97 protein-coding genes, 12 pseudogenes and 1 riboswitch are annotated in these 115,343 nt (G+C 59.9%); of the genes and pseudogenes, 71 read left to right on the forward strand and 38 right to left on the reverse strand.

Annotation, left to right across the window (positions count from 1 at the left end):
* Positions 1–307: 307 nt before the first annotated feature.
* Entirely contained in the window at positions 308–2,443 is a 2,136-nt protein-coding gene (locus CK230_RS26580) for a DPP IV N-terminal domain-containing protein (RefSeq protein WP_176480225.1), read from the forward strand.
* A 187-nt stretch (positions 2,444–2,630) separates the two neighbouring features.
* Here CK230_RS26580 and CK230_RS33255 read toward each other — a convergent pair whose 3' ends face one another.
* Both CK230_RS33255 and CK230_RS26590 read right to left on the reverse strand, forming a co-directional pair.
* Complete coding sequence (locus CK230_RS33255; RefSeq protein ID WP_176480226.1) at positions 2,631–2,999, reverse strand: hypothetical protein; 369 nt, start codon at positions 2,997–2,999, stop codon at positions 2,631–2,633.
* A gap of 264 nt (positions 3,000–3,263) precedes the next feature.
* The gene (locus CK230_RS26590) at positions 3,264–4,280 is read right to left on the reverse strand and encodes an ATP-grasp domain-containing protein (protein WP_095795989.1); all 1,017 of its coding nucleotides are present in this window, start codon (positions 4,278–4,280) and stop codon (positions 3,264–3,266) included.
* Positions 4,281–5,001: 721 nt separating this feature from the next.
* Between CK230_RS26590 and CK230_RS32720 the strand changes: the two genes are divergently transcribed.
* Positions 5,002–5,184: a hypothetical protein gene (locus tag CK230_RS32720; protein ID WP_141246105.1), complete on the forward strand. Its 183-nt coding sequence runs from the start codon at positions 5,002–5,004 to the stop codon at positions 5,182–5,184.
* A gap of 103 nt (positions 5,185–5,287) precedes the next feature.
* Entirely contained in the window at positions 5,288–5,446 is a 159-nt protein-coding gene (locus CK230_RS33260; protein WP_176480227.1) for a hypothetical protein, read from the forward strand.
* Between the two features lie 227 nt (positions 5,447–5,673).
* Here the strand turns inward: CK230_RS33260 and CK230_RS26595 are convergent, their stop codons facing one another.
* The 3 genes and pseudogenes from CK230_RS26595 to CK230_RS33760 all read right to left on the reverse strand — a co-directional run.
* A complete protein-coding gene (locus CK230_RS26595; protein ID WP_280952410.1) occupies positions 5,674–6,009 on the reverse strand; it encodes an ATP-binding protein in 336 nt (111 codons plus the stop codon).
* A 229-nt stretch (positions 6,010–6,238) separates the two neighbouring features.
* On the reverse strand, positions 6,239–6,496 hold the full coding sequence (locus CK230_RS33265; protein ID WP_176480228.1) for a hypothetical protein: 258 nt from the start codon (positions 6,494–6,496) through the stop codon (positions 6,239–6,241).
* Between the two features lie 578 nt (positions 6,497–7,074).
* Positions 7,075–7,754 (reverse strand): annotated as a pseudogene (locus CK230_RS33760) (transposase); the annotation flags it as partial.
* Positions 7,755–8,011: 257 nt separating this feature from the next.
* Here CK230_RS33760 and CK230_RS32725 point away from each other — a divergent pair.
* The 19 genes and pseudogenes from CK230_RS32725 (at position 8,012) to CK230_RS26690 (ending at position 26,708) form a co-directional block, all read left to right on the forward strand.
* The gene (locus CK230_RS32725; RefSeq protein WP_141246106.1) at positions 8,012–8,239 is read left to right on the forward strand and encodes a hypothetical protein; all 228 of its coding nucleotides are present in this window, start codon (positions 8,012–8,014) and stop codon (positions 8,237–8,239) included.
* Positions 8,236–8,992 (forward strand): annotated as a pseudogene (locus tag CK230_RS26610) (IS5 family transposase). The gene CK230_RS32725 and the pseudogene CK230_RS26610 overlap by 4 nt, the downstream one beginning before the upstream one ends.
* A gap of 64 nt (positions 8,993–9,056) precedes the next feature.
* Positions 9,057–10,145, forward strand: a pseudogene (locus CK230_RS26615) (IS630 family transposase).
* Between the two features lie 268 nt (positions 10,146–10,413).
* A complete protein-coding gene (locus CK230_RS26620) occupies positions 10,414–11,667 on the forward strand; it encodes a methylaspartate ammonia-lyase (protein WP_095796008.1) in 1,254 nt (417 codons plus the stop codon).
* Between the two features lie 15 nt (positions 11,668–11,682).
* On the forward strand, positions 11,683–12,834 hold the full coding sequence (locus CK230_RS26625) for a CaiB/BaiF CoA-transferase family protein (RefSeq protein WP_095795988.1): 1,152 nt from the start codon (positions 11,683–11,685) through the stop codon (positions 12,832–12,834).
* A 128-nt stretch (positions 12,835–12,962) separates the two neighbouring features.
* Entirely contained in the window at positions 12,963–13,877 is a 915-nt protein-coding gene (locus CK230_RS26630; protein WP_245330169.1) for a CoA ester lyase, read from the forward strand.
* A gap of 155 nt (positions 13,878–14,032) precedes the next feature.
* The gene (locus CK230_RS26635) at positions 14,033–14,959 is read left to right on the forward strand and encodes a LysR family transcriptional regulator (RefSeq protein ID WP_095796006.1); all 927 of its coding nucleotides are present in this window, start codon (positions 14,033–14,035) and stop codon (positions 14,957–14,959) included.
* Between the two features lie 175 nt (positions 14,960–15,134).
* Positions 15,135–16,568 carry an aldehyde dehydrogenase family protein gene (locus CK230_RS26640; RefSeq protein ID WP_095795987.1) on the forward strand — a complete coding sequence of 478 codons (1,434 nt, stop codon included), beginning with the start codon at positions 15,135–15,137 and terminating at the stop codon, positions 16,566–16,568.
* A 6-nt stretch (positions 16,569–16,574) separates the two neighbouring features.
* Positions 16,575–18,119 carry a fumarate hydratase gene (locus CK230_RS26645; RefSeq protein ID WP_095795986.1) on the forward strand — a complete coding sequence of 515 codons (1,545 nt, stop codon included), beginning with the start codon at positions 16,575–16,577 and terminating at the stop codon, positions 18,117–18,119.
* Between the two features lie 74 nt (positions 18,120–18,193).
* Positions 18,194–18,691: an Lrp/AsnC family transcriptional regulator gene (locus CK230_RS26650; RefSeq protein ID WP_095795985.1), complete on the forward strand. Its 498-nt coding sequence runs from the start codon at positions 18,194–18,196 to the stop codon at positions 18,689–18,691.
* A gap of 198 nt (positions 18,692–18,889) precedes the next feature.
* Positions 18,890–19,135 carry a multiubiquitin domain-containing protein gene (locus CK230_RS26655; protein ID WP_176480230.1) on the forward strand — a complete coding sequence of 82 codons (246 nt, stop codon included), beginning with the start codon at positions 18,890–18,892 and terminating at the stop codon, positions 19,133–19,135.
* A complete protein-coding gene (locus CK230_RS26660; RefSeq protein ID WP_095795983.1) occupies positions 19,135–19,557 on the forward strand; it encodes an E2/UBC family protein in 423 nt (140 codons plus the stop codon). Before CK230_RS26655 ends, CK230_RS26660 begins: the two co-directional genes overlap by 1 nt.
* Positions 19,554–21,008, forward strand: a complete 1,455-nt coding sequence (locus CK230_RS26665) for a ThiF family adenylyltransferase (protein WP_095795982.1) — start codon at positions 19,554–19,556, stop codon at positions 21,006–21,008. Before CK230_RS26660 ends, CK230_RS26665 begins: the two co-directional genes overlap by 4 nt.
* 508 nt (positions 21,009–21,516) lie before the next feature.
* Positions 21,517–21,681: pseudogene (locus CK230_RS33765) on the forward strand (IS5/IS1182 family transposase); the annotation flags it as partial.
* Positions 21,682–22,561: 880 nt separating this feature from the next.
* On the forward strand, positions 22,562–23,968 hold the full coding sequence (locus CK230_RS26670) for an aminotransferase (RefSeq protein WP_095795981.1): 1,407 nt from the start codon (positions 22,562–22,564) through the stop codon (positions 23,966–23,968).
* 644 nt (positions 23,969–24,612) lie between these two features.
* Complete coding sequence (locus CK230_RS26675; RefSeq protein WP_095795980.1) at positions 24,613–25,338, forward strand: LuxR family transcriptional regulator; 726 nt, start codon at positions 24,613–24,615, stop codon at positions 25,336–25,338.
* A 52-nt stretch (positions 25,339–25,390) separates the two neighbouring features.
* Complete coding sequence (locus tag CK230_RS26680; protein ID WP_245330168.1) at positions 25,391–25,888, forward strand: acyl-homoserine-lactone synthase; 498 nt, start codon at positions 25,391–25,393, stop codon at positions 25,886–25,888.
* 18 nt (positions 25,889–25,906) lie between these two features.
* A complete protein-coding gene (locus CK230_RS26685; RefSeq protein WP_095795979.1) occupies positions 25,907–26,158 on the forward strand; it encodes a DUF6499 domain-containing protein in 252 nt (83 codons plus the stop codon).
* A gap of 64 nt (positions 26,159–26,222) precedes the next feature.
* Complete coding sequence (locus CK230_RS26690; RefSeq protein ID WP_245330167.1) at positions 26,223–26,708, forward strand: DUF2285 domain-containing protein; 486 nt, start codon at positions 26,223–26,225, stop codon at positions 26,706–26,708.
* A gap of 30 nt (positions 26,709–26,738) precedes the next feature.
* Here the strand turns inward: CK230_RS26690 and CK230_RS26695 are convergent, their stop codons facing one another.
* On the reverse strand, positions 26,739–26,990 hold the full coding sequence (locus CK230_RS26695) for a DUF2285 domain-containing protein (RefSeq protein WP_095796004.1): 252 nt from the start codon (positions 26,988–26,990) through the stop codon (positions 26,739–26,741).
* A gap of 126 nt (positions 26,991–27,116) precedes the next feature.
* Between CK230_RS26695 and CK230_RS26700 the strand changes: the two genes are divergently transcribed.
* Positions 27,117–27,326, forward strand: a complete 210-nt coding sequence (locus CK230_RS26700) for a helix-turn-helix transcriptional regulator (protein ID WP_010913773.1) — start codon at positions 27,117–27,119, stop codon at positions 27,324–27,326.
* Positions 27,327–27,695: 369 nt separating this feature from the next.
* On the opposite strand, the pseudogene CK230_RS32730 reads toward CK230_RS26700, so the two are convergent.
* Positions 27,696–27,949 (reverse strand): annotated as a pseudogene (locus CK230_RS32730) (transposase); the annotation flags it as partial.
* A gap of 679 nt (positions 27,950–28,628) precedes the next feature.
* Here CK230_RS32730 and glyA point away from each other — a divergent pair.
* The 3 genes from glyA to CK230_RS26725 all read left to right on the forward strand — a co-directional run bounded on the left by glyA (position 28,629) and on the right by CK230_RS26725 (position 32,290).
* Positions 28,629–29,966, forward strand: coding sequence for a serine hydroxymethyltransferase (glyA, locus tag CK230_RS26715; protein ID WP_095795976.1), 1,338 nt, complete (start codon positions 28,629–28,631; stop codon positions 29,964–29,966).
* A gap of 53 nt (positions 29,967–30,019) precedes the next feature.
* The gene (gene metK / locus CK230_RS26720) at positions 30,020–31,195 is read left to right on the forward strand and encodes a methionine adenosyltransferase (RefSeq protein WP_095795975.1); all 1,176 of its coding nucleotides are present in this window, start codon (positions 30,020–30,022) and stop codon (positions 31,193–31,195) included.
* Between the two features lie 102 nt (positions 31,196–31,297).
* The gene (locus CK230_RS26725; RefSeq protein ID WP_095795974.1) at positions 31,298–32,290 is read left to right on the forward strand and encodes an adenosine kinase; all 993 of its coding nucleotides are present in this window, start codon (positions 31,298–31,300) and stop codon (positions 32,288–32,290) included.
* Between the two features lie 1,217 nt (positions 32,291–33,507).
* On the opposite strand, the gene CK230_RS26735 is transcribed toward CK230_RS26725, so the two are convergent.
* Positions 33,508–33,972: a MucR family transcriptional regulator gene (locus CK230_RS26735; protein ID WP_095780962.1), complete on the reverse strand. Its 465-nt coding sequence runs from the start codon at positions 33,970–33,972 to the stop codon at positions 33,508–33,510.
* 246 nt (positions 33,973–34,218) lie between these two features.
* Between CK230_RS26735 and CK230_RS26740 the strand changes: the two genes are divergently transcribed.
* Both CK230_RS26740 and CK230_RS26750 read left to right on the forward strand, forming a co-directional pair.
* The gene (locus CK230_RS26740; RefSeq protein WP_095780963.1) at positions 34,219–34,521 is read left to right on the forward strand and encodes a DUF982 domain-containing protein; all 303 of its coding nucleotides are present in this window, start codon (positions 34,219–34,221) and stop codon (positions 34,519–34,521) included.
* Between the two features lie 272 nt (positions 34,522–34,793).
* On the forward strand, positions 34,794–35,042 hold the full coding sequence (locus CK230_RS26750) for a DUF982 domain-containing protein (protein ID WP_095780965.1): 249 nt from the start codon (positions 34,794–34,796) through the stop codon (positions 35,040–35,042).
* A 701-nt stretch (positions 35,043–35,743) separates the two neighbouring features.
* Here the strand turns inward: CK230_RS26750 and metE are convergent.
* From metE to CK230_RS26800, 10 genes and pseudogenes are all read right to left on the reverse strand, one after another.
* Positions 35,744–38,098: a 5-methyltetrahydropteroyltriglutamate--homocysteine S-methyltransferase gene (gene metE, locus CK230_RS26755; RefSeq protein WP_095795972.1), complete on the reverse strand. Its 2,355-nt coding sequence runs from the start codon at positions 38,096–38,098 to the stop codon at positions 35,744–35,746.
* Between the two features lie 89 nt (positions 38,099–38,187).
* Positions 38,188–38,388, reverse strand: a riboswitch (cobalamin riboswitch).
* 101 nt (positions 38,389–38,489) lie between these two features.
* Positions 38,490–38,683 (reverse strand): annotated as a pseudogene (locus CK230_RS26760) (hypothetical protein); the annotation flags it as partial.
* Between the two features lie 485 nt (positions 38,684–39,168).
* On the reverse strand, positions 39,169–39,942 hold the full coding sequence (locus tag CK230_RS26765; protein WP_095795971.1) for an HAD-IIA family hydrolase: 774 nt from the start codon (positions 39,940–39,942) through the stop codon (positions 39,169–39,171).
* Between the two features lie 504 nt (positions 39,943–40,446).
* A complete protein-coding gene (locus CK230_RS26770; RefSeq protein WP_095795970.1) occupies positions 40,447–41,922 on the reverse strand; it encodes an NAD-dependent succinate-semialdehyde dehydrogenase in 1,476 nt (491 codons plus the stop codon).
* A gap of 305 nt (positions 41,923–42,227) precedes the next feature.
* Positions 42,228–43,460 (reverse strand): cytochrome P450, encoded by a 1,233-nt coding sequence (locus CK230_RS26775; protein WP_095795969.1) that lies wholly within the window; start codon positions 43,458–43,460, stop codon positions 42,228–42,230.
* A 94-nt stretch (positions 43,461–43,554) separates the two neighbouring features.
* Complete coding sequence (locus CK230_RS26780; RefSeq protein ID WP_095795968.1) at positions 43,555–44,247, reverse strand: OmpW family protein; 693 nt, start codon at positions 44,245–44,247, stop codon at positions 43,555–43,557.
* A 1,356-nt stretch (positions 44,248–45,603) separates the two neighbouring features.
* Positions 45,604–46,560, reverse strand: a complete 957-nt coding sequence (locus CK230_RS26785) for an ImmA/IrrE family metallo-endopeptidase (protein WP_095795967.1) — start codon at positions 46,558–46,560, stop codon at positions 45,604–45,606.
* Positions 46,557–47,084, reverse strand: a complete 528-nt coding sequence (locus CK230_RS26790) for a helix-turn-helix transcriptional regulator (RefSeq protein WP_095776617.1) — start codon at positions 47,082–47,084, stop codon at positions 46,557–46,559. Before CK230_RS26790 ends, CK230_RS26785 begins: the two co-directional genes overlap by 4 nt.
* Before the next feature lie 15 nt (positions 47,085–47,099).
* A complete protein-coding gene (locus CK230_RS26795; RefSeq protein WP_095776616.1) occupies positions 47,100–47,747 on the reverse strand; it encodes a hypothetical protein in 648 nt (215 codons plus the stop codon).
* Positions 47,744–47,950 carry a ribbon-helix-helix protein, CopG family gene (locus CK230_RS26800; RefSeq protein ID WP_010913797.1) on the reverse strand — a complete coding sequence of 69 codons (207 nt, stop codon included), beginning with the start codon at positions 47,948–47,950 and terminating at the stop codon, positions 47,744–47,746. Before CK230_RS26800 ends, CK230_RS26795 begins: the two co-directional genes overlap by 4 nt.
* Positions 47,951–48,098: 148 nt before the next feature.
* Here CK230_RS26800 and CK230_RS26805 point away from each other — a divergent pair, with 148 nt between their 5' ends.
* The 8 genes and pseudogenes from CK230_RS26805 to CK230_RS26840 all read left to right on the forward strand — a co-directional run.
* On the forward strand, positions 48,099–48,755 hold the full coding sequence (locus CK230_RS26805) for a multiubiquitin domain-containing protein (RefSeq protein WP_245330166.1): 657 nt from the start codon (positions 48,099–48,101) through the stop codon (positions 48,753–48,755).
* Positions 48,730–49,917 carry a ThiF family adenylyltransferase gene (locus CK230_RS26810; protein ID WP_095795965.1) on the forward strand — a complete coding sequence of 396 codons (1,188 nt, stop codon included), beginning with the start codon at positions 48,730–48,732 and terminating at the stop codon, positions 49,915–49,917. Before CK230_RS26805 ends, CK230_RS26810 begins: the two co-directional genes overlap by 26 nt.
* Positions 49,917–50,318: a DUF6527 family protein gene (locus CK230_RS26815; RefSeq protein WP_245425734.1), complete on the forward strand. Its 402-nt coding sequence runs from the start codon at positions 49,917–49,919 to the stop codon at positions 50,316–50,318. Before CK230_RS26810 ends, CK230_RS26815 begins: the two co-directional genes overlap by 1 nt.
* A gap of 690 nt (positions 50,319–51,008) precedes the next feature.
* Positions 51,009–52,439, forward strand: a complete 1,431-nt coding sequence (locus tag CK230_RS26820) for a phosphomannomutase (RefSeq protein WP_095795964.1) — start codon at positions 51,009–51,011, stop codon at positions 52,437–52,439.
* Complete coding sequence (locus CK230_RS26825) at positions 52,439–53,854, forward strand: mannose-1-phosphate guanylyltransferase/mannose-6-phosphate isomerase (protein ID WP_095795963.1); 1,416 nt, start codon at positions 52,439–52,441, stop codon at positions 53,852–53,854. The genes CK230_RS26820 and CK230_RS26825 overlap by 1 nt, the downstream gene beginning before the upstream one ends.
* Positions 53,855–54,627: 773 nt before the next feature.
* Complete coding sequence (locus CK230_RS26830) at positions 54,628–55,602, forward strand: hypothetical protein (protein ID WP_095795962.1); 975 nt, start codon at positions 54,628–54,630, stop codon at positions 55,600–55,602.
* A gap of 419 nt (positions 55,603–56,021) precedes the next feature.
* On the forward strand, positions 56,022–57,203 hold the full coding sequence (ubiM, locus tag CK230_RS26835; protein WP_095795961.1) for a 5-demethoxyubiquinol-8 5-hydroxylase UbiM: 1,182 nt from the start codon (positions 56,022–56,024) through the stop codon (positions 57,201–57,203).
* A 447-nt stretch (positions 57,204–57,650) separates the two neighbouring features.
* A pseudogene (locus CK230_RS26840) lies at positions 57,651–57,794 on the forward strand (helix-turn-helix domain-containing protein); the annotation flags it as partial.
* Between the two features lie 366 nt (positions 57,795–58,160).
* On the opposite strand, the pseudogene CK230_RS33770 reads toward CK230_RS26840, so the two are convergent.
* Positions 58,161–58,437, reverse strand: a pseudogene (locus tag CK230_RS33770) (LysR family transcriptional regulator); the annotation flags it as partial.
* 391 nt (positions 58,438–58,828) lie between these two features.
* On the opposite strand from CK230_RS33770, the gene CK230_RS32735 reads away from it, so the two are divergent.
* From CK230_RS32735 to CK230_RS32745, 5 genes and pseudogenes are all read left to right on the forward strand, one after another.
* Positions 58,829–59,026: a hypothetical protein gene (locus CK230_RS32735; RefSeq protein ID WP_141246108.1), complete on the forward strand. Its 198-nt coding sequence runs from the start codon at positions 58,829–58,831 to the stop codon at positions 59,024–59,026.
* Positions 59,023–59,805, forward strand: a complete 783-nt coding sequence (locus CK230_RS26850) for a sulfotransferase (protein WP_095795960.1) — start codon at positions 59,023–59,025, stop codon at positions 59,803–59,805. Before CK230_RS32735 ends, CK230_RS26850 begins: the two co-directional genes overlap by 4 nt.
* A gap of 548 nt (positions 59,806–60,353) precedes the next feature.
* Positions 60,354–60,470: a transposase gene (locus CK230_RS33775; RefSeq protein WP_245330172.1), complete on the forward strand. Its 117-nt coding sequence runs from the start codon at positions 60,354–60,356 to the stop codon at positions 60,468–60,470.
* Positions 60,471–60,764: 294 nt separating this feature from the next.
* A complete protein-coding gene (locus tag CK230_RS26860) occupies positions 60,765–61,937 on the forward strand; it encodes an MFS transporter (RefSeq protein WP_095795959.1) in 1,173 nt (390 codons plus the stop codon).
* Positions 61,938–61,993: 56 nt separating this feature from the next.
* A pseudogene (locus CK230_RS32745) lies at positions 61,994–62,092 on the forward strand (transposase); the annotation flags it as partial.
* On the opposite strand, the pseudogene CK230_RS34115 reads toward CK230_RS32745, so the two are convergent.
* Both CK230_RS34115 and CK230_RS26870 read right to left on the reverse strand, forming a co-directional pair.
* Positions 62,092–62,220: pseudogene (locus CK230_RS34115) on the reverse strand (FAD-dependent hydroxylase); the annotation flags it as partial. The pseudogenes CK230_RS32745 and CK230_RS34115 overlap by 1 nt on opposite strands.
* Before the next feature lie 172 nt (positions 62,221–62,392).
* Positions 62,393–62,822, reverse strand: a pseudogene (locus CK230_RS26870) (transposase); the annotation flags it as partial.
* Between the two features lie 373 nt (positions 62,823–63,195).
* Between CK230_RS26870 and CK230_RS26880 the strand changes: the two are divergent.
* From CK230_RS26880 to CK230_RS26925, 9 genes are all read left to right on the forward strand, one after another.
* Entirely contained in the window at positions 63,196–63,789 is a 594-nt protein-coding gene (locus tag CK230_RS26880) for a NodA family N-acyltransferase (RefSeq protein WP_095795958.1), read from the forward strand.
* Between the two features lie 127 nt (positions 63,790–63,916).
* On the forward strand, positions 63,917–65,191 hold the full coding sequence (gene nodC, locus CK230_RS26885) for a chitooligosaccharide synthase NodC (protein ID WP_095795957.1): 1,275 nt from the start codon (positions 63,917–63,919) through the stop codon (positions 65,189–65,191).
* 4 nt (positions 65,192–65,195) lie between these two features.
* On the forward strand, positions 65,196–66,263 hold the full coding sequence (nodI, locus tag CK230_RS26890) for a nodulation factor ABC transporter ATP-binding protein NodI (RefSeq protein ID WP_176480231.1): 1,068 nt from the start codon (positions 65,196–65,198) through the stop codon (positions 66,261–66,263).
* Between the two features lie 3 nt (positions 66,264–66,266).
* Positions 66,267–67,055: an ABC transporter permease gene (locus CK230_RS26895; RefSeq protein WP_095795955.1), complete on the forward strand. Its 789-nt coding sequence runs from the start codon at positions 66,267–66,269 to the stop codon at positions 67,053–67,055.
* Between the two features lie 294 nt (positions 67,056–67,349).
* Entirely contained in the window at positions 67,350–69,365 is a 2,016-nt protein-coding gene (locus CK230_RS26900) for a carbamoyltransferase (protein ID WP_095796003.1), read from the forward strand.
* Between the two features lie 1,015 nt (positions 69,366–70,380).
* Positions 70,381–71,850: a PLP-dependent aminotransferase family protein gene (locus CK230_RS26905; protein WP_095796002.1), complete on the forward strand. Its 1,470-nt coding sequence runs from the start codon at positions 70,381–70,383 to the stop codon at positions 71,848–71,850.
* A gap of 1,043 nt (positions 71,851–72,893) precedes the next feature.
* Positions 72,894–73,553, forward strand: a complete 660-nt coding sequence (gene nodB / locus CK230_RS26915; protein WP_095795954.1) for a chitooligosaccharide deacetylase NodB — start codon at positions 72,894–72,896, stop codon at positions 73,551–73,553.
* Between the two features lie 589 nt (positions 73,554–74,142).
* Positions 74,143–74,793: a LysE family translocator gene (locus tag CK230_RS26920; RefSeq protein WP_095796001.1), complete on the forward strand. Its 651-nt coding sequence runs from the start codon at positions 74,143–74,145 to the stop codon at positions 74,791–74,793.
* 197 nt (positions 74,794–74,990) lie between these two features.
* Positions 74,991–75,803, forward strand: a complete 813-nt coding sequence (locus CK230_RS26925; RefSeq protein ID WP_245330165.1) for a TIM barrel protein — start codon at positions 74,991–74,993, stop codon at positions 75,801–75,803.
* Here CK230_RS26925 and CK230_RS26930 read toward each other — a convergent pair.
* Complete coding sequence (locus CK230_RS26930) at positions 75,780–76,763, reverse strand: LysR family transcriptional regulator (RefSeq protein WP_095795952.1); 984 nt, start codon at positions 76,761–76,763, stop codon at positions 75,780–75,782. The two genes, CK230_RS26925 and CK230_RS26930, sit on opposite strands and share 24 nt — an antisense overlap.
* A gap of 237 nt (positions 76,764–77,000) precedes the next feature.
* Between CK230_RS26930 and CK230_RS26935 the strand changes: the two genes are divergently transcribed.
* A complete protein-coding gene (locus tag CK230_RS26935; RefSeq protein ID WP_245330170.1) occupies positions 77,001–77,327 on the forward strand; it encodes a hypothetical protein in 327 nt (108 codons plus the stop codon).
* Positions 77,320–78,441: a nodulation factor fucose acetyltransferase NolL gene (gene nolL / locus CK230_RS26940; protein WP_095795950.1), complete on the forward strand. Its 1,122-nt coding sequence runs from the start codon at positions 77,320–77,322 to the stop codon at positions 78,439–78,441. The genes CK230_RS26935 and nolL overlap by 8 nt, the downstream gene beginning before the upstream one ends.
* An 18-nt stretch (positions 78,442–78,459) precedes the next feature.
* Here the strand turns inward: nolL and CK230_RS33780 are convergent, their stop codons facing one another.
* On the reverse strand, positions 78,460–78,639 hold the full coding sequence (locus tag CK230_RS33780) for a hypothetical protein (protein ID WP_348629172.1): 180 nt from the start codon (positions 78,637–78,639) through the stop codon (positions 78,460–78,462).
* Positions 78,640–78,657: 18 nt separating this feature from the next.
* On the opposite strand from CK230_RS33780, the gene CK230_RS26950 reads away from it, so the two are divergent.
* Complete coding sequence (locus CK230_RS26950; protein ID WP_095795948.1) at positions 78,658–79,563, forward strand: LysR family transcriptional regulator; 906 nt, start codon at positions 78,658–78,660, stop codon at positions 79,561–79,563.
* A 279-nt stretch (positions 79,564–79,842) separates the two neighbouring features.
* Here the strand turns inward: CK230_RS26950 and CK230_RS26955 are convergent, their stop codons facing one another.
* The gene (locus tag CK230_RS26955) at positions 79,843–81,069 is read right to left on the reverse strand and encodes an MFS transporter (protein ID WP_095796000.1); all 1,227 of its coding nucleotides are present in this window, start codon (positions 81,067–81,069) and stop codon (positions 79,843–79,845) included.
* On the reverse strand, positions 81,066–81,563 hold the full coding sequence (locus CK230_RS26960) for a hypothetical protein (protein WP_245330164.1): 498 nt from the start codon (positions 81,561–81,563) through the stop codon (positions 81,066–81,068). The genes CK230_RS26955 and CK230_RS26960 overlap by 4 nt, the downstream gene beginning before the upstream one ends.
* A gap of 641 nt (positions 81,564–82,204) precedes the next feature.
* On the opposite strand from CK230_RS26960, the gene CK230_RS32760 reads away from it, so the two are divergent.
* Positions 82,205–82,495, forward strand: a complete 291-nt coding sequence (locus CK230_RS32760) for a hypothetical protein (RefSeq protein WP_141246110.1) — start codon at positions 82,205–82,207, stop codon at positions 82,493–82,495.
* A 97-nt stretch (positions 82,496–82,592) separates the two neighbouring features.
* Here the strand turns inward: CK230_RS32760 and nodU are convergent, their stop codons facing one another.
* The gene (gene nodU, locus CK230_RS26965) at positions 82,593–84,260 is read right to left on the reverse strand and encodes a nodulation protein NodU (RefSeq protein WP_095795947.1); all 1,668 of its coding nucleotides are present in this window, start codon (positions 84,258–84,260) and stop codon (positions 82,593–82,595) included.
* A 670-nt stretch (positions 84,261–84,930) separates the two neighbouring features.
* A pseudogene (locus tag CK230_RS33785) lies at positions 84,931–85,032 on the reverse strand (IS110 family transposase); the annotation flags it as partial.
* A gap of 857 nt (positions 85,033–85,889) precedes the next feature.
* Between CK230_RS33785 and CK230_RS26980 the strand changes: the two are divergent.
* From CK230_RS26980 to CK230_RS27025, 10 genes are all read left to right on the forward strand, one after another.
* Positions 85,890–86,852, forward strand: coding sequence for a zincin-like metallopeptidase domain-containing protein (locus tag CK230_RS26980; protein ID WP_095795945.1), 963 nt, complete (start codon positions 85,890–85,892; stop codon positions 86,850–86,852).
* Between the two features lie 141 nt (positions 86,853–86,993).
* Positions 86,994–87,413, forward strand: coding sequence for a DUF2958 domain-containing protein (locus tag CK230_RS26985; protein WP_095819952.1), 420 nt, complete (start codon positions 86,994–86,996; stop codon positions 87,411–87,413).
* A 79-nt stretch (positions 87,414–87,492) separates the two neighbouring features.
* The gene (locus CK230_RS26990; protein ID WP_095795943.1) at positions 87,493–89,223 is read left to right on the forward strand and encodes a ParB/RepB/Spo0J family partition protein; all 1,731 of its coding nucleotides are present in this window, start codon (positions 87,493–87,495) and stop codon (positions 89,221–89,223) included.
* Between the two features lie 536 nt (positions 89,224–89,759).
* Positions 89,760–90,083, forward strand: a complete 324-nt coding sequence (locus CK230_RS26995) for a DUF736 domain-containing protein (protein WP_095795942.1) — start codon at positions 89,760–89,762, stop codon at positions 90,081–90,083.
* A gap of 152 nt (positions 90,084–90,235) precedes the next feature.
* Positions 90,236–90,496: a helix-turn-helix domain-containing protein gene (locus tag CK230_RS27000; RefSeq protein ID WP_066995517.1), complete on the forward strand. Its 261-nt coding sequence runs from the start codon at positions 90,236–90,238 to the stop codon at positions 90,494–90,496.
* Positions 90,493–91,041, forward strand: coding sequence for a S26 family signal peptidase (locus tag CK230_RS27005; RefSeq protein ID WP_095795941.1), 549 nt, complete (start codon positions 90,493–90,495; stop codon positions 91,039–91,041). Before CK230_RS27000 ends, CK230_RS27005 begins: the two co-directional genes overlap by 4 nt.
* Positions 91,029–91,712, forward strand: a complete 684-nt coding sequence (locus CK230_RS27010; RefSeq protein WP_095795940.1) for a lytic transglycosylase domain-containing protein — start codon at positions 91,029–91,031, stop codon at positions 91,710–91,712. Before CK230_RS27005 ends, CK230_RS27010 begins: the two co-directional genes overlap by 13 nt.
* Positions 91,713–91,891: 179 nt before the next feature.
* Positions 91,892–93,859, forward strand: a complete 1,968-nt coding sequence (gene rlxS, locus CK230_RS27015; RefSeq protein WP_095795939.1) for a relaxase/mobilization nuclease RlxS — start codon at positions 91,892–91,894, stop codon at positions 93,857–93,859.
* A gap of 204 nt (positions 93,860–94,063) precedes the next feature.
* Positions 94,064–95,017 carry a DUF1403 family protein gene (locus CK230_RS27020; protein WP_095795938.1) on the forward strand — a complete coding sequence of 318 codons (954 nt, stop codon included), beginning with the start codon at positions 94,064–94,066 and terminating at the stop codon, positions 95,015–95,017.
* 2 nt (positions 95,018–95,019) lie between these two features.
* Positions 95,020–95,712 carry an SMC-Scp complex subunit ScpB gene (locus tag CK230_RS27025; RefSeq protein WP_095795937.1) on the forward strand — a complete coding sequence of 231 codons (693 nt, stop codon included), beginning with the start codon at positions 95,020–95,022 and terminating at the stop codon, positions 95,710–95,712.
* Between the two features lie 271 nt (positions 95,713–95,983).
* Here CK230_RS27025 and CK230_RS32765 read toward each other — a convergent pair whose 3' ends face one another.
* Together CK230_RS32765 and CK230_RS27030 are read right to left on the reverse strand one after the other, a co-directional pair.
* Positions 95,984–96,262: a hypothetical protein gene (locus CK230_RS32765; protein WP_141246111.1), complete on the reverse strand. Its 279-nt coding sequence runs from the start codon at positions 96,260–96,262 to the stop codon at positions 95,984–95,986.
* A gap of 3 nt (positions 96,263–96,265) precedes the next feature.
* Positions 96,266–96,541 (reverse strand): helix-turn-helix domain-containing protein, encoded by a 276-nt coding sequence (locus tag CK230_RS27030; protein ID WP_095795936.1) that lies wholly within the window; start codon positions 96,539–96,541, stop codon positions 96,266–96,268.
* 508 nt (positions 96,542–97,049) lie between these two features.
* On the opposite strand from CK230_RS27030, the gene CK230_RS27035 reads away from it, so the two are divergent.
* Positions 97,050–97,589 (forward strand): hypothetical protein, encoded by a 540-nt coding sequence (locus CK230_RS27035; RefSeq protein WP_095795935.1) that lies wholly within the window; start codon positions 97,050–97,052, stop codon positions 97,587–97,589.
* 7 nt (positions 97,590–97,596) lie between these two features.
* Positions 97,597–98,841, forward strand: a complete 1,245-nt coding sequence (locus tag CK230_RS27040) for a DNA phosphorothioation-associated DGQHR protein 1 (protein WP_176480232.1) — start codon at positions 97,597–97,599, stop codon at positions 98,839–98,841.
* Positions 98,842–98,899: 58 nt separating this feature from the next.
* On the opposite strand, the gene CK230_RS27045 is transcribed toward CK230_RS27040, so the two are convergent.
* Complete coding sequence (locus tag CK230_RS27045) at positions 98,900–99,928, reverse strand: class I SAM-dependent methyltransferase (protein ID WP_095795934.1); 1,029 nt, start codon at positions 99,926–99,928, stop codon at positions 98,900–98,902.
* Positions 99,925–100,074, reverse strand: coding sequence for a hypothetical protein (locus CK230_RS33275; protein WP_176480233.1), 150 nt, complete (start codon positions 100,072–100,074; stop codon positions 99,925–99,927). The genes CK230_RS27045 and CK230_RS33275 overlap by 4 nt, the downstream gene beginning before the upstream one ends.
* Before the next feature lie 292 nt (positions 100,075–100,366).
* On the opposite strand from CK230_RS33275, the gene dndB reads away from it, so the two are divergent.
* From dndB to CK230_RS27070, 5 genes are read left to right on the forward strand one after another with little or no spacing between them, the layout of a single operon-like run.
* Entirely contained in the window at positions 100,367–101,476 is a 1,110-nt protein-coding gene (gene dndB, locus CK230_RS27050) for a DNA sulfur modification protein DndB (RefSeq protein WP_095795933.1), read from the forward strand.
* Entirely contained in the window at positions 101,476–102,963 is a 1,488-nt protein-coding gene (dndC, locus tag CK230_RS27055; protein ID WP_095795932.1) for a DNA phosphorothioation system sulfurtransferase DndC, read from the forward strand. The genes dndB and dndC overlap by 1 nt, the downstream gene beginning before the upstream one ends.
* A complete protein-coding gene (gene dndD / locus CK230_RS27060; protein WP_095795931.1) occupies positions 102,960–104,972 on the forward strand; it encodes a DNA sulfur modification protein DndD in 2,013 nt (670 codons plus the stop codon). Before dndC ends, dndD begins: the two co-directional genes overlap by 4 nt.
* Complete coding sequence (dndE, locus tag CK230_RS27065; protein WP_095795930.1) at positions 104,953–105,330, forward strand: DNA sulfur modification protein DndE; 378 nt, start codon at positions 104,953–104,955, stop codon at positions 105,328–105,330. Before dndD ends, dndE begins: the two co-directional genes overlap by 20 nt.
* Before the next feature lie 8 nt (positions 105,331–105,338).
* Positions 105,339–106,514: an aminotransferase class V-fold PLP-dependent enzyme gene (locus CK230_RS27070; RefSeq protein ID WP_095795929.1), complete on the forward strand. Its 1,176-nt coding sequence runs from the start codon at positions 105,339–105,341 to the stop codon at positions 106,512–106,514.
* On the opposite strand, the gene CK230_RS27075 is transcribed toward CK230_RS27070, so the two are convergent.
* The 7 genes from CK230_RS27075 to CK230_RS27105 all read right to left on the reverse strand — a co-directional run bounded on the left by CK230_RS27075 (position 106,511) and on the right by CK230_RS27105 (position 115,320).
* Entirely contained in the window at positions 106,511–106,993 is a 483-nt protein-coding gene (locus tag CK230_RS27075; protein WP_095795928.1) for a hypothetical protein, read from the reverse strand. The two genes, CK230_RS27070 and CK230_RS27075, sit on opposite strands and share 4 nt — an antisense overlap.
* Position 106,994: 1 nt before the next feature.
* Complete coding sequence (locus CK230_RS27080) at positions 106,995–108,974, reverse strand: hypothetical protein (protein ID WP_141246112.1); 1,980 nt, start codon at positions 108,972–108,974, stop codon at positions 106,995–106,997.
* A complete protein-coding gene (locus CK230_RS27085) occupies positions 108,964–109,167 on the reverse strand; it encodes a CxC ATPase DNA modification system associated small protein (protein WP_245430072.1) in 204 nt (67 codons plus the stop codon). The genes CK230_RS27080 and CK230_RS27085 overlap by 11 nt, the downstream gene beginning before the upstream one ends.
* The gene (locus CK230_RS27090; protein WP_348626540.1) at positions 109,151–110,872 is read right to left on the reverse strand and encodes a DEAD/DEAH box helicase family protein; all 1,722 of its coding nucleotides are present in this window, start codon (positions 110,870–110,872) and stop codon (positions 109,151–109,153) included. Before CK230_RS27090 ends, CK230_RS27085 begins: the two co-directional genes overlap by 17 nt.
* Before the next feature lie 267 nt (positions 110,873–111,139).
* Positions 111,140–113,683, reverse strand: coding sequence for a sigma factor-like helix-turn-helix DNA-binding protein (locus tag CK230_RS27095; protein ID WP_245330162.1), 2,544 nt, complete (start codon positions 113,681–113,683; stop codon positions 111,140–111,142).
* An 88-nt stretch (positions 113,684–113,771) separates the two neighbouring features.
* Positions 113,772–114,857: a RelA/SpoT domain-containing protein gene (locus tag CK230_RS27100; protein WP_095795926.1), complete on the reverse strand. Its 1,086-nt coding sequence runs from the start codon at positions 114,855–114,857 to the stop codon at positions 113,772–113,774.
* 208 nt (positions 114,858–115,065) lie between these two features.
* Complete coding sequence (locus tag CK230_RS27105) at positions 115,066–115,320, reverse strand: hypothetical protein (protein ID WP_095795925.1); 255 nt, start codon at positions 115,318–115,320, stop codon at positions 115,066–115,068.
* Positions 115,321–115,343 lie beyond the last annotated feature (23 nt).

Consider the following 115,343-nt stretch of genomic DNA (forward strand, 5'->3'; position numbering starts at 1 on the left):
ACGTCATGGTGACAGAGCGAGGCGCGGAAATACTCAGCCGGACGCCTCACACGCTGCATCGTGCAAGTTGAAGGGGCGGAGCTTTGCCCATACTTTTCCTTAGATTTTTTGGGGGGTGAGGCAAGCGTTGACACCGCGCGCAAGGCGCAAGACTGCGGTCGTGCCAGATTTTGATGACTGTCTGCCCCGCGGAGGATGACGTTTTGGCGCAAACTCGCCTCTCCCAGGTACTGTTAACGATAAAATGTCGCCGCCCGATCCGGCGGCGATAACCGCCCACCGTACAGCAGATGCAACGGAGGAAAAAATGAACAAAAGAGTGCGATCGGCTGAGCCGGTTACGTCCGCCGAGCTGTCGGCGCGCTACCAGCGAGCCGTCGAGCTCGCTTCTCCAGCGCGGTCGGTGGTCCCGGATGCATTCCCTAATTTTAGTTGGCTGGGATCGGATAGGCTTCTGGCGGCGTCGGGATCGGAGATCCTAGGCGTATTCACGGTGAGGGAAGGCAAAAGAATTGATCCCGGACAATGCGTTGAGTCGTGGGCGCTCAAAGCCAATTCGGAAGCGGATCCAGCCACGTCGCCAGACGGCGCTGTGCAGATTCTGCGAGATGGATACGACTTGACGATGCTCGAGACGGGTTCAGGCTCCCGTCATCGCCTGACGCAGGATGGCACCTGCGACATCGCCTATGGCGTGATTGCGGATCAGGGATCCGATCCGCTGACACGATCGCGAGACAACCAGATTCCGCCTGTTGTCGGCGTTTGGTCGCCTGACTCGTGCTACTTCGTCACGGTCCGCGTCGACCAGAAGGGGCTCCGGTCTCTACCATACGTAGTCGGGTCGGCTCCAGACGAATTGGGGCGTCGGATACCGGAATTACATTCGTTTCGCTATGCTCTTGCAGGCGACACGTATGTGCCGACCGCCAGCTTGGTCCTTGTAGATCGCCGGACGCGCGCAGTACGTGAGCTGCAAGTCCCCCCGGTGCTCCTGCCTCACGCCCACGGAGCGCCCGAAGATGGCGCGATAGTCTGGACGGACGACGGCCGCTCTCTGTTCGTCGGAGTGGAATCGCGAGACTTCAGAACACTAACAGTCTACCGGGTGGATCCTCGGACTGGTGATTCTTACACACTTCTAGTTGACCGCAGCGCCAAGCCGCGGCGGCCTTTCCGCCAATCTACGGCCAAAATGTTCGCGCCTATAGGCGACGCGCAACTCGTCTTGCTTTCGGAACGGGACGGTAGGCCTCATCTATATCTGTACGACATCGCGTCTGGAAAGCTCGTTCGGCAGTTGACGTCCGGTGCCTGGTCAGTCGTGGATTTAACAGCAGTCGAGGCACGCGAACGTGCAGTGTTCTTCTCCGCCATTGGTCGTGAGTCAGGACGTGATCCGTACTTTCGGCAATTCTATCGTGTTTCGCTCGACGGTGGCCAGCCCATTCTATTGACGCCTGAAGCCGCCGATCACGAAATCCACCTCTCGCCTGGGCTTGACACTTTCCTCGACGTCTACTCGACGTTGTCGGAGTCTCCTTCGGTAATCCTCAGGGAGAGGACAGGCGCCCTCGTATCGGAGCTTTGGCGAACCGACCCCAAACCCATAGTGGACCGCGGTTGGGTTGCGCCGGAGCGTTTCCGCGTCACGGCTGCCGACGGCAGGACGACTCTACACGGTACGCTTTACCTACCATCGGGCAAGAAGGGATGCGGCAAGCTCCCAATCATCGATTCGATTTACGGCGGGCCGCAAAGGTACAATGCGCCTGTCCGGTTCCCGGGCGAAGGCGCAAACGGCGCCATGGCTTTGGCGCAGCTCGGTTTTGCGGTTTTCGTGCTTGACGCCCGCGGAACGCCGATGCTCGACCGTGCTGCCCGGGACGCAACCTGGGGACCGAACTTTGGCTCAGCGGATGTTGTCGCGGCGGATCATGCTGCCGCCGTCAAGCAGCTCGCCGCGAAATACGATTTTCTCGATCCGGAACGGGTCGGGATATACGGGCACAGCTGGGGCGGTTACTATACGGTACGACTGATGGCCCAACGCCCTGACGTCTTCAAAGTGGGTGTCGCGTCCGCCCAGGCTAGCGACAATTACTCGTACTATTTCAACCACGAACGCTGGTTTGGGCATCCTTCTGAATTCCCCGAGTCATATCAACCGCAGTTAAATTATCCCCTTGCGGCTCAGATAGAGGGGCGCCTCCTGCTTGTGGCCGGCGATGCAGATGACGACTGTCACCCATTGCACACGATACTGATGGCAGGCGCTCTTGCGAAAGCAAATCGAAAATTTGATATGCTGATCCTCCCAGATTTGAACCATTCGACGACAGCGACCAATGGGTATGTGACCAAGCGCAGGTGGGATTATTTTGTGCAGCACCTATTGGGCGCCGAGCCGCCCCCGGATGTAAGGGTTCCGGACGGCTGCTAAAATTAACCTCCCGAGGAAGGTTCTGGGACAGCGTATAAGATAGGCCGTGGAGTCTTCGATGAAGCTGGCGTTCCAGTATCACACCGGTCGCGGAGAAAAGAGCCGGCGTCGTTTCTTTTCTCGCACGCTTGGGGAGCTTCCTATAGTTTCAAAGCGCGCTGAGACCCACGCAGGTGCCTTGGTGCCCTCATGCTCCTGTGTCCGGCCAAAAAATCACCTGCCGCTGGCTGGCGTGTCTGCAGAGAATGTTGCCGTACATTGCGCGGCCGAACTGGAGGATTCCCATTCGGGAGATCGGCCCCGAGAATGTCGCCGCCGTTGTCTTTGCCCAGTCGTAGGCGCCGCTGGCGGTGGCGCCCGCGCCACCAATGTACGCGGCCCGGGTCGCGTTAAATGCGATCGTCACGGTGTCGTCCTGATCGCAGACGAGATCATGTGCGGAAGCGGGCGCCGCAGCAGGATCATGGCCACACACTCGGCGTCTTGCTGCGAGAAAGGATTCGCCGACGCTGAACGTATCACGCTCTTCAATCGAAGAGGAGAAGGCGAGTGCCAAATTTCATGTCAGGAGCGCCTTGCACGATCTCCGCCGCAATCTCGATTCCGCACTTCATAACCGCGCCGGAACGGCCCTAACTCCGTAGGCAATGGTTGAGGACCTGGATCGTCGCTACCTTCTGCGCCACAGAGGCGTCCATTGGCGGTCAGGTCGTCTGCGCGTTCACGTTCGAGTGGGCAGGAAAGCGTCCAGTCCATTCGTCTGTACCTACCTCACCATACGGCAGAGTGACAGCCTCGCGGCCCTACCGGAGGCGCAAAGTCACGTTCGGCCCTTGGGGATAGCGGTTCCGAAATACCGCGTATAGGCGACATCCAGGATGCGATCGATCAAGCTCGAGTAGCTGTGTCCGGCCGTCTTCGCAGCCACGCAGTACGTTGAGCGCCTTGTGAGGCTCGGATTGGCGTTGATCTCTAGGACAAAAGGCTGGCCGGAGTGGTCGATCCGGACGTCCACGCGGGCATAGTCCCGGCACTGGCAAGCGCGGAATGTCGCAATCGAAATATCCCGTAGGACCGTCGCAAGCCTGCTGCCGACCGGTGCCGGGCAAATCTTCGACGCCGCCGCATCCGCCACGTACTTCGCTTCCCAAGTCAGAAGACGCGTTGCGCGGTCGCCGAAGTCCTGCTCCACAAGAGGAAATACCTCCAGTTCTCCGTTTCCAATCAGCGGAACGCTGATTTCCCGCCCGTCGATGTATTCTTCGACCAGCGCCTCCTGCGCATACTGCTCGACAATCAGATCCACGGCCCGCTCTAGCTCAGCAGATTCATGTACGAGCTGCAATCCAAGGCTGTCCCCTTCACGAGGCGGCTTCACTACCATTGGAAATCTCAGGTCGCCGGTATTATCAGAGCTCCGACGCATCACGCGAAAGTTCGGCGTCGGCACCCCGCGGTCGCGGATGAGTATCTTGGTGACGACCTTGTCGTTAGCAAGCTCATGTCCGAGCGGGCTCGATCCTATGTACGGAACGCCGGCCATCTCGAGCATGGCAGGAACGTGGGAGTAACGGGACTCGCCCTGAATTCCATAAGCCAAGTTGAAGACGAATCCCGAAGGGCGGGCTTGCGAATCGGGCGGCATGAACCGCTCAAGCGTAGCGAGCAGTCCTTTATCGCCCTCACACAGCAGCACCTCGTGGCCGCCGTCTTGCAGTGCCGTGACCACACTGTCGATGTCCCGCTCGGGCCAAGGCCCCGGCGGCTGCGGCCTACGCGGGCCGAACCGGTTAATCACGCCCGTAACGACTCTGTTGGTAACAACGGCTACTCGCATGAGCTACTCCTTTGATGTTGCTCGGTGTGACGGTCACTTGCTTGGATTTGCGCCGGAGCTCCCGGTCAGCAGCGCGAGCACTAGAGACCATCTATCAGAAGGCTGGACGAGAATGTCATCAGCATTGTGGGCACCGCGGACCGCTGCCGGTATAGTGCTGCGCAAGATGCCGCCTGTCGGCAGGCAGCTCCAACACCGCTGGTGCGTTCCACGGATGCGCAGCCACTATTGCGTGGGCGAGTGTCATGTGAACTCCTGGCTTGAAGATAGCGCGACGACCACCTCGGAACAGGTACCTAGCGACGCACTCGCAATTGGCATGCCACGAAAGGTGTTGCGGGCAGGGAGCACGAAATCAAGGAGTCACCCTTGGCCAGTTTAAATATTAGCGCCTAGGGATGTCTGGTTCTGAACACAGAACGTTGTCAACCGACTGTACAAAAGCAGTGACCCCGCTTTGTGATCCGGCTGACTCCAGTGTCCTCAGTTGAGAATTGCGCCTCTGCGCGGGTTGGGCAACGGACGATCGGCGGAGCTGGTCGGGGTTGCGCAGCCGTCGTCCGTTGCTTGTTAGCGTGAGCGCCGAATGTTTGCGCCGTCCGTGTATCCGGCGACCCATGTACGATTGCTTGGACTGAGGGTGCCCGTCATCGGATATGCAACTGAACGAGGATTAAACCGGCTGGCCGGAGCAGGGCCTCATACATAGGAGAGGGGCCATATGGAACAAATCAGATTGCTCGGTTTGGATATTCACAAGGAGCAGACTTCGATCGCGGTGGTAGAAAGCGGGCGCGGCCGGTCGGTGGGATATATCGGCGAGATTTGCCAACGGCCCCTGATGCCATTAACAAGCTATGCGATCGTCTGGGCGTTCCGGCAAGCCGCTGGTGTTTTGCTATAAGACCGGCACCTGCGGTTATGGCGTTTTATCCCAGCTCACAAGCCCGGGCCATCGGTGCGACGTGGTGGCACCATCGCTGATCCCGAGGAAGCTTGGCGATCGAGTGAAGGCAAACCGTCGCAACGCCAGCATCTGGGTGCCCGATGTCGATCACGAAGCCATGCGCGACCTGATCCGGCTGGCGTTGTGCGACAGGCGGTGGCGCGAGCGCGTCAACATCTTCAGGGAGTTCTGCTGCGTCACGGGCACAAGGCGAGCGTGAGACGGCCTGGGCGCAATGGTTTTGTAGCGCGGCGATTATGGAGACCGGTCGGCGGCGATTACGATGGCCTGTGAGGGGCGGCGCCGAGCGGTGTGATTTGGGTATCACCGGGGTGGGTTATCTGGCAACTGGCCAACGACAATTATCGGAGTTGTAATTGTCTCTGGGGCAGCGTGACGGGCGGGACGCGCCCGCGGATCTGCGGCGAGCAAATCCGTCAGCGGCAATTACGATGACCGGTTGGGCGGGTCGTCTGCTTCACCGTTGACGCTTTGCACGCCGGCTCCGCGGGCGACGGCGGCTCGCTTGCGATAGCTCTCACCGTTCATCTCGATGTAGTGGAGTGGTTGCACGAGACGGTCTATGGCCGCGACTGTCATGGCGGGACCTGGAAAAACGTCCGACCAGCCGGAGAAAGGCTCGGTAGCGTTGATGGCGATGGATTGTCGTTCGTATCGGTGAGCGATGAGCTCGAACAGGGCACTGGTCTCCACCTGGTCCTTTCGGACGTAAGACAGCTCATCGAGGACGATGAGGTCGTACTTGTCGAGTTTGTCGACCATCGAGGGGAGGCTGAGCTCGCGGCGAGCGGCCTGAAGCCTCTGCACCATATCGGTAGTTGTGGAGCGGCGACCGGCATCGATGAGGACGCGGCGATGGCGGCAATCACGTGCGTGTTGCCGGTGCCGCTCTGACCAAAAATGAGGATACGGCGGTGTCGTGAGATGCTTCAGTTGCCGCTGATGCTGGGCAGGCGCGGTGCCGACAGCAGGGTGAACGGCGGCGGCCTGATCATTGGTTGTACCCGGCGAAATGGGGCGGCGGGATGGTGACGTCGACACGGCTTCTGACCGTGGGCAGGAACTCGCTCTTCAGCTTGGCGACATTGGGGAGTTTGCCTCTATCGAGCGCGGCCTCGATACGCACGGCCAGAGCATTGACGCAGTTGCCGTTAGCGGCGATATCGAGGAGAGCGACATGTCGCGGGCAGGCATCGAGAGCGGCATCGAGCGCCTGCCATGGCCGTGTATAGGCATGGTTGGGGAACAAGGCATCGCGGTAGACCAGATAGCTTAGGGCCTAGGGCTTGCCGCTTCAGGTTGGCGATGAAGTGCCGGAAATCGATATTGTGTCCTCGTTCCGCACGTTTGACGCGGACCCGGTCGGCGGTCATCACCTGGTCCGGTCCGAGGAAGAACTCGGCCCGGTCGTCATAGAGATGGGCGTAGAGGCGGTAGCCCATGAGGCGCGAGGCGACCGAATAGGTGATACGGTCGACGCTGATGGTGCTGTTGCGGGTGACGTCTGCGCTGACCAGGGTAAAATCCCGTGTATGTTCGATAGGTGTTTCGATACCACCACTCCACGCGCCCCGATCAGATCCCCCTCGCAGGAGCTTCTGTCGCGCAACCGGCCATCACAATCGTCGCTGAACCGGCCACCGTAGTTGTCGCCGCGCAGGTTTACCGGCGACGGCTTTCGACATTGGCCTTCGAACATCCCGCTCAGCAGATCGCATTTTGTTCTAAGCCGACGCCGTCATAAATGTCGGACGGCGCATGCGCGCCGAGGAGCCGATCGAGCTCGGGCTCTCTATTGGGCGCCGGCGTGGGCGATTGACCGGCGATCGCGAGGGCTGCGGCCGCTTCAAGTCCCTTCAGCCGGCGATAGCCGACAATGCGGCGGACGACGGCGCCGTTCTTCTGCTCGATAAATCTCTGGTCATTCTTCCGATAAGGCCGGCAGCGGGTGAACTCGATGCCGCGTCCCGGCAATAATCGCGGATAGTCTCAATCAGGACACGCCGTCATTATCGGTGTCGACCCCCAGAATTTCTGATGGCAGGAGCCGCCGTAATTCTGTCAGACCTCCTCCGCAGCTTCTGCTCGCGGATAACCGGGGGGCGCCACTGTACGCCACCAAGTCGGCCTCGACAAATCCGGGCGGAGAATCTTGCCAGTCGGAGAAAGTACGGTCGGAATGCTCCGTCATAGCGCCCCGGATACCGCGTGCGGGCGTCATGCCCGTCCTCCCGCGTGTCTCGAGCCTCGTCACGAACACGGTCGATTGTCGCCGCGCTCATCGTCAGAAGCCGGGTGCGATTTTTGCGGTCGACGAAGATGTCCATAACGCTCCATCGCCTCGACCTTGAATAGGAACTAGCGCCTTCAGTCGTTTGCCACAGATCCAGTCCGACCTCTCGCAGACGACCAGCGCTTCACGAATAGCATCGTCATAAAATGCGGCGATCGGACCTCGGCCCTGAACACGACGGAGAGCGGCCCTTCCGCGACAGCCGCATTGCGTGCTAGGTCCTGAACTCATAAATGCGGCATCACCGAAAGGGGTGGGAATGAGTAAAGAGGTTGGCTTAGCCCTCCACGCCCCATTTTAGTTGGCTGGCATCGAACGTCTGATCCCATGTGCTCAACAAAATAGTCTCGTATCCTCTGGCGATGCCGATGCCATCTGGGAGACATTTGCTCACTCTCATTCTCATATTCAGCTAGAAATACCCATTCCGCGATTTGATCCGCTGTAACATCACCGGATTGAAGCGGTGACATGCATGAACTTGTCGCTGTGCATTCCTCCACAATAGCCATGACCAACACAGACCGCGCAGATGAGCGAGTCGAATCTATTCCTTGCTTTCATGAAAAATGCGCGATGATGAAGCTGGATGCCTACGCGCGTTGCGGCAACGTATCCTTCTTGGGCGTAGGTCCGCAATGGTCGTTTTCCGACCGAGACTTTCATGTTGAGGCGGAATCTGATTCAGGCTCAGCATGAGCCGATATCACCTGACCGATTTCGAATGGCGCGTGATCGAGCCCCTGTTGCCCAATAAGCCGCGAGGGATGTCTCGCGTAGATGACCGGCGGGTGCTGAACGGCATCTTCTGGCTGCGATCCGGTGCGCCATGGCGCGATCTGCCAGAGCGATACGGCCCACGCACCACGTGCTACAATCGCTTTGTCCGATGGCGCAAAGCAGGTGTGTGGGACCGTCTAATGGACGCAGCCAAAGCCCATGACGGCGAGGTGCAAATGATCGACACCTCTATCGTTCGGTCCATCAGCAGGGCGCGACGGCAAAAAGGGGGATCGAGATCATTGTCTCGGTCGTTCCCGAGGCCGGCTGATAACCAAAATCCACGCCCTTGTCGACGCCAAAGGCACGCCGATCAGGCTGGCGCTGACCGCAGGCCAGAACAGCGATATCGCATCTGCACCGCACTTGGTCGCCCATTTGCCCGAAGGCGCCATGCTGCTGGCCGACAAAGGCTACGATGCCAACGCGCTGCGTGCCGCCGTCACCGAGCGCAAGGCATGGGCCAATATTCTGCCAAAGGCCAACCGCAAGGACCCGATCTGCTACAGCCCTTTCCTCTACAAGCGCGCAACCTCGTCGAACGGTTCTTCAACAAGGCCAAGCAATGAGCCTTATTGCTACCCGTACGACAGGCCGGCTGAGAACTATCTCGTCGCTCTCAAACTTGTCTCAATCCGCATCTGGCTACGCGGTAATGAGTCTACGTCCTAGTCACCTGGAACTGAAGTAGGCTTCATTTTGTTAGGCTTCTGTCACCAGAGCAGGAGTTTGGATTATGGTTGGCAGGCAGGCAGACCTCGTCGTTCTGAGCGACGCGGATAGAAGTTTTCTCGAATCTCAGGTGCGCCGGCATAAAGCGCCACGCTCCTTGTCGGATCGATGCCGGATGATCCTTTTGTGCGCGCAGGGTTTGCAAAGCAAGGACGTTGCCGAACGCCTGGGTGTTCACGAGCACACGGTTGGCAAGTGGCGCCGCCGGTTCGTACACGATGGTATTGAGGGGCTGACAGATGAATATCGTGCGGGTCGACCGCGAACTGTCTCCGATACCCAGGTTGCCAGGTCGTCGAGCGTACGTTGAACACCACTCCTAAGGATGCCACGCACTGGTCCATCCGTTCGATGGCTGCCGACAGCGGCCTTTCGCATACCACCATCCGTCGGATCTGGACCGCGTTTGGCCTGCAGCCGCATCGTGCCGAGACATTCAAGCTCTCCTCTGATCCGCTCTTTGTCGACAAGGTGCAGGACATCGTCGGTCTTTACATGTCGCCTCCGGACCGGGCGGTCGTGCTTTGCGTGGATGAGAAGTCGCAAATCCAGGCCCTGGATCGCGAGCAGCCTGTGCTGCCCATGGCGCCGGGCGTCGCCGAACGGCGCACCCATACCTATGTCCGCAACGGCACGACATCGCTGTTTGCCGCGCTAGATGTTGCCACCGGGGCGGTGATCGGTCAGTGCTACAAGCGTCACCGGGCCACCGAATTCCTCGATTTCCTGAAGCGGATCGACGCCGAAATGCCCGGACGTGCATCTGGTGATGGACAACTATGCGACCCACAAGACGCCGAGGATCAAGGCCTGGCTTGCGCGCCGCCCACACTGGCATGTTCACTTCACGCCAACGTCGGCATCCTGGATCAATCAGGTCGAGCGGTGGTTTGCGGAGCTGACGCGAAAGCAGTTGCAGCGCGGCGTACATCGTTCCACCGCAGAACTGGAAGCCGACATCGACGCCTTCATCGAAACACACAACGAGAACCCCACCCCATACAAGTGGGTCAAATCAGCCGACCAAATTCTCGCGTCGGTCAAGCGCTTCTGCCAGAAGACAATGAGCCGAACTTCAGATTCAGGTGACTAGCGGCCCCCGCCACGTGGCACGCCGGCTCCTGCGCCATCGATCGCGATCCCGGCTCTGTCTTCCGTGTATATGCACAGAGCTGCTCAGGTGCCAAAGACTTCAACTGCCCGAAGCTTCCAGATAATAGGCTCCGGCCATCTGAAAACGCGATGGTACCGTCCGGGACTTTATATTGGCTAACTCGACGCTAACTGGCGCATAGTTGGGCAGGCAGCGGATCGAACTGCATCCGCCGGTCGACGCCGTCCGAAAAATCGAGCGAAGTGAAGTGCAGATCAAAGACGTCCTTCTGGCGCCTGGCAACGGCGCATTTTTCTATGACGACCAAGCCGCCATTCGGTCCGGCGCGACCCAGGACGGCTTCATCTATATCGGCAAACCGATAACGCCTGCGTTCACGTCGATTCGCATTCCGGCATCTTCGCTTAGTGTCGGGCTTGTCCTTGCTGACGACACCGTCGTTTGGGGCGACATGATGAGCGTCCAGTACTCTGGTGCTGGCGGGCGCGATGATTTGTTTGAAGCTCACCAAATCTCGGACTTGACGTCACGCGTCGTGGCACCACGGCTTGTCGATGTGGATGCTTCTCTCTACCTTGATGCCTGCGGGAAGGTTTTCGAGCCTATCGGACACAAGCGGTTACCTCTCGCGATTGAGTACGGGGTCAGCCAGGCCCTTCTACGCGCAGCCGCCCACCTTCAACGTACGACAATGGCAGAGATTGTATGCAGTGAATTTAACCTGCCACTGCCGACGCGTAGAATCCCAATTTACTGTCAGAGCGGGGATGCGCGCGAAATCAACGTGGACAAAATGATTTTGAAGGCCGTGGATGTGCTTCCCCACGGCCTGATTAACTCGCGACAGAAATTCGGCATTGACGGCCAGGCCTTCATGGAGTTCGTGAAGTGGGTTGCAGGCCGTACCCGCGAAATCGGCGGTCCGGGGTATCATCCTGTGCTGCATTTCGATGTGTATGGCTGGATCGGCCTTGAAATTGGCCTGGAGCCGCAACGGATTGCCGACTTTATCTGCAGGGTTGCCGAGAGCGTTCCAGGTTTCACGCTCAATGTCGAGGCCCCGGCGGATTTTGGCTCGACGCAAGGTCAAATTGAGAACTACGCCGAGATTGTATCGATTTTGGACAGCCGGGGTTCGAGCGCCCGCATTGTCGCGGATGAGAGATGCAACACGCTTGAGGATATTCGGCGCTTTGCCGAAGCGAGGGCCGCGCATCTGGTCCAAATCAAGACCCCCGATGTCGGCTCAATTGCCGATACGGCGCGCGCAGTTCTCATCTGCAAGGCGAGCAAAGTAGGGGCGTATGTCGGGGGAAGCTGTACCGAGACGGACCTCTCCGCCCAGGCTTCAGTCCACGTTTCGGTGGCGACCCAGGCCGACATGATGCTCGCAAAGCCCGGAATGGGCGTCGACGAGGCATTCTCAATTGTTGGGAACGAACAAAATCGGTTGCTGGCGACGCTGAACCGTCGTCGGACTCATAACGAAAACGGTGGATGAAAAGCACGGTGTCGCATGCAGAACTCTCTTGAGGAGATCACTGTCGTAGCCGTGGAGCAAGCTGTGGCCGCGCCTTATGCATCCTCTCGTCTTGCGGACGCCGGCGCACGTGTCATCAAGATCGAAAGACCCGAAGGGGACTTTGCCCGAAACTACGACAGGTTGGTCCGGGGACAGAGCGCTTACTTCGTTTGGCTCAACCGAGGTAAGGAGTCGGTCTGTCTGGACCTCAGATTGGAGGCGGATCACGTCGTTCTGGACACGCTTATTGCCAGTGCTGACGTCTTTATCCAGAATCTGAAGCCGGGCAGTGTCGATAAACTGGGTTTCGCGTCTGCGGATCTCCGTCGACGTTTCCCGCGGCTGATCACCTGCGACATCTCCGGTTTCGGGGAGAAAGGGCCGTATTCCCATTTGAAGGCTTATGATCTCATCGTCCAGGCCGAAACAGGCCTATGCGCGATCACCGGCACCCAAGAAGGGCCTACGCGTGTAGGGGTTTCGGTTTGCGACATCTCGGCGGGCATGGCAGCGCATAGTGCCATTCTTCAGGCGCTGTATCACCGCGAGGTCACCGGCGAAGGGACAAGCATCCAGGTTTCGTTGTTCGACGCCATCGCCGACTGGATGAACGTGCCGGTTCTGCAAAACGACTACAGCGGATATCACACGGTACGCGCCGGCGTGAAACACCCGTCGCTGGCGCCGTATGGCGCCTATCGTTGTGCCGACGGCAAAGACGTCATCTTTTCAGTTCAGAATGACCGTGAATGGGTGAATTTTTGCGAGAAGTTCCTGAAGCAACCCAAGCTTACACGCACACCTGGTTTTGCTGATAATATGGAGCGCCTTGGTCACCGTGCGCAACTTGATGAGATCATTGAACGGCGGTTTTCTGAACTATCCTGCCACGAAGCAATGGAGGAGCTTGAGGCGGCCGGTTTGGCATATGGCCGACTGAACGAAGTTGCGGATGTTTCAAGGCATCCACACACTCGCAGAGTCGAGATTGGGACGCCTGAAGGAAGCGTCGAGACGATCGCGCCGGCGGCAATTTTCAATTATGAGCAGCCCTCGCTCCGCCCAGTTCCGGCTCTTGGCGCTCATACTGAGGCTGTCCGCGAGGAGGTTCTGGGGCTTTTGCGCGACAGAGCCGCGTCAGCGTGAGCGCTGAGTATGGGGAGTGCACTCTCGGTTTGCGAAAAGCCTGTGTACCTCCGATCATCTCAGCGTGTCGGCCATCCAGCAATCCCACCGCCGTCACGTTCGCTAACATTGGTTGCAGAGATGAGTCCATGATCGCGGACACCCTTCCGTCAGTTGAAACCCGGATGTCTGTACCACGTTGGAGATCCCTCCTCTTCGTACCCACTCAAGTACCGCGATTTGTGGAGACGGCCCATGAGCGGGGTGCGGATGGCGTCATACTCGACCTCGAGGATGCCGTTCCCCAGGATCACAAGGGAGAAGCACGGCGGCAGCTTCCTGAATGCGTGGCCAAGGTGGGCCGGAGAGGTGCATCTGTTTTGGTCCGCGTTAATTCTGGTTTGCGCGCTTTGGCGGCCGATCTTGATGCAGCAGTGATAGCGGGTGTTGACGCGCTTGTTCTTCCGAAGACGGATTCGGCAGAGTGGGTACTAGAGATCGCCAATGCAGTTTCCGAACTTGAACGGGAAAGAAGTCTTCCGCTGGGACGCATCCGGTTCCTTGCCCAGATCGAGACCCCGGGCGCCTTGCAAAGGCTCGAGGCCATTGCGTTGGCACATCCCAGGATGGTCGCAATGGCGCTCGGTCCCGAAGACTTCAGTGCCGGTGTCGGTGGCTCCCCTGAGTTCGACCTTCTGTTGGCGCCGAACCTTTCTGTTCTGTTTGCCGCCCGTGCGGCCGGCTTGCTCCCCCTGGGCTTCGTAGGGAGCATCGGGGAGTTCTCCGATAGTGATAAGCTTCGTGAAGCCGCCACGCGTGCGCGACGGCTTGGGTTTGTCGGAGCCTTGGCGATCCATCCGACACAAGTGGCCATATTCAATGAGGCATTCTCGCCAAGCGCACAAGAACTCGAGTGGGCCCATCGTGTGGTCGCGGCGCAAACCGATTTCTCGGCGCGGGGCAGAGGTGCTTTCGCCTTGGACGGAAAGATGGTCGATGCACCGGTCATTCGAAGGGCCCGTGAAATCATCGCCTTTGGCGCGCAAGCCGAGCTGGACGTTTGAGACCTTCGCCAACTAATGAGCCCGGGCGAGACATCACGAAAACCCCCAATTGCCCCACCCGAGGGCCTCCTCAGGGTGGCAAAGTTATTGCTATCGTGCCATCGCATTTCGAGATAGATTACATCCAATTGGAGTTGGCCCTCGGAAGAGTACCCGTGGAAATCAGGCAGTTAAGATATTTCGTCGGCGTGGTTGAAGCAGGCAGCTTCACGAAGGCCGCTGCTTTCCTTAATATCGCTCAGAGCGCGCTCAGCCTTCACGTGCGTCAACTGGAGGAAGGCTTCGGCACACAGCTGCTAATACGCGATAGGACCGGCGTGACTGTCACGGCGTCGGGAGCCAAACTCCTCGATCGGGCGCGGGCGATTCTGAGGGAAATTCGACTTACCGAGGTGGAATTGACCAACTCAGCGGCTTCCCCGACGGGGGAGGTGACTATTGGCATTCCGTCTGGAGCTGCTCGAGTCCTAAGCGGCCCGCTGCTTGAGTCGGTAAGAAACGAACTGCCCAATGTTTCCCTTAAGATGGTCGAGGGCATGACTGGACCGCTTGAGGAGTGGATGTCTGCTGGACGCTTCAATCTGGCAGTTCTCTACCGCACCGCGGACAGTGTGGGTCGAATGACAGTATTGGCGCGCGAAGACCTCTGTCTGGTGGTGCCGTCAAGTGAGCCGCCTTTCGAGGAGTCGATATGTCTGGTGGACCTGCATGCGTTCCCGTTGGCGGTTCCCATGCGCAATAACAACGTCAGGCGCTCGGTGGCTGACGTCGTCGCACAACACGGCTGCGCTTTGGATGTCAAGTTTGAAGTGGACTCGCTCTCAACGATCATCAACATGGTCGTAGAGGGAAAAGCCCATTCTATTCTGGCCCCGTCCGCGGTCCAGAAAGAAGCCTCTCAAGGGCTGGTGCGGACCGTCAAGATCGTCGATCCGGTGATTACCCGCTCGGTTGTGCTTGCTGTAAATCCTAAAGATGAGCGTTCAGCGGCCGTATCCGCGGTCCGCAAGCTCATCCCCAAGGTTGCCAGAGAATTAATTGAGAGCCGGGGCTGGGCAGCCGCAGCTCCTGACGCGGCCTGACAGCCGCCGATCTACAAAACACGACCTTTTTTGCCATTGAATTAGATCGATCCGGATTCCAGATGGATTTCGGCAATATTCGATATTTGACCTGCTGTGACACTCGGGATGAAACTGGCTGAAGCGGTTCGGTAACGAACGGCGCTCGTAAAAATTCACGCAAGTGGAGCACGCGATGTCAGACGCCATGAGCCACGAGGTTTTCATCAACGGCAAATGGCGGGTCGGTGGTAGCAGAGCCACATTGCCGGTGATTAATCCGGCAACGGAGAAAGTATTTGCCTCGGTGGCCTCGGCGACGGTGTCGGATCTGGATGAGGCCCTTGCTTCGGCAGAACTCAGCCGCAAGGGTTGGTCTTCACGGCCTGCAAAAGAACGTGGCGAGATCCTGGCAGCAGCCGCAAGAATCTTGGCAACGAAGATTGAAGCAGCAGCCAGGGACCTGTCGGCCGAACAGGGAAAGACGATTGCCGAAGCGGCAGGTGAGTACGCGCGCGCCGTAGAAACACTGGAGTGGAACGGCACCCACGCCGAAGAGCTGTCGGCCCCTATTCCGATGGGCCCGAACCGGATGATCGTCCCCGAGCCACTCGGCGTCGTTGCTGCCTTTACGCCGTGGAACTATCCAGCCGTTCTCATCGCCCGCAAGCTCGCCCCCGCGCTGGCGGCAGGCTGCCCGGTGATCCTCAAGGGGGCCGAAGAGGCACCGAGCGCGGCGGTCCATATCGTTGAATCGTTGCACCAATCAGGCATCCCCGACGGCGTGGTCAATCTGGTCTTCGGCGTGCCGGTGCATATATCGCGGCATCTGCTCAGCTCGCCAATCGTGAAGGTCTTGACTTTCACGGGTTCAACCGCGGTTGGAAAACAGCTGGCCACGCTTGCCGCGAATAACTTGCAGCGTTGCATCCTTGAACTCGGTGGACATTCGCCGGTTATCGTGTGTGAGGATGCCGACTTGGGAAAGGCCGTCCCGGCAATTTCTGAATACAAGTTCGAGTGCGCGGGCCAGAGCTGCAACGCGCCCAGCAGGATCCTGGTCGCGCGGACACTCTACGACGAATTCCTATCCCGGATGACGGAAGCCGCCCGCAAAATCAGGATCGGCCTACCAGACGACGCTGCAACGGACATGGGGCCGATGGCGAATGCGAGGCGAATCGAGGCCATGCAGCGCCTGACCAAGGATGCGGTCGAACGCGGGGCTCGCATCGAGACCGGTGGCGCCCGCCTCGACCGACCGGGCTTTTACTGGCCGCCAACAATCCTGACGGGCGTGCCAAAGGATGCCAGAGTGCTTCATGAAGAGCCGTTCGGACCGATCCTCACGGTGGCGCCGTTCGAAGATATCGAAGAGGCAATCGAGGAAGCCAACGCGACCGATTACGGCCTGGCCGCGTATTTGTTCACTGGCGCTGCCGACGCGCAAAAGATGATGATCAACGGCCTTTCGGCAGGCGCTGTCAGTGTGAATTACCTGAAAGGGGTTTCCGCGGACGCGCCTTATGGAGGCGTCAAGCAAAGCGGCTATGGATACGAGGGGGGCGAGCTGGGGGTGCGAAGCTTTCAAATCCTCAAGATGGTAAATGGCCTCGGATCATTTGGATAAGTTTTCGTGGATAGAAGAACACGGACAATTGCCGGCAAGGATATCACAAGGAGCGTTGCCGACGCCCTTCAGTACATCTCGTACTACCATCCTCCAGATTACATCCGGTCTCTTTCGCAGGCCTATGCGGGCGAACAGAGCCCTGCGGCGAAGAATGCCATCGGACAGATTCTGCTGAACTCCCGCAAGGCAGCCTTCGGGCGGCGGCCGATCTGCCAGGACACTGGCCTTGTAGTGGTCTTCGCGAAGGTCGGCATGGACGCCCGCATCAAATCAACGGTCAGTTTCGCCGACCTTGTGAATGAGGGCGTCCGACAGGCCTATCTTGACCCTGACAATCCCCTTCGGCCATCGATCGTTGCCGATCCGCTCGCCGGACGGGTCAACACCCGTGACAACACTCCAGCGGTCATCCACGTCGACCTTGCACAAGGGAACCAGATTGAGATCACCATCGCGGCAAAAGGCGGCGGGTCGGAGAACAAAGCACGCTTTACCACCCTTAACCCCAGCGCGTCAGTGGCCGATTGGGTGGTCGACACCGTCTCGACCCTTGGCAGCGGGTGGTGCCCGCCCGGACTGATCTCCGTAGGCATCGGTGGTAGCGCTGAAAAGGCGATGCTGCTGGCCAAGGAGGCCATGAACCAGCCCATCGATATGGCGGAATTGATCGCCAAGGGGCCTTCAAGCGCGGAGGAGGCACTGCGGATTGAACTTTACGAACGGATAAACGCGCTGGGCATCGGCGCCCAGGGCCTTGGCGGCCTGACGACTGTCGTCGACGTCAAGGTTGCGACTTATCCTACCCATGCCGCGTCCAAGCCCGTTGCAATGATTCCACAATGCGCCGCCAACCGGCACCTGAAGTTTACCTTGGATGGCTCTGGTCCAGTCAGGCTGGAGCCGCCCGATTTGTGCGAATGGCCCGACATTGGAACCGACGAATTGAGTCCAGCCGGCATACGAAGGGTCAACCTCGGCGCGTTGACTAAGGAAGAGACGGCATCGTGGCGCTGTGGTGAAACGCTCCTTCTGTCCGGAAAGATGCTGACAGGCCGTGACGCCGCCCACAAGCGAATGGTCGAGTTGATCGACGCCGGCAAGCCACTTCCGTTCGATCTGCAGGGACGCGTGATTTACTACGTTGGACCCGTCCGCGCGGTGAGAGATGAGGTCGTCGGACCGGCTGGCCCGACAACCTCCAGCCGCTTGGACGATTTTACGGAAAGGGTGCTCGCGAAAACCGGGCTTTTCGCGATGGTGGGCAAAGCGGAAAGAGGGCGGGCTGCCGTCGAGTCGATCGTACGACACAAAACGCCGTATCTTATCGCAGTGGGTGGGGCTGCCTACCTGATATCTAATTCAATCAAGGCTGCGCGGCTCGTTGCCTTTCAGGATCTCGGCATGGAAGCAGTCTATGAATTCGAGGTGCAGGATATGCCTGTCATCATGGCTGTCGATGTTGAGGGAAACTCCATTCACAATTCCGGGCCTCTTGAGTGGCGCAAGCGCATGGCGGCCGACAGCATCGCACGCAACATCGGTGTTTGAGCCTTCCTGGCCCAGGCTCGGTTGGTTGGCATCAATTCCATTGTCGCCAACGCGATTAGCTAGAGCAGAAGGTCATGAAGTCGAAACCCAATCCTGCGCGCCTGGACGCTTGGGACTTCCGCATTCTCTCAGAGATTCAGTCGGAGGGCCGGATTTCAAAAAGCGAGCTTGCAAAACGCGTTCATCTTTCGGCGTCGGCCTGCTCGGAGCGGCTCCGTGCACTCGAAGCCGAAGGGTTTATTGAGGGGTTTTACGCGCGGCTGAGTCCGGCCCTCATCGGTGGCATGGTCTTTGTCATGGTGGAGGTCGTGCTTGATCGTCATCGCCTCGAGGACCAAAGACATTTCGAGACTGCGATCCAAGAATTTCCGGAAATCCTGGATTGCTGGGCTATCGGCGGGCGCATCGATTATCTAATGCGCGTGGCAACCCTTTCTATGGCTACCTATCAGGTTTTCATGGAGGGATTGCTGCAGGCAGGCTTGGGGATCGATCAATATTATAGCCTTGTCGTGACCAAACCCGTGAAATCCAATGCGCCGATTCCCTTGTCTTCGCTAACGCAGCGGTAAACTCGCCCGGGCTTTGCTTCCGCGGGATTGGATCATCATTCCGCGAATTCCGTGGCGAAACACGCTCATTCCCGTGAAACACAAAGGAACCCTTCCCGTATAAGAGGCGGCTGGTCGGCGTTCCTCAATCGAAGCGGCAAGAGGATGATGCGCCTGAGCAACTTGGAAATCCCAACTGCGAGAGAAGGATCGAAGCCTATGGCTCCGAAAGAGAAGTTCAAATTCAAAATCGAGAACGAAAATTATGAATGGGACAACCGGTTCATAACCGGCGCTGAAGTGCGAGGCTTTGGCCCTGGCATACCAGATAGCATGGACCTTTATGTGAAAAGGCCGGGCCAGCCCGGTCAGCCCGTTGGGCGTGGTGACTCAATCGATTTGCTGCCTCCGGGGATCGAAAAGTTTTACGCCCAGGATGCTAGTTCGGAAGCTGGACATCAATAATGCCCCTGTTGTTCGATTCTGACTACGAGATACTCCACAAAGCAAGCGTCGATTTTGAGGAAGAAGACCGCGCCCGTTTTTTTATATTCAAGAATTTTTCGCTGCCGAAAGATATATATCTGGTGGATGAAAAGCCCGCCGATGCGGTCGATGTGTTGTATGTGATACCGCAGAATTACAATAGCTCGGGCGGGGACATGTTCTGGGTTCACCCACGCCTCCATCGAGCTGATGGAAAGCCAATACCAAACACTGGCGGGCCTCGTCACAATGAGGATTCGCGTACGCATAACGGGCTAGTGTTCTGTCGGTGGTCCAGGCACTGGCACAACAATCCGTGGAAACCAAAGGTCGACAACATCCAGACAATTATGGACCGGATCTCATGGGCGTTTAAGTACCCTGACGCGAGGCGCTCATGAACGGACATCGCATCTCAATTACCGGTTCTTTCCACGACAGGCTGAAGAGCTGGTTGACGGGGCACCTGGCCGGTCACGAACGGGGCGCGTTGGTTCTCTTTCGCAAGATGGCCAGGACTGTATCGGGTCTGCCGGCGTCTACACGTTTTGTGGCTGTTGATGTGATTGAGATGGACGGTGACTGGGTATTGGACAGCTCCCCGGTTCACCTGCGCATTAATTTGCGCAAGTTTCAGGATATCTACTTTCGTTGCGAGCAGGAACGGCTTGAGCTGGGATTCGCACATAGTCATCCAGGAGGGATGCTGGGTTTCTCCACGAAAGATGATCAGAACGAACAAAGCATTCTGAGGGGATACGCTGGCTGCAACGGCCCTGAGGTCTCATTTGTTGCGATGATTTTAGCCGACGGACAGTGGCGTGCGAGAGTTCGGCCGGGTGCGGCCCCTCAACGCGTGATGGACGTCCGGCATGTCTGTGTGCTCGGGACGGAGCTCGCAGTTCATATCAATGAGACAGGCGACGCTGTGCCATCGGAACTGCTAAGGCGTCAAGAAGCTGCCTTTGGCGAACCATTCAACGAGAAGCTCAGATCGTTGCGCGTAGCAATCGTCGGAGCTGGTGGAACCGGATCTTCACTCGCCACACTTATCGCCCGCGCGGGTGTAGGCGAACTCATCGTTATTGATGGCGATTTGCTCGAAGAAAGCAATCTCAACCGCGTCCGCGGATATCGCCGTTGCGATGTAGGCGAGAGCAAAGCGGCCACGTTAGCGCGGTACATCCGCAATCTGGGCTTGATGTTGAATGTCGTTGCGATTGAGGCGTATGTGAACGAGTCTCCAGAAGCGGTCGATGCGATTTCCAGCGCCGACCTGGTGTTCGGCTGTACAGACGATGTCGCTGGAAGAGAAGTTCTCAATCAAGCAGTGTACTATTACTGCCAAGGGCTTATCGACTGTGGGCTCACCGGCAAGATTGGTGTTGACCAGGAGCGTCAGCCGTACCTACACGACCATAGAGGCCGGGTTAGCACAGTTCTTCCCGAATCTGGTGGGTGCTTAAGATGCCAAGGCGTCGTCACCGAGGAAAAGCTCAGTTACGAGAGTGCACTGAAGGCGCGTCCGAATTTGGTGGAGCTGGATCCAGAGACGCTCCGGGAAGAGTACTATCTGGTCGGGGGCGGGGAGCGGGCGCCCGGAGTCGGCCCCTTCACCAGTGCGACTGCCGACATGGCCGTCGCGACATTGTTTGACCTGGTGCGCCCCTATCGGCGGCTTCCGAGCGACATTCGCCGTGACAATATATGGTACGACTTCGTGCATATGGTAATTTACAGCAACATGCCAAAGAACAACACAGATTGTTTTTGCTGCGGTCCAAACGGTTTATTGCTCGAACCTGAGAATGGCTATCGGCTCAGAATGCCGGGACTCGGCAAGCTGTGTTAATTCACATGTGGTCTTGGCTGTTAAGATTCTTGCGGTGGGTAGAGGAAATCATTCTCGGCGCACGCAGTCCACAAACGTCTGAGGACCGAAATCCTTCTGAGGCACCACCCGCAGACGTATTTTTCGCGCGCAGTGATGTGGTTGAAAAAACGCCTCCGAATGACACGGTTCGGCCGGGACAGTTCATCAGCGTAGTGCACAAAGGTCGACCATACTGGGCGCTCTTTAGGTGCCCCTGTGGGTGTGGCGATGTGGTTTCGTTACCAACGCATCCGCCACATAACCCCAGGTGGCGCATTGAGGTGAGCGTGGAGGGCCGGCCAACGTTGCATCCCTCTGTTTGGCGAACCAAAGGGTGCCTAAGCCATTTCTGGATTAGCGAGGGAAGAGTCTGCTGGTGTGACGACACGGGTGTCGAGCCTTGGCGAGCCCGACCAGGCCTATATGAAAGAAAAATTTAGAACGCGTCCTGGAGCGACTGCGATGTGACCACGGCATGCGGCGCTAGCGCGGTCATACTACTGCGGAGAGCGGCAAGCTCAGGAGCTGCACCGCGGGCCAGAAACGCCATATCACGCCGGCCATCAAGGCCAGACGGGGCGCCACTCGGCCATCGACCGTGATTGGCCACATCGAGGCCGAGCACCGGACAGGCCGCAACTATCTCGCCGGCCCAGCCGGCCTGGCGCGCACGCCATTCTGGCCACAGCCGGCTATAGGTTGTTCCTCGTGCTCTCAGCTGTTCATCGCGATGAGCATCCCAGCGGCCGCGGTTGCCAATACATTCCATCCGTCGCCGACGAAAAGTTGATGCGCTCGGCAACGAGAGCGACCTCGTAAGCCTCGCAAAGCCAGCTGAGACAGTGCAGTAACGGGCACGCCAGATACACGCAATGACGACTGGGAGAAGCTCGTCCACCGGACATTCGATGTTCGTTGGCCCAGGGCCCAGAGCTTGCAAACTCGCAAAACGGCGCGTGGATTGCTGAACAGTGCCGTCCGCTCCGCCACCCGACTTATTGCTTTGACCGGCACGAAGCGCATCGTGGTGGCGTCGCCGACTCGGCGTCTCGGTCGTCGTACTTGTTCGCTTTCACATATTGCCGAACCTATTCCGACGACACGAGGGGCCCCATCCGGCAGTTTCTGCTGGTCTCCAGCACGGCGGCCTACGGACGGCGCATCTCGTACCACCATCTCCCAACCATATGCGGTACCTTTCGCTGACACGCCCGCGCGAACAGAACCCGGCAGCGCCCGCATGCAATAAGGGCCAGTTTCGCTGAGCTCGTGAATGAACGCGTCCGTCAGCAAATCCCGACCAGCCTTCGCGTGACCAAACCTATGGTCTTCAATTCACCGATCCCATGTCCGCGCTAAGGCGACGGTAACGCCGAGGGCTGGGTTTGCACGGCTTTTCATCGCGATTCCGCGAATTCGTCGGGGAATGACGTGCATTCCCGCGAAACTGGAGAGGCGTTTGCGGTATGCTAATTGTCTAAGGAGGCGGCGGGCCGAGTGCCCTTCGCCAATCCATCGCGAGGAGAGGGACTATGCGGTTGAGCAATCTGGGAACCGAGCAACTCAGAGAGAAGGATCGAAGCTTCGTCTTTCATCCATCTACGCATCTGGCCAAGCACAGCCGAGGGGAGACCCCAAATCGGATCATGGCCGGTGCGGAAGGCGTGTACATCTGGGATACCGAAGGTCGAAAGAGCCTCGACGGTTTCGGTGGGCTCTACTGCGTCAATATAGGATATGGCTGCACGGAAATTGCCGAGGCCATTGCCAGGCAAGCACACGAATTGCCGTTCGCCCATGTCTATGCAAGTCAAGGAACAGAGCCAGTCGCCCTCTTGGCAGAGGCAGTGGTCGAGTATTTTGGCCAGAACATGCAAAGGGTCTTTTTCGGCCTTTCGGGCTCCGACGCCAACGAAACCAACATCAAGCTGGTCTGGTACTACAACAACATTCTAGGCCGCCCTGAAAAGAAGAAGATCATCTCGCGACATCGAGGCTATCACGGGTCTGGGCTGGTCACCGGTAGCCTGACGGGCCTTGCCTTTTTCCATAATTTCTTCGACCTGCCGCTGGACTTGGTCCGCCATACCACGACGCCGCACCACTATCGCCAAGCGTATGACGGCGAAAGTGAGCAAGCGTTCTCGAAACGCTGCGCGGACGAACTTGAAGCCCTTATCCTCGCTGAAGGCCCGGAGACCGTTGCAGCGTTTATCGGAGAGCCGGTGCTTGGGACAGGCGGCATCGTTCCGCCCCCAAAAGGATATTGGACCGCTATCCAAGGCGTGCTCGACAAATACGATATCCTCCTCATCGCCGACGAAGTGGTCTGCGGGTTTGGACGAACCGGTGAGAAGTTCGGTTCTCACCTCTATGGCATGCGGCCGGACTTCGTGACCATTGCCAAGGGTTTGAGTTCGGCCTACCTGCCCATCTCCGGATCAATCATTGGAGACCGCGTCTGGTCGGTCTTGGAACAAGGAACAGAGAAGCACGGCGCCCTCGGCCATGGCTGGACATATTCGGGTCACACGCTTTGCGCTGCGGCCGCGCTCGCCAATATTCGACTCCTGAAGGAAAGAAATATTCTGGAGCATGTGCGCGATGTCGGACCGTATTGGCATGCGCGCATGAATGCCGAACTGGCGGGACACCCCATGGTCGGCGAGGTTCGTGGTGTCGGAATCCTCTCTGCCGTAGAGCTGATGCGAGATCCAAAGCAGAGGATACCGTTTGCATCCGATCTTCAGGTCGGCGTTCGCGCAGCCGCTGCTCTGTTCGAGAACGGTGTCATCGGCCGCGCCATGCCACACGGCGATATCCTCGGCTTTGCCCCGCCTTTGATCATCACCCGGAAGGAGATCGACATAATCGTGGACGCAACCGCGAAATCGATCGAGACGACCTATCGCGCGCTGAAGGCCGAGAATGCGATATGAACGGAGCGCCAACGGAATGCGAGCCCCCGGTTTGACGCCGTCCCGGGTAACCAACTTGGTGCTCCCTGGGATGAACTTTCCCCGGGACCAGACGTCACCCTCGCATTAGGACTGGTCGCCCATTGACGTCCCATTGGTGAAGAAGGGACTGACTGCGCATTTCACGCCGAACCGACCGAAACTGCTAAACTTGAAGCCGTCAGATTCTAAGCATGCTTCAGACTTCGATCAAGCGGTAACCAAATCAGTTCTGCCGCCGCTGTCCTGTTGCCCAACGACCGGGGCTTTTGTGCGGCGCGCCCTGCCGGTGTACCTCCCCGCCGGCGGGGCGCCTTTTCTGACCCGATGGATCTGCGTGATTGTAGCGCGTCCGCAATCGACAGTTCGAGAAGGAGGTCATCTGCAAATCCGGATGCACATCGAGCTTCAATATTTCTATTCACCATGGCAACCGCCCACAATCGCAGCTTCGGACCCGCGGTTTAGGGCAGCCGGCGTCGAGGTCGCGTGCACTCCTTTCATATGATCCAAGGCCCGGAGAGTAGTCATCGCGGTGAACTTTCTCCAGCGTCGAATCTCGGGGGCAAGTCTTCTCGCCGTAGCTTGCTAACTCCTAGGTTTAATTGAAACAGCCGCAGGACAAAATGCAGCTCGTCTTCGAAACTTTGCTGGATCAGTTGTCTTTAAGCGTTGATGAAGTCGACTTCCATAACGCACTCGCCAGCGCCGCCGGCGCCTTCGACATTCCCGCATTCGCCTATCTGTCTCTGGTGTCTGATCGCGTCACAGAACCCAGGCTGATATCGAACTATCATTCCGGCTGGACGTCGCACTACATGCGCCAACAATATGAAAGGATCGACCCGGTCATAGAATGGGCACGATGCAGCGAATGTCCCTTTCAGTGGGGACCGGGATTCGGCTATGCCGGCATTTCAGCGCGACAGCAACAGCTTTTCGATGAGGCTTCCGAATTCGGCATCTGCTGCGGACTGACGATTCCACTTGTCGATCGCCGCGGCGGTGTCGCTGCGATGACCTTCGCGGCAGGCAGGCTCGATCCGACATTCCTGCGCGTAACCGAGCAATATGAGCAGGCGCTCGAGATTATGGCGATGTGCTTTCACATTGGCGTTCGCCGCAAGCTTTCCGGTGGTCTGACGGTGGATGGTGTTTCGCTGACGCCACGTGAGTACGAATGCCTGGAATGGACGGCAAAGGGCAAGTCCGCCTGGGAGATCGGCTGCATCTTGGGCATCAAGGAGCGCACGGCCGCTTTCCATCTGGACAATGCCAAGAAGAAGCTCGGCGTGCGAACCAAAAATCAGGCGGTGACGCTGCTGGCCTCCTCAAGATCATCAATCCTCTGAGGAACAGAATCCCTCCTTGATCTACCTGTGCAAATGCACAGGCAGTCGCGGCATGATGGTTCGCCTCCAATGGCAGGGTCATACCTGCGAGAAGACCATCATGATTGAGCCTATTGCGCCCGGCTGGTACTGCGCCTTCGACGAACTTCACGAACTGCATCGGCTGCGCTTGCGCGTCTTGAAGGAGCGGCTCGGCTGGAAGGTGTGCACTACCGGCGGCTTCGAGATCGATTCATTCGAGGCCGTGAAACCCCACTATCTCGTGTTGCGCGGTTTCGCCGGTCCCGTCGGGGGCGGCGTACGCCCTCTGTCCTCGACGAGGCCGACGATGCTCCAGACGTCTTTTCGACGCTGTTGGAAGGAAGAACGACACCCGGTTACGGATTTGCCCACAGAGCTATTCCTGCGTCGCGCCGGATGGCCGCTCGCCCGGATCGGTCCGCCCCAGACAATCGGTACCACGCGCGCCTTTGCCGGCTTTTTGGATGTCTCAGAGGAGAGCCTTGCTGCGGTCCGCCACAATGGCAGTCCTGTGCTGTGGCACCGGTGATCTGCACGGGGGCCTGATATGATTATGATTGGCAATGACGCCGACTGGCCGGACTGGCAGGATGAGAAATCCTATCGCTATACGCGCTACCTGACCCAACGCGGCTGGGCCTGGGAATTCCTTCGGCGCAATCCGGCCTGCCAGCGTGACTTGAGGCACGCGCTTGAGCACGCAGAATTTGCAGAAAGGCGCTTCGACATAGACGTGGTGAGATCGTCGCTCGATCTGACGCGGTGGGGGCTCCTGTTTCGCAAGCTCGTTGAGGCCTGATGCGAATGTGTTCTGGTGCTCCCGCCAATGCCCGCATGTCCTGCCGGTCATTGCAGAAAAGGCATTGTCGCCCGAAACGCTTTCGTTTGATCTCGCTGCAATGCCATGTCGGGCGGCACTCGTGATCACGGCGGACGGTCGCCAGCATGTCATGCTGCGAAATGCTCACCGGGATTTACAACTTGTTGTCGAGGGCGCGGACGTCTTGCGCCCCGTTCGGCTTTCCGTCGACGCGATCTGGCCCGCCGATCGGATGAGACAGCAGTTGAATGCGTTCGAATGCCTCAATGCTCTTCACGCGACTGGACAATTTCCCGACAGGCTATTTCCGCCCGAAGCGCGCGCCAGCCGTCTGCGCTTTGTCCTCCAGGCCCTTGACGGCTCGCTAGCCGGTGCATCGCACCGTGAAATCGCAAGGGCCCTGTTGGGCCGGCAACGCGTCCAGGCCGACTGGACGGATCCGCGCAACCACCTTCGCGATCGCATTCGCCGTGCCGTCCGGCGCGGTCACGTGCTCATGGATCGTGGCTATCAGGATTTCCTCGCCTGAAAGTGATTTGTATAGCTCACCTGGAGGCGGTCAGCGCGCGAACAGTTCTTTGTATCCAGTCGTAACCATCCAGTTTGCCCGATCGAGATGGCTGCGAACCGCCATTCGGGCGCGCTCAGGTTCTCGCATCGGATCGATGCCGAGGACGAGCTGCGCCATCTCGTCTTCGCTGGCATCGTCGGCGCAGGCGTCCAGGAGCCTCATATAGATCGTGAAGTGCTCGTTGTCGTAAGCGGTCAGACGGTCCGACCACGGGACTTCGTCTTGAACTTTGGGTTTCATCGCGACCTCCTGCGGTTCGGGTTTGTCGTTATCTTGAGGGGCAAGACATCTGCTCGTTGGACTAATCATATCGAATAGGAACGATCGTTCCTAGAACGATAGTTCCGGTTCTGGTCCCTTCTTCCCATGGACCTCAAGGAGGTCATGGCGATCAACATGCGTCGTTTGCGCCATGATCAGGACCTGACGCAGGAAGAATTGGCTGCCCGCGCAGAGCTGAGCATGCGCTATGTGGGCTCGATCGAGCGTGCTCGGGTTTCCGCAAGCGTCAGTGTGCTTGGCCAGCTCGCAAAAGCGCTTGACGTTGATCCTTGTGAGTTGATTAGGCCGCAGTAACAAACGCGATCCGGCCCATCCCGGATTTCCAAAATCAAGCTTGATGGCGCGCAGCCGGCCGCCAGTGAACTGAGCCCGCTTTCTTCGAGCCGCCATCCGCGTGCTCCCATGGCGCAACTTGCGTCACCAACAGCGCTGCTGTTTGGACGAAATGCGCGAGGACAAGGGAGAAGACCGGCTTGAGGCAGGAGCAGCTTGCCGAGATTCCGGCTTCAGCCTGCAGTAAAATCAACGGTCGGAGAAGGGCAAAAGGAACCCAACCATCGTCACGCATTATGAACTGGCACAAGCCCTCCGTGTCCGCCACATCGATCCGGACTGAAGACGATTAAGCGCTATTTGGAATGACGCCGACGCGCCGCGGCACATTTCAACCGCATCCGTCGTGTAAATGATGCTGCGCGCACTTGGATAGGCGAAGAGGCACGACGTGCTGCCAGTCGCGCCGCCAGCTCTGAGTGATCGCCGGATATGCCGGCCGAGTCGCCTGCTTCGAATCCTCTAGAGCCTTCATGCCGGGTTTGGCGTCCGCGCCTCGCCAAATGGCGCTGGGAGTCGGCACGACGGTTTTGCGATCCTTCCGTGACACGAAATCTTAAATGGCGGATGAGGTGCACCATGCAGTGTAGCTCTGCCGCCTGGGAAAAGGTAATTCGCCAGCCTTGCCGTCTTACCAGTACCTCCCAAGTTCGTTGCGTTCTTGTGTAGGCATTGCAACAGATACTGCGAGGAAATTCATGGAATCTTTGCAAATGCAATTCGCTGTCAATGGTAGTCTCACCACAAATTTCGACTTCAGTGGCGGCAGAAATCTGGTGTCGTTTTATGTTCCACCACCGAACAGCATTTGCGAAGTGTGCGAAATGACAAAGCCAGCAGGACAAGGGTTTGGTTCTTCTATTTGGCGTCGTGCTGACCAATGTTGATGCTTGTCGATCGCCTAATGACAGCAGCACATCTTGATCGCCTTCGGATCCTGGGCCTTTGCGCGCATGCCGACCTGACTGTCTGCGAGCTAGCGGAAATTCTCGATCTTCGTCGCGAGCGCGTTGCACGACACGTCCGGCTGCTAGCCAGAGCCGACTTTCTTTGCGGCAACGGACAACGTCCTTGGTCCTCATATCATCTCAATGCAGGGGGCAAGGACGGAGGGTTGGTCCAATTCTTGGTCGATCTACTCCCCCACGACGATGGGTATCACAAGCGGGACCTGGAGCGGCTCGAGGCGGTACAAGACGGGCGGTCCAAGGGGACCGCCTGTTTGATGGGGAATAGATCCATCCAACTGGAGCGCGAATTACCATGAGCAACTGCGCCCAGGGTGCCATCGCGCAGCCCGACACTTTCGGACGGTCTTCCTTGGTCCACGTCGATTACCGCGTTCATGAACTGCTTCTAAGACAGGAGCGCCAGGAGCGGACAACCCTCAAACTTATCGCCTCCGAGAACTTTGCCTCCTCGGCAGTGTTGGAAGCGACCGGGTCGATTTTCACTAACAAGTATGCCGAGGGATACCCCGGTGCGCGCTACTACGCCGGAAACGAGATCGTCGATGAGCTTGAAAACGTCGCTATCGAGCGTTTAAAGGCGCTATTCGGCTGTGAACACGCTAACGTGCAGCCATATTCCGGCTCTCCGGCCAATCAGGCAGTCTATCGCGCGCTTTTGATTCCCGGAGACAAAGTCATGGGCTTGCCTTTACCCGAAGGCGGCCATCTGACGCACGGTTGGGCAGTCAACTTCTCCGGCACCGATTATCAGCGAGTTCCATACAGGCTGCACGAAAAGACGCAGCAAATTGACTATGACCAATTGCGCGAGACAGCCAGGCGGGAACGCCCGAAGCTAATTTGGGTCGGCGGAACTGCTTATCCGCGTATTTTTGACTACGCGGCAATGGCCGAAATTGCTTCGGAGGCGAACGCCTATCTCGTGGCCGACGTCGCCCATATCAGCGGCCTGGTTGTCGCAGGAGTGCATCCGAACCCCGTGCCCCATTGCGATGTGGTCACCAGCACGTCTCACAAGTCGATCCGCGGCCCCCGCGGTGGGTTTATTTTGTCAAGGAATGAAGACCGTTATCAGCCACTCTATCATCCGAAGAGCAAACACAATCTGGCCAAACGCATTGACCGCGCCGTGTTCCCTCTCCTGCAAGGCGGACCGCATATGAATACTATCGCCGCGCTTGCCGTCGCTTTGCAGGAGGCAGCGAACCCGTCCTTTCGTATCTACGGTCAGCAGATCGTCAACAACGCCAAGGCTCTGGCCCAGGCGCTTCTGGAGCGAGGTTATGAACTCGTCACCGGGGGCACTGACAATCACATGCTGATCCTTGATCTTAGGAACCGGCCGCTGTCAGGCAAAGCCTATGCCGAGCGCCTGGCAAGGGCAGGCATCATTACGAACTTTAATATGGTGCCGGGTGACCGGCGGCATCCGGCGCTCACAAGCGGCATCCGCTTAGGGACGCCAGCGGTGACGTCCATGGGCATGCGCGAGGGGGAAATGGTGCAGATCGCCGCTTTCATCGACTCCGTCTGCCGCGAGCCCGATGACCAGGATGTTCATGCGAGCGTACGAAGGGACGTTGCCGACTTCTGCGCTGCGTTCGACGTCCCGGGCATCAGCGACCGGTAAGCCACCCAGTTCGGAAACTCCCCACCTAACTCCAACACCTGAAGCGAGGGCATATGACCAGGCAGTTCGTGTTCTCTTCCGAATCCGTCGGCGCGGGACACCCCGACAAGATGGCAGATAACATCTCCGATGCCATCCTCGATGCGGTCCTCCGCACCGATCCGAAGGCGCGCGTCGCCTGTGAAGCGTTGGTGAAGACAGGGATGGTCGTTCTGGCTGGCGAGATCACCAGCCATGCCCAGATCGATTACACTCAAGTTGCTCGCGATACGATCCTCGACATTGGCTATGACGACGATGCCATTGGCTTTGATGGTCGACGTTGCGCCGTCGTTCTGGCTCTCACCGAGCAGTCGCCCGACATAAGCCAGGGTGTTGACGAAGGACGAGGGCAGGATCTCGAGCAGGGCGCGGGGGATCAGGGCCTCATGTTTGGATTCGCATGCAATGAGACGGATACATTGATGCCCTTGCCGATCCAACTCGCTCACCATTTGACGAAAAGACAGGCAGAGGTCCGAAAAACGGGACAGCTTGGCTGGCTGCGTCCGGATGTGAAATCTCAAGTCTCCGTACGCTACGAGGGTCTTCGCCCGGTGGCGCTGGACACCATAGTCCTGTCAACGCAGCATGACGAGGCGGTCTCCCAAGATACAGTCCGCGATGGCGTCATTGAGGAGATCATAAAACCGGTCCTGCCGACCCACCTTGATACTTCTGGGATCAGATTTCTGGTCAACCCAACAGGGCGGTTCGTGATCGGCGGGCCCGCCGGCGACTGCGGCCTCACTGGGCGCAAGATCATCGTCGATTCCTACGGTGGAACGGGGCGTCACGGCGGCGGCGCCTTTTCGGGCAAGGACCCATCCAAGGTTGACCGCTCGGCCGCCTATGCGGCGCGGTACGTCGCAAAGAACATCGTTGCCAGCGGCCTTGCAGAGGTCTGCGAGGTTCAGCTTGCTTACGCGATCGGCGTGGCCAGTCCGGTTTCTGTCATGGTCAACACATTCGGAACCGCAAGGATTGAGGAAAAAAAGATAGAGCGCCTTGTTCTTGAGCTTTTCGATCTCCGACCGAAAGGCATCATCAAGATGCTTGATCTCTTACGCCCGATATACCGCAAGACCGCGACATACGGGCACTTCGGCCGTGAAGAGCCTGAGTTCACCTGGGAAAAGACGGACAGAGCCGACGACTTGCTGCGTGAAGCAGGACCGGCAGCTGCGTGAGGGCCGTTGGATCAAGCGAATGCTGCAATCCATTTCAACTCGTTAGACCCGCGCGCGCCCGGCATGCCAGATAGCCAGGTGGTTCCGTTGGCGGAGATTTTGATGCCGGAATATGACGTGCTTTGCATCGGCAATGCCATTGTCGACATCATCGCGCAGTGCGACGAGGCTTTTCTCGAGACCAACGGCATCATCAAGGGCGCGATGAACCTCATCGACGCCAAGCGCGCCGAACTGCTTTACAGCCGCATGGGACCGGCGATCGAGGCTTCCGGCGGCAGCGCCGGCAACACGGCGGCGGGCGTGGCGAGCTTCGGCGGACGGGCCGCCTTCTTCGGCAAGGTGTCCAACGACGCGTTGGGCGACATCTACAGCCATGATATCCGCGCCCAGGGCGTGGCCTTCGACACCAAGCCACTGCAAGGCGAGCCGCCGACGGCTCGCTCGATGATCTTCGTCACGCCGGACGGCGAGCGCTCGATGAACACCTATCTCGGCGCCTGCGTCGAGCTCGGACCGGAGGATGTCGAGCCAGACAAGGCGGCCGGGGCCAAGGTAACCTATTTCGAGGGTTATCTGTGGGATCCGCCGCGCGCCAAGGAAGCCATCCGCCAGACGGCCAAGCTGGCTCATGCGGCGGGCCGCGAAGTGTCGATGACGTTGTCGGATTCCTTTTGCGTCGACCGATATCGCGACGAGTTCCTCGAGCTGATGCGTTCGGGCACCGTCGACATCGTCTTTGCCAACAGCCACGAGATCAAGTCGCTCTACCAGACCGCTTCCTTCGAGGAGGCGCTCGCCGCCATCCGCAAGGATTGCAGAATAGCCGCCGTCACCCGTTCCGAGAAAGGTTCGGTCATCGTGCGCGGCGATGAGACCGTCACCATCGAGGCGACGAAGATCAAGGAACTGCTCGATACGACTGGAGCCGGCGATCTCTATGCCGCCGGCTTCCTTTTCGGCTACACGAGCGGACGCAGCCTCAAGGATTGCGGCGACCTCGGCTCGCTGGCCGCGGGGCTGGTGATCCAGCAGATCGGCCCACGCCCGCGCCAGAATCTGCGCCGTGAGGCCGAGCAGGCGGGGTCGATCTAGCCGGGCTATTCAACGACGGGCGGCCCCGTCTCCCCTCCTGCGGACCGTGCGGGGCGATGCGCGTAAATCGAGATGTCGGATGCGCATCCGCGTGAGAAGCAGCTCCGGCATGCCACGATCGGAAAGGGTGATGGTGTCGCCCTCCAGTGCGAACCTTCTGCCATGCGATATGGGGAAGCGTTCCGATCAGCAGCTCGACCTATCGCATATCTTGCTCACCCGCCGTGGTCGACCTCGTGAGCCAACAGGTCGGCCGTGCGATACAGCGGGGAAGAGGCCGACTCCTGAATTGACATGAACGCATCGCCCGCCCGATTGAGATCATCCTGCCGGGAGCGCAGTGCGCTGTTTAAGACAGTTGGACGATGATGGGCAATCATAGGACCATCGTGAGCCACGCCAGCATCGCCATGACGATGACACGGTTTCTTTTGCGGAACGGTCTTCCGAGCCAAGCTACTTTCTGCGTTCGTCGACCGTAACCGCACCCGCTGTCGACGCCGACGTGATCTTGTTCAAGACCAGCAAGGGTTTTGGCTTTGTCAAATTGCCGGAGGGCATCGAGGCACATCCGGGTGCTGCGGGCGGCCGGGAGCCGCGGTGTTTCCGAGGGAAGGCGTCTCAAGTTCACGGCGGAAGAAAGTCCAAGAGGTCACCAGGTCTCTCAGGTGCTGGAGGTCTGTAATCAGACCGCGAAACTCAGCTACATACGCGTAGCGCTAGAGAGCCCGCCGCCGGACGAGTGCCCAATTGGAGAGCGAGGGCACGGTCAAGTGGTACAATCCGCAAAAAGGGCTTCGGCTTCCTTGCTCCTGAAACGGTGAGAAGGACATCTTCGTTCCTGCCACGTGCCAACCCGATCAGGACTAAGCATGCTGATGAAGGGCAGAAGCTGTTTGTCCAATGCGGGCAGGGCAAGAAAGGCGGCCCGGAGGTTCGGAGCATCCGCCTCGCTTAGCGCCAATGCGTTGGTCCAAGACCGAAATCGCGGCTCAGACAAAGAAAAAGCCCGCTGCCGGGAGGAGGTGGCAGCGGGCTCGATTTCGAATGAGACACGGGAGGAGGTGCGCCCCATTCAGCGTCGGCACCACATCTGGGAGGAGTAGATGGCCGACAACATGATCATATCGATAGCCGCGGATATTGCAATGCACAAATTGTATCTCGCAAGTGCGAAATCATGCCGCATCCGCTTAGTCGATCCTTGAAAAGTGCGGTCAGGCTGCGGCTTTCTTACGGGCGCGCTTGGCAGGGGCCGGCGCACCTGGTTCCTTCGGTTTGCGGCCCAGGCCCATGGTCTTGGCCAATGCCGAGCGCGCGGCAGCGTAGTTCGGTGCCACCATGGGATAGTCCGCCGGCAGCCCCCATTTGGCGCGATATTCGGCGGGGGTAAGGCCATAGTGTGTAGCCAGGTGACGTTTGAGCGACTTGAACTTCTTACCGTCCTCAAGGCTGACAATGTAGTCGGGTGTAACCGATTTTCTGATCGGTACGGCAGGGTTGAGAGGTTCCGACTTTTCTGGTGCGGCACCACCGGCACTGCCTTTCAATGCGATGTGGATCTGGCCGATAAGCCCAGGCAGTTCACCGACGGGAACCGGATTGTTCGAAACATAGGCTGAGACGACATGGGCGGTGAGTTCGATGAGGTTGTCAGCTTTCGTCTCAGTTTCTTCGGTCATGAAAAGCTCCTGCGGGCTTAGACTAGGCGGTGGAGAATCAATTCATAGCTTAATAGTGACGATGGCGTTTGATGGCAACCAAGCCATTGCACGATCTGTTGGCGGATCGCTACAGACCCGGCCGCAGTCGCAGGACATTCCTCTTCAACCGTCATCGTCCTGACAACACCGCTGTGCCATGGTTGGGCCGCGTCGATGCGGCGCCTCTTCACGCAAATTGGTTATTCGGATAGTTGGGAGAAACGAATGCACGCTAAGGCTTTCAGCAACCCCCTTTTCGTGAAGCGCGCAACGCACATCGTCCAAGAGATTGCCGGCCTTGCGGATGCGATCGATTTTCTCAATGAATGGCCGGAAGAACGCAGAGACGTGATCCACGAAGCCGCCCTGAGGGCATGCTACGATGCATACGATGGGCGCAAGCCGGTAAGCACGGCGCGCAATGCCTTTTTCGGCTTTGCGAAGCGGGTCGCCATATTGGAAGATCCAACCTCGGCGATGCAGTGGATTGCCGCCTGCAGATCGGGCAGTGGAAAAGTGCAGGTGTAGACTTCGACGATATGTTTGGGACTGGCAAGGCGCGTCAAACAGTGCACTATTGTCCAGGTTTCATGGCTAGACCACGCGAATGAGAAGCAGCTCCTCACCACCGACTGCAAAACCGCAGATCGCACGCAAGCTGACCATGGCCAGACGCGCCCCATGGCGATCGCTTGCCCGCCGATGGCCAGGTTCGGCGGCGCAGGTGCAGCGGTCGCGTTCGACCGAGTAAACAAATACGACCCGGGCAGTTTGCCGCAAGTGGCTGTGGAGGAGGGGGGATGACCGGGTTGATCAGATTTGAGAGGCCAGTCGTTGTTCAGGTCAGCCGCCGCAGCTCAGAGCGTATCGTGTTCGACGTCAACGACGCGGCCGCTATCTTGCTGCGGGATCTGCATCATGAGACCGATAAACGCAGAATAGCGATGGACATCTGTCTGCAGGTGTTACGCGGTAAGACCCATGCGCCAGCCGCTCGACGAGCTTTCGTCGCAGCCGCGCTCGAAGCACGCATTCTACGCAACGATTGAGATTTATGACCCCGCTCATGAATTTCGCCCATTTGCGCATCGCTGCTTGGCACGGTTCGAACACCGCTGCCGGCATCGCCAGGAGCAAGCCAACCCGGCGCTTTCCGCGATGGCTTTCCTGGTCCGGCGCCGGACCTTCACCATCAAAACACAGGGGGTCCGCCAGCCAGCACCGGCCGCTCGGCTCGGCTGCGGCGGTCGTGGTTGGAGACAGAGGCAGACGGGCCATTGCGCGGGAGTTGGCCCGCTGCAGATGGCAGAGCGCGATGCCGCCTCAATAGTCTCCAGAAGTGCTGTTTGAACGTTCCCCAGCTTAGCGCTGCATCCGGTTTCCCGGAACACGCTCCGCGACGCCTCTCCCGATGGTCGCCGATGATCGGGAGTGGAGGTTTCGGCGATCAACATCGGAAAGATGATAGTGATACTGGATGATCCCAATCCGGAATAATCCGAAACTGGCTTGCGGTCAGCCGTCTCGTTTCTGGCCGGCTCATTTGAGGGCCCGCCTCCTTCGATCGCCACCAACGCCGACCTTTGGAACAGCTGACTTCGACGCTCCATAACAAAGGCCTCGGCCAGGCCAAGGTTGCCGAGGCGCTTCGTCACCGGCAGCTCGATTTCTTTGGGTGAGCCGGATAGACTCAACCTACTTCGCACGGGGTGCAGCGTCGCCGCTCATCCCCGGCGAGTGTCACCGAGCCCTACGCCGTCTGCGCTTTTTCCCGAATTGCGCGTGCCGCAGCCACCATGTTCACCAGGGCAGGGCGGACCTCCTCCCATCTGCGCGTTTTGAGGCCGCAGTCGGGATTCACCCACAGTTGGCGGTCCAACAATCGATCGCGCGCAAGCATAATGAGGTTGGAAATTTCGCCCACTTCCGGGACCCGCGGCGAGTGAATGTCATAGACGCCAGGACCGATATCGTTCGGATACTTGAAGGTTCGAAGCGTATCGAGCAGTTCCATCTGCGAGCGAGACGTTTCAATGGAGATCACATCGGCATCCATTGCGGCAATCGCGTCCACGATGTCGCCGAACTCAGAGTAGCACATATGGGTGTGGATCTGGGTCGCATCCTCGACGGCCGTTGAAGCCAGCCGGAAGCATTCGACGGCCCAGTCGAGATAGGCCTCCCAGTCGGCCTGGCGCAGCGGCAAGCCCTCGCGCAGTGCGGCTTCGTCGATCTGGATCATCTTGGCGCCGGCCTTTTCAAGGTCGCTCACTTCATCGCGAATGGCGAGCGCGACCTGGCGGCAGACGGCTGAGCGCGGAAGGTCGTCTCGGACGAAGGACCAGTTGAGGATCGTCACCGGGCCGGTAAGCATGCCCTTCACCGACTTCAGCGTTAGCGACTGGGCGTATCGCCACCAATGTAGTGTCATCGGATTTTGTCGCGACACATCTCCAATTATGATCGGGGGTCGCACAAAACGCGAGCCATAGCTCTGCACCCACCCGTGTTGCGTGAAGGCGAAGCCGCAGAGCTGCTCGGCGAAATACTGCACCATATCGTTGCGCTCGAATTCGCCGTGGACCAGCACGTCGAGTCCGATCTCTTCTTGCCAGCGAACGGCGGCTTTTATCTCTTTCTTCAGGAACGCTTCATAGTCGATGTAACTCAGCTGGCCTTTGGCATGAGCTGCCCGCGCCTTGCGAATCTCGGCTGTTTGCGGGAAGGAGCCGATCGTCGTGGTGGGGAAGGAGGGCAAGCCAAACGCGTCGGCCTGAAGCTTGGAGCGGACGGCAAATGCGCTCTTCCGGCGCGTCATGCCGACCTTGATGCTGGCGAGCCTGCCTTCGACGAGCGGATCATGCACCTTCGCGGATGTCGCGCGAACGGCGGCAGCCTCAGCCGACGCCTCCAGTTCGGCGGCGACTGCGTCCCGGCCTTCGGTCAGGGCACGGGCGAGCACGACCAGCTCGTCGGTCTTTTGCGCTGCGAAGGCGAGCCACGACCTCACATCCGCATCGAGTGCCGTCTCCATGTCGAGGTCGATCGGCACATGCAGCATCGAGCAGGACGGGGCAATCTCCACCCGCTGCAGCGGCCAACCGGCGACAATCGGCTTGATACCGTCAAATATGGCAGGCAGGTTCGCGCGCCAGACGTTGCGGCCGTCGATCAGCCCGAGCGAGAGCACAAGCTCCTTCTGCGCGAGCCGGCCGACGGCCTCCAACTGCTCTGGAGCGCGCACGAGATCCACGTGCAGTCCCGCCACGGGCAGAGAAATTGCGGTCTCGAGATTGTCTCCCAGCGATCCGAAATAGGTAGCGACCATGATCTTCAACTCGGGTGCTGCTTTCGACAGCCGGGAGTAGGCGAATTGGAGCGCATCCCGTTCGTTGGGAATCAGATCGAGCACGAGCGCCGGCTCATCGATCTGCACCCAATCGGCTCCCGCGAGCTTTAGCCTCTGCAGGAGCTCCTCGTAGACGGGCAGCAGCCGTGGCAGGAGCGCGATAGGGTTGAAACCTTCCTCAGGCGACTTCGCCAACTTGAGAAAGGTAACCGGTCCAAGCAGGACCGGGCGAGTGTGGATGCCGAGCGCCTTGGCCTCGAGGAAATGATCGACCGGTTTCGCCGACGAGAGGGCAAAGCTCTGATCGTCCGTGAGTTCCGGCACAATGTAGTGGTAGTTGGTGTCGAACCATTTGGTCATTTCCATCGCGGCAAGGCCATGCCCATTGGCCGCATGCTCGTCACCGGCATGTCCACAATCCGCGGCCTGACCTTGGTTGCCGCGCGCCATAGCGAAATAGATATCGAGTGGGACCTCGCCGCCAGTCCAGGCGTATCGTGGCGGCACGGCGCCGACCATGGCGACGGTGTCGAGCACATGGTCATAAAGTGAGAAATCGTTGGACGGGATTTTCGACACGCCGCGATCGTGCTGCTCCCTCCAGCTAGCGGCACGCAGCGTCTTCGCCGTCGCGAGCAAGTCGGCAGCGGGAGATTTTCCGGACCAGTAGTTTTCAAGCGCGAATTTCAGTTCCCGCCGTCGACCGATACGCGGCACGCCGAGCGTTGCTACAGGAATTCGTTGAGAGATAGTCATGCCATACCCCGATGGTTGGGGCGGGGGACAAGGAACGCGCGAGTAGGCGGCACGAAGCCGAGCTACCGCGACCACCAGACACCCCGCCCGTGGACGTTGTTCGTCGTGGCAGGTCTCCTGGCTCGCGGGTCAAAGCCTCTGCCCGTCTTCCCGAGGCCGTTCGCCTCAGTGACATCAATGGGCTTGGCTCGCCGCTAACAGTTGCGGGGGCAGCGCCGGCATCGCACCGGCTTCCCTCTTAGCTCCGCTACGGCAGTGCCGCGCGGAGAACCATGACATGCGCACAATCACAGCCGCCTCGCTCCTTGTCAATACCATATAACGAGATGTTTATGTGATTATGCGAATACGCGTTGCTTTGATCGGTCTCTTTCGTCCAAAGCCGCATACGACGGTCGGGTCGGTCGAAAATCGCTGTCAGCGCCGCCCCGTCGCGCTCGAACTGCGTCCACCGAAGTGCTTCAGGGTGTTTTCCGACTGGCCGGCCGTCAACGCAAGTGCCCATTCGCCTTCCACATCTTCAAGCCAAAGATGGGGGTCATCGTCGGGTGCATTCACAGTTGGCCCGAAATCGAATTCGGTCATGTCCGGACAACCAGAGAAATGAAAGCGCGATGGCTTCCGTCTGATCGGCGCTCAGTATTGGAGGCGGTGCCCGCATGTTGGAACAGCGTGATCATCAGGTGGGGTCTTCTCGGGTCGGCGGCGTCGCAGTGCTCTTGCGCACAGGACTGTATCTGTCGTGCCAACTGGGAAAATCGTTTCGGAACAATGCAATCGCTCTGGAAGCGTTGTGTTACATCGCGGACATCGTCGAGGATCCGACAACGGGCGCACACGGTAATCACCGGATCAACTCCGGTGCGATCGCTGGAACGCGCAGAACTAAAGCAGTGAAGCTCACGAATGAACTTGCTCTTGCCCCACATGGGTGTACTTCGACTAAGTTGTCACGCTTATCACTTCTTTTCTGGATGCGGGCCGGCTGTTCCTCCCGATCATTGCCCAGGTTGACGGCGGCATGCGGAACGTAGAGGAGCGTTCGGTCTTCGTGTACGGGTGCGTTCGGCTTATTGGTTCACTATGATCTGGCCCAGATCGGCAAGGCACTCGACCACGTAGTCCGGTCTGAATGGATACCGCTCTATGTCAGCCAGTTTGGTCACCCCAGTAAGCACAAGGGCAGTTCTCAGGCCCGATTCCAGCCCTGCGAGCACGTCGGTATCCATGCGGTCCCCGACCATGATGGTATCGACAGCTCGTACTCCCAGCCGGTCGAGCGCGCCGCGCATCATGAACGGGTTCGGCTTCCCGACGAAATAAGGCTGACGGCCGGTGGCCTTCTCGATTAGTGCTGCGGCAGCCCCGCACGCCGGATGGGAGCCCCGCTCGGTCGGGCCAGTCGCATCCGGATTGGTGGCGAGAAAACGCGCGCCCTTCGCCACAAGCTCGGCGCCAGTTGCGATCTGCTCGTAATGGTACGAAATGGTATCTCCCAGGACCACGAATTCGGGGGCAAACTCCGTTATTCGGCAGCCTGCCTGCCGCAGGGCCTCGACCAGACCGTGGTCGCCGATGACATAGGCAGTTGATCCGTGCTTTTGCAGTGCCATGAACCGCGCGGTGGCGAGCGCTGATGTGTAGATGTGCTCTGGCTGCACGGCGAAGCCAACCGCTCTTAGACGCTCGGCATGATCTTCGGGCGTGAACCGCGAGTTATTGGTGAAGATCTGAAACGGCTCACCTCTGGCGACTAGCCCGGCGACATAGCCGACCGAGCCAGAAATCGGCTGGCCGCCCCGGACCAGGACCCCGTCCATGTCGAGCAGATGCGCTGTAATCATTGGATCAACCCTCAATGTCTTTCGTGGATGCACGGCCTGGGCACGTCTTGTGTCACTGAATCTTCTCCAGGCGAGAATGCCGGCGACTGTACCGATTCAGAGCGATGCGCGAAGGGCGCTCAGTTGGCCGTGCGGCGATAAGGAGGTTGCGGCGTAAACGTTTCGGTGGCGCCAATTCGCCGTGCGGACGCCCTGCACCGTCAGGTTGACTATATTCGCTGTCTCAGCGCACCTGATGGGCAATCGCGTTCTTAGTTCCAGCAGACACTGGCCTGGCGACACGTGCCGCGCTTGGATAGGTGAGCAACCTACCGTCCGCTGGTGGCACCTTGCCTCGTCGCTTTAGAGGGGGTTCAACGTAGCTGGACGTCTAATGCATACTTAAGGCGCGCGCGCCGGGGGGGTACGGAAACGGCCCGAAGCCATCCGCAACAGGGTTGCCAAGCGCCCGAATCATCCCTTTGGTTGAGTCTGCGCTGCCCGAGGTGTCCATCCAGATAGATATCAGATGCCGCCCATGCAGAGGTATTTCATTTCGAGGTAGTCTTCGAGCCCGTGGCGGGAACCCTCCCGCCCGATGCCCGACTGCTTCATGCCGCCAAAGGGCGCCGCTTCCGAAGACATACGCCCCGTGTTGATGCCAACCATGCCGTATTCCAATGCCTCGGCAACGCGCCAGACACGCTTGAGGTTCGAGGCATAGAAATAGGCGGCGAGGCCGTAGATCGTGTCGTTCGCCTCACGCACAACCTGATCCGCACCTTCGAAGCGAATGATCGGCGCCAGCGGCCCGAAAGTCTCCTCTTGCGCAACAGCCATGATGCTGGAAATTTCGGTGAGGACTGTGGGTCTGAAGAAGGTGCCAACCCTGCCGATACGTTCGGCCCCGCATCGAATAATCCCACCCTTGGCAACGGCATCTGCGATGTGCGACTCGATCTTGGCCAAAGCATGCCTGTCGATGAGAGGTCCGATATCCACTCCGGCAGCGAAGCCGTCGCCAACCGACAAGTGCCGGACTTTCTCCACGAACTTCTCGACGAACTCGTCGTGAACTGTCGATTGGACGTAAAGACGGTTCGCCGAAACGCAAGTCTGGCCGGCGTTGCGGAATTTCGCCTGGATCGCGCCGTCAACCGCAGCGTCGATATCGGCGTCATCAAAGACAATGAAAGGGGCATTGCCGCCGAGCTCGAGGCTGACCTTCTTGATCTGGTCCGAGCACTGGCGCATGAGCAGCCGGCCAACCTCGGTCGAGCCCGTAAAGCTGATCTTTCGCACCTTGGGATTGGAGCAGAGTTCGCGTCCAACGGCATCACCTTCGGACGCATAGACCAGGTTGATGACGCCGTCGGGAAAGCCGGCTTGCTGCGCGAGGGCGAACATTGCGCCTGCCACGAGCGGCGTCTGTTCAGCGGGTTTAAGCACAATCGCGCAGCCCGCCGCCAGGGCCGGCGAGATCTTGCGCGCCACCATCGACGCTGGGAAATTCCACGGCGTAATCGTGCCGACGACACCGATCGGCTGCTTGATCACCATCATGCGACGGTCAATCGATGGTGCGGGGATCGTCTCGCCATAGATGCGATTGGCTTCTTCGGCGTACCATTGCAGATACGCGGCCGCATGCGAAACCTCCGACTTGGCTTCGGCAAACGGCTTGCCCATCTCTGCAGTGAGTATCGCGGCAAGATCATCGGCCTGGTCAATGATCAGTTCATGCCATCGCCACAAAACGTCGCTGCGTTCTCGGGCGGTCAGCGCAGCCCATCTAGGCTGCGCCGTGTAGGCCTTGTCGATCGCAGCGCGTGCCTCCTCCACGCCCATATCGGGTAGTTCTGCCAGCACTTCGCCGCTCGATGGGTTGCGGACCTCGAATACCTGATCGCTAACCGGCGTGCCGAGCGCTGGCAGGCGATCTATGGCCTCAAACAGGTCAGGGGATTTCAAGTGACGGATCATCGGCAGGCACAGGGGCAATACCGGATTCCTTTAAAAAGCAGCGGAGTTGTACGTCGGCAGGCCCCGGTTTGTACTCCGCACCTGCGGGTTCCTTATAGGGCCTCGACCATACGGCTGGTAGAGAATTCGGGTCGCTGCGTCCGATACCGGGAAAAGCCAGCTGGAGCGAAGTTTGGGGCAGGGCGTGTGCGACAACGTTTACCACCCGAGCTTCGGGATGACATCAGGTGCCGCGCCGAGCGCCTGCTTCTCAGGCAAGTCGCGGAACAACTGGTCGAGCCTTCCACTCAGAATCAGTCAATCCGGGGTGAATGCAGCATTCTCTAGGGCATGGAAGGGCGGAAGGTGACCGGCAGGCTCTGCGGGCAGCGAATGACGTAAGACGGCATGTACACAACGTCCTCCGCGGCGATTGTCAGCGCCAGATCCTCCAGCCGCCCAAACAGCGCGGGGAAGGCGCAGCCCAATTCCAGGCGCGTCAGCGCAGCGCCCAGGCACGAATGGGGCCCCTCGCCGAACGACAGGTGCGGGTTGTGCCGCCGGGTGACATCGAACTTGTCGGCGCCCGGACCGAAGGCCCTTTCGTCCCGGTTCGCCGCATGTAACGCCATCAGCACGGCGTCGCCGCGGCGCACCATGCATCCGTCGATCTCCACGTCCTGGGTGGCATAGCGGAATGGCAGATTGGCCGCTGAGCTGCCCCAGCGCAGAATCTCCTCGATCGCCTGTGACCACGGAACTTGGCCGCTGCGCACCAGGTGCAGTTGCTGCGGATGCGTCAGCAATGCCAGCATGCCATTGCCGATGACGCCGGCGACAGTCACGAAGCCTGCAGAGAGCACCATGAACAGCATGTCGATGAGCTCGGTGTCGGAAACGAGCTCGCCATTGTCGCGTGCGAGGATCAGCGCCGAAGCCAGATCGTCGCCGAGCCGGCGCCGCTTGAGCGCGATCAGACGACGGAAGAACTCCGGGATGCGCTGCCGGGTCTGTCGCACCTCTTCGGCTGTGGCGGAGGTGCTGGCCAGGCTGTAGGTGAGCGCGACGATCTCTTCACGCTGTTCGTCCGGTAAACCGAATAGTTCGGCGATCACGTTGGTGGGCAGCGGAACAGCGAACTCGCACATCAGATCGGCACTGCCGCCGCGCTGCGCCATCTCGGCCAGGAGGTGATCGACGCGTTGTTCGATCCGTGGCGCCAGCAAGGCGATACGACTGGGCGCGAAGCTGCTGGACAGCAGGCCGCGCAAGCGCCGGTGATCGGCGCCGTGCGCCGTGGCCATGTTGTCCACTTTGCACATCCCGATCAGCGGATGATCCTCGGGAATCTCGCCGTCCTGCAGCGCCCGCCACTGTCGCCAGTCCTTGTTGAAACGCTGGTCGGAAAGCATCCGCCTGAGCGTCTGGTGACGGCCTGCCGCCCAGGTCACCACACCGCCAGGCAGCGACACCCGCGCCACCCCCCTCTGCTGCAGAATCGCAGAAGACAGATCATCAAGTTGCGTGGGAGCGGCCGGCACACCGATCACGTCGCAATGATCGTTTTCTACGCGCATGCCAACAACTCCCTTAAGACCCATCGCGGTCCCACTTCTCGGCACGGATGATCCGGGCGCGGACTTGGAAAATGCCTCTTCAGGGTGCTCGCCCTTAGAAGCGGTAGGTGAGACCTGCGCCTACCAGCCATGGATCGAGCCTGGCCTTGCCTGTGAGCTTAGCGCCGGCGACAGTGACGTCGAAGTCGGGCTTAAGGAAAAGCTTCTTCACGTCGAAGTTGACGCCCCAGTGCTGGTCCACCATGTAGTCGAATCCGACCTGCAGCGCGGCGCCGAATGTGTTCTTGACCTTGAGATCATCGGCGCTGCCGGCTTGCTGATGATAGAAGATCGTATAGTTCACGCCGGCGCCGACATAGGGCTTGAAGGGGCCGAAATCGGTAAAATGATACTGCAATGTGAGCGTTGGCGGCAGCAGCCAAACCTTGCCGATCTCGCCCAGCCCGCCGATCGAACCTTGGCCATCGATGTTGGCATAGGTGGTGCCGAGTATGAGTTCGGCGGCGATGTTGTCGGTAAAGAAATACGATATATCGAGTTCCGGCGTCACGCTGTTCGAATAGGAAAGACCGGAGCCGGCTACCGCGTTGACGTAGCCCGAATCCTCGGTGATCACCCCCAACGCGCGCATGCGGATCTGCCAGGGGCTTGGCGCTTCCGCGACCGGGGCTCCTACCTTCGGAACGCTCGCGGCTTGATGAATATCTGCCGCGCCGGCCGGTCCCGCAACGATGAGGACGACAGCCGCTGTTACTGCCCGCGCCACGCCAATTCGCGCTCTCGCCATACTCTTCTCTCCTTGATCTTCAGAAGCGACGCACTGCGCCTTGATTGAATCCTGCTCGCATCAATCGAGATTGACGGAGCGCTCATGCGGCATAGCCCACGCATATGTCGTGCCAAATGAGAAAATCATTGCGAAACAATGCGATCGCTCTGAAAGCGCTGTGTCTCATGTCCGACTTCGTCGAAGATCCGACAACGAGTGCAGACGCAGCCACCGTCGGGTAGGCAAATGCAATCCCGAGTCGCCCCGGTTCTGGGACGGGAACGGGCTGTACGTTTCAAACCCTCGGAGATTTCACACGGCGTCAGCCTATGTTCACGATGCCGTCGCAGACCGGGACCGTGGACACAACGGGGGGTGGCTTGCCCGCGTACCTACCCTGACTGGCAATTCGCCGCATGACGGCTCTGCACTTCGGGCGGAGAACCTGTCCCACCTTGGTGTAGATGCGCTGTTTCGATTGCAGCGTCGCTGACGAGACCGCCGTGGCACAGAAGAAGCGATCGCGGACAAGAGCTGGCGGCACCCATGTCCGGAGTCGAAAGACGCATCGGTGGGACGGACAGACCCAGATATTTCGCATCGGCCGCTCGTTTTTTTAAGCCGATCTGCCAGATCGGACCGCATCGCGCAGCTGGTCTGCTCCGGCGGCGAGGCGCTTCTCCCCAAGCGAGGAAAACCCGCTTTGCATCGAAGGCAGCGATGTTTTACGGACATTTGCCAGGATCCGCCGTTTTCAAAGGCACGGCAGGGTAGGTCCTCGCGGTTTGTCCTGATCGACTCGACCGTTTGGCCGCTGATGGGCCCTAGCTGCAGCGCGTTCAGGCCTTCCGACAAGCAAAATATCTGCTACCGACATCGCCACCGGCCTGTCAGAGCTTTGAAGCACCTCAGTCCCACAGGGCGCGCCAGCCGAGCGGGGCGAGCAAGAAGCCAAAGGCGATCACCGAGCCAACGGAAGGCGGGATTTGAACGCCTAGGTTCTTCAGCCGGCGGCATCCTCGCCGGCGAGAGCGTAGACTTTGCGCCAAGACCTTCGCTGCGTCTTGTGGAGGTCTGTGCATCGTGAAACCAGGCTCGTGCGCTGCAGCTACATCGGCGCAATTTTCCGAAGCAGCGCATTGCCACGCGCGAAGTCACCCATCCGAGGAGAAGCTGGCGGACTGGCGGAACGTCGCAGAACCGCCTCGCCGAGACGGAGAATACCTCTCGACAGTTCGTCCGCTTCAAAAGAGCGCGACGATCGACTGAGCGGCTGGAATGCGGGGCATTGCTGTCCGGCAGCCGCGGGCCGCAAGCGGCCGCCTTTGTGCTGTCATCGGGCACTTGAAATAACCGTCTGTTGGTAACCTGTAATCAGGCTACCCTGTAGCCGACGGGGGAAATGCGTTGGTGCTTCTTCTTGTAGATGCAGTAAGTGAGCAAATCATAAGTATTTGAGAAGCTGTGCAACCAGAATATGTGAGGTTCGCCGTTCGCATCATAAAAGATGCTTTCGCCTTCGCCTACCGGACCCCGCTTGCGGTTCGTTGCGTGATCGCAGATCGCGGAATAGGCGACTTCGGTCGTGATACCCGGAAAGTGCTCAGCTAGCGCTTTCGATCTCGGGAAATAGGCCACATTGTCGTTCCCCGCCTTCTCGCAGATATCTCTGTGATAGGGATGCCGGCTGACAACGCCGAAGGCAGGAAATTCCGGATTGCGTTCGCAAACCATTTGCCAAAGCGTTGTCGTAAGGGTGTTCCCGTAGCGCTTGCGAAGCTGCTCGATGCTCTTCCATTCAAACGAGCAGTCCAGCGCTTCGGGACGAAATCTTCCTCCGAGGAACAAGAGATGGCGCCCCCCGTAATTGGCTTCCGCCTCCATTGCCTGATGGAATGTCGGGTTCAGCGTGGACTCATTGTCGCCCAGAAGCAGGGAGCGATGCCAAGGAAGAAGGTCATGTGTAATCTCATGTGCGATGAGGAAGCGTCGCTTCAGCTCGGCTACGTCATCATCGATGAAGATTCGCTTGTCGCCTTCCTTCAGCATCAGGATACCACGAAGGCCATACTGCTGGACCACATCGACCATGCGCTTGGCCGTGCTGGTGATCTCGTTGCCAGCGAGTCGCGCCCGGTGGGCGATCTCATCCAGTAAGCTCAGGTTCGCTTTGCTATAATAGGTAAGGTCAAGCTTTTGCAGCGCGCGCACCTGCTCGAGCCCTAATGGGGGCTCTGGATTGCCGAGATCACGGAGCAGACGTGATATGTGCTCATGGATATCTCGGCGCTCAAAGTCCCCGATTATCGGCTCAATCGCGGACATGGTCATCCATTCTTCTTATCGATTGACGCCAGTACCTTGACGAAATCGTTGAGGTCGCGCCTTTCAGCCTGGCTTAGCTTCGATAGGTCGTCCGAACTCGCGGCAAAACGATGCGCCGCTTCGGTGAGATTGTCGTTCTGCGCAGACGATGCCGCGGTCAGCTGTTCTACAGCACGTGCTGAAACCCCAATGAACTCGGCTAGCTGATGAACGGTACGCGGGCCTGGAACATAGCAGGGATCCTTCTCCACCTTCTCCAATTCCGCCGCATCAACACGAATTTTGGCAGCCAACTGCGCAATGCTCAATCCGTCCTTGCGTCGAAGCTGATGCACCAACTTAAAAAGCACAACAGATTTCTGTTCGGAGGCAGCCGAAGGCTGCCCCGCAGTTGCTTGATGACGAGACTTCTCCTGCATAAGACGTCCAAGCGGAGCTGCATCGCGCAGCGGGAGTCCCGCGTCGCAATCGACATCTGGATCATGTTCGATATGGCTGCGCAGCCAATCGGCAGTGAAATGTAATTTCATGGTCGACTCCTCTTGCTAGTGTTGCACGGATAGGAAAGTCGCAGCATCCCTGCTGGAAAGCTCGAAGTATCTCAGACCTTTATGCACTCCTTCGCTATCCGCTCCAAGATCCGTCATTCCGATCGCATCTCGGTAGAAAACTTCTGCGCCAGGAAGTGAATGCAGACCGATACGGCCACCAAACTCTTCTTCCAGGCTCAAGCTGACGGCCGTGCCAACGAGCACACGCCCCGCACCCTTGTAAATCGGCTCAGCAACCAGCTTTGGTCGATTCCATGGAGCCGTCGCCAGAAACTCCACGTAGATCAGCGGCACTCGCTGATGCTCGGGGTGGCGACTGAAGCAGTCTTGGCCCCCTTTGCGCGTCATCATGATGGCCTGTGTGCTGCCACCACATTCGAGCACGAAGAAATCGAACAGGAATGGATCGTCCAGCGCAACCAGCGCCTTCTTGCCCCATTCCCAATGGGCATCTTCGGCATTGACCTCCGCTAAAGTCTGAAGAGAGGCCTTGGCTTCCCTGCGACGCAACTCAAAAAGCGGCCGCCAGCGTCCCTCGATATGCGCGAGATTCGTGCTGTCCAGGCCATGATACAGATCTGCATCTTCGAACCGGCCTGTTGCGCGATTTAAGAGAAAGACGCGATCGATCAGCTCTTTCATAGAACCATCAGCTCTACTTTTTCTGACTTATCCGCGCTTTCGACAAATACCTTTTCGCCACGCGCCAGTCGATCGTCAACTGATTTGTAGAGCCGCAGCGCCTGGCGAACGAGCGCGGTTTTGGACAGCCCTTTTTCTTCACACATGGTTTCAAGGACGCTCATTTCCGCGTCCGACAAGTTAAGCGTCATCGTGCGCTTCATAGGCGCCTCCCTAACCGGCATTGTTTATGTAGCTATAAAGTCCATAATTGTCAACCAAAAAATGATGATAAAATAGCTACTCGCTAGCTATACATTGGCTAAAAATTGCATATATGTTTTGTGCAGAATGAGAGACAAGGAGGCTTCGATGCCTGACGTGACGAACTTTACATACAAGCTGGACGGTCGTGTGGTGGCTACCAATGACGCCATTATTTCTGGTCGCGACGTCCGCGCCCTCGGTGGGCTTGACCCGGCCAGCGACTATATTCTCATCCAGATAGCGGACAGGACATCGCGTTCGATCGGCCTTGAGGAAGCGATCGACCTGCGGGAGATGCCCCACTCTGAGTTCCTTTCATTCGAAGGCGACAGGACCTTTTCTTTCACCGTCAACGAGCGTGGCTGGGAGTGGGGATCGGCGACAATCTCCGCGGCTGACATCTACCGCTACGCCAGCATCGATGAGGATCTCGAGCTGATTCTGGACAGCGCCGGCGATACGGTCATTCCCGCTGACGGCGCGGTGACTCTTGGCGGACAGGGCGTCGAGCGCATCCGCAGCCACGAGGCGAAAACGGTGGTTATCAAGGTCAACGGTCGATCGCGCACGGTACCAAGGAGAAAGCACAGCTATCGCGAGATTGCACTGCTGGCCTACCCCGACGCCAACTTTGAGAAGTTCAAGTACACGATCACGTACCTCAAAGGTGTCCATGGCGCGGAAGGTGATCTGGTGGAGGGCGAGAAAATCGAAGTCAAGAACGGGATGGTCTTCAATGTCCGCCGATCTGATAAGTCGTGATCCGCATCTGAAGCGGCTGCGGGACGAGGGGTTTGAGCTCGAGATGCGCGAGCTCGTCCTTCTCGTTCACAGCGTCCCCTACGTGAAGCGCGACATGTCGCTTGGCCGCGGCACGCTTGTCTGCACGCTCTCGCTGGATACCCAAGGCCTGACCTCGACTCCACAGACAGACCACACCATGTGGTTCACCGGAGAGACGCCCTGCCATCGCGATGGCACGCCGATGACCAATATCATCCACAACAGCAACGAGGCGACTGTCGGATCCGACATCAAGGTCCACCACTATTTCTCATCGAAGCCAGAAGGTACTGGCCAGTATGCCAACATTTACGACAAGGTTGTCACCTACGAATCTCACCTCGGCGCCGCTGCGCGGTCGCACGACAAGACCGCGAACGCGCGCACAGGCGTCACGTTAGCCAGTGCGGAGGACGATAGCCCGTTCGCAATCCCCGATTCTGCGTCAGCCCGCTACGGAATCGTCGTCGCCAATCGCAAGCTCAGAGGCCGCATCGCGATCATCGGCCTCGGCGGCACAGGTGCCTATCTGCTCGATCTCGCCGCCAAGACCCGCGTTGCCGAAATCCACATCTACGATGACGACCAACTTCTCAACCACAATCTTTTCCGCTCGCCTGGTGCTCCCGAACTGGCGCTGGCGAAGAATTTTCCTCGCAAGGTAGATTATTACGCAACGCTTTACGCGCGCATGCACAAGGGCGTGAAGCCGCACGCCACCAGGGTCAAGGCTGACAACATTGACGAATTTGCAGGTTATGACTTCGTCTTCGTCTGTGTTGACAAGGGATCGTCGCGGCGCGTGATTGCCGAAGGGCTGGTTCGCCTGGGCATCCCATTCGTCGACACTGGCATTGGTCTTGGGCTCGACGACAACACGCTAGACGGTTGCGCACGGGCGACTTTCATTGCCCCCGGCACGCCGTGGGCGGAGGTGGCGACCCATCTGTCGTTCGGTGACGACGATGAAGAGGCCAATGTGTACGGAACCGAGATCCAAACCGCCGAGCTCAATTCGTTGAACGCGATCATGGCGATCATGCGCTGGAAGCGCTGGCTGACCTTCTATCGTGATGAGCGCAAAGAAAGGAACGCGACATACATGATCGAGGGCAACAACATCACGAACCGGGGGGCATGATGGCTCGGGTGGATTGTCTTACAACGGTCTTTGTCGAAGATATTCCCGAACAGCTGGAAGACGGGGTTCTTTACGTGTCGCGCCAATGCCACGTTGCCCTCCACAATTGCGCCTGTGGCTGTGGCGAGGAGGTTTCGACACCGCTCGTTCCAACCGAATATGACCTTGTCATGGAGGACGAGGGCGCCTCGATCTGGCCGTCGATCGGCAACCACGACTTCCCTTGTGGCTCGCACTACATCATCAAACGTGGCCGAATCCATTGGGCCGGCAAGATGGCTCGCCAGCAGATCGAAGCCGGCCGCGCCTATGACCGCCTTCTCAAACGCGGCGCCCAGCCAAAGGGGCTCAGGGCCATCCTCGCATGGTTCAAGCGACTGTGGATCAAGTTGATCGGCTAATCAGCGTGCGGCCGACGGCATAGCGTTTGCAGCCACAGATCAGGTTGGCGACGCCTTCGGAAAGCCGGCCTCCCCGCGAGCGCAACTATTGCGCCTGCAACAAGCGGCTGTTCGGCAGGTTTGAGGGTGACGCCGCGGCGTCGAGAGGAGATGGCCCGCGCCGTTGTTGAACGCAGCTTTCCACGCAGCCGAGTTTCCAGCCTGGCCTCACCGATACAATTCATCGACCGCATGGCAGCCTCAAGTCACAACCTGTTGAAGCTCCACATCGAGCCGACCTTAATCCATTAGCTAAAATCGCAGGGTTCTACTGCGCTGATCAAGAAGGCTTCCCTATCCATGCCATGGATGCATCCCATCCAAACAACCAAGTTTACCGATACGTCATGATGCTGCATAGCAAAGTACCGGCGGGCACCGATCGATCATTCCACTGCCTTGATCATTAGATGAGCGCGCCAAGAGATTCCAATAGAAGGAGAGCTATGGATGCCCCTGACTGCCAGTGGAGGCCCTAACTTCCGTTCTGAGCTCCTGTTTGGGTCGTTCTGCAAATTTGATCGGCCGTTACCGTGTTGAAGAGAGCGCACATCTGAATAGCAGGTGGCTGAGAACGATGGCGCTTTCAATAGAAGCACTAGCCCACTGCAATATTATCCCGCTTACCTGTCCCCCCAGCAAAGCGAAGTCATGAAATTCGGGTCAAGCGGCGTTCGAGGTTTGGATTCAGAATTACTCGGTAAGGCCAGCGGGCTTTATACCGAAGCTTTCGCCTGGCGTTTGAGTTCGAGCCAGGTTCAGCCGAATAGTTCGGTCTTCGTAGGCCGCGACCTGCGTGAAAGCAGTCAAGCGATAGTCAGCAATTGCATGGCGGCGTTGGCCGCAAATGGTTTCCAGCCGATCGATTGCGGCGCCATACCGACGCCTGCCCTGGCACTATATGCACGCAGACACGGCGCGGCGGCTCTTATGGTCACCGGGTCGCACATTCCAGCCGATCGCAACGGCATCAAATTCTACGGCCCGAATGGTGAGATCAGCAAGGCGGATGAGGCCGCGATTACGCGCTTTGTCGCCGAAAGATCAAATGCATATTGCTTGCCACCCGCTCCTCTGGGAACGACGTGGCCTATCCGCCATGAAGAGGCGATGGCCTCTTATCGAGAGCGCGCCAATGACATGCTGGAGCCGGGCTCCCTTTCCGGCCTGAGACTTGGAGTCTACCGGCACAGTTCGGTAGCAGCAATACTTTTGGTGGAAGTTCTTCAATCACTCGGCGCCGGCGTGGTCGCCGTCGGGAAAACCGAAACTTTCGTGCCTGTCGATACCGAAGCCGTGGATGCAGCCACGATTGCAAAATTGAAAGAATGGGTCCGCGAATTCAATCTCGATGCCATCGTGTCGACGGATGCGGACGCTGATCGGCCACTCATTGCCGATGAAAATGGCGATCTGTTTCGCGGCGATCTGGTTGGGCTCGCCACGGCTCTCTTCCTGAAGGCGGATACCGTCGTGACGCCTGTGACCTCCAATTCGGGCATTTCGAAAGCTTTCGGCTTCGACGTCCTGAGGACAAAGGTCGGGTCACCATTTGTCATCGAAGCCATGGAGGCGTCACATCGTGCTGGCAGCATCGTTGTCGGCTTTGAGGCCAATGGTGGCGTTCTCCTGGGGTCGGATTACACGGCGAACGGGAAGACTTTGACCGCACTGCCGACGCGGGACTCGCTTCTCCCAATCCTGGCTGTTCTCGGTACCATGGCATCGACAAAGAAGAAGCTGTCGCAACTGCGCGAGCTCTGGAAGCTTCCGGTATGCGCGAGCGACCGGCTGCAGGATTTCTCCGCCGAAAGTTCAAGCAGATTGATGGATCGCCTCGCAAACCTCGACGCGCTGCAGCAATTTCTCGCCCCGTTCGGGACCGTAGCCGAAGTCGACAAAACCGACGGCTTCAGGGTGCGCATGCGCACAGGCGAGATCATACACCTGCGGCCCTCCGGCAATGCACCGGAACTGCGCTGCTATTCGGAAGCTTCGAGCGAGAGCAGAGCCACGGCGATCGTCGCGTCGGTGCTGAAAAGAGCTCAGGCATTCGCGTCGCAGACGGTAGAGGGCATTTGATGAAAGTGGTTCCTGTCATCATCAGCGGCGGAGCCGGCTCGCGGTTATGGCCCGCCTCCAGGCAATCGCACCCCAAGCCTTTCCTCAAGATGGCGGACGGGCATTCGCTCATTCAGCACAGCGTCTTGCGCGCGGCTTCGATTGTGGGGGCGGCCGAGCTCGTCACCGTGACCTCCAAGGACTATCTCTTCCTCACCAAAGACCATTTTGACGAGCTGGATTCCGTCGTGCTCCCGCGCACCTTCCTGCTCGAGCCGGAGGGCCGGGACACGGCCGCCGCTGTCGCCGCGGCGACCATCCACGCCACGGCGACACAGGGGCCGGATGCAATCCTGTGCATCTTTCCCGCGGACCAGATGATCGGCGACCTGGCGGCCTTTGGAAGCGCCATCAGTCGGGCGATCGAGCATGCGGGGCAGGGGCGCATTGCAACCTTGGGCATTAATCCAGACAGGCCGGACACGGCATTCGGCTACATCGAGGCCGATGGCGAAAAAGTCGTCCGTTTCGTCGAGAAGCCGGACATCGAGACCGCCAAATCCTATGTCGCCTCCAAACGTTTCTTCTGGAACGCCGGCATCTTCTGCTTCAAAGCGCAAGTCATGCTCGATGAGATGGCCCTGCATTGCAAGGAGGTGTTCGATGCCGTTCTCGGCAGCTACGAGAACGCCGCAATCATTGACGGCGAGCGCTTCGCCAGCATCGAGCTCTCGGCCAAGCATCTCGCCGTGGCTCCGCGCATCTCGCTCGACCGGGCGGTGATGGAAAAGGCGCACAATCTCGCCGTCGTTCCTTGCGAGATGGGGTGGAACGACATCGGTTCCTGGAACGCAATGGCCGAACTGATCCCTCCCGACGAGAGCGGCAACAGGATCCGCGGCGATGTCCATGTAGTGGACACCGTCGACACCTACATAAGCTCGGACAAACGAGTCATAGGGACGGTTGGCGTCAGCGACCTGGTGATTGTCGATTCCCCCGATGCGCTGCTCGTTGCATCCCGCGATCGCGTCCAGGACGTCAAGAAACTGTTCGAGGGGCTCAAGGCTGCGGGACATGAAGCGCACTTGCTTCACGGTACCGTGCGCCGGCCCTGGGGCACCTACACGGTTCTGGAGGAAAGCGAGCGCTTCAAGATCAAGCGCATCGAGGTTAACCCGGGCGGGCGCTTGAGCCTGCAGATGCACCATCACCGCTCCGAGCACTGGGTCGTGGTCAGCGGCACTGCGAAAATAGTCAACGGCGACCAGGAGCTACTCCTGACCACCAATCAATCCACCTATATCCCGTGCGGCCACAAACACCGGCTCGAGAACCCCGGCAATATCGGCTTGGTTATGATTGAGGTCCAAAGCGGCGAATATCTAGGCGAAGATGACATTGTGCGGTTTGAGGACGTATACGGTCGAATCTGACAGTCCAACGTCTACAGGTCGTGATCAGAAGGGAACTTCGTTGAGGTTTCCCTTTTCTCGTTAAGCTAATGACGTGCCGAGTTGAAGCGATAAGATTGCGTTCATTACCTGGCATCAACGGTGAAGATGCTCCCATTTGGCCGAAATGCTGGTCAAAAGAGCTTTTCGGTCCATTACATAAGCCGTCGCACGTCCCCCTTCAATAAGGACAATTCGGAACTCAGTTCCTTCGTCGCATCGCGCCTCTATGCCCTTCATGCGTGTGCCTCGCGAAGATAGCTGAGCGTCCAATCGACCAGACACTGCATTGGAGCCGGTCGTGGGCGCAGCCGGTCGATGCGAGTATATCTGCGAAATCACCGGATCGGCGGTTTTGGGTTCCCAAGTTTACGGCGAGGACAAAAAACGTCACCGCACAGATTGGCGTTCAAAGCGATGCTACCGCGATCATCAATGGCGAGTTGGTGCACTCGGCGGGCGCCACCCCAGCTTCCCCAGAAACAGAGTTGCCATTCAGGGGGTCGTTAGGGTCCCGATCTCAAAATACGGCTGTTCTCGATCGAAGGGCTCGGCCGGTCTGCTCAATACAAGTGAGGACGAACTTCGGACATTGATCCGAACAGCATTTGCCACGCGCAAGGGCTATTGTGCATTGCACAAAATCCGACCCGCGGCTAAACGTCCTCCCGCTGCGGGAATCGGGCTTGGATCCCAGCGGCGAGGCAGCGAGAACCGATGCTTCGTCGATATCGCATTCATAGCTGAGGACCTTCATGACCCTTTCGAGCCCTGACAAATCCGGCGCCGCCAGTCTCGAGGCTATCGCCCGAAACGGCGGCGTGCTGCGCCGCATCGCCGTGCGCATTCCCACCTATCTGTCGGACATTCGCGAGAACCCGGCATGGCTGCCGATGTTCGTGCTGGCCCGCACCATGCCGGCCCGCAGGATGCACTGGCGTGGGGCAAAGCCGGTTCGCGTGTCGCAAAAGGCCCACGACACGATGTTTGCCGGCGTCAATCGCCAGGACGTTGTCGAGGCGCTGCGGTCGGACGGGCTGTTTTGCGGGCTCGTCCTTCCGACTTTCATCCATGAGGAGATCGCCGCCTTCGCCCGGTGCACGCCTTGTTTCGGCAATTTCGATCGCCGTCTCGAATTCATGCCTGAGGACCATGCCGAGGCCGAGAAGCGTTTCGGCCGCTCCTTGCTCAGCGGCCACTATTTCGAGCGCATCCTCGACTGCAAGGCAGCGGTCGCCATCCAGAACGAGCCGCTGCTGCTCGACATCGCCGCGCATTATCTGGGCGCTCAGGCGAAACTGATCACCACACGCGTGTGGTGGAGCTTTCCCACCGGCCAGGCTTCCGACGCCGACAAGAACCGTGCCTCGCTGGGGAAGTATCATTTCGATCTCGATGACTGGCGGATGCTGAAATTCTTCTTCTATCTGGCGCCGGTCGACGAGGGCACCGGCCCGCATGTCTATGTCCGGGGCAGCCACAAGCGGCGCATCCTCAAGCATCAACTTACGCTGCTCGTCGGCCATCCGGCGCATGAGGTTCTCAACGTCTATGGCGATGACAGCCCCGTCACGCTGACCGGCGAAGCCGGCCTCGGCTTTGTCGAGGATCCGTTTGGCTTCCATATGGGCACCGTGCCTTCGCGCACGCCACGGCTGATGATGGAAGTCGGCTTCGGCGTGTCGCCGCCCTCGCGCCGGCGCTTCCATGGCGAGCCTGTTATTCGCTGATCTCGCAAAAGTCCTGAAAACAGCCTTCCCCAGATCACACGCCTGGTTCTCCCCTTGGGCTAGCTGGTGCCATGGCGTCGTCATGGGGTCAGCTGGCACATGACTGGATCGAGGTCATCCGACGCCGGTTGGGCCTCGACTGACCCAGATCAAGGCCATGTCCCTATCGGCGTGGTTTGATTGGCCAGTTCTTCAGGGGAAAAACGCATGTGCTGACCGGCAGCCTGGTCGTCGCTCCCATCATCTTGAAAATCCGGACCATACGGCAGGCAAATGACGCTTCACCAGCCAGGAACCGACGTGAGAAACGCGCTTGAGGCGACGCGGCGGGCCATGGATCGTAGCGCGCTCGACGCACGACGTGCGGCTCGACGCCAGCAGCGTCTCACGAAGAGAGCCGACGCGCTGGCTGCCCGTTGATGGCCGGCTGTGACGACAGCTTCGACATCATTGTCGTTGGCGCCGGGCCGGTCGGACTTTCCTTCGCCGCATCGCTTGCCCACAGCGAGCTCAAACTGGCGGTTGTCGAAGGGCAGTCCCTGGAAAGACTGGCAAGTCCGGCTTTCGACGGTCGTGAGATCGCGCTCACCCACGCCTCGATTGGCATCCTTCGCGAGCTCGGCGCCTGGGATGTTATCCGCGCTTCGGACAAGTCACCGCTTCAGGGCGCACGCGTCCTCAACGGATCGAGCCCTTTTGCGCTGTGTTTCGATTCCCCCGGCGGATCCGCGGAACCACTGGGCGTTCTGGTCCCGAATTGCCGGATCCGCGATGCCCTTTTCAAGATCGTCCGCTTGCAGGGCCATGTCCGCCTGCTGTGCGGCCACTCGGTCGTGCGTGCAACAAACAGCCGCCAGGGAGCAGTTATAACGCTCTCCAATGGCAGGCAGCTGACCGCTCGGCTTCTCGTTGCCGCCGATTCGCGTTTGTCCGCCACCCGCAATCTCCTCGGCATCGGCGCCGATATCAATCGGCTTGGCAACTCAATGCTGATTTGCCGGGTGAGGCACGAGCGCCCCCACCATCAGATCGCGATTGAATGGTTCGATCATCATCAGACGATAGCGATGTTGCCCCTCGCGAAAGGCGTGTGGTCGCTGCTTTTGACTTTGCCCTCAAACGAGGCCGAAGGACTGCTTGCCCTTGATGACGAGTTGTTCCTGATGGAGTTGACGAAGCGCTGTCGAGGGCGCCTCGGCAAGATGAGCCTGGCAAGCCAACGCCATATCTATCCGTTGGTCACGACCTGGGCGCACAGGTTCCGGGCGCCGAGCGCCGCATTGATCGGCGACGCTGCCATCGGCATGCACCCGGTAACCGCGCATGGCTTCAACATCGGCCTCGGCGGCCAGAAGCAGCTCGCCCGTGGTATTCAGACAGCATGGCGCGACCGTCGAGACATTGCCGATCCCGACATGCTCCACAGATATGAAAGCCGACTGCGCCTGTCGGCGGCGCCGCTCTACCATGCTACGAATATTCTTGTCGGACTCTACTCAAGCGAGCATCCGGCGGCACGGCTTGCAAGGCATGTGGGGCTGCGCCTCGGACAACATCTTCCCTTTGTCCGTCATGGCATTGCGGCCATGCTGAGGCGGTGAACCCCAGTCACAGTGGCATTGTCCGCGCGCCGGCCTAGCAGGCTGGCGAGTGTGGTTCGATGTGAGCGGTCGCGGCTGCGCGGAATCGTCGATCCCCGTGAAGAGCATGACGCCTTCTTCCCCTTGTATGGGCGACAGCGTGATCTGCTCTTTCAGGCGTCTGTGTTCCTGGTGCGGACGACGAGGTATCTGGGCCGGTCAATCGGCTTTCGGTGCTGATTATGGCAGGGCCGTCCCTCTACGGAGCGATCGGTCAGGATTGCTGTGTCTTGGAACGAGAGAGGACCGCCGCGATTTTCGACCCGCAGCGCCCAGCCGGTTCCGTGGTTGCACGCTTGTCGTTCCATGGTCAGCCGCATCCGGCGCAGCCGGCACACGAGGTGAGCGACCGAACGAATCGTCAAGAGCGACGATCCGAAGGAGCCCAATTGCTCCACAATGGGTTCGCGGCTGACGGAACGCGACGGGCTGATCGACGCGATGGAAAAGGCCAACAGGGTCCAGGCTAGGGCGGCTCATATCCTCGGCCTCACGCCGCGGCAAGTCGGCTATGCTCTGGGCCGGTACGGAATTGAGGTGAAGAAATTCTAAACGCCTGAATGATGTCAGGTCGCGAAGTCGCCCCCGGCCATTGTTGAGCCCGCTGCGCCGCCTGAGCGAGGACATGACGGTCCGCAACAACGATCGTACATCCTCACGGTAGCGGAGGTGTTTCGGCCGTTTCTCCGGACCGACGATGCGCGCCGTCTTGTACGTCTCCTTCGCGATGTAAGTGGTCACGCCGCAAGCTTAGACAGCTCAAGGTGGAGTTCGCATAGGAGGTGCGGTGTCGCCTTCACCCTCATCGCTGCCGTGCGACCCTCCATCATTCAGATCGGCAACTGGACCAGCGTGCCGACAGGCTGTCGGATGGGAAGGTCGACCTCGTCACCACGGCGATCGCCCGGCAACACGCAGGTCGTCCTCGAGAGGCAGCAATTCAAAGCTGGTCGCGGGCGCCTCCCGTGCGACACGCTCCACGACCGCTTGAAAAAATACGACCGTCATGAATCGGAAATGCCGATCCTGAAGCGACGCGCCGATTGGGTTGGGTTGAATTATCCCAGGGAATGATAGAGAGCTGGATGTGCAGCAGAGCCTCGCGGACCACGGGGCCGAGCCCTTCCGCACGGCGTGCTGGGACAAGTTCACGGCCTCTCATGATAAATACCTCATCGCGGAAAAAGTCGCGCACCGGCTTTAGCCGGTGGAGCATTCACATTAAGGCCCTTGAAGCGCACGGTCGATTCATCCACGGCGTGGATGTGAAGTATTCGAACAATTGATTTTACGACGTTTATGGAGTGCTGCATAGAAAAATGCGAACCGCGAGAGTCATCTTCGGACATATAAATATGGCCGTTCATTGCCCTGTTTTCTGAAGTATACGTCTAGCATCAAATGAGGCCATGCTCACTCCAGCCATGTTCTTCGACGTTGCGCAAGCTCCATCGATCTGGCTGATGCAACCAAGCCCCAAAGGCCGCTTGGAGGCATACCACCGGCAAAGCTCCGTACGCTTCCAGACTGTTTGAGATCGGATCGCGTGACGCGTACCCCAAGAAACGGCAAGAGGAAGTTATTCCATGCGCTTTCCAAAGTACGCCGGTAGACTATGCTGGGAAATGAGCTGGGGACTTGCAGACTATGTAGAATTCGCCGATTTCTTTCGAAAAGCCATTTTTATGATGGCGGCTTACATAGAGTTGCTGCGCCGTTTCATCCAGGCTGACATCTTAGGTCAACCCAGCCGAACAAACCTTGGAACGGAAACACTTGCATGACCCATCCAATGCCTTCACCTAGCCCATTTGTGATCCTTGCGATGCCGAGGGCGGGTACGCATTACTTGGAAGAACTGCTGAACGAGCATCCGAGCGTACTGAGCAATGGTGAGTTGCTCAACCCCTATGATACTAACTGGCTCGATAAGGACCGCTTGCTAGGCAGCGATCGCGAGCTCCTCGAGCTTGCCTACTTGCGTTATCCCAACGCAACCAACAAGAAGGTTACGCGCGTTGGTTGCAAGATCAACGAACCTCAGTTTCGCGAGCGTCCGGGCTTTTTTGCTGAGCTCGCTCGTTGGCCATGCCTGAAGGTCATCCTTCTAGTACGCAGAAACACATTGGAATCGCTGCGATCGCTGACACAGGCGAGGCAAACCCGCCAATGGCTTAAGTACACTTCGGGCAACGACGCGAATCCATGCGTCAAACTGACAGTCGCCTGCTGCGAGGCTTATTTCAAGACCGCCGATGAATTCCACAATCTCGTCGCGCGCTCCTTCGCGTCCACCGACTTGCATGTGGTCGAGTACGAGAGCCTCCTTGGCGAACCCTCTGCGTGCTTGGCAACAATTTGGGGTTTCCTAGGGATTCCAGCGGTTCGGCTCTCTGGTGCCACTATCCTTAAGCGGCAGGAAGCGCGCCCCCTGGACCAAACGATAGAGAATTTCGGAGATTTGCGGCGTCACTTCGCAGGCGGACCTTACGCGCGATTCTTTGAGGTTGGTGACCGTCTGAATGGTCGGCACAGCGGAAAGCGACAGCCTGCCCTTCCTTAGGCTCCGGGATACCGATGTCGACGAGCTCGCTCGCCCTTCCGACAACTGCGCAGCGCTGAATTCAGGGCGAAAAAGCGGCTCGACGAGGAAGGGCAAGCATGGGCATCCAAACCTAGAGACCGACACACCCGCAAGGCACCGGCACCACCATCACCGCTTCCCGCAATTGGCACGTCCATGTTCATACGGCAATGGCGTAAGACATTCCAGGCCGAGCGAAACGAAAAGCTTGTAGAAACCGCAGGTAGGCAAGATTCCGCCGGCGAGAGCCAGCGCGCCGGAATGGCAATAAGGGCTCGAATGGCCTCCTGTGCTCGCAACACCGGGAAGCAGCACGAACATGCGCATGGGTATAGCGATACCGGGAGTTGCTGCGTGAGACGGCGCGAGCGCACGAAATGGTCATTCACGCCGGATCGACGTGCCATGCTTGTGTCGGTCCCGCCGAACCTGTCGGTATCGCGTGCGGTGCGCACCTGAAGCGACGCAGTTCACACAAGCTGCTGAGCGAGTTCGGGATATTGCGCAAACGCTACTAGGACCAGCATCTGTGGGCGAGGGGTTATTGGGTTGCCACAAGCGGCAATGTGACCGACGAAATGTGGGTGGGGTACATCAAGAACCAGACACCGCCCGAGCCTGACAACAATTTCAACGTGACGTGAGTTCGCGCCCTGTCCGCCGGATGGCGGACCGATCCGGCTTTAAGCCGTAACCTGAAGCCACCGGCTTTAGCCGGTGGAGCATTCACACCCGATGCTCAGAAGGTAGCCGGAAAACTCCCTCAACGCGCGGCATGGGCTTCCCGGGCAGCAGTGCAGAAAATGACATAGACGGGCGACAATGTCGGACATGCGACGTACCTGTTTAGGCTATCTGCTTGTTCCAGAATGACCTTTTATTCGGAACGGCACATGCTTGGTTGTCCGCGAGTCATCACCGAGCGAGTCTGGACACCCATGCCTTTGCCGATCCTTGCGCTTGCCATTGCGTCCTTCTGCATAGGCACCACCGAATTCGTCATCATGGGACTGCTGCCGGAGGTGGCCGCCGACCTCGGCGTTTCAATTCCATCGGCCGGCCTGCTCGTCACCGGCTACGCGCTGGGCGTTGTCATCGGCGCACCGATCGTCGCCGCGGCGACGGCCCGCCTGCCGCGCAAGCCGGTGCTTGTGGGCCTCGCTACGCTTTTTGTCATCGGCAATCTGTTCTGCGCGCTTGCGCCCAATTACTGGCTGCTGATGGCGGCGCGCGTCTTCACCGCTTTCGGCCATGGCGCCTTCTTCGGCATCGGCTCGGTCGTCGCCGCGAGCCTTGTGCCGCGCAACAAAAGGGCAAGCGCGATCGCGCTGATGTTCGCCGGGCTGACGCTCTCCAACATCCTCGGCGTCCCCTCCGGCACCGCGCTCGGCGAAGCCTTCGGCTGGCGCGCCACCTTCCTTGCCGTCGTCGGCATCGGGCTGGTCTCGGTCGCGGCCATCGCCCGGCTGGTGCCTTCGGATGTCGCCGAGCCGAGCGGTGGCGGCCTGCTCGCTGAATTGCGCGTGCTCGGCAAGCTGCAGGTGTGGTTGGCGATGCTGATCGCCTCGCTTGCCTCGGCCAGCCTGTTCGCGGTTTTCACATACATCAAGCCTTATCTCACCGACGTCTCCGGCCTGTCGACGGCGACCGTCACCTGGGTGCTGCTCTTGTTCGGCGCCGGCATGACGATAGGCAACCTCATCGGCGGCAGGCTGGCCGAAAGGAGGCTGATGCCGACGGTAATCGGCACGCTGCTCGCCATGGCCTTGATGTTCGTCGTCTTCGCCAAATTCGGTGCGATAGCGATGGTTGCTATCGCCATCGTCTTCCTATGGGGTATGCTGATCTTCATCGTCGTGCCGCCGCTGCAGATCCGCGTCGTCGAGGCGGCTGCCGAGTGCCCGAACCTTGCCGCCACGCTCATCCAGAGCGCCTTCAATGTCGGCAATGCCGGCGGCGCTTGGATCGGTGGCCTCGCTATCTCCTGGGGCGTGTCCTACGCCCAGTTGCCGCTGGTAGGTGCGGCGCTGGCGCTGCTAGCCGTCGCCGCCGCTGTGCTGCTGCAGTCAGTCGACCGCCGTACTGTCCTGCAGACGCGGCCGGCGGAATAGCCGCTCATGGTAGGCTGAATACGAAGGGTAAGGCGATGCGACAACATTCCGAGATGCGCGAGATCAAGCGGCGCACCGAGGTCGTCGGAAATTTCCCGAACGACGATGCGATCGTGCGCCTGGTCGGCGCAATCCTGCTCGAACAGAACGACCAGCGCTTCGTCAACTCCATCAGGAACAACTCGTCATCAAGGGCAAGCAGTTCTTCGGCCTCGTTTGAGGGCAAAGTCAAAAGCAGCGACGACACGCCTTTCGCGAGGGGCAACATCGCTATCGTCTGATGTCGCCGGGTGAGGCACGAGCGCCCCCACCATCAGATCGCGATTGAATGGTTCGATCATCAGCCAGGGAAGCGCGCCACTGTCGCATTTCTAACTTGTTGTGCCCCGCCCTTTGAAAGGCCGTGGCGACATTTCTACTTTGCTGAAGGCGCGACAAGGCTGCAACCACCTTTATCAATCAAATGCAGCTACTACGGTTGATTTGATGATGATTCCTCCATCCGAGCTTCGGCGCATCTGACGGCCCGTGGCGGCGCGAAAGACGGTCAGTAGTTGCAGCGCCGGCGGCACGCGCGACCGATGGTTCTCGAGACTTCTCGACCATGCCGGGTTTTCCGAACGGCGCTCCCAGACACCACGCGCTGCGACCATCGGAAGCCAATCTCGTGAAAAGACAGGTCGGCTGCTCCGGGCCGATATGATGAAAGACGCCAGCGATGGGACGGCGGACACGGGCGTTGAAGCCCTCCACCGAATTGACGTGGACGGCGTCGCGAACATCCTCACCACTGGAAAGCTTCAGTGTCACGTGCTTGGCAAAGCTCTCACCAACGGCCATGAATGCTTTCCACTCGTCGCTCATCAATTGAGCTCTCTATTCGATCCAGAGCTGCGTCGCGAAGCGTAGGTCAACGGTCGCCGCGTTTGCTGACGCCTAACAGTCGGGTCCATCCTCCACTTGATCGCCGCTTCGGCACGAGGCGCAGACACGCCGCCGGCGGCCGCTCTTGAGGCAGGTTGTGTCACCGACAGCCGCCATCGGTGCCGTCGCATTATGGGCCCTCGAGCACGACCAGAAAAGGTTCAGATCAGCGCTTTTGAAACATGGGCTTAGCATCCATAGCGTGGATGCTCGCGATCTAAACAATCAATTTTACCAATCTGTGCGGGTCGTTCATAGACCGCCCACATGACGTGCACTGCCGCTGCACCACCGCGTAGTGCGCAAAAGAACCCGAAAAAGAGGAAGTCTTCGCATGCGCTCTGACGTGCAGTGGAGGTTGTGCTGGGAAAATGAGTTGCGGCTTTCGGATCACCTCGAACTCTCTGAGTTCTTCCGAAAGACCTACGAGCCTGTCGGAGCCTTTAATGGAAAGCAATTCGCAGGCGGTCGAAGTTGGGCCGGTGCAAGGCCGGAGGTCCGCGCAATCGGTTATGATGTGCACGGAGTAGCAGCTCACTTGGGCGTGCTGCGCCGATACATCAAAGTTGGCGACGTTGATATGCTCGTCGCTGAACTCGGTCTATACGGGGTGCGTCCGGATCTTGAGGGGCTAGGAATCGCCCATTCGATCAGCGCGATGTATCCAGTGCTGCAGCAGCTTGGCGTTCCATTCGCTTTCGGCACGGTTCGGCACGCGCTCCGGAACCATGTTGGCAGGTTCTGCCGCAAAGGCTTGGCGAGCATTTTGTCGGGCGTTCGCGTGCGTTCAACCCACCCGGACGTGTACCCCGATCTCCCTCCCACGCGAGTCGACGACGACGTACTCGTCATGGTGCTCCCAATTGGACGCTCAATGAGCAAGTGGCCGGCCGGCACTTTGATCGATCGGAACGGTCCAGAGCTATGAAGGACACCCGCAATGATATCAGTCACCGCGACACGCCCCTCATCGCATTGACCGATCTGCATCCAGCATTGACCTCGGATTTATTGTCCGCTCGCTTCCTCAAATGCACTGAAAAATCTGACATCTCATGAACCTCTTTGCCCCAGCCAGTATTGTCGCCGTCTGCTCTTATGCGCTGCTGTCGACCGTCTATAAGACCGCGCAGGTGCTTTATACCCTGCCTGCAAACGTACCGCCGACCTCGGGCCAACCGGCCGGCTGTGAGCCTTGGCCGAGCGTCGATGTCATTATCCCGTGCTACAACGAGGCACCTCGCACCCTCTCGGACTGCCTGGCTTCCATTGCAAGTCAGGACTATGCCGGAGAACTGCAGGTCTATGTTGTTGATGACGGTTCTGGAAACCGCGATGCTCTCTCAGGTGTACACGAGGAATACGCGAGCGACCCGAGGTTCAACTTCATTGCGCTCCCAAAGAATGTCGGAAAGCGCAAGGCACAGATCGCGGCGGTTCGCCGCTCGTGCGGAGATTTGGTGCTCAATGTAGATTCGGACACGATACTCGCGCCGGACGTCATCACAAGGCTTGCGCTAAAGATGCAAGATCAAGCGATCGGCGCCGCCATGGGCCAGTTGGCGGCTAGCAATCGCAATGAAACTTGGCTGACGCGGTTGATTGACATGGAGTACTGGCTGGCCTGCAACGAAGAGCGGGCAGCGCAGGCTCGGTTCGGTGCCGTCATGTGTTGCTGCGGTCCGTGTGCCATGTACCGGCGATCCGCGCTTGTTTCGCTGCTGGATCAGTACGAGACGCAGCGCTTTCGAGGCAAGCCGAGCGACTTCGGTGAGGACCGCCACCTTACGATCCTGATGCTGAAAGCAGGCTTTCGAACAGAATATGTGCCGGAGGCCGTCGCGGCAACAGTCGTTCCCAACAGCATGGGCCCCTATCTGCGTCAACAGCTTCGCTGGGCCCGGAGCACGTTCCGTGACACGTTGCTGGCGCTCCAACTCCTGCGCGGCCTTAATATTTATCTCACATTGGACGTGATTGGACAGAACCTTGGCCCACTATTGCTCTCTTTGTCTCTCCTGGCGGGGCTCGCGCAATTCGTAACGACAGGTACTGTGCCTTGGACGGCATGCCTGACGATTGCGGTCATGACTGTAATTCGCTGCAGCGTGGCAGCGTTTCGTGCGCGCCAACTCCGATTTCTCGGATTCTCGCTCCACACACTCATCAACATCTTTGTCTTGCTCCCATTGAAAGCATACGCGCTGTGTACATTGAGCAATAGCGATTGGTTGTCGCGAAGCTCTGCGGCCAATGTGCCAAACACCGGCGGCGCCATTCCAAAGCCCAACTTGGTCGGATCCGACGCAGCTTACAGAGAACAGCAATAGTCACGTGATCGCAGGTGGAAGAGTTTTGAGCCAGGACCAGAAAGATCAAGCGTTGAGTCGGAAGTTGGACCCAGAGGATTTGCCGCGGTTCGAGACCGGTCCGATCGAACGGGAGTCTCACGGGCAGACAAGCGCGAAAAGCTCCGTGCCTGACTCTCTGTCGACCGTGGCAGTCGATTTCGCCGGCGTAACCAAGTCGTATGGGAACAAGGTCGTTGTCGACGAACTGTCGTTCACCGTTGCATCGGGAGAGTGTTTCGGCCTCCTAGGACCAAACGGGGCGGGCAAAAGCACGATTGCGCGAATGCTCCTCGGCATGACATGCCCTGACGCGGGCACAATCACGGTGCTCGGCGTCCCGGTGCCGGCGCGCGCTCGCCTGGCACGTAGGGGCATTGGCGTGGTCCCGCAATTCGACAATCTTGACCAGGAATTCACCGTACGCGAGAACCTGCTGGTGTTCGGCCGCTACTTCGGCATGAGCACACGCCAGAGCGAAGCGGTCATCCCGTCGCTTCTCGAATTCGCTCGCCTCGAGCGCAAGGCGGATGCGCGCGTCTCGGAACTGTCCGGCGGCATGAAGCGATGCCTGACGATGGCGCGGGCGTTGATCAACGACCCCCAGCTCATTGTGATGGACGAGCCGACCACCGGCCTCGATCCGCATGCGCGCCACCTGATCTGGGAGCGGCTGCGCGCCCTATTGGCACGCGGCAAGACGATCATCCTGACGACGCATTTCATGGAAGAGGCTGAGCGACTATGCGATCGGCTGTGCGTGCTCGAAAAGGGTCGCTACATCGCCGAAGGCCGGCCGCAGGCGCTGATCGATGAGCATATCGGATGCCAGGTCATGGAGATCTACGGCGGCGATCCGCACGAGTTGCATTCGCTGGTCAAGCCACATTCTCAGCGCATCGAGGTCAGCGGCGAAACCCTTTATTGCTATGCGCCAGACCCCGACCAGGTGCGCGCGCAACTGCAGGGGCGAGCAGGTCTGCGTCTTCTTCTGCGTCCAGCCAATCTCGAGGATGTTTTCTTGCGGCTGACCGGGCGCGAGATGGAGGAGTGAACGATGATTGAAGGTTTTGCCGCGGCGTTGCCGGCCAATGCGTGGAACTGGGTTGCGGTGTGGCGCCGCAACTATCTGGCATGGAAGAAAGTCGCACTCGTGTCGATTCTCGGTAACCTCGCCGATCCGATGATCTACCTTTTCGGCCTCGGCACCGGCCTCGGCATAATGGTCGGCCACGTCGACGGTGCGTCGTATATCGCCTTTTTGGCGGCCGGTATGGTCGCGGTAAGTGCGATGACCGCCTCTACCCTCGAAACATTGTACGCGGCTTTCGCTCGCATGCATTCTCAACGCACATGGGAAGCCATGCTGTATACGCACGTTACCCTCGGCGACATCGTTCTGGGTGAACTGGCGTGGGCAGCCACCAAGGCCTTCCTGGCCGGTACGGCAATTACCATTGTCACCGTAATGTTGGGCTATGCAGCCTGGCCGTCCGTCCTCTATGCGCTGCCAATTATTGCTCTGACGGGGTGCGTATTTGCGAGCCTCGCGATGATCGTCACCGCACTTTCGCCCAGCTACGATTACTTCGTATTTTACCAGACGCTTGTGCTTACACCTATGCTGTTCCTGTCGGGCGCCGTTTTCCCATTGAATCAGCTGCCTGACGCCTTTCAGAAGATAGCGCGATGCATGCCGCTGTCACATTCGATCGACCTTATTCGTCCGGTTATGCTTGATCGCTCGATCGCCGGCATCGCCCTGCACATCGGTGTGCTCGGCCTGTACGCGCTGTTGCCATTCTTCCTCTCGATGGCGCTGTTGCGCCGCCGACTGATGCGCTGACGCGAAAGAGAAGGAGATAAACCATGCGCTATGGACGCAAATAAGAACGACGTCGCCAGCATGTGCCGCGAAGGGTTTTGGCTGGCGTCGATTCGATCTCACAACGCTATGGAAAGCCCGACGTCTCGAGCACAGGATCTTATGTTGATCCCGGCGGACCCAAGAGAATTTCTTTGAGGTCAGTGATGTCTGACTGGCATTCGCCGGGGCGAACGACAACGCGTCCCGTCCTTCTGATCGAACGGCCTCGAGACAGGCCAATTTAGTATTCCTCTACGACAAATGGAGAGCGAGATGCTGTGTCTAGGATTGAACGGCGGATTGGACAAAGTCTATGAAAACAGGTTTCAGATTCCAAACACATTCATGCACGATGGCGCTGCGGTGCTCGTCCGGGACGGACAGGTCATTGCGGCCGTAGAAGAGGAGCGCCTCAATCGGATCAAACATTCCAACAAGCTCCCAATTAGTGCGGCTCAATACTGTCTTTCAGCAGCCGGGGTTCAGCTCAGCGAAATCGATCGTGTGGCGTTCTACGCTACCGAAGCCTACTCGAATGCCATGCTAGAAAACATGCTTGTTTCCCAGCCGGACGCTTCCATTCCGTTGGATGCTAAACTGTTGATGCAGAGGCTGCTGGCGCAGGAGTTCGGTACCGAACTCGACGCTTCGCGTATCTCATTCGTAAGTCATCATCAGGCGCACGCCGTGAGTGCTTTTGCAATGTCGGGCTTCGATCAAAGTCTGATTTTCGCGATCGATGGCTCTGGTGATTTCCTGTCGGGCCTTATGGCGATAGGATCTGGTACTGAAATTTCGCAACTCGCGACTTTCCCAGAGAACAATTCCCTTGGGCAATTTTATCTCGAGACGATCCGTTATCTCGGCTACGGCTTGTTCGATGAATATAAGGTAATGGGGCTTGCCCCCTACGGCGATCCCGTTCCCTATCGCGAGCTTTTCGAGCAGTTCTATGAACTCTCTGCAAACGGCGAGTATCGCGTCCACCTGGACCGCATCGGTCCGACTTTGCTCCGCAGCATTCAGGTTCGGCAAAAGGGAATGCCGTTCACCCAGCAGCATAAGGATGTGAGTGCGTCGTTACAGGAAGCGCTCGAACGCATCGTGTTTCACATCCTTCGGCATTATCGTGAGGCCACCGGGATGACGCGGTTGTGCCTGGCCGGCGGAGTTGCGCACAATTGCTCCATGAACGGCAAGCTGCTCTATTCAGGACTTTTCGAAGACATCTTCGTGCAGCCCGCATCGCATGACGCTGGGTGCGCATTAGGCGCTGCACTAATCGCGTCTAATGAGCTGGGCCGCCCCGCGCCGCGTGCGCGATTGCAGGAGGTTTATTGGGGGCCGGATCTCGCGAGTGATCACGCTGTCGAAGAGGAACTAAAGGCATGGGCGGGGCACCTGGAATTTGAACGCACCGAGGAAGTGGCGGATAGGGCAGCCGAGTGGATGGCCGGTGGCGCCGTGATCGGCTGGGTGCAAGGTCGTTCGGAGTTCGGGCCGCGCGCGCTCGGAAATCGCAGCATTCTTGCCGACCCCAGGCCCGCCACAAACAAGGACCGGATCAACGCTATGGTCAAGAAGCGGGAAGGGTACCGCCCGTTCGCCCCATCAGTGCTGGAGGAGCATGCGCGCGAATTTTTTGACCTCCCGGGTAGTGCGTGCGAATTTCCGTTCATGAACTTCGTAGTTCGTGTGCACGATTCCAAACGTGGTTTGCTCGGCGCCATCACGCACGTCGACGGTACGGCTCGGCTGCAAACAGTATCGCGCAAGGCCAGTCCTGCCTACTGGGACGTCATCAATGCCTTCAAGCAGCGGACGGGCATCCCGATGCTGCTCAATACGTCCTTTAACAACAATGCCGAGCCGATAGTAGATTCGGTTGCAGACTCGATTGCCACGTTCCTGACGACAGAGCTGGATGGACTTGTGGTCGGGCCGTACCTCGTAAAAAAACGGGCCGCAACGCTGCAGGACTGGACTGCGCTCGCGGTTTCATTGCCGCCTTATGTATCCCTGCATAAAGTCCGCGCATACACGGCGCAGGATCGCCAGGAGACCGTCTGCGAAATTCGAACGGATAACCGTGACTGTGCGCGTATTTCACATGACTTATTCGATCTGCTGACGCGGATCGAAGGCGAGGCCGTGCTCGCGGATCTCCTCGACACAATTACGCTGGATCAAACCCAGCGCGAGGCTCTCACATCAGAGCTGAGACGATTGTGGGAGCAGCGCCACGTTCGGATGCACCCCTCACAAGCTGCTCGCGTCCACCAAAACTGATGCCAAAGCCTGGACGACCGATAACAGCTGCCGAAACACTGGTGTGTCCAAGCACCTTCATACGACACGCCGCTTGGCGCGGGGGATCCGGAGTAACTGGCCGAACACCCGGATCCTGATCCACAGCCATTTATTGCAGCCCGCAGGTCATCGACTGGTGCCGCGCCAACTATATTGAATTCATCCGCGGCCTGGCGCTCACCACGACCTTGCGCAAGGCATGTCGCGGATCTAGAGCCCCGCACAATGGCACGCTTCCAAGCGTCGGCGAAGGGCGAGTCCGAAGGTCAAATTCGTTGACGAACCCGGCAGTTGGAGCCGCGTCGAGCGCGTCATCGCCTCGTATCGAGGTCAGCGAATGAGGGCGTGGCCAAGGCGAGCTGTTGGGTTTCTACGGCGCATTAGATGTCGAGGTAAAACCGTTGATGTCGAGAGATCCAGAGGAAGGGATTTGGCCGGTGAGGCTCTGAAGCGACCAGGTCAAAGCGATCCGTGGCGGCATAAGCCAGGCGATAAGGCGGCGCAGTCTGGCGGACGCGGGTCGGGCCGGCCGAGTGATGATCGGACTGTCGGCATCGCGAAGGCTAAGCCGCGACGACGGGTCGCGCTCGCCGTCGGTCGATCTGGTCGCCACGGTGCTCGAGCGCGAATGGTAGCGGCGATATCGGATGGCCGGGACGAGTGATGCCGTCCGTTGTCTACTACTGCAAAAGCCGATGTGGCGGCTTGGCTCTCACATGCCGAGCGTCTGAGTGCTTCCGGCAGGGCGAACAGTCTCGGCGAATATTTCCGCCGCTTCGTCGACCCTTTCAGCAGAACGGTCGGTCTGCTCCATTCGCTTGAGTACCCCGTTGTGCAACATCTCCAGGTCGCGCGGGCAGCCGAATTGGCCGTTCGCAAACTGTGCCAGTTTATCAGTCTTGGATCGGTGGGGCGGGCTCGGGCATCGACATCGGACATGCTCTTGGCTTTCGGCAAGAGTAGCTGCAAACTGGTCCAGTTGGGAGGAAAAGAAATGGTCCAGTTTCCGGGTCCCGGCGGCTCAAACCGCTCGTACGGCATGGGTGCGCGCCAGATCTACGAATCGCTTCGCGAGCAGATCCTCAGAGGCGTCTACGACACTGGCAGCCAACTGCCCTCCTCACGTGGCCTCGCCGAGGAACTTGGAGTCTCGCGAACGACCGTCACCGCTGCCTACGAGCAGCTGGCGGCGGAAGGTTTCATCGACGTCCGTCAAGGCGCTCGCCATCGTGTCGCATCGTCGCTGATCGGACCTGAGCTAACCGCCAATCCCCCAAAACGGGCCGGCCCGGGTCACTTGTCAAACTATGGCGAACGGCTGCGTGGCACTCCGCGCTGGCCGGATTACCTGCCCAACACGCTGAAGATCGATTTCCGATATGGCGACCTGGCGCCCTCAGATTTTCCGGCACCGGTTTGGAAGCGCGCGATGAACGCGGCGATGGCGCAGCGGCCGGCACGGCTCGCCTACGACCATCCGTGCGGTTCGCGCCGGCTGCGCCAGGCGCTTCAGGGCTATCTCTGGCGCGCCCGTACTGTGCGCTGCGACCCTGAGCAAATCGTCATCGTCAATGGTTCGCAGCAGGGGCTCGATCTCTGCGCGCGCCTGCTGCTCGACCCAGGGGACAGCTTCGTCATCGAGGACCCCTGCTACAGGATGGCACGCCAGGTCTTTGCCAGTACAGGTGCCACGCCGGTTCCCATCGAGGTCGACGAGCACGGCATGCAGACGGAGCAACTGGCGGGGCTCGCGGCCAGGCTGGCCTATGCGACGCCGTCCCATCAGTTTCCGCTCGGCGGAGTCATGCCGATCGCGCGGCGGCATCAGCTTCTGGAATGGGCGCGGGACGAGGGCGCTTACGTCATCGAGGACGACTACGACAGCGAATATCGCTACGATATCAGCCCCGTTCCCCCGCTGCACAGCCTGGAGGATCATGCGGCCGTCATCTACCTAGGCACCATCTCCAAGACGCTCTCGCCGATGCTGCGCATCGGCTATCTCGTCGTCCCGGTGGAATTGCAGCAGGTTTTCGAAACCGCCAAGCAGTTTGCCGACCGGCATTCTCCGATGGCCGAGCAGGAGTCATTGGCCTCTCTGATCGAGAGCGGCAGCTATGAAAACCATGTGCGCCGCGTGCGTCGCCTCAACGGCGAGCGCCGGGAGATGTTGCTGACCACCATGAAACGGAGTTTTCTAGATAGGATCGAAGTCCAGGGGGCAGAGGCTGGACTGCACGTCGTCATATGGTTCAACGACCTGCCGCGATCGCGCGAAACGGCATTGGTCGAAGCCGCGCAACACGCGGGTCTAGGTCTGCACCCCATTTCGCCGCTTTACCATCGGCAGTCGGGAGCAGGCGAGGCCGATCGCGTCGGGCTTGTCATGGGCTATTCCGCCTTGAGCATCCGGCAGATCGAAAAAGGCGTCGAGATGCTGCGGGACGTCGTCGCTCAACTCTGAGACGCTTACGGTTTCCGCGCGCGGGTAGGCCACGTTCGAGGGTGGTAATCGTAAACATTTCATCATCGAAATAATTGTGCAGGCGGGCAACGGCCGCGCTCATGGCGGGCTGACTTGGATTGATCTGCTTGCCGCCCCGTGAGGTTGCGCTCGGTCGGTGCGTCGCACGACCAGGAGGTCAGATCAAGGGCTTTGTCTCATCTATCCGCAACGTGGATGCTTGTCATCGAAACAATCGATTTTGCCGATTGGACAGGACGTCCCATAGGAAGAATTCGAGGATGCAGCCCCAAAGGGATTGTCGATGTATGCGTTGGCTCCGAGGAGCATTTTCTGGTGTGTGCCTCCTGGTCTGCGCCGAACTTTAAGCGAGCCGATCCGCTTTTCGAGCAGGTTCGTCGGTGATCGGCGCAAGCTGCATCGCGCCGGTTCTTAGCCACAAGCTCCCTTAGGGTAGCGTAGGCGTCTACCTCAAGGATCAACAACAAGTTGAGGTTTTCCCATGCGCTCCCAAGGACGGTGGAGGTTGTGCTTGGGAAAAAGTTGCAAGTGGCCGATCATGTCGAACTCTCCGACTTCTTCCGAAAAAACCTATCGAGGGACTGATCCTTTAATGGAAAGCTATTCGCAGCCGTTCGAAGTTGGGCTGGGGCTTCGGCCTAACGGCTACGACGCGCTGGGCGTCACGGCTCACTTGGGCCTGTTGCGCCGCCATCAGGATCGGCGAGGCTGATTTCTTGGCGGGAGAATTCGGGTTGGACGCGATGCGTCCGCATCTTGATCGACTCGGAATCAGCAATTCATTTTGTGTGCCATATCCAGGGCTTTCGCCACGGTGGGGCACGCGCTGCGGAACCAATTTGAGAGGTCCTGCGGAAACGGCGTGGCGGCTATTGCGTCTACGTTCGCATACGATCCCACTCCGGAGTGCCGAACCTCGACCTGCCGTCTCGCGCGTTGAGCACGTGCTCTCGTGGCTATGCCGATTGCGCGGCCGATGAGCAAATGGCCGGTACAACAATTGACCGGAAGGATCCAGAGCTATGAAACATCATGATGAAAGATGGGAGGTGCAGAGTGAATGCGCTGATGGAACCGCCCGTCGGAGCGTTTATCTGACGTTTGACGACGGTCCCGATCCATTCTTCACGCCACAGATACTCGATGTGCTGGCGCAAAATGGGGTGCCGGCGACTTTCTTCGTCATCGGTGCCTGTGCCGCAGAGCACCCGGATCTCATCCAGCGAATGATCGCAGAAGGGCACGAGGTAGGCAACCACACGATGTCTCATCCAGATCTGTCCAAATGCGACTTGGGTGAAGTGCAACGTGAGGTATTTGAGGCCAACTGTGCCATTATGGCAGCATGCCCGCAGGCCTCGATCCGCTACATTCGCGCGCCATACGGCGCCTGGAGCGAAGAAGTGTTCACTGCGTCAGAGATCGCCGGGCTGGCCGCCCTTCATTGGTCGATAGACCCAAAAGACTGGTCGCGCCCCGGCACCGACGCGATCGTCGATGCAGTGCTCGCCGCGGTCCGGCCCGGTGCAATCGTGCTCTTGCACGACGGTTGCCCTCCCGACGAGTCGAGACGGAGCGCTCAAGCCAGTTTGCGCCACCAGACCGTTATGGCGCTGTCCAATCTGATTCCGGCATTACATGCCTGCGGATATGAAATTCGCTCCCTTCCAGAACATCACTGAAATGCCGGATTGGACCCGCTCCCCGTCCTTCTCGCCCATGAAGGCTTGCAGGCCGTTTACGCCCTGCGCACAAGCACTCCGTCCAAAAATCGGACGAACTCCGACTGTTGGCTAAGCGTGGACAGTTGTTCTCACCTGCCACAATGAGGACCCGCGCACGCTCTCGGCATTGCCTGGCATCCCCGACAGGCTCTCCTCGAGGTTGTTTTAACATGGCTCATTTTGCGTTAGATCAATTCATTGGGCTTGCCGGAGGCCTATACAGCGCATTCCTCCGTGATCGCGGCCCACAAGGTTTGGGAATCTAGCCGCCGTTGCCGTTATGCGGGATGTCCCCACCGCTCGGCTGCGAAGGACGCAGGCTGTTCCCCGACTCGCCCACCCGGCTGCGGATCTGTCCCTGATCGGATCCGTCTTTCGGTCCACTGGACCACGTCGATAGCTTCTGACTGGCCGTTTCCAGCAGGTCAGATTGCCGGTAGCTGAGTGGTAACGCAAGGAGGGCCTTGCAGCGAGCGAGCGGGCATCTGACCGAGAGATCGCCCGCTCTCGTCCCAAATGATCGTGAACCTCGTCGGAATCGACCATGATGCCAGAACTGACCCCATTCGCCCTGTATCTCGCCGCGGCCTTCATGCTCGCCATCACGCCAGGTCCGGGCATCTTCTACGTTGCCGCGCGCACGCTCGCCGGCGGTCGTCCGGAAGGTATCGCTTCCAGCTTCGGCACCGGGGTAGGGGGCATGATCCACGTCCTCGCCGCAAGCTTAGGTGTTTCCGCGATCGTGCTCGGGAGCTCGGAACTGTTCTCTGCATTAAAGCTGTTCGGCGCGGTCTACCTCGTCTGGCTCGGCTTTCGCACCTTTCAAGCCGCCCGCCGCAACGGAGCGACCGGCGGCAATGACGGCGACCGGGTGAGTCCAGTCGGACCTCGGCGGGCATTTCGTGAAGGGGTGCTGGTCGAGGCTCTCAACCCGAAGACGGCAGCGTTTTTTTTAGCCTTCCTTCCGCAGTTCGTGAACCCGAGCGCAGGGTTCGTAGCTCTGCAATTCGTAGTGCTTGGCTCCTTGTCGATTGCACTCAACACGCTTGCCGACATCGTGGTTGCCTTCCTGGCCAGCGGCATTCAAGACGGCGCGGCAGCGCGTCCCGGGTTGATCCGCCGCCTAAGGGAAGCGTCGGGCGGCGCGATGATCGCGCTGGGCGTCGGCCTCGCTCTGGCGAAGCACCCGGCTGCCTGAATTTTGAATCCGATCGGTTGGGCGTCTCTGCGGGTTGGCGCGTTAGCTTGCGCAAGCAGCTGCACCACAGTGAGAGAAGCGTGAGCTCGACCGACTCGTCTCCCGCATGAAGATCATTTCGGCCCTCGCGTATGAACGCACGATAGAAGACAAGTCAGCCGGCAATGGCACCCGTTTCATGGAAGGAAAACCAACCCATGCGCCAAGCATCGCCCCGCTTTGCACTCGATCATATGGCGACACCCGGACTTGACGTTGGGGCACTTTTCGCTTTTGCCCGCGACCAGGGGCTGACCGACGTCCAGATCCGCTGCCAGCCGCGCAACAATACGATTGCACTCGGCATCCCGGCGGCAGACGTCCGCTCTGCCGCCGCCGAAACAGGCGTTGGGATTATTTCCGTCAATGCCTTGCAGCGCTTCAATGAGTGGACACCAGCCCGCAAGGCCGAGGCGAGCAAACTCGCCGATTATGCGGCGGCCTGCGGAGCCCAGATGCTCATGCTGGTGCCGGTCAACGACGGCTCCTGGCCCGCCAATGGCGAGCACCGGGGCGATCTCCGCACCGCCTTGAAGGCGCTCAAGCCGATCCTCCAGTCGCGCGGCCTGATCGGTCTCATCGAGCCGCTGGGCTTCCAAACCTGCTCGCTTCGATCGAAGAACGAAGCGGCTAAGGCCATCGCCGCTATTGATGGCCAATCGGTCTTCCGGCTCGTGCACGACACGTTCCACCACACGCTCGCCGGGGAGACGTTCTTCTCCTGCGAGCTGACCGGTCTTGTGCACATTTCAAGAGTGAACGATCCAATCCACTGGATTTACCCGGATCGCGTCCTGGCCGGTTCCGACAATGGCAGCCAGACCCGGGCGCTGCTTGATGGCGGTTATGGGGGTCCCTTCTCATTCGCACCGTTTGTCGATGCAGCCCACCCGCTCGACGACTTCGCAGGCGCACTTGCCGCAAGCATCGATCTAGTCCGAGACGGGCTATTGACGCGACTGGCGGCCTGAGACGCGGGAGTGAATTTGGGGGTGCCTGCGGCGCCCTTTGGCGTCCGGCGGAGAAGTCATTCGAGACGCCTCCTGTAACAACACCTCTCGCATCCAGATGCTTGCCGGATCGCTGTTGTGAGGGGCGGGCCATTGGACGGCCTCAGTGAATGCGGGAAGCGGCAGCGGAAGTTCGACGATCCGCAGGGGCAAGGTTTTTTCGAAATATTTGACCAGCCGGAAGGGCATGCTCGCTATACGAGCTGTGCCTGAGACCATCGGCGGGATCATGCTGAAGGCCTGTACTACGATCTCGACACGTCTCTTGAGACCATGCTCAAGCAAAAACCGTTCCTCCATGGATGGCGTCAGCGCATGGCCGAACTTGACCGCAACGTGCCTCATGGACATGTAGCTCTCGAAGGTAAGCTGCCCTGGAAGCTGCTTGTTCGTGGGGCAGCCCACGCACACGAGTGTCTCGTCGAACAGCGCCCCTCTTGGATGCGCGCTCGACATGAACAATTCCGGACAAATCAGGAAATCGACGTCGCCGCGCCGGAGAAGCTCATCCGGATCGTCGTCGAGCGGCAGCAATTCGAAGCTGACGGCGGGTGCTTCGCGTGCAACACGCTCCACGACCTTTTCAAAAAACACGAGTGTGACGAAATCGGAAAGAACGATCCTGAAGCGGCGATCGGATTGAGCCGGGTTAAACGGATCCCAAGAAATAATCGAGGATTGGATTTTCAGGAGTGCGCCGCGAACTGCGGGGGCGAGTGTTTCCGCACGCTGTGTTAGAACACGTTCGCGTCCGCTCATCGTAAACAGTTCATCGTTGAAAAAATCGCGCAGCCGGGCGACGGCCGCGCTCATGGCCGGCTGACTAAGGTTGATGCTGTTTGCCGCCGCCGTGAGGTTGCGCTCGGTCAGCAGTGCGTCGAGCACGACGAGGAGGTTCAGATCAAGGCCCTTGAAGCGCATGGCTTTCAATTATCCATAGCGTGGATGCTCGCGATCTAAACAATCGATTTTACCAAACTTCCAGGGCGCTGCATAGATGACCGCACCTGAGATGCACCCGATCACGCCACTGCACAGCGTAGCGGCTCACTTGGACCCTCACGATCGGCGAGGTTGATTTCTTGGTAGGCGAACTCGGATTGTACAACGGTGCATCCGGATCTTGAGAGACTCGGAATGAACCATTCTATCCGCGTCATGCGTCTGGTACCGCAGCAGCCTGACATTCCATTCGCTTTCGGCGCGGTTCGGCACGCGCCGTGGAACCACCTTGAGAGGTTCTGCACAGACGGCCTGGCGGCCATAGTGCCGCGCGTTCGCGTCTTCGCACATGATCGCGACCGCCACTGCGATCGAGGTAGCGATCAGGCACTGAGATTTTGTCGCTCGCTTGCAGCCAGTCGCCCCACAATACCCTGCCCGATCCCCGTCACTTTCGATCCTTTGGGCCGAAACTGGCGCGCTCGCCGTGCCCGCAAACGGCAAGTAGCAACTGCGATAGATAGGCTGGCATCTGATGCTTGATGACCTAACAGTCGGAGCGAAGGCACGCGGCTCGCGCCCAGCAGGAACAAACAACCGAGACCCAAGCTTTGATTTCGCCAAAGGTATACTCATTACTTTGGTGATAATTGGGCATTTATTACAATACTGCATTTATCGAGGCACTGACGCCTTCTGGCTGTCCCCGTATTTCAAGTCGATATACATATTTCATATGCCTCTCTTTATGGCGATAAGCGGCTATCTCTCTTCTGGGGCAATTTTGCGAAAACCGTTCATTCAAGGGGTCGGCAATCGAGCAACCCAGTTACTGCTGCCAATGCTTTTTTGGTGTGTGTTGATTTGGACGCTAAAGTCCACCGTGATGGTTCCGGCGAAGAGTTTAACTGATGGATTCTTGGATCTGTTGAACGAGGTCATTGGAACATACTGGTTCATATGGGCAGCGTTTATTTCGTTCATCTTGGTTAAGTTTTTTACAACTTTCAATCGTCTATCGATGTGGATCATAGGCGCATCTGCAATTGCGATCGCAATCGCCCCCATCACATCATCGATAATCCCGTCGTTAAGATACACATACCCATTTTATTGTTTGGGGTTCTTCTTTGCCCAAACGAGTGGATGGAAGGAAAGGTTCATCTGGACGCATAAACCAGTTTTTTTGTTTTTACTCTCCGTTACCGCTTTCATATGCTTCCTATGGTGGGATAAGCAGACCTACGCCTTCAACAATCACGTGTTAATCAATGATGAACGGTCAGCTAAACAAGTATTTCTGATGTTCGCCGGCTCGGCAGCGGCTTCTGCTGTGGCAGTGCAGTTTATGTTGCAATGCTGGAGAATTGTCCATTCGACCAGAATAGCTCGCTTTGTCGCGGTCGAGCTTGGTCAGAGCACGCTGCTGCTTTATCTGGTTCAGGGTGCCGTGTTTCGCCTCACGGATTTCATACAGTTTGGAGAAGTCTGGAATCTCACGACCAGAATCGCGTTCGCAAGTATTCTTGGAGTGGCCATTGTCGTCACAGCGATGGCAATTCGCAAGATTGCGCGCGACCTTGGATATGTGTCGCAGATCGTTGTCGGGGCGCCGCCACGCCCAAGTCTGCTCAAACCTCAATCTGTAATCAATTAGCCACGTGAAAAATTCGTTTCATCGCTCCGGACCTATCCGATCAACTGTTGTGCACACCGGCCATTCGCTCATCTGCCGCGCAATCGGCATAAACACGACGAGCACGACCTCCACACGCGTGGGCGGCAGGTCGGATACAACACCTCTGAGTTGGACCGTACGCGAACGCACACAATGGTCGCGATGACAAGCAACCACGTTACGGACGGATGAGGCATGCGTTTCAAAGGCCTTGATCTGAACCTTCTCGTCGTGCTCGACGCACTGCTGACCGAGCGCAACCTCACGGCGGCGGCAAACAGCATCAACCTGAGTCAGCCGGCCATGAGCGCGGCCGTCGGCCGGCTACGCCATTATTTCAATGATGAACTGTTTACGATGAGCGGCCGCGAACGTGTTCTAACCCCGCGTGCGGAAACACTCGCTCCCGCAGTTCGCGGCGCACTCCTGCACATCCAGTGCTCGATTATTTCTTGGGAGCCGTTTAAGCCGGCTCAATCCAATCGCCGCTTCCGGATCATGGTTTCGGATTTCGTCACACTTGTGTTTTTTGAAAAGGTCGTGGAGCGTGTTGCACGCGAAGCACCCGCCGTCAGCTTCGAATTGCTGCCGCTCGACGACGATCCGGACGATCTTCTCCGGCGCGGTGACGTTGATTTTCTGATCCTTCCGGAATTGTTCATGTCGAGCGCCCATCCAAGAGCGGCGCTGTTCGACGAGACATTCGTGTGCGTCGGCTGCCCCACGAACAAGCAATTGCCAGGGCAGCTTACATTTGAGAGATACGTGACGATGAAGCACATTGCGTTCAGGCTCGGCCGTGCGCAGATGCCATCCATCGAGGAACGGTTTTTGCTTGAGCATGGTCTCAAGAGGCGTGTCGAGATCATCGTTCAGGCCTTCAGCATGATCCCGCCGATGGTGTCAGGCACATCTCGTATAGCGACCATGCCGCTCCGGCTGGTTCAGCGTTTCAAAAACACTTTCCCCCTGCGGATCATCGAACTTCCGCGGCCACTACCCACGTTCACCGAGGCCGTCCAATGGCCCACACTTCACAACAGCGATCCGGCAAGCACCTGGATGCGGCAGATAATGTTGCAGGAGGCGTCCCGCATGTGAAGTCGCGGGCGCTCCCTGGTCCAGGTCTGGATTTTACTCAGCGCCTCGTACGGATGCAAACGGCGCGCAAAAAATTGGCCTGGCTCAAATTGGATGATTTGCCATGACGGTGGTGCTGATTTCCAACGCTGTCCCCGGGTGCTTCCCGAAGGTCAGGCGGCCGATTGAGATCACGCCGCTCGCGGAGACGAAGCCTGCAACCGCCAAAGATCGTGCGCAGGATCGGACCGCGCGGCCGATGTGGTTGCATCTTTCCCCGCGCTTCACTGACGGCCTCTTTCAAGCGGTCCAGGCATCGCGCTTCGGGCCGAGTAAGAACACCGTCAGGGCAGCAAGGAACGAGGCTACGGCGCTGTAGGCAAAAACACTGGCCACGCCGGCATTGTCCACGAGTAGTCCGCCCAAAACCGCGCCGGCTGCGATGGCCACTTGGAACGTTGCGGCCATCAGCCCACCGGCGTTTTCGGCATGCTCGGGAGCGGCGCGCAGCACCATCCATGTCTGCAGTCCCACCGGCACCGCGCCGAAGGCAAAGCCCCATACGCTGACCGCAATCACCGCGGCCCACGCCGATGCTCCCAGCGTCAGCAGCGAGACAGCGGCAAGCGCTATGATCAGGGGCGGCAGGGCCGCGACTGCCCTGAGGCTGTGCTCGGCCAGGACTCCGCCGGCCAAATTGCCGAAGAAGCCGCCGATGCCAAAGACGAGCAACACGAGCGAGATTGTCGCGATATTGAGCGCGGGAACATCCTCGAGGAAGGCGCGGATATAGGTGAAGCCGGCGAAGTGCCCGGATGCGGCAAGCAGGACGACCAAAATCGCGACTTTGATCGTCGGGTTCCTGGCCACATCCAGCAGGCGGCGAAAGCTGGCCGGTCCAATCGGAGGCAGCCTCGGAAGGGCCACGAGTTGCACTACCAGTGTAATGGCGGCTACGACCGCAGCGATCATGAAGGCGGTTCGCCATCCCCAGATGTCGCCGACGTAGGCGCCGATTGGAGCCGCGCAGACGGTAGCGACGGTAACGCCGGTGAGGATGATCGACATGGCGCGCTGCAGGAGGTGACTTGGAACGAGCCGCATCGCCAGCGCTGCTGAAATCGACCAGAAGCCTCCGATCGCTATTCCGAGCACGACGCGGGCGGTCAGAAGAACCGGCAGCGACCCCGCGACCGCCGACAGAACGTTCGACAGGATCAGCAGCAGCGTCATCGCCCACATGACGATCCTGCGGTCCAGGCGATTTGTGATGATGGCCATCGTCGGCGCCGCGATGGCACCGACGATTGCAGTCGCTGTCAGCGCCTGTCCAGCGGCACCCTCGGTGATACCGAGATCATGCGCGAGCGGCGTCAGCACGCTGGCAGGCAGAAACTCTGCCGTCACAAGCCCGAAGGTGCCTAAGGCAAGCGAGATGACCGCACCCCAGGGGGGACCCGACCGTTGATTTGGCTGTTCTGGGTCATGCAGAACTCCGTCCATGAAGCCTGTCGCGGATTCGGTCATGAACCGGGTCTCCAGTTTCGATGCGCTGCAACATCGGGGAGGCTGCGCTGACCCGCACGAACGCCAAAAGCGCCTTCCCCTGCGGCGTTTGCACCAAGGAGGGGAAGGGATCGCTTCGCGATATGTTGTGACGTTGCGGCGCGCGAAATCGATGGCCCTTTGCTTGAGCCGGACGATGTCACCGGCGGACAGCACGTCATCTGGCAATTCTCCGGCGGCGTTTGTCGACTTGATCCGATGGCCGACGCTTCGGCGCAGTGCGCGTCGCCACCTTGGGAGGAGGCGATCGCGACGGCGAAAAAATACTCCAGTTCGAACACGCCGCGCGGGATCAGCATGTATTTGCTCGACGCCACCCGGCTTGCCGTCGACTGGTGTACCTTGATCGCGTCGGCGACAGTCCTGAGACTGAGAGGCCGCAGTTGGTCGACGCCGTGTTCCAAAACGGCATCCTGCTGGCGCAGGCGGGTAAACGACAATTGGGCGAGCGCCACGCCTTGTTCCGTCAGTCTCGAACCAGCGGTGCGCAAAGCAGCTACCGAGCAACGCTGGAGGAAACGTTCGGCGCAGATGTGCACAGGTCTCCTTGGGCGCTCGCGTTTTGCCATGGTTCTGTTTGTAGCTTTCTACGTGCTTTGATGGGCTCTAACCGATGACAGCAAGCGCCATACCATTCAGTTGCAGGCACCGAACCGGACTATCTTTTGCCGAAGCCCTGTTGGCTTGAGCAGGGCCGCCGTGCCTTGACCGACACCGATAGCGCCGCACAATCGCTTGGTCACCCGAACTGACCAAAAGTGCTGTATGTCCGGGATAATCGGCACTTGCGTCCCGGCTCGGAAGACGAAAACCTTTCCGGCCGCGCCGAGCCCGATGCGTTGCCGCACTCCGGCGGGCCCTGCATCGACCGCGTAAGGCTTTGTCTCTAGCGGGCAATTGCGTGCGCAGGCCGGCGATCTGGGAGGATGCGGCCGTCGCACCTCTACCATCGCGTTGTTGCTGCTCCCCCCTATCGAGGAGGGTCTTTGACGCCTCCAGCCCATCAGCACCGCGCGCCGGTCTGCACGTGGTGAGGATCGAGTTCGGCTGGGCGTCACGATGTTTGCAGGGATGAGTTTCCTTGATTTGCTCGCCCTTGCGCGCCTATCCGGAAACGTTGTTGTGTCCGAAGACGGACAAGAATGTCGCAAGAGCGATCAAAGATCGCCACGGCCGGCTGCCCGTACGAGGGCAATTGCTGAAAGGCATACGATCCGGCAATCGGCACGCAACTTGCTCCGACAATTTTGTCAGTGGAGACGTCAGCAGTGCTTCATGGAACTCAGCGGTGATTGGCCAACGATTGGGCGGCGTGGTTATCGATCCTGACGCGAAATACAGTGAGGAGAGCCTTGATGCCCTATCCTTCGACGCCGCGGGCATGTGACGCCGGCTGCGCCGCCTGATGCTGCTGCATGTACGCGCCAAACTAGGCGCGATCGTCCCTGTACACCCAGCCAGCCTTATTGACGACGCAGCGGCGACTAACCTGTCTTAGTCAACAGCAACCCATTGCACCAAACGTGGTCCACGCATCCCCACTCACATGCTGCCGCAGCATCCGGAAAGAACCCACGTCCGTTAAGGTTGGCACTCGTGTTGCAGAGCAGCGGAATGCCAGTGAGTTGTTCATATTCGACCAGGAGCTCTGCAATTGGGTGATCAGATTTTCTAGAAACTGTCTGTAACCGTGCAGTCCCGTCGAGATGAACGACGGCCGGGATTTTCTCTTTCCACTCCGAACGAGTTCGGTGATCGAACAGCATGTAAGGATCCGGCGTGCCAGGTTCGAATATCTCAGGCGCACGATCCTCCAAGCATATTGGCGCCACCGGCCGGAAGTGCTCTCGACGTTTTAATTTGTTAAGGTGGTCCTTCATTTGCGGCGAAGTCGCGGCCGCCAGGATACTTCTGCCTCCCAACGCACGCGGACCAAGCTCTGCACGGCCAGCGAGGAAAACGACAGGCTTGCCGCCGGCGAGCACGCTGGCAAGTTCTGCCAAGCTGCATGGAGCAGCCTGCCATCCCGGCGGCACGGGGCCATGCTTCATGTTTGGCCCGCTGTAGACTGACCAATCGAGGTAAACGAGGCCTTTGTCGGCAGCCAGCGCGCAGCAAGCGGCGCCGATCGCCGACCCGCTGTCGTTGGGAAACGGAGGCACCCAGACTGTATCGAACAAACCGCTCGCGCGAAGTGCACTGTTCCATTTGATATTCAGCCCGCATCCGCCGGCGATGCACAGGTTTCGCGTTCCGGCAACCGAGAGCCCACGCAGCGCGTTTGTCATCTCACGAACGAGGAGGCGCTCGAGAAAGGCATGAAACGAAGCAAGTATGTCCTCGGGTGTTTCGGCGACTAGCCGTAACTCGCTTTCATCGAAGAAATCATGCACGGCCGTGAGTAACGCGTCTTCGGAGCGGCTGTTGTTTCTATATTCAATAGCAAGCTTCGTGTCACCGGCGAAATGTTGGTCGTAAAGCTCCCCAAATACTGTCACGATCTTTTCGTTGACAGATCCGAGCGCGATATAGGCCATCAGCTTGCCGGCGATATCCAGATTCCAGCCGGTCCTCGTTTCCTGCCTGTAAGGACCGAAGTGTTGGCCCGCGGCGGCATAGGCATGACCCATCATCGGAAATAGGCATTCGATAAACCGCACTCCGCTTCGTTCCACGTAGTAAAGCCGCGGGAAGATGAAGCCGTCCCATACCAGGCAAAGGGCAGGTTCTTTGGCTTTAGCGAATGGGCTGGTGCAGTACGCGGAAGCTACGTGGCCAAGGACATGCGGATAACTTTCATAAGAAAATACCCCGCCGCCCAGCACGAGGCCTGAGCCGTGACAAGCTGTCAGGGGACTTTTAGGATCCCGCTCCACATATGGTGCCCCGTTAAGAGTGACCGGTGTGCCCTCACTAACAACCTGGAATTGCGACTCGATCTCACCGTCCCAGCCATCGATGACGAACCGGTCAACATCGCGCGGATCCAGGCCATGTTCCGCTAAGGCGGCAACAATCGTTTCAAGGCGATCAATGGATTGATATCGTGGATTATTGTCGAGTTTCTCCTGCTCGATGCAAAAGACCAATCGGCCGTCCTCGACGACAGCGATTGCCCCGTCGTGCGTTAGCTTGATACCGCAAATTCGCATAATAGATCCATGTCAAAGTTAGCTGTGGAACAACTTAGAAACAACCGAGGAAAACGTGAGCTGGAAAGCACGGGACATAGGCTTTCAGGCAATGCGCTATGCAGTATGAGGACCTATCGGTAAACTTGATTGTTTGGATATAGTGCATCCATGGCGTGGATAGGCGTGCCATGTCCACGGGCGACTAGCCCGCTTGATGCACGACGATGAGCGACAGCATGCCGCCGTCGAAACGCGCGACTACGACTTGCTGCGAACAGTCGGACGGCAATTTGATCCTGCTTCGGTTTGAAATTCGCTACCAACGCAACAGGTTGGCTGAATCCGGTTGATGGTCACAGCCGTTGACGTACCCGGCTTCTTCATGCCGCTCGATGTCAGGGCCGCGAGCCTCGAGGGGTTTCGCCCGCTTCCACCTCAGCGGCCCCCAGACATCGGCCGAAGCCGTGCCGGTCCACCCACCAGGTTCCGCAAGCGACGGGGTGACCGTTTCGCCATCCCCTGCCATTTTGTCGCAATTGCTTAAGGTGGGGCCTCCTTCTCGGCCTCCAGTCCCGTCATGCTGCTTTCACCGACAGGCAGCATAACCCGAGAGCATCGACCAGACGATCCTCGCATTCTTGTTGCGCGTTCCGGTCTTTCTTGTTTGTCTTGACGTATGGCGTCGGCTGATCAGCCGCAGCTGGTGGCCAAGCTCAGTGAGAATGCGAGCCCAATAGCGCGCTCCATTCGAAGCCTCCATGCCGACCAGACACGCGGGCAAATTGGCGAAGAGGCGGCCCATCGCATCGCGACGCAGCCTCTTTCGCACAACGACATTCCCGTGGTTATTTGAGGCCATACCTCACCAAATCCAGAATCTCCGAACGACCTGCATGGCATCCTCCTTCATCGGTTGACGTTCGAGATTCCAGACACCGCGGTTCCTCGCGGTTATCTCCGCGGCTTTCTTATTGTAGCTTAGGGGGAGTCAAGCAGACGCTTTCCACCGCCATCTGGAAAACCAGAAAATCCAGTTCATTTACCGGCCATGTGGGCAATTGCGCGCAATAGTGATTGCAGTGACGCTCACGGCTTGCTTACAGATCTCGGCTCACGCATGAACATTGCCCGCGCGGCGAACGGCCGGGAGCGGCTGGCCAACTCGCGCCGCACTCCTCAACCACCCCGCTTCGCCACTCGCCGACAGTCCGCAAGTCCCAGAAACCCGCCAAGGGCGTCGAATTCGCAGCGGTCGACTTGACGCCATCGGCACTGCTGAGCGCCCGCGCGCCTGAAGGCGCGCGCCCGGTGCTCGTGAACCGAGCCCGCTTTTTCTTCGGCAAGCTCAGGCGGTCTCGGCCCTGCGGCTTCGCCCCCTGGCGCGGGGCAGCCTGTCGGCTGCTGACGGTCGCCGGCCTATGGGCCGGCGTCGTTTCTTGTATTGGCCTTCCCCGGTGGCGCGCGGTGGGCGGCACTCCCTTCTAGGCCCGCCGCGGCGTCCCGCAACCCTTCGCTTCGCTTCGGGTCCTCCTCTTCGTTCCGGTCCTTCGGATGCGCTCCGCCTTGGACGTCGGGCCTTTCCGGTCGCTTTCGCCGCCCACCCCGCTTCCGGGGAGGGCGCGGGATTGAAGAGCGGAGGACCAGACGATGGGTGGAAAATACAAGCGTTCCGGTAGCCGAGAGGCTGGCGCGGGCAGGGGCGGGCGCACGGGCGCCAGCCTTTATCAGGAAATCACAGATCGCATCATCGCCGAGCTGGAGCGCGGCACCGTGCCATGGGTCAAGCCATGGGGCAGCGCGAAGGCCGGCCTCGGCATGCCCAGCAACGCGGCCACCGGTCGCCGCTATTGCGGCATCAACATCCTGATCCTTTGGGGCGCTGTCTTCGAGCGCGGGTATGCCAGCCAGAACTGGCTGACCTTCCGGCAGGCGCTTGCCCTTGGCGGCAACGTCAGGAAGGGCGAACACGGCACAACAATAGTGCATGCTGACCGGTTCGTCCCAAAGAGCGAAATGGAACGCGCCAGGGCCGACGGCGATGAGCCGCACGCCGTGCCCTTTCTGAAGCGCTTCACCGTCTTCAATGTCGCGCAATGCGATGACCTGCCGGAACATCTCTATGCCGCCGCAGAACCGCTGCCCGAGCGTCACATCATCCCGCAGGCCGAGGCGCTGATTCACGACTGCGGCGCGGATTTCAGGATTGGCGGCGATCGCGCTTTTTACATGCCGGGCAGCGACTTCATTCAGGTGCCGCCGCAGCCCGCTTTCTTTCACCAGATCGACTATTACCGCACCTGTTTCCACGAGCTTGGCCACTGGACCGGCCATCCAACCCGGCTTGCGCGCGACCTTTCCGGCTCCTTCGGCTCGAAGGCCTATGCGCGCGAGGAACTGGTCGCCGAAATCTGCGCAGCCTTCGTCTGCAGCTCTCTCGCCATCGAGCCGACCGTGCGCCATGCCGACTACGTCGGCTCATGGCTGAGCGTGCTGCGCCAGGACAACCGCGCCATTTTCCGCGCCGCCAGCCAAGCCTCGAAAGCCGCCGATTTGCTGCTTGGCCTCAACGCCGACGACGAAGGTAAGCCGCATGACGAGATCGCCGCATGAGCGCGCTCGATTCGCCATGCGTGACCGGCTTGCGCTTCTGACGGCGCGCCGAGCGCGCGCTCGGCGCAGAAGCCGCTCGCATCCGCCTGTTTCAAAAAAGCCGCTCTCAATCAACCCGAACCGTTTTGAAGGAATTCCGCAATGATCCTGATCACCGACGACCTTTGCGCCCGTCTCCTCGCCAATGGCGCTTCCGACACCGAAGCCGATCATTTCCCGGTCGTAAAACTGTTCGATCCGACCGGTCCCGCGACCTGGCTCTTGAGCGAACTCGATGCGGACGGCGACACGCTGTTCGGCCTTTGCGATCTCGGCTTCGGCTTTCCTGAACTCGGCAGCGTCAGCCTTGCCGAACTGCAAAGCGTCAAGGGCCGGCTTGGCCTCGGCATCGAGCGCGACCTCTTTTTTCAGGCGCGGTTCCCGCTCTCCGTCTACGCCGAGGCCGCACGCCACGCTCGTCACATCACCGAGGACGAGCGGCTGCTGCGGCAGGCAGCAGATGCGCTTGCAGACCCCCATTCCGAGCTTCCGCCTGACACGGCGGAACAGACGCGCCGCTAGGCGCGAAAACCGTCCCGCCGCGCCGGCCTTGCGGCCTTTGCGGCGGGAGAACCTCAAACCAAACCGAAGGAGACAAATCATGCAGCTCGCTCATATTCCGCTAGATCGGCTTAACATTTCCGCCCTCAACATGCGCCACGGCAAACGCGCGCCGGATATCTCCGATATCCTGCCGTCCGTGCGTGCGCGCGGCGTTCTCGTGCCGCTTCTGGTGCGGCCCAACGGGACGCCGGAAAGCTTCGAAATCGTCGCCGGACGGCGACGCTATTTCGCCGCCAAGTCGCTCGCCGACGAGCGCGGCGAGAGCGACGCCTTGCCCTGCGCCATCATGGAGGATGGCGACGACGCCGATGCGCTCGAGGCCTCGCTCATCGAAAACATTGCACGCCTCGACCCCGACGAAGTCTCGCAATGGGAAACCTTCTCCCGGCTGATCCGGGAAGGCCGCACCCTTGCCGACATCGCCGCCACCTTCGGCATCACCGAGCTTCAGGTGAAACGCAGTCTGGCGCTCGGCGAGCTTCTGCCCAAGATCCGCGACGCCTACCGCCGCGAGGAGATCGACGCCGAGACGGCGCGCTATCTCACCATGGCTTCGAAAGCGCAGCAGAAGGACTGGCTGGCGCTTTATGCCGATCCCGAGCAATACGCCCCGCGCGGCTACCAGCTGAAACAATGGCTGTTCGGCGGCCAGTCGATTTCCACCAAGGTGGCGCTGTTCGCCATCGAGGACTATCCCGGCCTCATCGTCTCCGACCTGTTCGGCGAGGACAGCTATTTTGCCGATGCCGACCTGTTCTGGCTCAAGCAGAACGAGGCGATCGCGGCCAAGCGGGACGCCTATATCGAGGCCGGATGGAGCGAAGTGACGGTGCTCGAACCGGGGCAGTATTTCCACTCATGGGATCACGAGAAAACGCCAAAGAAGAAGGGCGGCAAGGTCGTCATCACCGTCTCGCATCGCGGCGAGGTCGAGTGTCACGAGGGCTGGCTGTCGCGCAAGGAAGCGCGCCGCGCCCGCGCCGATGCCGAGGGCGGCGAGCAGGACGAACAGGTCGTCAAGCCGTCGCGGCCTGAACTCACCGGCCCGATGCAGAACTATGTCGATCTGCATCGCCACGGTGCCGTGCGCACCGCCTTGCTCGATCATCCCGCCATTGCAATGCGCCTCATGGTGGCGCATGCGATTTCCGGTTCAAGCCTGTGGCAGGTGCGCCGCGAGCCGCAGCGCGCGGCGAACGAGACGGTCGCCGCCAGCCTCGCCGCCTGCAAGGCCGAAGCCGCCTTCGCCGAAAAGCGGCGCGAAATTTTGGCGCTGATTGGGCAAGCGGACGACGATGGCCCGCTCACCGGCGGCCACGGCGACGGCTGTGCTTTCGCCAGCGTCTTTGCCCGCTTGCTGGCGCTCTCCGATGACGATGTCTTGCGCGTTCTCAGCCTTGTCATGGCCGAGACGCTCGAGGCCGGCAGCGCCGTCATTGAGGCGCTTGGGCATAATCTGAACGTCGACATGGCTGCTTTCTGGCAAGTGGACGAGGCGTTCTTCGAGCTACTGCGCGACAAGGAAGTCGCCAATGCCATGCTCGCCGACATCGGCGGCAAGCCTGTCGCCGACGGCAATGTTTCGGAGAAGGTCAAGACGCAAAAGAAGATCATCCGCGACTTCCTTGCCGGCGAGAACGGCCGCGAGAAGGTGGAAAGCTGGCTGCCGCGCTGGATGAAATTCCCCGCCGAAAGCTACACAGCCCGCGGCGGCTTCCGCACCGCCGATCAGTGGGCCAAGGTCCGGCACCTGTTCGTGTCGGAGTGACCGGCCAAGCCTCAAGCGGCGGCATTTCGAAAGCCGCCGCTTGGGGCACCTCTCGGGCAGAACCGGTTGCACTTTCGCGATTTTTGAAGCGCGCACTGCACGCGGTGGTCCGACGCAAATCGATGCCCTTCGCCAGCCCTGTGCGACGCCGGAATGCTCGCCGAGGCGCCACGCGGTTAGGCACGTCGTCGCTGGCTGCGGTGTCTGAACCCGTGCCAAGCCCGGCACCCGCCATGTTGCTTGGGGATCGGTCAGCCGATCGCGCGATCTGTCTCCCAAGCGTCTTTCAGCACCATTTCCCTGCGGTTGGCTTGTCGACCTATGGGCGGTTCCGGCCCGCCCGAAACCCTCGGCCAGCAGCTTTTTTCCCCGCCGCCTGCGGCGGCTCCTCGCGCCCGCTTCGCTCCAAAAAAGCCGCCCGCTCGGGTCCTGCGCTGCCGCTGCGGCCCTGTCGGATTCAGGCGGGCCGGACGCGCCCATCACGGTCCGCCATCGCAGGGGAATGGTCCCCGGCGACAGCAAAACAGGAGACTAACATGACTGCGATCGGATACGTCACCAAGCAGGAAAACGGCGGCTACAAGGGCCAGCTCAAGACGCTCAGCCTCCGCGCCGACATCGACATCGTGCCCAACCAGGGCAAGACCGCCGACAATCATCCAGACTTCCGGGTGCTGACGCAAGGCGTCGAAGTTGGCGCCGGCTGGATCCGCATCGGCGAGGCTTCCGGCAAAGACTATGTGAGCCTGTCGATCGCCGCCCCGGAGTTTGGTCCGCGCAAGCTCTACGCCAATCTCGGCCGTGCCGCCGGCCAGGACGATGACGACACCTACGCCATCATCTGGAACCCCGCCGACTAAAACGGCGGAGCTCCGAGCCCCGCGCCGCGACCGGCGCGGGGCTCATCTGACAAGAGCGGCGAAAACTCGCCCCCGACTCTTCGCCCGTCCCCGCAGCGACCTCGCTCGCCCATCCTCTCCGTCGCTTCTCCTTAAGCGACACGAGGACAATCATGGACGACGAAAACGAACGCGCCGCCCGCGCAAAGAAGGGCAGCCCGTTTCTCAATACCGCGCAAGCAGCCTTCTATATCGGCCTCTCCCAACGCACGCTCGAAAAGATGCGGCTCAAGGGCGGCGGCCCGAAATTCCGCAAGCACGGCCGCTATGTCCGCTATCACATCGACGAGCTCGACGAGTGGTCGAAAGGCCATCCGCACTACGGCGCTCCCGAAGCCGGTTCCACGCCGGCCGACGATGGAGGCCGCTCATGAGCCGGCGTCCATTTCTGCGCATGATCGGCTCCGGCCTGCGCCGCGTTCGCGCCCGGAAGGCTATCTCCATTGCCACGATTGGCCTGAGCCTTTCGGTCTTCACGGCACTCGCAACACCCACGCCATGGCTGGTCTGGAACGCCTCGGCCAGCGCGCCGATCGGCCTCTATCGAATCGCTGCGGGCACGCCGGCGCGTGGCGATCTGGTGCTCGTCCGCCCGCCTGACTACGTGGCCTATCTGGCGGCCCAACGCGGCTATCTGCCCCGCAATGTGGCGCTGGTGAAGCGCCTTGCAGCGGTCCCGACCGAGCATGTCTGCGCCTTCCATGACGCCATCATCATCGGCGGCGACATCGTGGCGCGCCGGCTCAAGATCGACGCCCAAGGCCGACCGTTGCCATGGTGGAAAGGCTGCCGGGCACTCACCAAGGACGAGGTGTTCCTGCTCGGCAGCGAGACCAATCGCTCCTTCGACAGCCGCTATTTCGGGCCGGTGCAGGCCGCCAATGTCATCGGGAGGCTCGTGCCGCTATGGACCGAGTGACCCTCCTGATGTTGGGCATGATCGCCACCGCGCCATGCGCCTGTTCCGCCTCGACCGGCGCCGAGCCGGTCGCCATCTCCCAAAGTCCGCAGCTTCGAAACTGGCAGCAGTTCGTAGCGGAAGCGAGCCGGCGTTTCCGTGTTCCGCAGGCCTGGATCTACGCCGTCATGGATGCCGAAAGCGGCGGCAACACTATGCGCGACGGCCGCCCCATCACCTCTCGCGCCGGCGCCATTGGCCTCATGCAGCTGATGCCCGCCACCTATGCGGAGATGCGCGTGGCCCATGGTCTCGGCCCAAATCCGCACGATCCGCGCGACAATATTCTCGCCGGCACCGCCTATCTGCGAGCCATGTATGACCGCTTCGGATTCCCCGGCCTGTTCGCCGCCTACAACGCGGGCCCGGAGCGCTACGAACGGCATTTGAAGCACGGCAAGCCATTGCCGAAAGAGACCGTCGATTACCTCGATCAGCTCAGGGCGGCCGGGGTTTCGGCCACCGACATGATACAATTCAAGGGCAAATCTGTCGCTCCGGCGAGGCGAAAGGCACCCTCGGGCCACTCGCTGTTCTTCCTCCACGATGGTTTTCGCGCCGGCGCGCGAAACCGCGATCTGCTCGTGCCGCTTCGCAAGGATGACATGCCGCCGAAGGAGCCGGATGGCTAGGAGTTTGGAGGCGGTGCGCGCGCGACAAGGGCAGGGCGCGTAAGGCAAGATAAAGGCACCGCCTCCATGAGGCGGTCAAGTGTCTGTCTGCACATCGTTTCTCCCGGAGGCTCCCTCCAGCGCCTGGAGGGTATGTCACGCAAGTCTTTGATTTGGCTGGAAATCCGCAAGAGGCTCCGATGCAGGATGATGAATTCAGGCCAAGGCTCGGCAAAATCGGATCGCGCGGCTCGAAGGCAGGCAAGCGGTTTGCCGGTCAGCTCCGCGCCGCGATCAACCGCGCCGGCGGCAAGGCCACGCGTGGTGGCCGCTTCACCGGGAGCCGCATTGGGCGCGGCGGCGCCGCTGCCGCGGTCCTCAGATCGCGCGATCGCCATGCGGCTTTTCGGTCGCGGCGTGTCGTCGTTAAGGCGCGCCTCGTCAAGCTGGCCGGCAAGGGTGTCGACGGAGCGCGTGCGCACCTGCGCTATCTCCAGCGCGATGGCGTCACTCGGCAAGGTGAGCCCGGCGAGCTCTACGGTGCCGACAGTGACCGCGTCGATGGCAAGGCGTTCATCGATCGTGCCGGCGGTGACAGGCACCAGTTCCGCTTCATCGTCGCAGCCGAAGACGGCATCGAGTATGAGGATCTCAAGCCGCTGACCCGGCGCTTGATGGCGCAGATGGAAGAGGACCTCGGCACGAAGCTCGACTGGGTCGCCGTAGATCATTTCAACACCGGCCATCCGCACACGCACATCATGGTCCGAGGCAAGGATGATCGCGGCGAGAATCTCGTGATCGCGCGCGACTACATCTCCTCTGGTTTGCGAGAGCGCGCGGCCGAACTGGTGAGCCTGGACCTTGGGCCACGCACCGATCGCGAGATCGAGCAACGCTTGCGCCAGGAGATGGAGCAGGAACGCTTCACCAGCATCGACCGGCAGCTGCAACGAATGCGCGACGACGATGGGTTTGTCTCGGCAGATGCCCGCGACGTGTTTCGCCAGACACTGCATCGGGGTAGGCTGCGCAAGCTTGAGCGGATGGGTCTTGCAGCGGAGGTCGTCCCGGGCCGGTGGCGCCTGGACGATGAACTCGAAGCAACGCTGCGTCGCTTGGCCGACCGCGGCGATATCATCAAGACCATGCATCGCGAACTGACTAGCAAGGGAATCGCGCGCAGTGCCGCCGATTGTGTGGTCTACGATGCAGAACAGAATACCGAGCCTGTTGTCGGCCGCGTTGTTGCTCGCGGGCTGAGCGACGAGATCATTGACAGGCACTATCTCATCGTCGACGGTGTCGACGGCAAAACCCTTTACATAGACATCGGCAAAGGCGAGGCGACGGAGCCCACGCCGGAGGGCTGCATCGTTCGTGTCACGCCGCGGAGCACGGAGCCCAGACAAGTTGACCGTACGATCGCTGACATCGCGGCGGCGAATGACGGGCGCTATAACGTCGATATTCATCTGCGGCACGATGCGTCCGCGACCGAACGCTTCGCCGAAACGCATGTCCGAAGGCTGGAGGCGATCCGGCGAGCCGGCGGCGACTTGGAGCGCCAGCCGGATGGCACCTGGACAATCGCACCGGATCATCTCAATCGGGTCACAGACTACGAGCGTCAGCGGGCGAGGACGGAGCCTGTCGTTGTCGAGAAGCTCTCGTCAGTACCGACGGAAAAGCAGGTCGATTTCGACGGCGCCACCTGGCTGGACCGAGAATTGGTTTCCAATGAACCGGCAGCCTTGCGCGACTCCGGCTTTGGCCGCGAGGTGCGGGAGGCGCAGGCTCGCCGGAGGCAATGGCTGATTGCCCAGGGTTTGGCGCATGAAGAGCAGGGCCGGATAGTCTGTCGCGCCAACATGATTTCCGTCTTGCGCCAGCGCGAGCTAAACCGCGTTGCCGGTCAGCTTTCGAGCGAGCTCGGGCTCTCCTATTTCGAAGCAAAGCCTGGGGATCGGCTGGAAGGAAAGATGGTCCGGTCAGTCGAACTCGCCAGCGGGAAATACGCCGTCATTGAAAAGTCGCGTGAGTTCACTCTCGTGCCGTGGCGGCCAGTGCTTGACCGACATGTCGGAAAGGAGATCTCCGGGATCATGAGCGGGGAGGGGATATCATGGACCATCGGCCGGCAAAGGAGCGGGCCGAGTGTTTCGTGACCTGATTGCATGAGGCGCCGCCGGCGTTGGTCCAAGAGGTCGCAGTCGCTGACAATAGTTAGCCGCATAATTTACCTAGATTAGAGCCTATGGTGGTAAACGACTGATAATATTGCCTTATCAGTCGTTTGTTGTTCGACAAGCTGTGCGTTTTGATGCGAAATTGATGGCATAAAGCGCACGGGCGCTTTACTCTCCCAACACATGATTCGCCTCGATCCCGCGACCGCCAATCCGTTCGCGCCGCCGACCGCCCCCTCCTGGGCGCTTGCCGCCGGCGGCGAGCCGAGCGACGCCTGCGCCGCCTTCCAGGCCGGCGCCGCCTTGGCTTCACTCGACACGCTTGCCCGCGCGCAGCCGGCCTGGACCGGCGCCTGGCGCCAGCGGCTGGCGCTCAAATGCGCCGTCGCCAGCATGCGGCTGACCGGCCGCGCCGAGGATGAAGCCGCCCTGCGCGACGCCTGGCAGCTTTGCCCGGCCGGCGCCGATCCCGGTCCCGCAGGTACCATTTTTGGCGCCTGGCGCCAGCTGGCGCTGCAGCCACCAGCGGTCAGCGTCGATCGGCTCGAAAAGATCGTCGACCAGCTCGGGTTGCACTGGGACGGCGGGACGCTCGCTGACCTCTGCACGCAGATCGAAGACGTGGCGGGGTCGCAGCGGCCGGCGCCGTTCGCCGCAGCGGCGGTCGCCGCCCGCGTCGTCGCCATGCGCCCCGATGCCGAGCTTTTTGGCTGGTGGCTCTCCGACCTGGTGCTGGCGCAAACCCTGCGCTGGCCGCGACCACTGCCGCTGCTGATGGCGCAGGCTTTTGGTCCGGCCTTCCGCGCCGAGGCCGGCGGCAAGCGCATTCGACCCGGACAAAAAGGTTTTGAGCGGGCGGTTTGCGTCGCGCTGGTTCAGGGAGCGGCCGAGGCCTGCCGGCTGGCGGGCGAGCTGTCGCGTCGTGCCGAAAAACTTATGGCTGCGGCGCCAAAACTCCGTGCCAAGGGCGCCGGCGACGTGATTTTTTTGCTCCTGAATGAAGATGCCGTACCCGGATCGCTGGTCACAAAGAACCTGTCGCGTTTTGCGGCGCGACGGCTGTTCGAACGGCTGCAGCAGCTCGAGGCTGTTCGCGAGCTGTCGGGCCGCGCCAGCTTCCGGCTGTTTGGGCTGTAGCGATGAGCCAGGCCTCCGTCCGCCGCAAGCCAGACGATCAGCCGGCGTTGCTTGACACGGAGCTCGAGCACCTGCCGCCGGAGCTGCGCTGGCGCGAGTGGATGGGCCGCGTCGAAGCCGTGATTTTCGCGGCCAGCGAACCGGTGCCGCGCGAGGTGCTGACGCGGGTGGTGGGCAGAAACTGCAATCTCGACCTCGTCATCGACGACATCCGCGCCGAGCTCGCCGGCCGCCCCTACGAACTGGTCGCGGCCGCCGGCGGCTGGCAGCATCGGACCAAAAAGGTCTTTGGCGACGCCATCCACGCCGCCTTCGGCACGCCAGCGGGGCAGGGGACAAAAGAGCTGACGCAGTCGGAGGCGCTCGTCTTGATGTGCATCGCCTATTTCCAGCCGATCACCCGCGGCGAGCTGTCATCCTTCTTCGGCAAGGAGGTGTCGCGCGATCTGATCGGCGTGCTGCGTGCGCAGGAGCTCATCGCCTCAGGGCCGCGCAGCCCACAGCCGGGCGCGCCTTACACCTATGTGACGACGAAAAATTTCCTGTCGCAGTTCGGGCTCGACACGCTGCGCCAGCTGCCGGATTTCGAGGCGCTCGAGGACGCTGGCCTGTTGTCGAAGGAGAAGCTGCTGGCTGGCGACATAGTGCCCGAGGTTTCCAGAGAGGGTCGTGCTGAAATCGGCATCGAAGAATAGGGGGCATATGCCAGGGGCAGGAAGATCTGGCCGCAGATCTCGGTTTTCCCAGAGAGTTTTCTCAACGGCGCACAATCCGGATAATGCTGCATCAGGGCGGACTGGGCCAGCCCGAGGTTCTCGATGTGCTGTTTGACATTTCTGGCTTTCTTGTCTCGGAATCCTCTCCGTTGCAGAGGCCCAAAAACCAGACCCCTGCTGCACCGTGGATTTCAGCTGCCCGCCGGCACCCGTTTCGCCATCATCACTGCCGCCACGTCGAGGTGAGCGTCTACTGACGAATGAAGCGACCCGGGCGATTGCCACGATTGTTGCAGATAAACGTGTTGCCCGTGCTTTCACTGGATAGCATGACCGAGCCGCGCCGTGGCTGAAGGACAGCGCCTACAGCACTCGTGAAATCGGACCATGACATGCCTCGCGGACGCTCGATAACGAGCGAGGTGCGGTGCGGTAGAACCTGCGCATTGAGACCGAGCCTGCGCAACATTCTCGCCGCAACGCGAATGTTGTCGCGGATGACCCGGTTAAATTCGGCAAAATACCTCATCTCTCACTCTTCCTCTTCGTCATCGGCCGCAAACGATATGGTGACGGATGCTAACCCGTTGTTGGAACTGAAGCCCACAAGTACGCCCTGGCGTGCCAAGGCCTTCCTTATCGCCTTGATCGTATCGGGCCGACCTTCTCGTCCCCGCTCCACGTTGGAGACGGTCGCGGCCGATACGCCAGCGGCAGCCGCAAGTGCGGCCTGGTCGAGGCCGGCTAACATCCGGGCTGCGGCATAGGTTCGACCGCGGGCTTCGGCGTTCGTCAGACTGAGGGGCATCGCTTTTGTCTCTTGCCAAATTAGTGTAATTCCACATTCTTATAAAGAAGGTACAAGTTATGTGAATGCAAGCTATATAAAATCGCGTGTCTTCACACCTATCACATCAACCTGCAGAGTGGGATCAGCCCCCTCGCAGACTGCGCGGATCGATTCCGGGTCCACCATGACGGGCTTCGTCGGCCTCGTCAGGGGAATGGAAAGGGCGTGTCTCGGTTGCCGACAATGGCGAGTTCGCTCGAGAGGTCGGCGAGTGGATATGCGACAGGTGGCCACTTCACCCTCGCGCCGAATCTTGCCCCGGACAGCGAGCTTCGAGGAAGAGATTAAGCAACCCGACGAAAGATTCTGGCAGTTGAGTTATCTGGTTGTTGTCGATAATTAGTCTTAGAACTAGCTCGATATTAGGTTGGCCGAGTAGCCAATAAGGACCTCGCTCTGCCATCCGTGAGCTTTGTGACAGCCTGTGCATTGATACGGGTGTGATAAGATATTTGGGGGCGGTGACTTGTCGGAAGAAATCGGGGGCGGTGAGACGGCCAATGACTGGGCCTATCTCTGGGACCAGATCAAGAGGCGCACATTCGAGCCGGTCAAGGCTGTACCGTTCGTGATATATATTTTACTGGGCATCGTCCTGTTCGGCGGCCTGGGAATATGGACTGAAGCACTCAAGGTCATCATATCCGACAGACCGCCTGAACTTGCCGGGCTTTTGACTGCGGTTATGACGTTCTTTCCGACGCTGATTGGATCGACCGCTATTCAGCTTGTATTGGCGTCGTCGCAGAACAAAATCCTGATGTCGTTCGCGCTCTTCATCCTCTTCGTCTTCCTTGCGGTAGCCATCCTACTTCCCTTTTTCAGCGCTTCGCATCCATGGACGGTCCTGACCATTGCATCGATTGCGTCAGTCTGCGCCATCTGGACATGGTGGTTCACCAACTCGACCGATCCGATCTATCGGCACAGGGTTCCGATCGATGCACCGTCTGGTGGACCGACGAATAACCCGCTGAAAGGTAATCTCTCTGGCTTCCAGGTTTGAACGCGCCATGATCGAATATCCCTTTACAGCTCCTGCACTTCCCGTTGATCAGCCGATCGGCACATTCTACGTGACCGTTTTACCGGCGGAGTTGCTACTACAGGTCGCCTCGAGCGATGTGATGAGCGCAGCCTTGAGCTCGGACGGCGTGGGCTACGTACTTTCGGGCACGCAGCGCTTGGTCCAGGACAAGCGCCTCGTTCAAATCGCGGACTACATCGATCGGATCGACTCAGCGTTTCCGAACTCGATCATTCTCGCGGCTAATTATAATCGCGAGGTCGGGCTCGATCTTGATGAGCTGGAAGCGATGGAGGAAGAGGAACGCGAGGAAACAGACGAAGCGGCTCCTGTTGGCGACCTCTCAAAAGCTTGGACTGTTACCGAGAAGCCGGATGGCTGTTTACAGATAACGATTCCGAGCGCTGAAAAGCTCGCCGCTATCATCGACGGCCAGCACCGTCTGTTTGCATTCGCGAAAGCCGACGCGGCCTCACGGCTCGATATGCAATTGATCTGCGCGGTATTCATTGACCTGCCGAAGGCGATTCAGGCACAGATTTTCGCCACGATCAATTCAACCCAGAAGCCGGTCGATCGCAGCCTCACCTATGAACTGTTTGGTTATAATGTCTCCGACGAACCCGAGGATTTTTGGACGCCCGACAAGCTTGCCGTGTTCCTGACCCGCAAGCTCGCCACACAATCATCGTCGCCTCTTATCGGCAAGATCGCCGTCTCGCCGAAGCGCGACGAGGCGCTTGTCGCGCTCGGCCAGCAGGCTGCGTGGAAGGTTTCGACTGCGGTCGTCGTCGACGGTATCCTGCGACTGGTATCCTCGAACCCGAAGCGTGACACAAATGCGATGCGGACATCGCGCGCGCAGCCCCGCTCGGTACTCGCGCGGGGTCCGAAAGACAAGGCGCCGCTGCGCAGCGAATTCATCGGGGTGAACGATGCGCTGATCTACGCGATGGTGGAGAATTATCTCAAGGCCTGCGCCAATCTCTTCTGGCAGGCGCCGGCGCCGGGCTCGTTCATCGTTAAGACGGTCGGTGTCCAGGCGCTGTTCGACATCTTGCGCAGGATCGCGCCGGAGGCCTATGAAGCCGAAGACCTGCGTGTGCCGTTTTTCGAGAACCGGTTGCGGCCAGCCGCCGCGATCAATTTTGCCGATGAACGCTTTCGCGTGCCCTCAGGGTCGGGGCGATCGATCATCAGGCGGGCGCTGGAAATGGCACTGGGGCTGTAGCATCGGGTCATGATCTCCGGGTACGACGACGGTATTCGGCGCCGGGTTGCGGGGTAGCTCAGGGTCTGCTGACGAGTAAAGTCTGCCAGCTCACCTCGGCGCGGCCGAGCAGGTCCGGCTGTGCGCCCAGATTGGTCACCTTGAGTTCGTTGACAGTCGCCAGCCTGCCGACTTCGTCGGCATCGACGGGCCAGATGCCCCGTTCGGGATCACCCGGCCCCATGCGCAGACTGATGTAGATGTTGCCGTTCGGCGCCATCAGCGCCACGATCTGCCGGAAGGCCTGCGCCCGCTCGGCTGGCGGGATGTGCATCCAGACCGCGCTAAGCAGCACGATGTCGAACGTTTGACCCTGAACCTTGGCGAGGCCCGGGAGCGCATCCGACAGCCAAGTGATGCGCGGATCGCCGTGAAGGGACTGCGCCAGTTTCAGCATTTGGGCTGAGGGATCGACCGCAACGACATGATGGCCCCGCAAGGCGATCGCCGCCGCGTCGCGGCCCGTGCCAGCACCGATGTCGAGGATCCGCAGCGGTGGCTTGCCCACCAGCATCTGCGCTAGTGCCGGGTGCGTATTCTCGAACGAGATGCCTTCATAGCTATCGGCCAGGTCGACGGCATGACGATCATAGTAGGCGATCGCCTGGTTGCCGACTGTTTCGGCCTGAGAGGGTTTGTTCGCTGTCATAGTCACCATGAGTAGCACGAAGCTGATGAGCGCCGCCAATCCGAGCAGCGCCTGGAAGATGCGACGCACCGTCTCGTTCCCGGTCAGCCACGAGGTGCCGGGGGCGGACACATGGCCCGCGGCATAGGTCGCTTTCGACCAGTGGAGATACTGGGCCATGATGTAGCGGAGCCGGTGCAGCGTCAGCATTAGGCCGATATTGCCGCAACCGGCGAGGAAGAGCAGGCCGGCGGCGAAATAGGGCGTGTCCTTGACGGTGGAGACACCGAACCAAAGCCCGCCGGTCAGCGTCATCGCAATCAGCGGGATCTGCCACATCAGATTGTTGAGCGAACGGAAGGTTTCCCAGTTCTGGTTGTAAGCCGCCAGCTGCAGCGCGTTAGCCTGCTCGTCGCTCATCGCGCCGTTGCCATGGCCGTTCCCCGCCAACTGGCGGGCTCGAACTGGCAGCCGATCACTGGTTGGTAGATGTGGCTCATCGACATCTTCTGATCGAGAAACGCCAGCAGGCGAGGATACCCTTCCGAATGGCTGCTTTTTTCCATGCGCTCACCCTCTGAAAATGCCACAGCCATCTTGGCACGGCGTGGCTTTAACAGCCATGGCCAGCCTGTGTAGCCCTCAGCGCACAATGGCAAAGCCGGTCCGCCGCGGCCAAGGCTCGAACTATGCACCAGCGAAGGCGTAAAACGAGCTCGCGTCCGCACCAGGCCATGCTATAGGATCGTCAGGCAGAAATGGAAGTGAAAACGCTATAAAGAGCACACTTCCATTTATCGTGAGTTGACTTCCGCGCGCTTAGCCAAGTAGGGTTCTTCCTCACGCGGGAGCCTTTCGATGGACGGCAACAGCCTAGAATTCACGGCCATTCGTGGTGTCCAAGCGGGCAGTGCCTATTTTGTAATCATGGTGCCACTCAAGGTTGTGCCGCGGCTCTTTAAGTTCGACGATGAGGCGATGCCGCCCGAGCTCCGCGCGCAACGCGTCCTCAACAAGGCGCGTGTTCCGGCCATAGCCAACTACATCACCGCCAATGCCAGCGAATATATTCTTTCTTCGCTCTGCGCGTCGATCGATGGGGAGATCGAGTTCGAGCCGGCCGCCACCGAAGGCCCGCTGCGCAAGGTCGGCCAGCTGCGAATCGACATGGGCGCGACGATCCTGATCAACGACGGCCAGCACCGCCGCGCCGCCATTGAGGACGCTGTTCGCGAGCGCCCGACGCTTGGCGACGAGACCATCTCCGTGGTCGTCTTCGTCGACAAGGGCCTGCACCGGTCGCAGCAGATGTTCGCCGATCTCAACATCCATGCGGTCCGGCCGACGAAATCGATCAAGATCCTTTACAACCACCGCGATGCCCTGGCTGGCCTGTCGCGCGACGTCGTCCAGGCGATCCCGCTGTTTCGGGATTTCACCTGCTACGACGGAACGAGCATCTCAAACCGCTCGATCAAGTTTTTTACGCTGAGCAGCCTGCATCAGGCGACCGGGGAGCTGATCGGCAAACCCAAGTCGGGGACTATCGATGCGGAAGACAAGGCGCTGGCGATCGCATTCTGGAACGCGGTTATCGCCCAGATGCCCGACTGGCAGCGTGTCGGGACACGCGAGGTGTCCTCGTTCGAGCTCCGCCGCGACTACATCCACGCGCATGGTGTCGCCGTCCTGGCGATCGCGAAGGCCGGAGCCCAATTGATCAAGTCGCATCCCAAAGATTGGGCCAAGAGGCTGGCCAAGCTGCGCATGATCGACTGGGCGCGGGTCAATCGCACCTTATGGGACAACCGCGCTCTGGTGGCCGGCAAGGTCAACAAGTCGAAGAACAATGTCACCCTGGTGACCAACGTGATTGTGCGGGCCCTTGGCCTGTCGCTCGATCAGGAGGGTCAGCGTGTCGAGGATCTCTACGCACCGACGGACTTCCCGATGAAGGCGGTTGGCTGATGGCGCGGACATCTATGCTCGACGGCGACGGCCTTGACGACCGCTACCGCGAAATCCAGCAGGTCTATTTGTCGGATAGTCGGCCCTGGGTGGTCGGATACTCAGGCGGCAAGGACTCGACCTGCGCATTGCAAATGGTCTGGAAGGCGCTTTTGGCCCTGCCACCCGAGCAGCGCCAAAAGCCGATCTACGTGATCAGTTCCGATACCCTGGTCGAGACGCCGGTCATCGTGCGCTATATCGACGTGACGCTGGAGCGGATCGAGAAGGCCGCGGCCGAACAGGGCCTGCCGATCAAGACCGAAAAGGTCATGCCGACGGTCGATCGCAGCTTCTGGGTCAACATGATCGGTCGGGGATATCCGGCGCCGTCGCGGCGCTTCCGCTGGTGCACTGAGCGGCTCAAGATCGAGCCGGCCAACGATTTCATCAAATCCAAAATCGCCGATTTCGGCGAGGTCGTGATGATCCTGGGCGTGCGCTCGTCGGAAAGCGCGACTCGCGCGCAGGTCATGTCGTTCCACCGGATCAAGGGATCGCCTCTTTCGCGGCATTCGTCGCTATTGAACGCCTTTGTTTACGGACCGATCGAGGCGCTCACGACCGATGACGTCTGGACCTATTTGCTTCAGAACCCATCGCCTTGGGGCAATGACAATCGCGACCTTGTCGCGATGTACCGCAATGCACAGGCAGGCGAATGCCCGCTGGTGGTCGATACCACGACCCCGAGCTGTGGGAATTCGCGCTTCGGATGCTGGGTCTGCACCGTCGTCGAACGCGATCGGTCAATGGAAGCGATGATCGATTCCGGCGAAGACTGGCTTGAGCCGCTGCTCGAATTCCGCGATCTGCTCGCCGAGACCCAGGCGCCCGAAAAGAAGAAGCTTTACCGCGATTTCAGGCGTCGCAGCGGCCAGGTCGCCTTCATCAAGGGCACCGATACGCCGGTGCCCGGACCCTATACGCTGGACTTCTGCAAGACGCTGCTGCGCCGACTGCTGGAAACGCAGATCCGCGTCCAGCGCGAGGCGCCTCCGGGCGATGAGACCCTGCTTGTCCACGACGCCGAGCTGCATGAAATCCGGCGGATCTGGCGCGCCGAGCGCGGCGACTGGGCGGACGCAGTGCCGCAGATCGTACGCGAGGTGCTTGGCCGGGATCTCAACTGGATTGCCGAGGATTCCGTCACTTTCACCGCCGATGATAGCCAACTCCTCGATGCGATCTGCGCCGATCACGAGGTGCCGACCGAGCTTGTCATCAAGCTGCTCGACGTCGAGCGCGCCGCGCATGGATTGAAGCGCCGTCACGCGGTCCATACCCGCATAGAGGATCTGTTCCGGCAGGAATGGCGCGGCCTGGACATCGTGCTTGCCGAGCGGCTGTCAGGCCGCCCCGCGGTCGAACTGGAAGGCGCCGAGTTTGACGAGGAAGGAGAAGGGACGCTCGCTTTGATCGCGACACGCGAGGGTGATGCCGAATGATTTTGCGGAACGTAGTACTTGAGAATTTTGGCCTCTATGTCGGAACGACGGAAATCGACCTTGTGCCGCGCAGCCGGCGGGGCGATGCGTGCCCAATTGTGCTCGTTGGCGGCAAGAACGGAGCGGGCAAGACCACGTTCCTGGAGGCCGTCCGCCTTGCCCTATATGGCCGGCGCGCGCTGGGCGCGCGGGTCGCCCAGTCGGATTACGAAGCCTATCTGCGCGGCCGGATCAATCGCCACGCTGGGAACATGGCCGCGGCGGTCGGACTGGAGTTCGACTATGCCGAAGCCGGCGTCGTCCATCGCTATCGGGTGCGCCGCGAATGGTCGGTGCGCGGTAAGTCCCTCGTGGAAAGCCTGCTGCTGGAAAAGGATGGAACGACCGTCACCTCGGTCCCGCGCGAGGAATGGCACCATTTTCTGCAGGAGTTGATCCCGCCTGGCGTTTCGCAACTCTTCTTTTTTGATGGCGAAAAGATCAGCGAGATCGCCGACGGTGAAGCCGAGAACGAGCACCTCGCCGAGGCGATGCGGGGACTGCTCGGGATTGACCTGGTCGGTCGCCTCCGTGCCGATCTCGGCCTCTATCTGGCGCGGCATCTGCGCGACGGTGATGGGGCGTCGACCGCGAAGCTGCTGGAAGCGGTCAACCGCGAGATCGCAGCCGCCGCCCGGCGCGCCGAGGAGATTGGCGATGCGGTGGCCGAGCTGGTGTCGGCGCGCGATTCGCAGGCTCGCCAGGCCGAGCGGGTGCGGCGCCAGTTCGTCGCGGAGGGCGGCGACGTTGCCCTGCACCGGGCACGAACCGAGGCGGAACGCGACGAGGCCAAGCGGGGCATCACCCGTTGCGAGCACGAGTTGCGAGACCTGTCGAACAAGCTGCTGCCGTTCACCCTAGCGCCCAAGCTGGTCGGGAGCTTCCGTGCAGCACTGGCACAGGCCAATGGGCCCGAACGGCAGCAAGGCTCGCTGACGCTTGTGCGGGGCCTACTGGTCGCCTGGCGCGCCGACAAATCCGCACAGCGGCAAGGCAAGTGGGACGCCAAGCACTGGTCCGATCTCCAGCATTTCTTCGATGCGCAGTCGCGACCTCACACGCAGGTGCAGAGCCATGCCGCCTTTCGGGAAGTCGGCGATGGCGCTGCGGCACTGGGCCGGCTGGCCGAGGTGGAGTTGGACGTTCGTCCGCGCGCACGCGCCTTGCTCAAGGAGCTAGACGCGCTAACCGCGAAGGCGCGGGCGCTCGATACCGCGCTTGCCCGCGCCGACAATGCTGCGGCCGGGGTGTTGCTCGATGAGCTGCGCTTGGCGGAACAGAAGGTCGGAGCGACCGAGGCGGCGCTCAACTCGCGGCAGGAAGAACTCAAATTGCTGCGTGGCCAGATGGTCACCCTTGATCGCGACCGGCGACGTCTCGAAGACGAGCAGGCCGGTTCGGCCAAGGCGATGGAGCGCTCGGAGCTTGCCGCGCGAACCGCGAAAGCGCTCGCCGATTATGAGAAGCGCCTGCTTGAGCATAAGCTGGGTCAGCTCCGTACCGAATTTGTGAACTGCTTCAACCGGCTCGCACGCAAGGCGGATCTCATTGCCGATGTGCGGATCGACCCTGAGACATTTGCGACAACCCTGATCGACCGAGGGCACGGGGAGATACCGAAGTCTGCCTTGTCCGCCGGCGAAAAGCAGATCTACGCTATCGCGATGCTCTGGGCGCTGGCGCGGACGAGCGGCCGGCCGCTGCCCATGATCATCGATACGCCGCTCGCCCGGCTTGATTCGGAGCATCGCGCGAAGCTCACTGGTTACTATTTCCCCGCCGCCTCGCACCAGGTGATTTTGCTGTCAACCGACACCGAGATCGACGAGGCCTTGATGCGCGATCTGGCACCGAGCGTGTCTCACGCGTTCAGGCTCGACTATGACCATGAGGCCGGACGGACGGTGGTGTCGAACGGCTATTTCGCGAGCGGGTTTGCGGGGAGGATCCATGCACTACAGCAAGCTTAAGATCTCCAGCGACGCGACGAGCAAGCTGCGCTCGCTTCGACAGCGCACCGGGATCACGCCCAACCTGCTCTGCCGCATGGCGATCATGATATCGCTGGAAGAAGGACCACTAGGCGGCGCAGCTACACTCGACGAAGACGGGTCCGAGTTCAACGCCTATACGCTGACGGGTGAATATGGTGCTCTGATCGCCGCATTGCTGCGCTGGGTCGAGGAAGGCCAATCGGGAGACAGCGAGCTGGGCGACGGGGCGCTCCTCGACCGTCTGCGCGGTCACATCCATCGCGGTGTGGGCACGCTGGCCGTGCGCGCGAAATCGCCGACGGACTTGCTCCGGCTCGTACCACTGGAGGCCTGACCGCTGCGATGGACAGGATCTATCTCGACCACAATGCGACGACACCAATCGATCCCGGCGTGATCGAAGCGATGGAACCCTATCTCCGCGAGATATTCGGCAATCCGTCGAGCGTGGTGCATGAAGACGGTCACGCGGCGGCGCGCGCGATCGCCATGTCTCGCGCGCTTGTTGCCGACGCGATCGGCGCGCGCGAAAATGAGATCGTCTTCACCGGCAGTTGCACCGAGGCCGACAATCTCGCGATCTTCGGCATGGCGCGCGCCAATCCCGGCAAGAAGCATTTGGTAACGACGGCGATCGAGCATCCCGCCATACTCGAGCCGGCGCGCGCCCTGGAACGCGAGGGCTGGCGAGTTACCTATGTGCCGGTAGGTGAAGATGGCCGAGTCTCGGTGTCGGCTATTGCAGACAGCCTTTGCGACGACACCGCCTTGGTGTCGGTTATGGGGGCGAACAACGAGGTGGGATCGCTCCAGCCGATCCAAGAGATTGGCGCTCTGTGCGCGGCGCGCGGCGTGATCTTCCACACCGATCTGGCGCAGATCGCCGCTTATGGCGATATCGATGTGGAGCGCGACAATATCCATCTCGCCAGCCTGTCCGCGCACAAAGCCTATGGCCCCAAGGGGATTGGCGCGCTTTACGTGCGGGCGCGGCGACCACGGGTTAAGCTCACGCCCATACTCTTCGGTGGCGGCCAGGAGCGCGGTCTGCGGCCCGGCACTCTCAACACGGCCGGGATCGTCGGCATGGGGACGGCGATGGCGATCGCGAAGCGAACAGCGAAATCCGAGGCAGTGCGATTGTCCAGCCTGTGCACCACCTTCCGCGACGCCGTGCTGGAACATGTGCCCGGAGCTTTGCTCAACGGTCACCCGACCGAGCGTCTGCCGAACAATCTGTCCTTCTCGATTCCGGGACTAGAACCCCTGGCGTTGATGCGCCGCCTGCGCGACCAGCTGAGCTTTTCCGCGTCGAGCGCATGCGCGACCGACAAGATCGAGACGTCGCACGTTCTGCTCGCCATGTTCGGCGACACCGAGCGCGCGCGCGGGGCGTTCCGGATCGCGCCGGGTCGGTTCACGACCGAGGCGCAAATGAGCGCTGCCGCCTCGCTTATCATTGAGGAGTGCACGCGGCTGAGGCGATCCGAGCCGATGCCGGCACGCGCGACCGCCTAGGCCAGCGTCGCCTTTACAACGGCGTCCCCGATCAGCGCCGTGTAACTCTGGATGAACTCTTCCGCCGTATAGGGCTTCATGTCACGCTGTTCGGCGAGATATTCATAGCCACCGCTTGCATAGGCGTTGAGCCGCCGCATCCCCTGCTCGGTCAGGCTGTTCGGACTCTCGGAATCGACCAGCCGCTTGAAGAGCGCGCGGACCTGCGCCTTTTCGCTGACGTCGATTCCGCTCTTGCGGAGCTCGGCGGTTACCAGCAGCCCTATAATTAGGCGGCTCGCCGGACGATAATCCTCGACGAATTTCTCGACCAGATCGGTCGCGGGATGCGCCGCGCCGGCCAGTTCGGTGGCGCGTCCACTGGCGAGACCCGCGAGCAGGCACAGGTAAAAGACGTCGAACTTGGTGCGGAACGGCGGCGCGTCCGCGATCTCGGAGAACCAGCTTTGCGCGTCGGTGCGGAGGCGAAAATAGGCCATCCTATTCGTCCTCCTCATCGGTGACGTCGAAGCTCATGAAATAGTCGCTGCCCTCGACGACCACGGAATGGTCATTTTGGGTGACGCCGGTCGTCGGAAGCGAGGGAAGTAGCCGTGCCGTCCCTGGGGTCTTCCGGAACATCGTCAGATAGCGGATCTCGTCGGTCGCGCCCGCCAGCGCGGGCACGAAGCCCGGCAGCTCGGTGTTGATCGTGAACGCGACAAACTGGCTGCAAAGCTCGGGGATCAAGGCACCGACGCGGCGCCGCCGGCCCATGTCCATCGGGTTGGCCGGGCTGTCGACGACCAGCGGGAAATCGTTGTTGCCACGGCGAAGCGCGCTCATCAGGAAGACGTAGCCCGCAGCCAGCACCTGCGCGGTGCTGCCCGTGCCCTGACCCTCCAGGCGGATGGAACGATCGATCCGGGCGATCGTCAGCGGATCATTGGCGAGCACTTTCTCGAGGCGGGAATTGCTGAGCGCAATGAGTTCGGCCTTGATCTTCAGTCTGGCAAGCTCCTTGGTGCGCGCCATGATGCCTTTGACGACATCGGTCTGCTTGCGGAGTGTCACCGTCTCAGTGATCTCAGAAATCTTGCTTCCGAAATCCTTAACCTTCTTGTCGATCAGCTTGAGCGAGCACGGGTCGGATGCGCCGTCCTTCTCGTCGTCGGCATCAATCTCCTGAACGAGCCGCGCGCACTCGGCATTAAGCTTGGTCTGCTTGTCGAGCTGCTGCTGCCATGCCCTCAGCTCCTCATCGCCCTCGTCGATCAGTTTTTGCTGAAGCGCGAGCACGGTCTGCCGTGCCATTTTCTGATCTCGGCGGGCTCCTCCGAGCTGCGCTATCGCGCCCGCAAGGCTTTCGGCGGGTGACTGGGTCTCGGACGAGGCGGTGAAATCGCCAATGTCTTGCTTGATTGCGTTGATAACGCCGGATTCCGATGCGTCGAGATAACGAAGCGATCGGATCCCGATCTCATGCTTGGCGCCGGGCGTCATCTCCCGGCCGCAGATGCACTCGTCTTCGTCGAGAAGCTCGTTGAAGAACTGGGCCGAGGTGTTCTCGGGTAGGCGCAGATTGTCGAGATTGTCCTTGAGAGCGATCAGCGATGCGGCGAAGGACGGGTGGACGGCCAGCGGCTGGCGAAGCGCCTGCATCGCATTGCCAGCCGCGACAACGAGTGCGCCATCCGTCCGCGTCATCTCGATCTTGGCTTCATTGAACTGTTCACGGGTCGATCGACCGGTTCCCAGACGCTCTTCGATCTTCGCGCTCAGATCCGCCATGTCTGCGGCGGTGTCGCGCACCTGGCCCTCGGCCTTCGCCCTTGCCTGGACAATGATCCCGCGCCGCGCGGTCATATTGGCAAGCTGGGTGCGCAGACGCGTCAGGGCGCCGTCGCTCTTCGCCCCTGCCTGCTTGGTCCGCCGCGACCATTCCTGCTCCACGAAATCCTCCACCTCATCGAGGAGATAGAGCTGGCAGAGCGCATCGATCGCGTCGTCCGCCGCCGTCTGCCGCTCGTCGAGCAGGCGTGCGGCAAACTCGCCGTTGAAGACGAACAGGCCGAGAAATTCCCTGGCGAGAAAGCGGCGCACGAGTGGTGGCGGCGCCCAAGATTGGACCACGCCGCCGCTGCCCGGATTGGTGGTCCGATAGCGCGCAGTGCCCATTTCGAAGTCGAGGACCAGCTCGATCGACAAGGGCCGACCATCAACGAGCAGCGACACGACGAAGGTGCCGAGGTCGCGATCATCGCCCTTGCGGCGATAGCCTCGCACCATCTTCTCGTCCCACGACGTCGCGACCCCGCTCAGCGTCGCGATCAGCATCTCAAGCGTGGTGGTCTTGCCGGTGCCGTTGGGCATCTGCAGCAAGGTCACCTTGGGTGTCGCGGGCGCAGGCCCGATGAGATCAATGACGACATCGGGACAGCGCAGTCCCGATGTTGACCATCCGGCAATATCAATTCGCACTCGGCGGTCCCTCCAACTGAACGGCTTCGCGGACATCCTCGTAGCGTTGGGCCTGGTCTTCCTGCGCGTCGTCGCCCTCGGTCATGGCCTGAAGCCATGCTTCGAGCCGGAGCGACAGCGCCCGCGGTTGACCGCTTTCCTCGACGGCTTCGCGCAATGCGGCCGCCAATGCGGAATCAAGTGCCATGATCATCTCCTTTCCGTACCGTCGCGAGCTCCATAAGCCACGCGTTGCGTTCCTGATCCGCGTTCGGGATGGCGTCAGCTTCACCTCCCGGTCGCACGAAGTCCACCACAAGTGCGCGCTTGCCGAGATTAGTCGGGTCGATCCGCAAGCAGCGCCCGATCCGCTGGATCGTCTCGAGCTTGGCGCGTGCGGAGGCGAACAGGATCACCGCGTTGAGTGAGCGGATGTCGATGCCTTGCGAGATGCGATGGCAGGTGATGAGGCAATCGATATCGCCGCGCGCAAAGGCGATCAAATGGTCGCGATCATCATCGGCATAATAGGTGCGGTAGCGGTGGGTGCGGCGATGGATCGAAGCGAGGATGCGCTCACCATATTCGATCGTCTCGACGAACACGATGCTGCGGTTCAGGATCTCCGGGGCGACCCGCAGATGCTCCTCGAAGATATCGGGCTTGGCTTCGGCGGTCTTGTAGACCTTGGCGATCTCGGTCCAGAGTTCTTCGTTCCCCATCGGCCGGCCTTCGCGGAAGCGCGCGGCCTTCTTGGCATAGACGAGGCGAAGCCGCTCGCGGTCGCCATCGGTCAGGTCATAGGCAAGCGGCCGATAATCGAATTCGCTGAGCACCCCGCGCGCGATCGCCCTTTCGAGCGGGAAGCGGTACAGGGTCGGTCCTAGTTCGCTGGTGATGAACTCATTTCCCTCGGCGTCATAGGCGCGGTCGGGCGTGGCACTTAGACCGATGCGCCAGCCAAATGCGGCATGCTGGCCTGCCAGGCTTGCCACCAAGCTCGGCGTGCCGAGCCCATGAACTTCGTCATGGATGATGAGTGCCTTGGCCTTGATTCGGTCGGGCAAGCGCGGGAGCAATCGGGCGAGTTGCCCGCGCGAGACGACAATGAGCGTCTTTTCCGGATCAACGAGGAAGTCGCCCATCTCGTGATTTCCTCCGAAATGACGATAGATTAGCCATTTCGGACCGCCATCCAGATTCCAGGCGTCGAGCTCTCCCGCCCATTGCTCGAGCAGGTCGGTCCCTTCCATCGTGACGATGGCGCAGTTGATCGCGCCCTTGGAAACGAGATGAGCCAGTATTTTGATCGCTGTCCGTGTCTTGCCGGTGCCGGTCGCCATTTCGATAATGCCCGCGGGATTTTCCAGGAACGCCGCCACCGCCTCGTCCTGATGACGCCAGCGCGGATCGACTTCTGCAGGTTCGTCGGACTTCTCCTGAGGCGGCGGTTCGACGAACGGCCAATCGGCATTCTGCCGCAGCCTGTCCAAGATCTTCGCCGACGGCGTAACGACGGCGAGACCGGCTGCTTCGCCCGCCCAGGTTTCATCGAACTGCTCGGCCTTGGTAGCGACGCGGTCCTGTTCGCCAAGCAGCCAGTCGCAATAGACATCTATGCTCTCATAGTTGCGGCTATGGCCGCCGGTCGTCTCGTTCGCCGAGCCGGTGAAGGCGATCCTGCCACCGCCCTCCAGATCAAAGATGCCGAACTTCTCATGGAAGATGCCGGGTTCGTCGAGATGCTCCGGAAAAGCGAACTTCAGCTCGAGCCGGTCATTGGCAATAAGCCAGGCGAAGACGCGCGCACGGATCGCGATGTCGTTGGGTGAGAGCGCAAGGTCGGCAATTTCTTCCAGGATGCGATCGACGACGATCGCCCGGTAGGCGGCACGCGCGTGCTCATCGTCGAGTGTCATCAACGTGCGCCGGTCCGCCTCGGAGATCATCGGCGACGAAATAAGACGGATGGACAGCATCTTGAGCGCGGCCCGAGGAAGCCCATCGATCCAGGCGAGCAAAGCAGTGCTGGAGAAATATCCAGCGGCACGACGATAGAGACTGGCCTCCCGAATGCAAGGCGCAAAAAAATCGTCGGCGAGGCTGTCGTGGCCGCTCCGGTAGTGACTCTTTGGATGAAAGCCGGTGTGCTCAGCCCCCTTAGTCATTCAAGCCCCGATGCCGCATCATTCCTCGAGCAACCAACGTAGCAGGTCCTCGCGCTTCTGCCTCTCGGCAGATTGGCGGCTCTCAGCCATAATGGCGTCGAGCGGATCGATCACCATACTCCCCGATGCGATCGGGGCGCTGCCGCGGCCTTCGAACATCTCGGCAAGCCGGCCTGGCTCGGGCCAGCCCCGCATATCGGTACCGGCGGCGCGTATGTCATCTTGCAGCTTCAATCCGGTACCGTGGTCCCAAGCCAGGGTTCCGGTTGAGGAAAGCTCGTCTATCATTTGCGCGAACAAGTTCTCGGCTCGATCGGTTGCCCGATGCGGCCTCTGCCAGGCCGAAGGATCGGCGCTGTCGCAGTGCAATGCGCCGAGGGCCAACAAGATCGCCATGACCGACGCAGCTGCATGACTGTCAATCCGCCGTCCCGCCATGCGGTTCACTGCCATCCAGTTGAGCACACCAGCGTTCACGGCTTCGATGCAGGCCGCGAGAAGGCGATCCAGCTCGGGGCGGACATAGGCGTCCTGACGCGGGGCATCGGCAAGTTCAAATCGGCCTTCGCGCCGTGCCATTTCCTGCCAATGCGTTCGCTCCGACGGGGAGATCGGCCAAGCAGCGATGTCCGCGACGGCCAGCAGCGAGCGAAAATTCTCTGGCGCGCCGTGATGGCGACCCCACCGTGCGAGCGCAAACTCACCTTCGAGCGACCAGAGCGGGAATACATCGCGACGCTCGCCGGCGCGGCGCGCAAGCGCCAGCAGGCGCAGCTGATTATTGTCGAGGAGGTAGGGCGGAGGTGTAACAAGGAGCTGGTCGGGCGATGGGACCTGATGATGCAGGCCATAGACGCCTGGCAGGAGCCGCACAAAGATGTGGGGATTGCTGAGCAAAGTCGGCCCGACGCTGTTCGACGAGCGGCCGGGCGGGAGGACGTCCTCGGCATTCTGGTAGAGCGTCAGGAGCCGCTCGGGTCCGCGGCGTTCTAGTGCCGCGATGAGCGCCTCTGCGCACGTCTCGCCATCGTCCTCCGCATTCTGTTCCTCATACGGGGGGGAGTCATTGCGGACATACGCTTCAGGATCATCCAGCATAGGAGGGTCGCCGCAGGCCCCGATGCCAAACCAGACCTGATCAAACGTTTCTATGAAGAGATGCGGCGCCGCCTGCATCACAATGTCCGCGTCGCGCGCAGAGCATGGATCGGTCGGACAAAGCTGGTGATAGCGTGGGATCAGATGCTGGGCGGCAAGGGGGGCCGACGCCGAGACCAACAGGCGGTGCAGACCGAGCGCACGGCGCATTCGCGGCCCCGGCTTCGACTGGACGACATAGCCCTGTTCAAGTTCGAGGCCGAGCTCGATTCGGAGCGCTGCTTCGATATGCAGTCTATCATATCCGCCAGCTTCAGATAAGGAGCGCGGCAAGGGTAGCTTGAGCAACGCACCGAGGTCGATGGCGGCGGTCCGGGTCAGGTCTGGGTCTATCGGTGCGCCGATCCAGCCATGAGCGGCGCGCGTCGCTATGGCCGACAGCCAGGTCCGGGGCGACGTTTCGACCAACTCCAATCCTAGTTGAAGGACACCATCGAGTTTGCGCAATGCGCCATCGGCCTGTCTGTCAGAAATCCATCCGCGACCCTCGCTGATCTGCAACCAGCCGGCCAGCGCTGCTGCGATATGATCCGCGAGCGGAATGCGCCGCATACGCACCCGCATGCGTTTTAGAGCTCGCTTTTCGATCTGGCGGATGCGCTCGCGTGTCACGCCATAGTCGGATCCGATGTCCTCAAGCGTCTCCGACGGCGTCTGTCCAAGGCCAAATCTGCGCTCAATGATGAGGCGATCGCGCGCTTCGCATTGGGTGAGCAGCCAGTCGAGACAGGCTGCGAGCGTTTCGAACTGCGGGACGTCGTCGGCCACCTCATCCGCATCCGCTGCGTGATTCTCACCGAACAGGGCTTCGCAGGTTCGCGCGATCTGCGCCGGCGGCACGCCGTATTCAGCCAGCAATCGTGGCGTGAGTCGTCGCACAAGCCCCGCCATTTCTTTGACCGACGTCCTGCCAATATTCGGTCGCGTCCGTAGGGTTGCAAGGAAGTCGTCCAGTGCAAGGGCGACGGTACTGAAGCGCACCGTCCGGAGGTCAGGAGCGGCCAAGCCATTTTGGAGCCGGACCGACAGAAGCTCTCCTTCGATCGCCTGGGCGAGCGAAAGGTGCTCGATCCCTTCGAGAATTTCCTGAGGGCTGGGACCATCCCGCGCCGGCGTGATGATTTCTGCGGCAGCGGCTGTGACGTCTCCGGTCGCCTTGATGAGCAGATCGAGCTCGCGGGCGGACTTGGCGCCGAAATGCCGAACGTCGCGCATCATGGTTGGCACGGCCATCGCTCCCGCCGCCAGATAGTCACGAACCGATGCGAACGGCAGGGTGCCGGCGTTGGCCGCGGCAACGACGGAATTGTGTAGCCGCACGGAGGTATCATGGGCGAGAACAAGAGCCACCAGCTCGGGTGAGTTATCGTCGGATGCGCGCACGACCGGGGCTTGGGCGGTCACCGGAACCGGCTCGCCACGCTTGAACGCCGCGCCAATCTTGTTGAATCACGCGTGAGGCAAGGCGCTGCTCGTATCGCGGATTGCAATTTCATGCGGCGTCGCGCTCGCTGGTCCTCAAGCTCTCCAAGAAGCGGTCATAGAGCCGAGCGATATAGATTATCCGGGCGGGCCGCCCCTTGCCGCGATCGGATGGGTTCCGTTCGAAGATCGCCTCGGAAAATTTGTCGAGTATGGCGACGGTCACGACATCAGCGGAGGCTGGGTTGAGCGCGTATTCCCCGCTGTCGACCGTTCCCAGATAGCGATTGAACGCCTCGATCCGCTTAGCGGAAACGGCCGGGTTAAGCGCGTCGTCGCCGAGCGAGGCTTTGAGCTTCACGACTGAATTCAGCCCCTGCTGCACGGCCTCATCGAACGCCTGCCCGGCGTTGACCGAGAGATCTGCTTCCGGAAAATAGGGGCGTAGCCGCGCGACGAAATCATGGACGTTGACAAAATCCCCGACATTTTCCTGCATCCGTGCGGCGTTCGCGGCGAGCAACCGGGTGATCGCGGCATCGCCCGACCGGGTCAGATGGCCGAGCGTCTCAAGAAGACCCTTTTCGGCTTCGCCAGGGCCGCCACCTTCCGGCTTGTAACCAATATCATGCTCGATCTCGTTCCAGACGTGCGCCATCATTGAGCACACCTGAATCTCGCAGCTCGTGCCGCGCAAATTCTCGTAATGTCCAACTAGATCGTCTTCCCGAAGGAAGACCTGGCAATGGGTAGCACGATAGAATTGGTAGCTGTTGACGGCCAGCTTGTCCTTCTTGTCGACGAATACCTCAGCACCGGCTTCGCCCTCGAACAGCCTCCTTATTTCCTCCGTAACCCTACTCTCGTCTTCCGGGCGGTACGTAGCAATCCGCACGCCCGCGAAGTCGCCGACGCCGACGAATACGTCATCAACGCTTGCATAATCCTTGTCTGGCCGACGCGCGAACCGCTTGAGCTTGCCCTCGAAACTTCGCACGGTCTTCGTTCTAAATGTCACCTGCGCCCGGATCGCGTTGTCTTCGACAATGTTCGACCGGCAAATGTCCGACACGCGCGCAGCTAACTTCAGATACCGATCGCGCTCGCGATCATAACGCGCGACGGCATCGTGGATGACTTTTTCGGCAATCGACACTTTATGGTCCCCCCTCCCCAAGGTGCCTCAAAGAACTTAAAAAGTCGAGCTATGTGGAGCCGGTATGACTTGCTTTCGTATAAGCTGCTGTCGGCCGTCATCGGCTTTACCATGGCATTGCTCGACTCCGCCAACTCGGCGGGCCTGCTTCCCGGTGGCACTGCAAGGCGCGGCGCGTTTTTGGGAAACCATCCAGCGCCGAAACGCGTCAGCTTGCGGTATCGACCTTTATGGCAGATCCAGAGGTTTTTTCCAGCCGGTGATGACGCTGACGGAAGTCGAGTTCGGACATGCCATATTGTGATGTTTCGTCAATGAGCGCCCAAACCTGCTCGCAGCGCTTCGCCGTATCGGCGTCAGCACATATCGCGCGGTAGATTTCTTGAGCCCGCTGCCAAAAATCATACCACTCATCGCGCATCTTGTCGGTGACATGAATTAAGTGTCTGGTCGCCGCGACCATTCCTTTTCCGCGTTCCCGACCTG

The sequence above is a fragment of the Mesorhizobium sp. WSM3859 genome (genome assembly GCF_002295065.1).
Classification (GTDB): Bacteria; Pseudomonadota; Alphaproteobacteria; order Rhizobiales; family Rhizobiaceae; genus Mesorhizobium.

What these genes read in the sequence shown, in the direction of transcription:
- dndB (WP_095795933.1), top strand. Translation starts at nt 100,367, where the DNA reads ATGGACGGCAACAGCCTAGAATTCACGGCCATTCGTGGTGTCCAAGCG.
- CK230_RS32765 (WP_141246111.1), bottom strand. Translation starts at nt 96,262, where the DNA reads ATGAGGTATTTTGCCGAATTTAACCGGGTCATCCGCGACAACATTCGC.
- CK230_RS26785 (WP_095795967.1), bottom strand. Translation starts at nt 46,560, where the DNA reads ATGACCATGTCCGCGATTGAGCCGATAATCGGGGACTTTGAGCGCCGA.
- CK230_RS26765 (WP_095795971.1), bottom strand. Translation starts at nt 39,942, where the DNA reads ATGATTACAGCGCATCTGCTCGACATGGACGGGGTCCTGGTCCGGGGC.
- CK230_RS27030 (WP_095795936.1), bottom strand. Translation starts at nt 96,541, where the DNA reads ATGCCCCTCAGTCTGACGAACGCCGAAGCCCGCGGTCGAACCTATGCC.
- CK230_RS26675 (WP_095795980.1), top strand. Translation starts at nt 24,613, where the DNA reads ATGCAGCTCGTCTTCGAAACTTTGCTGGATCAGTTGTCTTTAAGCGTT.
- CK230_RS26780 (WP_095795968.1), bottom strand. Translation starts at nt 44,247, where the DNA reads ATGGCGAGAGCGCGAATTGGCGTGGCGCGGGCAGTAACAGCGGCTGTC.
- CK230_RS26580 (WP_176480225.1), top strand. Translation starts at nt 308, where the DNA reads ATGAACAAAAGAGTGCGATCGGCTGAGCCGGTTACGTCCGCCGAGCTG.
- CK230_RS27010 (WP_095795940.1), top strand. Translation starts at nt 91,029, where the DNA reads ATGGACCGAGTGACCCTCCTGATGTTGGGCATGATCGCCACCGCGCCA.
- CK230_RS27020 (WP_095795938.1), top strand. Translation starts at nt 94,064, where the DNA reads ATGATTCGCCTCGATCCCGCGACCGCCAATCCGTTCGCGCCGCCGACC.
- CK230_RS26905 (WP_095796002.1), top strand. Translation starts at nt 70,381, where the DNA reads ATGGTCCAGTTTCCGGGTCCCGGCGGCTCAAACCGCTCGTACGGCATG.
- metE (WP_095795972.1), bottom strand. Translation starts at nt 38,098, where the DNA reads ATGACTATCTCTCAACGAATTCCTGTAGCAACGCTCGGCGTGCCGCGT.
- CK230_RS26990 (WP_095795943.1), top strand. Translation starts at nt 87,493, where the DNA reads ATGCAGCTCGCTCATATTCCGCTAGATCGGCTTAACATTTCCGCCCTC.
- metK (WP_095795975.1), top strand. Translation starts at nt 30,020, where the DNA reads ATGACCAGGCAGTTCGTGTTCTCTTCCGAATCCGTCGGCGCGGGACAC.
- CK230_RS27090 (WP_348626540.1), bottom strand. Translation starts at nt 110,872, where the DNA reads ATGACACTCGACGATGAGCACGCGCGTGCCGCCTACCGGGCGATCGTC.
- CK230_RS27085 (WP_245430072.1), bottom strand. Translation starts at nt 109,167, where the DNA reads ATGATCATGGCACTTGATTCCGCATTGGCGGCCGCATTGCGCGAAGCC.
- CK230_RS26805 (WP_245330166.1), top strand. Translation starts at nt 48,099, where the DNA reads ATGCCTGACGTGACGAACTTTACATACAAGCTGGACGGTCGTGTGGTG.
- CK230_RS26640 (WP_095795987.1), top strand. Translation starts at nt 15,135, where the DNA reads ATGTCAGACGCCATGAGCCACGAGGTTTTCATCAACGGCAAATGGCGG.
- CK230_RS27070 (WP_095795929.1), top strand. Translation starts at nt 105,339, where the DNA reads ATGGACAGGATCTATCTCGACCACAATGCGACGACACCAATCGATCCC.
- CK230_RS26625 (WP_095795988.1), top strand. Translation starts at nt 11,683, where the DNA reads ATGCAGAACTCTCTTGAGGAGATCACTGTCGTAGCCGTGGAGCAAGCT.
- glyA (WP_095795976.1), top strand. Translation starts at nt 28,629, where the DNA reads ATGAGCAACTGCGCCCAGGGTGCCATCGCGCAGCCCGACACTTTCGGA.
- CK230_RS27040 (WP_176480232.1), top strand. Translation starts at nt 97,597, where the DNA reads ATGATCGAATATCCCTTTACAGCTCCTGCACTTCCCGTTGATCAGCCG.
- CK230_RS26590 (WP_095795989.1), bottom strand. Translation starts at nt 4,280, where the DNA reads ATGCGAGTAGCCGTTGTTACCAACAGAGTCGTTACGGGCGTGATTAAC.
- CK230_RS27075 (WP_095795928.1), bottom strand. Translation starts at nt 106,993, where the DNA reads ATGGCCTATTTTCGCCTCCGCACCGACGCGCAAAGCTGGTTCTCCGAG.
- CK230_RS26700 (WP_010913773.1), top strand. Translation starts at nt 27,117, where the DNA reads ATGGACCTCAAGGAGGTCATGGCGATCAACATGCGTCGTTTGCGCCAT.
- CK230_RS26895 (WP_095795955.1), top strand. Translation starts at nt 66,267, where the DNA reads ATGATTGAAGGTTTTGCCGCGGCGTTGCCGGCCAATGCGTGGAACTGG.
- rlxS (WP_095795939.1), top strand. Translation starts at nt 91,892, where the DNA reads ATGCAGGATGATGAATTCAGGCCAAGGCTCGGCAAAATCGGATCGCGC.
- CK230_RS33275 (WP_176480233.1), bottom strand. Translation starts at nt 100,074, where the DNA reads ATGGAAAAAAGCAGCCATTCGGAAGGGTATCCTCGCCTGCTGGCGTTT.
- CK230_RS27005 (WP_095795941.1), top strand. Translation starts at nt 90,493, where the DNA reads ATGAGCCGGCGTCCATTTCTGCGCATGATCGGCTCCGGCCTGCGCCGC.
- nolL (WP_095795950.1), top strand. Translation starts at nt 77,320, where the DNA reads ATGCTTGATGACCTAACAGTCGGAGCGAAGGCACGCGGCTCGCGCCCA.
- CK230_RS26650 (WP_095795985.1), top strand. Translation starts at nt 18,194, where the DNA reads ATGAAGTCGAAACCCAATCCTGCGCGCCTGGACGCTTGGGACTTCCGC.
- CK230_RS26920 (WP_095796001.1), top strand. Translation starts at nt 74,143, where the DNA reads ATGCCAGAACTGACCCCATTCGCCCTGTATCTCGCCGCGGCCTTCATG.
- CK230_RS26950 (WP_095795948.1), top strand. Translation starts at nt 78,658, where the DNA reads ATGCGTTTCAAAGGCCTTGATCTGAACCTTCTCGTCGTGCTCGACGCA.
- CK230_RS26985 (WP_095819952.1), top strand. Translation starts at nt 86,994, where the DNA reads ATGATCCTGATCACCGACGACCTTTGCGCCCGTCTCCTCGCCAATGGC.
- CK230_RS26880 (WP_095795958.1), top strand. Translation starts at nt 63,196, where the DNA reads ATGCGCTCTGACGTGCAGTGGAGGTTGTGCTGGGAAAATGAGTTGCGG.
- CK230_RS26995 (WP_095795942.1), top strand. Translation starts at nt 89,760, where the DNA reads ATGACTGCGATCGGATACGTCACCAAGCAGGAAAACGGCGGCTACAAG.
- CK230_RS26655 (WP_176480230.1), top strand. Translation starts at nt 18,890, where the DNA reads ATGGCTCCGAAAGAGAAGTTCAAATTCAAAATCGAGAACGAAAATTAT.
- nodB (WP_095795954.1), top strand. Translation starts at nt 72,894, where the DNA reads ATGAAACATCATGATGAAAGATGGGAGGTGCAGAGTGAATGCGCTGAT.
- CK230_RS26695 (WP_095796004.1), bottom strand. Translation starts at nt 26,990, where the DNA reads ATGAAACCCAAAGTTCAAGACGAAGTCCCGTGGTCGGACCGTCTGACC.
- CK230_RS26955 (WP_095796000.1), bottom strand. Translation starts at nt 81,069, where the DNA reads ATGACCGAATCCGCGACAGGCTTCATGGACGGAGTTCTGCATGACCCA.
- CK230_RS26680 (WP_245330168.1), top strand. Translation starts at nt 25,391, where the DNA reads ATGATGGTTCGCCTCCAATGGCAGGGTCATACCTGCGAGAAGACCATC.
- CK230_RS26630 (WP_245330169.1), top strand. Translation starts at nt 12,963, where the DNA reads ATGATCGCGGACACCCTTCCGTCAGTTGAAACCCGGATGTCTGTACCA.
- CK230_RS26665 (WP_095795982.1), top strand. Translation starts at nt 19,554, where the DNA reads ATGAACGGACATCGCATCTCAATTACCGGTTCTTTCCACGACAGGCTG.
- CK230_RS26670 (WP_095795981.1), top strand. Translation starts at nt 22,562, where the DNA reads ATGCGGTTGAGCAATCTGGGAACCGAGCAACTCAGAGAGAAGGATCGA.
- CK230_RS26815 (WP_245425734.1), top strand. Translation starts at nt 49,917, where the DNA reads ATGGCTCGGGTGGATTGTCTTACAACGGTCTTTGTCGAAGATATTCCC.
- CK230_RS26800 (WP_010913797.1), bottom strand. Translation starts at nt 47,950, where the DNA reads ATGAAGCGCACGATGACGCTTAACTTGTCGGACGCGGAAATGAGCGTC.
- nodU (WP_095795947.1), bottom strand. Translation starts at nt 84,260, where the DNA reads ATGCGAATTTGCGGTATCAAGCTAACGCACGACGGGGCAATCGCTGTC.
- CK230_RS26795 (WP_095776616.1), bottom strand. Translation starts at nt 47,747, where the DNA reads ATGAAAGAGCTGATCGATCGCGTCTTTCTCTTAAATCGCGCAACAGGC.
- ubiM (WP_095795961.1), top strand. Translation starts at nt 56,022, where the DNA reads ATGGCCGGCTGTGACGACAGCTTCGACATCATTGTCGTTGGCGCCGGG.
- CK230_RS26810 (WP_095795965.1), top strand. Translation starts at nt 48,730, where the DNA reads ATGTCCGCCGATCTGATAAGTCGTGATCCGCATCTGAAGCGGCTGCGG.
- dndC (WP_095795932.1), top strand. Translation starts at nt 101,476, where the DNA reads ATGGCGCGGACATCTATGCTCGACGGCGACGGCCTTGACGACCGCTAC.
- dndE (WP_095795930.1), top strand. Translation starts at nt 104,953, where the DNA reads ATGCACTACAGCAAGCTTAAGATCTCCAGCGACGCGACGAGCAAGCTG.
- CK230_RS26900 (WP_095796003.1), top strand. Translation starts at nt 67,350, where the DNA reads ATGCTGTGTCTAGGATTGAACGGCGGATTGGACAAAGTCTATGAAAAC.
- dndD (WP_095795931.1), top strand. Translation starts at nt 102,960, where the DNA reads ATGATTTTGCGGAACGTAGTACTTGAGAATTTTGGCCTCTATGTCGGA.
- CK230_RS32720 (WP_141246105.1), top strand. Translation starts at nt 5,002, where the DNA reads ATGGAACAAATCAGATTGCTCGGTTTGGATATTCACAAGGAGCAGACT.
- CK230_RS27000 (WP_066995517.1), top strand. Translation starts at nt 90,236, where the DNA reads ATGGACGACGAAAACGAACGCGCCGCCCGCGCAAAGAAGGGCAGCCCG.
- CK230_RS26725 (WP_095795974.1), top strand. Translation starts at nt 31,298, where the DNA reads ATGCCGGAATATGACGTGCTTTGCATCGGCAATGCCATTGTCGACATC.
- CK230_RS32735 (WP_141246108.1), top strand. Translation starts at nt 58,829, where the DNA reads ATGCGCTTTCCAAAGTACGCCGGTAGACTATGCTGGGAAATGAGCTGG.
- CK230_RS26735 (WP_095780962.1), bottom strand. Translation starts at nt 33,972, where the DNA reads ATGACCGAAGAAACTGAGACGAAAGCTGACAACCTCATCGAACTCACC.
- CK230_RS26790 (WP_095776617.1), bottom strand. Translation starts at nt 47,084, where the DNA reads ATGAAATTACATTTCACTGCCGATTGGCTGCGCAGCCATATCGAACAT.
- CK230_RS26825 (WP_095795963.1), top strand. Translation starts at nt 52,439, where the DNA reads ATGAAAGTGGTTCCTGTCATCATCAGCGGCGGAGCCGGCTCGCGGTTA.
- CK230_RS27045 (WP_095795934.1), bottom strand. Translation starts at nt 99,928, where the DNA reads ATGAGCGACGAGCAGGCTAACGCGCTGCAGCTGGCGGCTTACAACCAG.
- CK230_RS26830 (WP_095795962.1), top strand. Translation starts at nt 54,628, where the DNA reads ATGACCCTTTCGAGCCCTGACAAATCCGGCGCCGCCAGTCTCGAGGCT.
- CK230_RS27105 (WP_095795925.1), bottom strand. Translation starts at nt 115,320, where the DNA reads ATGGTCGCGGCGACCAGACACTTAATTCATGTCACCGACAAGATGCGC.
- CK230_RS26850 (WP_095795960.1), top strand. Translation starts at nt 59,023, where the DNA reads ATGACCCATCCAATGCCTTCACCTAGCCCATTTGTGATCCTTGCGATG.
- CK230_RS26925 (WP_245330165.1), top strand. Translation starts at nt 74,991, where the DNA reads ATGCGCCAAGCATCGCCCCGCTTTGCACTCGATCATATGGCGACACCC.
- CK230_RS26685 (WP_095795979.1), top strand. Translation starts at nt 25,907, where the DNA reads ATGATTATGATTGGCAATGACGCCGACTGGCCGGACTGGCAGGATGAG.
- CK230_RS26750 (WP_095780965.1), top strand. Translation starts at nt 34,794, where the DNA reads ATGACCGGGTTGATCAGATTTGAGAGGCCAGTCGTTGTTCAGGTCAGC.
- CK230_RS26660 (WP_095795983.1), top strand. Translation starts at nt 19,135, where the DNA reads ATGCCCCTGTTGTTCGATTCTGACTACGAGATACTCCACAAAGCAAGC.
- CK230_RS27025 (WP_095795937.1), top strand. Translation starts at nt 95,020, where the DNA reads ATGAGCCAGGCCTCCGTCCGCCGCAAGCCAGACGATCAGCCGGCGTTG.
- CK230_RS26980 (WP_095795945.1), top strand. Translation starts at nt 85,890, where the DNA reads ATGGGTGGAAAATACAAGCGTTCCGGTAGCCGAGAGGCTGGCGCGGGC.
- CK230_RS26935 (WP_245330170.1), top strand. Translation starts at nt 77,001, where the DNA reads ATGCGTCTGGTACCGCAGCAGCCTGACATTCCATTCGCTTTCGGCGCG.
- CK230_RS26860 (WP_095795959.1), top strand. Translation starts at nt 60,765, where the DNA reads ATGCCTTTGCCGATCCTTGCGCTTGCCATTGCGTCCTTCTGCATAGGC.
- CK230_RS26820 (WP_095795964.1), top strand. Translation starts at nt 51,009, where the DNA reads ATGAAATTCGGGTCAAGCGGCGTTCGAGGTTTGGATTCAGAATTACTC.
- CK230_RS26930 (WP_095795952.1), bottom strand. Translation starts at nt 76,763, where the DNA reads ATGCGCTTCAAGGGCCTTGATCTGAACCTCCTCGTCGTGCTCGACGCA.
- CK230_RS26595 (WP_280952410.1), bottom strand. Translation starts at nt 6,009, where the DNA reads ATGGTCGACAAACTCGACAAGTACGACCTCATCGTCCTCGATGAGCTG.
- CK230_RS26740 (WP_095780963.1), top strand. Translation starts at nt 34,219, where the DNA reads ATGCACGCTAAGGCTTTCAGCAACCCCCTTTTCGTGAAGCGCGCAACG.
- nodC (WP_095795957.1), top strand. Translation starts at nt 63,917, where the DNA reads ATGAACCTCTTTGCCCCAGCCAGTATTGTCGCCGTCTGCTCTTATGCG.
- CK230_RS32725 (WP_141246106.1), top strand. Translation starts at nt 8,012, where the DNA reads ATGCATGAACTTGTCGCTGTGCATTCCTCCACAATAGCCATGACCAAC.
- CK230_RS26775 (WP_095795969.1), bottom strand. Translation starts at nt 43,460, where the DNA reads ATGCGCGTAGAAAACGATCATTGCGACGTGATCGGTGTGCCGGCCGCT.